Below are 113,055 nucleotides of genomic sequence, written 5' to 3' on the forward strand. Positions count from 1 at the left end.
GTCGTGATCGCAGCGAGTGGGCACCGCTTCGGTGCCCACTCGCTGCGGTTGACGTGGGCACGACCCGCTCACCGATCCCGCTGTTTCTCATGATGAAGGAATCCCATGGGTAGAGACATCGACATCCCGATGAGCGACCTCGAGTCGCTCGACAAGGCGTTGCGCAACATCGCGGACGAGTTCGAGCACGCCGGTCGCAACGCCAACCAGCTCGAAGGCTGGATCGGCGCCCCGCATGGTGAGAGCGGTCTCCGTGACGAGATCGATCGGTTCGAGAGCGCGTGGAACGACAAGCGCGACACGCTCCGGGAGAGCGTCATCTCCGTGCAGGAGCAGGTTGCCACGGTCGGCAAGTCCTGGGCGGACTTCGATTCCGAGGCAGCTGCGAGCCTCGACAACACCACTCGGACCCCCCAGGTCGAGGAGTGACCATGGACCGCACACCGTCGAAGAACTACGAGATCCTCGAGATCACCGGGGATGCATACGAGATCGAGCGTCGGGGGATCGACATCGAGACCCTCGGCGACGAGATGATCGCGGCAGCGAATCTGCTCGACACGATCAACCTGGGCGCGACGTGCCGCGGTAAGAGCCTCGACGCCATCAAAGACAAGGTCGGTGACATGACCGGCGACCTCCGGACCGCCGGCGAACGATACCGTCCCAGCGGTACCGCCATCCTGCGGTACGGGCGCGCCCTCGACGGTGTGCAGACCGACCTGCGGCGGCTCATGCCGGACCTCGAGCAGAAGTGGCAGGAGTACGAGAGTGCTCGCGGCCAGTTCTCCGAGGACTCGCAACTGCCCGAGCCGGAGGAGGGGCAGACCGACGACCGTACGACTCAAGGCGACGTCGACGGCGCCCGCGGCGAATGGGAGACTCTCGCGCGTCAGTACGAAGGCGTCTACGACACGTGGTGGGGTGCGTACGAGGACGCCCGCAACGGTGTGAAGGATGCCAACGACGACGGCGTCGAGGACAGCTGGCTCGACAACGCTCTTCCCGCCCTCGAGGTTCTCGGCGACATCCTGTCGTACGCCGGCATCGTGCTGGCGATCGCCGCCTGCATCATCGGCGGACCCTTCATCCTCGCCGCGGCCCTCGTTGGCCTCGCGGCGCTCGCGGTGACCTGCCTCAAGGTCGCCGGCGGTCGCGGAACCTGGGTCGACATCGCCGTCGCCGCGATCGGCGTCTTCCCGTTCGGCAAAGCCTTCTCCGCCTTCGGCGCCGTCCGGGCGGCCAGCGGCATGGGTCGTTTGGGTGCGCTCGGCCGCGGACTCGTCGACATGGGCGGCGACATGGTCGGGGCGGGCTGGCGGAACGGGTCGCGCCTCACGACGCTCCTCTCCAGCGGCCGTACCGGCCAGGTGTTCCACGACGCGGCCGGCACCCTCGTCAACACGAACGGGACCCGCGTCATGCGAAACTTCTTCCGCGGCCTCGACGGCCCGTCCATCGGTCAGCGGTTGCTCTTCGGCGGGGAGGGGGCGATGCAGCGGACCGTCTCGGAGGCGGCATCCGGTCTCTCGAACAAGGCGAGCTCGAACCTCAACCAGTTCCTCAGCAATGCGACGAACGGCAACATCATGCAAGACATGCTCGCGGGGGGCAATGGCGTCCTCGACGTCGTCGACAACCTGGGCAAGGCCGGTTTCGGCTTCGCCTACGACCGCGCGACCGGCGGCTGGTGATGCCCACCGCGGTCGAGGTGACCCTCGACGACCGCTGGTTCCTGGCCATCCCGGCCGCGAGCGAGATCGAGCGGTGGGCGGCGCACTCGACGTCCGAACTGCTGATCGACCCGGAACGTCAGGACGATCCGCAGGCGGTCGCCGCAGACCTGCGGGGCTTCGCCGAGCTGGCGGACGAGGATGCCGTCGCGAACCTCCTCTTCTGCCCCGACGGCCTTCCCGGCCGCGCGATCGTGTCGGTCTACGCGGCCCCGACGGATCTCGCGTCGCTCGACGACCTCTTCGATGAGGCGCCCGCGTCGATACCCCGCCAGGTTCTGCCCTTCGGGGAGATGGATGCCTCACAGGCGCGCATCATCAGCACGATCCAGCAGCTTCCGGAGGGCGGTGTGCTCGGCATCCTCCAGCTGCAGCGGCTGGTCGACGGTCATCTGGTCGAGGCGATCGTCGCCAGCCCGAGCCTGAACCATCTCGGCGCCGGACTCCCGCTGTTCACGGAACTCACCGCGCGGGTCGTGCTCGTCGACACCGCCTCCACGGAAGGATCGCCTCTTGGTCAGTCTGCGTGAGGAGATCCTCGGAGCGCCGAGCGTCGAACCCGCCTTCCGCCTGCTGCTGCCGGAGGGGTGGACGTCGCACCCGATCTCGGAGGACACGGCGGCGTCCTTCGAACAACGAGCCAGCGACGTCTTCCGGCGAGCCGGCCGACCGGACCTCGACGGCGCGTTCGCCAGCATCCTGCGGCGCAGCATGCGCGATCTCGCTCGGGCCGGAGCGGACTACGTCATCCTGCCTCCGGCATCCGAGGAGCGGGGGAGTGCGCCCGTCTCGCTCATCGTCTCGGTCATCACGGGCCAGAACGGGCAGCCGCTCGACGCCTGGGTCGCGCAGCGCTTCCGGGAGGGTGCGCAGATGCTGGATGACAGCGGCCGGATCGTCACCTGGCGCTCACGCAAACCGGGTAGCGAAGCGGGAGTGGAGCAGTTCCAGTCGAACTTCCTGCTTCCGGTCCCTGAGACGGATCGCAAGAAGGGCCTCCTGCTGACGGGGACCGTGCTCATCGAGGAGGGAGCGTCCGAGGATTCGGATGCCGTCGTCGCGAGCAGTGCCGCTTTCGCCGCGATCGCCTCGACCGTCAGCTGGGTGACTCCGGCGGACATCGCATCGTGATCGTCCGCGAGGTCGTTCTGGTGGGGGAGGCCGACGACATCAGGTCGATCCTCTCTCTGGCCGTCAGGCGCGTGCCGGAGGCGGACCGCGCGGCCTGGTCGAGTCAGGTCGCCGGGGTGGCGAACAAGCGGGCCAAAGCGCAGGCCGCGTCGCCGGGTCCGCGCGCGGATCAGGCGGCTCCCCGGCCCCGCGGCTGGTGGATCGCGCTCATCGCGGGTGTCGCGGCGGCGTTCGCCGGTGCCACGGTGCTCCTGCCGCCCCGCAACGAGGGCAACCAGGATCCGGTCCTCGCCATGGCCGTCGCGGTCCCCGCGATGGTGGCCGGCGCCGCGGTTCTCCTCGCGCTGGCCTTCAGGAGCGTTCCGGCTGCGGTGCGTCGGAATGCGACAGCGCTCGCGTGCGCCGTCATCGCTGCTGTCGCGGTGATCGCCGGTGCGGTGTTCGCCCTGCTCCGGCGAGAGATTCTCGTGGAAGCGGCAGGCGGTCCCGCCTATGTGCTGTGGTGGGTGGCCGCAGCCGCTGTCCTGGTGGCGTCGGGGGTGCTGGCCGTGCGTGTCGCCGTGACGCCCGCCGTTCCGACCGCCTCTCGCGCGAACGGTCCCGATGACGCTGCGCGCGACGTCGCCGTGTCCGCAGATCGCGCCGCGAGCCGCCTGGCTTACGGGACGGACGAGCGCCGTGCATGGGGTGCGGTGATCGCGCGCGACGCGCCGTCCGTCGACGTCGCCGTCCGGACGCAGGCCGAACGGCTCGGTCCCTTCGCTTACGTGGCGTGGGCTGCGTACGGAGGCCACGTCGACGCGCGCACCGTCGACGAGTCGATCCGGCGCGGATGACCCTTCCCATCCCTGCGCCACGTGCGGCGCCGCGAACTCCACACTCCGTGAGCCGGACCTTCTATGTCGTGATCACCGTCATCCCCGCAATCGCATTGGTCGCGTACCTCATCGGGTCGCTCCTGCTGTCGGGCGGCCAGGTGAGCGCGTCGATGGACGCCAAGTGGGACCCCGTCATCCCCTACCCGCTCTTCCCCGCGCCGACAGCGGTCCTGGTGAGCCTCGCTGCCATCTCCGCAGCGCTCGCGATGTTTGTCGCACTCACTGCACGCGCCGGTGACGAGTTGGGACAGCGGGGCGTGCTCGGGCCCACGGCGGCCGCCATGGTCAGTGCCTTCGGCTTCTCCCTCCTCGTCCCCGATGGCGGAACCCGGTCGGGCGATACCGTCTTCGGTGGGCAGTGGGTCGCAGCAGTCGTCTACGCCGTTGCGCTCGTCGTGCTCTTCATCGGTGCGGGTGTCTCGACCGTACGGACTCGCCGTCGCGCACGTGCGGACGCGTGAGCCAGGTTTCGGGATTTCACATCATGCTTCCGCTCGTGAAGTCAAGAGGGGAGTACTCTCCATCGACTGATGCACGAGCCGTCGGTAGCGTTTCCTCTGAATCGAGGGGATACGTCCCACGGGAGCAAGGGGGGCACTATGACGGATGCAGTCTGGATCAACTTCTCGACGCTGGAGCGTACGAGCACGCAGCTGAGGAATATCATCGGTGAGCTCGAGGATGCCGGCGGGCTAGCGGATGAGCTGGCGGGCGCCATCGGTCGGCCTTATGGCAAGGGAGCGCTCGCCGACAAGGTGGGTGACTTCGAGTCCCGATGGGACGACCGACGCAAAGACCTCGTGCGCGACGTCACCAAGATTCAGGAGCACGTCCAGGGTGTGCTCGACGGCTTCTCGGATTGGGACTCCGAAACGGCATCTCAGATGGACATCGACGCGTCGGGAAACACTGACGCAACTCGACCCACCGCGGTCTGAGGGGGAGAAAGAGCATGGAGACTTCACCGGCTGGCCGGTCGATCGAGAATCTCGAGGGCGACGCCGACACGATAAAGCAGCGCGGTCAGCGGATCGGCACGATCGGCAGGCAGATGATCGCGAGCGCAGACGTGCTCGAGGAGCTGGCGAGCGACGGTGACGACCAGCGGGGCAAAGCGATCGAGAAGATCCGCGAAATCGTCGGCGACACCTACGAGGAACTTCGCCGGGCGGGACGGATGTACGAGCCGACCGGTCCCGTTCTCGTCCGTTACGGGACGGCCGTCGAGGACGCGAAGCCGCGCATCCGATCAGCCGTCGACGCCTGCGAAGACGCCTGGACCCGCTATCAGGCCGCGCCGGGGCAGCGGTTCGAGCGGCTCTTGCCGACGCTCAATGAGGATCTCGCCGAGGAGCAGGCCGAGAATGATGAGGAGAAGCGTCGCCTGTATGACGAGTTCCTCTCGCACGCCGAGACCTTCGACGCCGAGGTCGACACCTGGGAGGACGCATTCGACACCGCCGTCGACGGCATCGGCGATGTGCTCGAGGTGTCGATCGAAGACGGGTTCTGGGACAACGTCGACGGGGTCGTCGCCGTCGTCCTCGAGGTCCTCAGCGTGGTCGCCATCATCGTGGCGATCGCCGGCATCATCATCGGCGGACCGCTGTTCGCGCTCATCGGAGCAATCATCGGTGTGGCGACGCTGCTTCTCACCGCGTATCAGGTGCTGCGCGACGACGCGGGCATGGACAAGCTCCTCGTCGCGATCGTCGGTGTCATCCCGTTCGGCAAGGTCGGTCTTCTCTTCCGGGGCAAGCCCGGGCTGCTGTCGTTCGGTGCCGAGATGGTCACGGCCTTCCGGCCGTCGGCGTGGTCGGCGGCTGCCGGACAACTCGGCAGCGTGTCCACCGTCTTCCGGCTCGCCGGAGGCGGTTGGCTCGGAATCCGCTCGGGCTTGACGGGCGCCTGGCGCCTCCAGAACCCGACGGGCGTCGGTGACATCATGACCCGCTTCATGTTCGGCAAGAACACGACGCAGCTGACCGATCTCGCTCAGGCCGCCGCGGGCGGCGCGAACGGGTGGTGCAACTCGACGGTGCTGGCCGGCGGGTGGGATCTGGCGTATACGACGGTGTCGGGAGGGTGGAAGGCGCTCGACAACATCGCGACCTGGACGGGTAATCCGGATCGCAAACCGAGCAAGCTCTTCCCCTGGGTCGGGGCGATCCTGTGACCGACACGATGGCAGGGGTGATCGACGACACCGATCGGATGCCGGAGGGCTGGGCCGACGGATCGTGGCGCATCACCGGTCACAGCGAGGTTCCCGGGTGGTTGATCATCCCGGGACAGGTCGACGATCCCGATGAGTGGGTCGTGGGCCGCACCGATGAGATCCGCGATGCTTGGGCGCAGGAGTGGAACGAGCAGTGGCGCGAGGTGGTCCCCGCGCTCCTGCGAGCCGGTCTCGATGCGCGACCCGATGGTGCCGCGCTCGCCTTTCAGATCTGGCCCGTGCCCGCTCCGCTCCTCGCCCAGGTGAGCGTGTTCTTCGGCGAGCGGCCGGGCGATCTGCCCGCCGAGCTCGCGGATGGCGACCGTTACGTGACCGATGGCCTCGGAGACGGAGTCGCCCTCGTCCGGACGCTGGAGGATGCGGTCTCGGGGTCGACCCTCGTGGGGCTCGATCTGACCTTCATCAGCGACCGTACGATGGTCGTGGTCCGCTTCGAACCGACCGTCGTCGAACTCTTCGGGATGCTGGTGGGCCAATTCCACGCCTTCGTCCATACGCTCGAGTTCCTCGACCCCGAAGGTCGACCGGTCCGAGGCATCGTGCCCGACGAGCTGCCCACCGCGCAGGCCGACGACGACTGGACCGAGAGTGTGATCGTCTCATGACGTTCTTCCACGAGAGCGCCACCGAATGGGCCGAGGACCACTCCCTCGCCGCCGACGTCCGTTTCGGCCGTCTCGAGACGGTCGCTTTCCAGCGGCATCCGGAGATCTTCCGGGCTTTCGGCGAGGACGGCGCGGCGGCGGCCAAGCGCGCGTCGAAGCCGGCGCCCACGGCCGCCCGACGTGTCGGGTGGTGGGTCGTCGGCGTGCTCGCCGTCGTCGGCGCCCTCGCCCCGATCGCCGCCATCGCGATCCTCGGCGGCGACCGGTTCGATTTCTTCCGCATCGATGCGCAGCGCTCCGTCCCCTTGGCGTCGGTGTTCTACGGCATCACGGCGATCACGCAGGTCGCCGCGGTCGCCTTCTGGGTCTCGCAACGCGCGCGCTGGGAACCCGTCATCGCCGGCGTGTTCATCGTCGCCCTCGTCTTCTCGGGCTTCGGTCTCGTCTCCGTTCCCAACACGGCAGAAGTCGACGGGTTCTCGTCGTGGCAGGCGTGGTACCCCCCGGTGGTGGCGGCTTTCGTGCTGTCGCTGCTCGCGACGATCGCGATGTTCGTCCGATTCCGCGTTCGCTACGAGCCCCCCGCCGAGACCACCGAGGCGGCAGGGCAAGCGTCCGAGGCGCGTGACGCGATCGGGGCGCTCCCGCCCGCGGAGCGGCAGGCGATCCGTGCCGACCGAGACAGTGCGCTCGAGCGGCTGCATTCACGAGGGTTGATCGACGACGCGACGTTCCAGGACGCCGTCGCCCGCGACCTGGGAACCCTGTACGCGTTGGATAACAGAGCCGGAGAAGCCCGATGACCGATCCTCAGAGTTCTGACGACCAAGCGCGACGCGTCAGTGTGCGGGCGCAGCTCGGTCTGGCGCCGGACCCGGAGTTCACGCTCGCCCTTCCCACCGGCTGGGTTCGCCGGAACGTGAACGACGCCGAGCGTGATTCGCTCGATGCGCAGGTGCGCACGAGGCTCCGCGACGCGCACCGCCCGGATCTCTATGCGCAGATCCGCCCGCTCCTGACCGATGCCTTCTCGCGAATGGCGGATGCCTCGGTGCTCGCCTTCTTCGCGCCGGAGGCGGGGAACGACGACGCGCTCGCGCTGCCGGCGTCGCTCGTCGCATCGGTGCGTACGCCGACGACTCCGGGGGACACCCTCGATCCGCTCGTGCAGGCCCTCATCCGGCAGGAGGGTGCGACCCCGCTCCTCGAGGACAAACGTTTCCTCCGTCTGGAACGGGAGACGCGACAGGAGTTCGAGGACGCGACGGTCCGGGTCACACAGGTGGTCTACCTGACGCCGATCCCGGGCACCGGCCGTCGCCGGGGCCTCCAGCTGACCGCGGCGGTGATCCGACCCGACGATGCTCCGGCCGACGATCGCCCCAACGTCATGATGAAGGCGCTCCTCGACCTGTGCGTGTCCTCCCTCGAGTGGCAGCGGGTGCCGGCTCGGGTCTGACGCCCCTGCTGTGGTGTCCGATTCCCGCGAGTCGATGTCGGACGGACGTGTCAGGCTGAGGTCATGACGATCGCGGCGATGACCTTCGACGAGCGATATCGCGCGATCGACGCGCGTGATGCCCGCTTCGACGGACAGTTCGTCACCGCCGTCCACTCGACTGGGATCTACTGCCGTCCCAGCTGCCCCGCCCGGACCCCGAAAGCGGCCAACGTCACCTTCTTCCCCACGAGCGCCGCGGCGCACGAAGCGGGGTTCCGGGCGTGCAAGCGGTGTCTGCCCGAGGCGACCCCCGGCTCTCCGCAGTGGAACCTGCGGGGCGACGTCGCCGGGCGGGCGATGCGCCTCATCGCGGACGGCGTGGTCGACCGCGACGGAGTCCCCGGGCTGGCCGAGCGGCTCGGGTACTCGGACCGTCACCTCACCCGTCTGCTGACCGCCGAGTTGGGCGCGGGCCCTCTCGCCCTCGCGCGGGCGCACCGCGCGCACACGGCGCGCACCCTCCTCGTGGACACCGACTTGTCGATGCCCGATGTCGCCTTCGCCGCGGGGTTCGGCAGCATCCGTCAGTTCAACGACACGATGACCGAGGTCTTCGCCCTGTCGCCGACGGAGTTGCGTGCCCGTCGCCGCCGCACGTCGGCGACGCCGGGGCGCATCGACCTCGTCCTCCCGGTCCGAGAGCCGTTCGATGCGGTAGGGCTGTTCGGGTGGATGCGGGCGCACGCGATCCCGGGCGTCGAGACCGGCGAGATGACATCGTTCGCGCGCACGATCCGTCTGGACGGTGGTCCCGCCTGGTTCGAGGTGAGGCAGGATTCCGCGGGCCGGTTGCGCCTCCGTGCCGAGCTCGCCTCGCTCCGAGACCTGGCCCCGCTCATCGCGAGGGTCCGTCGCCTGTTCGATCTCGACGCCGACCCGACCGCGATCGACGCCGCCCTGTCGGGGCATCCCGAACTGCGTTCGCTGGTCCAGCGCATCCCCGGCGTGCGGTTGCCCGCGGCGATGGATGCCGATGAGATGCTCATCCGGGCGATGATCGGGCAGCAGATCAGCGTCGCATCCGCCCGGACCGTCACGGGACGCCTCGCGGCCGCCCTCGGCGAGCCGGTGGAGTCGCCGAGCGGACCCGCGGTCCTGTTCCCGACCGCCGCCGCGATCGCCGAACGCGGCGGAGACGTGCTCCGCGGTCCGGGCGCCCGGATCCGCGCCATCGTCGGGGCCGCAGCCGCGCTCGCCGACGGGTCGCTCCGCCTGAGCCCCGGCGACGACACCCTCGAGCAGCGTGAGCGGCTGCTGGCACTCCCGGGGATCGGTCCCTGGACCGCGGACTACGTGCGCATGCGGGTGCTCGGCGACCCCGACGTCCTGCTCCCGGGCGACGTGGCCGCCCGGGCGGGAGCCGCGGCGGCCGGCATCCCGTCCGACGCCACCGGGCTCACCGCGTGGTCGACCCGGGTCGCACCCTGGCGCAGCTACCTGATGGCGCACCTCTGGTACGCCGCACCCGTCACGCAGGCGTGGCGCGCGGCCACCCCCGAACCCTCACCTCGGAAGGACGACCGATGAGCGCGGTCCTGCAGACCCTCGACACGCCTGACGGCCCCTTCACGATCCTCGAGGAGGACGATCGCGTCCTCGCCTCGGGGTGGACCGCGGATGCCGACGCGATCCTGGGTCGGTTGCGGCCCGACCGCATGCCCACCGACCTGGTGACGGGGCGAGCCCGCTCCGCGGACGCCGTCGCCGCCTACTACGACGGCGACCTCGCCGCGGTCGACGACGTGCCCGTCAGCCAATACGGCACGGCGATGCAACTCGCGGGATGGAGCGCGCTGCGGGGGATCCCGGCGGGTCGTCCCCTCACGTACGCAGAGTTCGCGGCCCATCTCGGATCGCCGAGCGCGGTGCGAGCCGTGGCATCCATCTGCGCGCGCAACGCCCCGGCCCTGTTCGTGCCCTGCCATCGTGTGCTGCGCACCGGGGGAGCGCTCGGCGGGTTCGCGTGGGGCCTCGACGTCAAGATGCGGCTGCTGGAGCGCGAAGCGGCGATCTGACACGGATCTCCGGTAAACGCTTGCTTGCAGCGAATCCACAGGGATATCCTGGAGGGCTCCCGCACGATGCGGGCGCCACGTCCGGCCCCATCAAGGAGGAAGCCATGTCCCCGGAGATCGTCTACACGAAGTCCGCCGCCTTCCTCGTCGCCGGACACCCCGTCCGTCACGGATGACACCGAAGGTCTGACCCGCGCGGAAGCTTCCCGCGCCCCTTTTCGTTCTCCCTCGACGGGTCCCCGCGACCCTGATCGTCCGCGCCACGCTGCGCTCCTCGCCGCCCGGCATCCGCTCCACACCTGTGCAGGATCATGACCTCCTCGACGCATCCTCGTCTGTCCACCGCCCGCTCACTCGCCCGCCTGATCCCGTTCGCGAAGCCCGTGCTCCCGCGCCTGGGACTCGGCGCCCTCAGTGCGCTCATCGCGAGCCTGCTGGGATTGTCCATCCCGCTCGTCCTCGAGCAGATCGTCGGCGCGAACGGCCCCATCGCCTCGGGTGACCCGTGGCTGATCGCCCTCGGCGGCGGCGCCGTGCTGCTCCTCGGTCTGCTCGAAGCGCTCATGGTGTGGGCGCGTCGCTGGTTCGTCCTGGCACCCGCCACGGCGGTCGAGTACGAGCTCCGCACCGACTTCTACGGCCGCCTCCAGCGCCTGCCGGTCGCTTTCCACGACCGCTGGCAGTCGGGGCAGCTGCTCAGCCGCATGATGCAGGACATCGGCCTGATCCGCCGGTGGATGGCCTTCGGCGTCGTCCTGCTCGTCGTGAACATGATCACGATCGTCGTCGGTTCGGCGATCCTCTTCAGCTGGCACTGGCTGCTCGGCACGATCTTCGTCGTCGTCTCCGCGCCCCTGTGGATCGCGGGGTTCGTGTTCGAGAACCGCTACGGCATGCTGTCGCGGCAGAGCCAGGACCAGGCGGGCGACCTCGCGACCGCGGTCGAGGAATCGGTCCACGGCATCCGCGTCCTGAAAGCCTTCGGCCGCGGGAGCCATGCGCTCCGCAAGTTCACCCGTCAGGCCGAGACGCTGCGCCAGACCGAGATCAGCAAGGCCAAGGCCGTCGGCTGGATCTGGTTCTGGCTCGTGCTGCTGCCCGACATCGCGTTCGCGCTGTGCCTGGGCGCGGGCATCTACCTCGTCTCGGTCGATGAGATCGATACGGCCGCCCTCATCGCGTTCTTCGCGATGGCGACGATCCTCCGCTGGCCGGTCGAGTCGATCGGGTTCCTGTTCTCGTTCCTCGTCGACGCGCGCACCGCGACGGACCGCATCTTCGAGGTGTTCGACGAGCAGAACACGATCGTCGACCCCGAGAACCCGGTCTCGATCGCGGAGCCTCGCGGCGAGCTCGTCTTCGAGGGGGCGCGGTTCCGGTATCAGGATGCCGCGGCGACAGAGCGCGACCTGCTCGACGGCATCGACCTGGCCCTGCGGCCCGGCGAGACCATGGCTCTCGTGGGGCTCACCGGTTCGGGCAAGACGACGCTCACGACCCTTCCCGGGCGCCTCTACGACGTCACCGGCGGCCGTGTGCTGCTCGACGGCGTCGACGTCCGCGACCTGCCGTTGACCGAGCTGCGCCGTCACGTCGGCATGGCCTTCGAGGACGCGACACTGTTCTCGCAGACCGTCCGGGAGAACGTTCTGCTCGGGCGTGAGGACCTCGACCCGCAGAGCGCCGAGGGGGAGCGCGTGATGCGCGAGGCCCTTCAGGTCGCGCAGGCCGCGTTCGTCGATGACCTGCCGAACGGCGTCGACACCGTGATCGGCGAAGAGGGCCTCAGCCTCTCGGGCGGTCAGCGTCAGCGTCTCGCGCTCGCGCGCGCCGTCGCCGCGCGTCCCGCCGTCCTCGTCCTCGACGACCCCCTGTCGGCGCTCGACGTCGACACCGAGGCGCTCGTCGAAGACGCCCTCCGGGTGGTCCTGGCCGAGACGACGGCGCTCGTCGTCGCCCACCGGCCGTCCACCGTCACGCTCGCCGACCGCGTCGCGCTCCTCGAAGAGGGCCGCGTCACCGCCGTCGGTACGCACTCCGAGCTCCTGCGCACCAGCGAGCACTACCGGCACGTCATCTCGAGCCTCGAGGACGAGCAGGAACGTCAGCACGAGAGGGAGGTGTCCCTGTGAGCACCGTCACGGGCACCAGCGGCGAAGACCGCTCCGATTACACCCGCGAAGAGAGCCGGCAGATCCGGCGCCGCTCGCTGCGACTGCTGGGGTCGCTCGTCACGCCGCTGAAGATGCAGCTCGTCCTCGCGGGGATCGTGCTGGTCATCTCGACCGTCCTCCGCGTCGCCGGTCCCGCCCTCGTCGGGTGGGGCATCGCGAACGCGCTCCCGGCGGTCCAGAAGGAAGCCGACTGGATGCCGACAATCGTCGTCGTCATCGTCTTCCTGATCTCCGCGATCGGCGGCGCCGCCCTCATCGGCTGGTACGCCGTCGTCGTGGCACGCCTGACCCAGGCGGTCATGCTCGACCTTCGCAAGCGGATCTTCCTGCACACGCAGAAGCTCAGCCTCGAGTTCCACGAGTCGTACACGTCGGGCCGCATCATCTCGCGTCAGACGAGCGACCTCGACACGATCCGCGAGCTGCTGGACGGCGGTCTGAACGAGCTCGTCTCGGGCCTGTTGTACGGCGGGTTCACTCTTGTCGCGCTGATCCTGCTCGACTGGCAGTCCGGTCTCGTCCTCGCAGCCATGGGCGTCCCGCTGTTCTTCCTCATGCGCTGGTTCTACCTGCGCTCGCAGGTCGTCTACCGCGAGTCCCGCGTCGTGAGCGCCAAGGTGATCGTCAAGTTCGTCGAGACGATGACCGGTGTCCGCGCCGTCAAGGCGTTCCGCAAGGAGCCGGCGAACGACCGCGAGTTCGGCGGTCTGGCGAGCGACTACCGCGACATCAACATGCGCTCGATCCGCCTGTTCGGCACGTTCGAGCCCGCGATGATGGCCCTGGCATCCTTCGCCCTCGCGGCGGTCCTCCTCTGGGGCGGGCTGCGCGTGGTGAGCGGGGCGCTCGAGCTCGGCTTCCTGCTGTCGGCGGTCCTGTACGTGCGGAACTTCTTCGCTCCCATGCAGGAGGTGGCGTTCTTCCTGAACTCCTACCAGTCGGCCACGGCTGCCCTCGAGAAGGTGTCGGGTGTGCTCGAGGAGTCGCCGACCGTCCCCGATCCGGCGAAGCCCGTCGACCTGCGCGAGGCCAGCGGCCACCTGCGCTTCGACGACGTGACCTTCGGGTACTCCGAGACGAAGACGATCCTGCCCGACTTCCGGCTCGACATCCCCGCCGGGCAGACGATCGCCCTCGTCGGGACCACGGGTGCCGGCAAGTCGACGCTCGCCAAGCTGGTCGCGCGCTTCTACGACCCCACGAAGGGCGCGGTGACGCTCGACGGCGTCGACCTGCGGGAGCTGCACCCGAAGGACCTGCGCCGCGCGATCGTCATGGTCACGCAGGAGGCGTACCTGTTCAGCGGAACCGTCGCCGACAACATCGCGCTCGGCAAGCCCGATGCGACGATGGACGAGATCCGAGCGGCCGCGCGGGCCGTGGGGGCGGACGACTTCATCCAGAAGCTGCCCGACGGGTACGACACCGACGTGAACAAGCGCGGCGGCCGCGTGTCGGCGGGACAGCGTCAGCTGATCTCGTTCGCACGAGCCTTCCTCGCCGACCCGGCTGTCCTGATCCTCGACGAGGCCACGGCGTCGCTCGACATCCCGAGCGAACGGCAGATCCAGGAGGCGCTCGGCACGCTGCTCGCCGACCGCACCGCGATCATCATCGCCCACCGCCTCTCGACGGTCGCGATCGCCGACCGCGTGCTCGTCATGGAGCACGGCCGCATCATCGAGGACGACACCCCCGACACGCTCATCGCGGGGACGGGCAAGTTCGCCCAGCTGCACCGCGCCTGGCGCGAGTCGCTCGTTTGAGCCGGCGCTGATCCGCGGACGGATGCCGGGGCCCGATGTCGGGGCCCCGGCATCCGTCGTTCGTGGGTGACCGCCTGCGCCCCGGATTCGGATCGCCGCCTCGGATTCGGATCAGTTCGTGAGCTCAGATCCGAATCCGAAGCGGATCTCCGAATCCGAGGTGCGCGCCCTGCGCGATCGCGCGAGCGATGGAGCGCTCCACGACGTCCCAGCGGTGCAGCACCTCCGCATAGGTGAAGCGCAGCACGGTGTACCCGCGCGCAACGAGTTCGCGGTCGTGCGCGACATCGCGCGTCCGATCGGCCGAGGTCGAGTGGAAAGCGAAGCCGTCGAGCTGCACCACCAGGCGCTCTCCGATCAGCGCGTCGACCGGGTGTCCGGCGACGACCTGCTGGAACCGAACCGCGACGCCCGCACTCCGCATCCTCACCGCGAAGATCGTCTCCAACCCGGAGTCGTGCAGCCCCGTCATCTGTTCGCAGAGTTCCCGAGCGGATGCGGACCGCCACCGCACGCGTCTCAGGTCAGCCGGTGTGAAGCGCTCGGTGCGACAGGCCGATTCCCAGAGAACGGCAGCGGTCTCGGCGTCGGCGCACACCGAGATGTGATCGAGCGAGTCGTGCACGGACTCGATCAGAGAGTATCGGCCTGTAGGCGCGATGGGCTGAGTCCAATGAATCACGTCATCCGTGCGGGGCCGTTCGGCGTGGGGAAGCACGTGCAGGTGGAGCCGATGGTCGGTGGAGGGAGGCATCCACCATCCGCGTCGGCGCGCCGCCGAGGCACATGCGACCTTGGCCGTCGCGGCGGCTGCGGCGCGGAGATCGCTCGGGGCTGACGCTGTCGCGACCCAGTAGCGGCGGAGACGTTGGAGCTCGCCGGTGGCGCAGGCGCGCTGCAGTCCGCGCGGCGTCCCGCCCGCGGCCAGGATCGCCGTCCGATGCGCGATCCCTCCGCGCTGCTCCACCCAGGCGCCGTAGTCCATGAGACGAGCGTGGCGCCCGGCCACGAATGTCCGTGCCCGATGCTGCAGACAGGGGTCGGCTCGCGTGCCGAGTCACCTGTGCAGAAGGTGCGGCGCGGCCGGCGGCCCCGGGGCCGGATTCGGACCGTGCGCTCGGATTCGGGCGTGCGCGCGGGTCGCGGTCCGAATCCGAGGCGGATCTCCGAATCCGGCGCACCGGCTCGGCCCGAAACCGGCGCGGCCCGAATCAGGCGGCGCCGGCGCGGTGGACGACGGCGCCGAGCGGATGCCGCGGGTCGAGACTCGCGAGCGCGAGGGCGCCGTCGATGCCGACGCCGCCGGGATCCACCAGCCTGAGGTGTGCGTCCGCGTCGACCTCCCGTGCGAACGCGGTCCGGAGCGGGGCCGAGGAGAAGACGCCGCCGATCGCGCAGACGGGGAGCTCCGTCTCGTTGCTGCGCACCGTCGATGCCGCCGTCCGCACGCTGTGCGCCAGTTCCGCGGCCGCGCGTGCGGAGATGTCGAGCGCGACTGCGTCTTCCGCGCCTGCCGCGGCGGCGACATCGCGCGCCAGCGACGCCACGACCCGGACGCGATCATGGTTCGCCTGCAGCTCGATGTACGCCTGGGTGAGGTCGGGCCAGAGTCCGCGGGCGACCTCCGTCAGCGTCGTCGCCGGCCCGCGTCCGTCGAACGCGCGCATGACGGCGTCGAGGGCCTCGCGGCCGATCCAGTACCCGCTTCCGGCGTCTCCCATGATCCACCCCCACCCGTCGACCCGGGCGGTGGTTGTGGCGCCGACGCCGAGCGTGACGACGCCGGTCCCCGAGGCGACCACGACACCGGGGCGATCGCCGAGGGCGCCCAGGAACGACGTCGTGGAGTCGTGGGCGAGAACCACGCCCTGCGCACCGTGGGCCTCGACGAGGCCCAGGAGGGCACCGGCATCGGCCTCCCGGTCGGTGAGCCCTGAGACGCCCGCCGTGACGAGGTCGGGCGCGACCCCGGAACGGGCGACCGTGTCGCGGACGACCTGCGCGAGCTGCGGCAGCAGATCGGTGCCGGTGTGGATGCCGCCGAACTCGAACTCCTCGCGACGCTCACCCGCCTCGATCCGCACCTTCATGCCGCTCTGACCGGCGTCGACAGCCAGGACCGTGCGCCCGGTCATCGGACGCCTCCCGCGCCGGCGCCGACCACCAGTTGGTTCGCCGACCGGAGTACGCGCGGGTCGGCCAGGGCATCAGCCTCGAGCCGGACGTCGTCGCGGTGGCGAACGACGATCCGTCCGGTCTCGCCCGGGAGGAGCGTCAGCAGCCCGTCCTCGGGCTGAGCAGAGGGGTGCGCTTTGTCGGCGAGCAGGGTCACGTCGCGGGCGAACCCGGCCGCCGTGATGCTGACCTCGGTCCCGCCGGCGACGGCCCGCGTCGAGACGGACAGACCGGGGTCCCCGAGCGTCGAGTCACGCGGCTCGGCGAAGTACCAGACACCGCGCTCGTCTCCGGCTTCGACGACGAGGACCTCGTCCGCAGCATCGGTCGCGGTCCCGACAACGGCCTCGATCGGAACGGCGAGCGTGCCGCGGGGATCGACCGTCACGTCGGCGGTGGTCTCGGCGAGCACGTCGCCGCGGAACGTCATCCGCCGCAGCCGCACCGCGGCGCGCCAGGTCTCGTCGGTGTCGTTCCCGAGAACTGCGGCGAGGTCCGTGCCGCGCGGCTGGACGGTCAGAACGCGTGGCGCGAAGGCCCTCTTCAGTGCGTGATAGAGCGGCTTCACCCGCTCGGCCCCGTCGATCGCCGCCCACGACGTCACGGGCCAGCAGTCGTTGAGCTGCCACACGATCGCGCCCATCGTGTGCGGCGCCCACGACCGGAAATGGTCGAGCGCGGCTCCGACGGCGAGGGCCTGGTTGAGCTGCATCGCCCAGTGCCAGGTCTCCATGTCCGCCGGGACGCGGAAGTGGGGGAGCAACCCGCTCGTCAGCTTCTTGTTCCCGTCGGTCGCCTTCTGGTGGACGATCATGCCCGGTGACTCCGGCGTCAGCGGGTCGTCGTCGACGGCGCTCGTCAGCGTCGTCCAGGCCGGCGGCGCCTGCCATCCGAACTCGGCCACGAAACGCGGCGTGTGCTCGCGATAGGTCGCCCAGTCGCGGAAGTTCCACTGCGCCCACAGGTGGACGCTGCCGCGCGTCTCGTCGTTCGGGTGCGGACCGGTCTGCCGACCGGATGCGGCATCCCATTCCGTCTCCGGGCTGAAGGGACTGCCGGGCGCATACGGCACGTGAGGAGCGAGCTCCGCGACGAGAGCCGGGAAGAGCTCGTAGTAGTACGTCGCCCCCCAGCTCTTCCCGTCGAGGCTCAGCTTCCAGCCCCATTCCTCGAAGCCCCACAGGTTCTCGTTGTTGCCGACGAGCTGGACGAGCGAGGCGTGCGGGGCGAGCCGCAGGATGTTCTCGCGTGCTTCGGCCTCGATCTCGGAGCGCAGCGGCTCCTCCTCGGGATACGCCGCGCAGGCGAACAGGAAGTCCTGCCAGACGAGCAGACCCATCTCGTCGGCGAGCTCGTAGAAGTCGTCGGACTCATACAGCCCACCGCCCCAGACGCGGACCAGGTTGATGTTCGCCTCGACGGCCTGTCGCAGGCGGCGCGCGTAGCGATCGCGGTCGACGCGGACAGGTAGCGCGTCGTCGGGGATCCAGTTGACGCCCTTCACCAGGACGGGGCGCTCGTTCACGTGGAGCTCGTACGGAGTGCCGTCGGCATCCGGTTCGGTGTTCCATCTCACCGTCCGGAACCCGACGCGACGCGCGGCCCCGTCGATGACGACGCCTTCGCGTTCCAGGATGACCTCGACCGTGTAGAGCGGCTGATCCCCGTGACCGACCGGCCACCAGCGCTCGACGTCGCCCAAATAGACCTCGACGCGACCCTCGGCGCCCTCGAGTGTCGCCTCCGCAGTGACCTCCGCACTGCCCTCCGCGCCCGGCCCCCGCACGGTCACGCGGACGGCGGCCGGATGTCCACCGGCATCCGTTCGATCCAGGACGACGTCGACGCAGACCCGCCCGCCGTCGCCCTCCGGCGTCGCCACGACGCGAGCCTCGGCGAGGCGCGCCGTCGACCAGGACTCGAGGTGGACGGCTTTCCAGATTCCGCTCGTGTACGTCGCGATGCCCCAGTCCCAGCCGAAGCTGCAGGCGGACTTGCGGATCGCCTCGTACGGCAGCGGGTAGGGGCGCGGTCGCGCTCCGAGGTCGAGGCTCGCCTGATTCGCGTAGGGGACGGGCGCTCGGAAGGCCACCTCCAGCTCGTTCGCGCCCTCCCGCAGGAGAGCCGCGACGTCGTACCGGTAGGAGCGGTGCTGGTTCGCGACCTCGCCGATCGCCTCGCCGTTGAGACGGATCGTCGCCACCGTGTCGAGCCCGTCGAAGACGAGGTCGTGCCGATCGTCGCCGTCGGGCGTCCACGCGAAGGTGGTCCGGTAGGTCCAGTCCACGAGACCGATCCATGCCAGCAGCGACTCGTTGTCGCCGTGGAATGGGTCGGGGATCAGGCCTTCCGCGAGGAGGTCGACATGGATGCCGCCGGGAACGGCGGCGGGGATCGTGAGACCCGCGAGGGGCTCGGGGACCGGTCCGGCAGCGGCGTGGACGGTCCAGTCGGCGTGAAGGGCACGGCGCGTGAGACTCATGGCGTTCAGACCCGCGCCGCCAGGAACTGGGCCTGACGCTGCCACTGGTGGGCTTGACCCCCCTCGTGCTCGTTGAACGGGAAGACCTCGATCTCCTTGTCCGCTCCCGCCCACGCGTTGAACGCCGCGAAGACGGTCGACGGCGGGCAGATGGGATCGAGCAGAGCGACGGAGAACAGGGATGCCGCCTGTGCCCGCGCCGCGAAGGTCACCCCGTCGAAATACGACAGGGTCTCGAAGACGCGCTCCTCGGCGCCGCGGTGGACCGAGAGGTAGCGGGCGATCTCCTCGTACGGGTCGCGCCCTGTCATGCCGACGGCGCGCTCGAAGTGACACAGGAACGGCACGTCGGGCATCGACGCGACCAGGTCGTCGCTGAGGGCGGCCGCGGCGATCGCGATGCCGCCGCCCTGACTGCCGCCGCAGACGGCGACGCGGGCGGCATCCACCTCGGGGAGGGAGCGCACCGCGTCGATCGCGCGCACCGCGTCGGTGAAGACGCGACGGTAGTAATACGTCTCGGGGTCGTCGATGCCCCGGGTCATGAACCCGGGGAAGGCGGGACCGGCGCCGTGCGGATCGGGGGTCGCGCCTCCCGAGCCCCAGGCGCTTCCCTGACCGCGGGTGTCCATGAAGAAGTGCGCGTACCCGGATGCCGCCCACCCCAGACGCTCGAAGGGGAGGCCGCGGCCGCCGCCGTACCCGTTGAACTCCACGACGGCCGGCAGCGCGCCGTTCCGCTGAGCCGGGAGGAGCAGCCATCCCTTGACGGGATCGCCCGCGAAGCCGGGGAAGGTCACGTCGAACGCGTCGATGCCGCGGAGAGGTGTCTCGACGGGGCTGACGACGGGGGCACCGCCCGCCTCTCGCGCACCGGTGACGGTGCTGGTCCAGAAGTCGTCGAAGTCTGCGGGGACGCGGATCTCGGGACGGTAGTCGCGGAGGTCGGACAGAGGCAGATCGAAGCGCGGCATTGGCTCACACTAGCGGTCGAGGGTCACCGCCGGAGATATCTCGATATCGAGAGAAACCGGGGTGGTGCGATACGCTGAGGGGCATCCGCGACGCCCTTTTCCTGGAGACGACACGTGCCTGATTCCACCATCATCTACACCTACACCGACGAGGCCCCTGCGCTGGCGACGGCGTCCTTCCTGCCGATCGTCGAGGCCTTCGCAGGCAAGGCGGGCGTCCGCATCGACACGCGCGACATCTCGCTCGCCGGCCGCATCCTCGCCCTCTTCCCCGAGAAGCTCACCGCGGAGCAGAAGGTCGGCGACGCGCTCGCCGAGCTCGGCGCTCTCGCGACCCAGCCCGAGGCGAACATCATCAAGCTGCCGAACATCTCGGCATCCATCCCGCAGCTCAAGGCCGCGATCGCCGAGCTGCAGGCCGCGGGCTACGACGTCCCGAACTACCCGGACGAGCCGAAGGATGCCGGCGAGAAGGACGTCCGCGCCCGCTACGACCGCGTCAAGGGATCGGCGGTCAACCCCGTCCTGCGCGAGGGCAACAGCGACCGTCGCGCCCCCCTGTCGGTGAAGAACTACGCCCGCAAGCACCCGCACCGCAACAAGGCCTTCGCGGAGGGCAGCAAGACGCGCGTCGCCACGCTCGGCCACGACGACTTCAAGTCCAACGAGACCTCCACGGTGCTCGAGGGCGACGACGTCCTGTCGATCCGTTTCACGGGCGAGGACGGCGCCGTCACCGAGCTGAAGTCCGGCCTGAAGGTCCTCGCCGGCGAGGTCGTCGACGCGACGTTCCTCTCGGCGAAGGCGCTCGACGCGTTCCTCGCCGACACCGTGGCGCAGGCGCAGGCCGAGGACGTGCTCTACTCCGTGCACCTCAAGGCCACCATGATGAAGGTCAGCGACCCGATCATCTTCGGACACGTCGTCCGCGCTTTCTTCGCCGACGTGTTCTCGCGTTTCGGCGACACGCTCGCGGCGGCGGGGCTCACCCCCAACGACGGACTCGGCGCGATCCTCGCCGGTCTCGGCCACGTCGAGGGCGGCGACGAGATCCGTGCAGCGTTCGACGCGGCGATCGCGGCCGGCCCGGGGCTGTCGTACGTCAACTCCGACAAGGGCATCACGAACCTCCACGTCCCCTCCGACGTGATCGTGGACGCGTCGATGCCGGCGCTCATCCGCAACGGCGGCAAGTTGTGGGGCGCCGACGGCGGCGAGGCCGACACGATCGCCGTGATCCCCGATTCGTCCTACGCCGGCGTCTACCAGGCGACCATCGACGACGTGATCGCGAACGGCCCGCTCGACCCGGCCACGATCGGCTCCGTGCCCAACGTCGGCCTCATGGCGCAGGCGGCCGAGGAGTACGGCTCGCACGACAAGACCTTCGAGATGACCACCGCCGGCACCGTCGAGGTCGTCACGGCGGCAGGCGAGGTCCTCCTCTCGCACGCCGTCCAGCCCGGCGACATCTGGCGCGCGACCCAGACGAAGGACGTCGCGATCCGGGACTGGGTGAAGCTCGCGGTCACCCGCGCCCGCGCGACCGGCGACCCGGCCGTGTTCTGGCTCGACGAGAACCGTGCCCACGACGCGAACCTCATCGCGAAGGTGAAGACCTACCTCGCCGATCACGACACCGAGGGGCTCACGATCGAGATCCTCGCCCCCGCCGAGGCGACCCGGTACTCGCTCGAGCGCATCCGCCGGGGCGAGGACACCATCTCGGTCACCGGCAACGTGCTCCGCGACTACCTGACCGACCTGTTCCCGATCCTGGAGGTCGGTACGAGCGCCAAGATGCTCTCGATCGTCCCGCTGCTCGCCGGCGGCGGACTGTTCGAGACCGGTGCGGGCGGCTCCGCTCCGAAGCACGTGCAGCAGCTGGTCGAGGAGAACTACCTCCGGTGGGATTCCCTGGGTGAGTTCTTCGCGCTGGCGGCATCCTTCGAGCACCTCGCCGACTACACGGGCAACGCGCACGCCAAGGTGCTCGCTGACACGCTCGACGCGGCCACCGGCACCTTCCTCGAGGAGAACAAGTCCCCCGGCCGTGCCCTCGGCACGATCGACAACCGCGGCAGCCACTACTACCTGGCGACGTACTGGGCTCAGGAGCTGGCCCGCCAGAGCGCCGACGCCGAGCTGGCGGCGGCGTTCGCCCCCGTCGCCGAGGCGCTCACCTCCCACGAGGAGACGATCGTGGCCGAACTGATCGCCGTGCAGGGTTCGCCCGCCGAGATCGGCGGCTACTACCGTCCCGACACCGCGCTGGTCGAGAAGGTCATGCGCCCGTCGGCCACGCTGAACGGCATCATCGACGGACTCTGATCCGACAGACGGATGCCCCGGCCGCGAGAGCGGGCCGGGGCATCCGTGCGTTCGGGGTCGGTCAGAGACGGATCTGCGCGACGACCTCGCCGTACTCGGTCTCGTCGACGGGAGTGAAGCCGACGCGGCGGAAGAACGCGTCCGGGCCGCCCTCGCCGGCTTCGTAGATCACGTTGACGTGATCGAAGCCGCGGGCGCGCGCCTCGTCGACGAGCTGGTCGACGGCGTAGCGGCCGATGCCGCGGCCCTGGTCGTCGGCATCCACATTGATCCGCCACAGCACCGAGCGGAAGTGCTCGTGCGGGGCGTCGTCGTCGAAGCCGGCGCTCACGAAGCCGACGACCTCGTCGCCGTCGAGGATGACCCGCTGCCACGACGTGGCAGGGTCGACGACGGTCGCTGCAATCGCGTAACTCTCCGGTGCGATGAAGCGTTCCTGGCCCGGCTTGAGCGAGAGGGTGTTCACGGCGACGATCGTCGACGCCGACAGTTCTTCCACGCGGAGGTCAGCCATGAGCACAGGCTAACCGTGATCGGTGTCCCGCGCACAGGACGGATTCCGAGGAGCCGGAATGTGTCAGGCGTGGATCCAGACGTCGCCGCCGTCGGGCATCCAGTCGTACAGCTTCTTCGCGAGAGCGGGCGGCATGTTCACGCAGCCGGCGCTCATCTGCTGTCCGAAGTTGTTGTGCCAGTAGGCGCCGTGGAAGGCCTGGTTGCCGTTGAAATACATGACCCAGGGAACGTCGGGCTGCGTGTACTTCGATCCGGTGTCGCGCGAGGTGCCCTTCATGTCCTGCAGGGGAGTGCGCCAGCCGATGGAGTAGTGGCCCTGATAGGTGATCGCGCCGTCCCGACCGCTCGAGATGAGCCACGTGTCGACGACCTTGCCGTTCTCCTTCAGGTAGAGGCGCTGTGCTCCCAGATCGACCTCTGCGAGCCGGACCGTGCTGACGGTGCCTCGAGGAGTGACGTCGGCTGCCAGGTCGTACGAGGCGTCACCGCCGGCGAGCTGCTCGGCGAACTCGCGAGCCACACCGGACGTGTCACCCAGCACGCGGCCGTCCTGCCCCTCGACCAGAGTGGTAAGCACCGTCCCCGCTTCGTTCACGAGGACGGATGCGTCGACGGGGTCCTGATCGACCTGGTCGGGGAGCCCGTCGACAGCGGTCTGGATCGCGGCGGCATCCACCGTGAAGGAGAACGTGCCGGACTCGTCCGCTGCCACAGTCAGCCACGATGCGAGCGTGTCGGCCGACACCGGGACGGCCCGATCGTCGCCCACATAGAAGCCCGCGTCGGCGATCATGTCGTTGAGGCTCGCCGCCGTCGCCTCGGCCGCGACCGTCGTGACGACGGAGGCCACGGGTTCGGGCGTCGGATCCACGGTCGCTGTCGCAGCTCCGGAGCTGAGCGCGGACTCGAGGGCGCGGCGCACCGCGTCGAGCGAGACGCCGGTCCCATCGACAGCGGGAGTGACCGTGTAGGCGCCGTTCTGGAATGCCACGGCCGCGGGTGTCGGATCGGCGTAGGCGTCGGGCAGCGCGGCGCGCAACGCGTTCGTCGCGCGTTCGGGGTCGAGGCTCACCTCGGGGGCGCCGTACTCGGCGAACCAGGCGCCGACGTTCCACATCGGGCTGCCGGCGAACGCGGCGTCCGCCAGAGCCGACGCGTTCACGGACGCACCGAGGTCGGCGGCCGAGACGGTGGGACCGCCGTCGCCGAGGGAGACCTCGATGGCGGAGAGGCGGGATGAGATCGAGTCGGCTGCCGAACCGGAGGTCTGGCCACCCACCGGCACGCCGGCAGCGGTCGTGCCGGGTGCGATCAAGACGAGCGAGCAGACGGTCGTCGCAGCCACGACGGCGGCGACGGGGACGCCGATCTTCAGCCAGAGACGTCGAGGTTTCGGAGCGGGAGCGGCGGGCGCCCAGCGCACGTCGACGGACGCGTCGGAAGCGACGGTGTCGCCCGCGTCCTGGCGTGTGATGATCTCGGACATCGATCTCCCCCGAGCTGCTGCCCGGCGTTCCGGTCGCCGCGGGGATCCGCGGTCCGTCGCCAGGGCGAATGTCGCTTCACGAAAGGGTACGCGACCAGGGTTGTGCGCGGCTCATCCCGCGCACAGATCGTGATATTCCGAGACTCCCGAGCGGATGCGGTCGGTCGCCTCGCTGAGGCCGGTGACGCCGTCCACGTCTCCGTCGGCGGCGGCCGAGGTCGCGTCGGCGAGGACGTCGAATCCTGCCGCCAGGTCGGCGACGACCGCACCGACCCTGTCGTTGTCGATCGAGCGAGTCAGCTTCTCCAACTGGTCGCGCGCGCCGGCGGTGGCCGTCGCGGCGGCAGTCGGATCGGCGGCATCCGCTTCGGTGAAAACCGCCATCGCGTTCCCCACGGTGTCTGCGACTGCCGTGCACGCGGAGGCGACGGTCTGCTTCTCGCGGTGAGGGGATTCGGGGGCGCACGCCGCGCCGAACGCGACGACGGAACCGGCGGCGAGCAGCGCGCCGATGATGCGGGCGAAGCGGGATGCGGGCACGTCAGGTCCTCCTCGGGTCGGGGCCGTTCGAGCCTGCCACGGCTTCGCTGGAGGAACAGTGCACCCGCGCGCCCGGCACGGCGGATGACAGCGCCGGACCCCCGGGCATATCGTGTGCCCATGCAACGCACAACGGTGTGGTCGTGGCTGCTGGGTGGGTTCCTGCTTCTCGGGCAGGGCGTCCTCGGGGTGCTCGCCGCGCTCGCGGCGGGTTCGGGGAACGCGGCGGCCGTGCCCTATGAGCTGGGCGCCGGCGTGCTCACCGCCGCCGCCTGCATCGTCTATGCGTTCGGGCTGCGACCGTCGGAGAGCGTCGTCGCGCGCCGACCAGCCGGGATGATCGTGCTGCTCGCTCTGGGGGCGTTCGTCCTCGTGCGTGCGGTCTGGTGGGCGGGGCCGACGGGGTACGCCGCCGGCGCCGAGTCGACGGCCGCGCTGGGAGCGATCGTCTCCTACGTCCTCGCGATCGGCGGCGCGATCGCGATCCTGCGCATCGGCGTCATCCCTCGCCCGTGGAGCTGGATCCCGCTCGCAGCGATCACCCTCGGGCTCGGGCTCGCCGTCGTGTTCGCGGCCGTCACCGTCGTGGCGCCCGGAATCGGCGGCCCGGTCGGCGTCCTCCCGGCGACGATCCCCGCCGTCGTCGGCATCGTGTCGATGGTGCTCGCGGTCACGACGCGACCGTCTGCGGACCGCTCATCGCGGACGCCCTCGCGCGCGGCCGTGCGTCACGGCTGACCCGCGAACACCTTGCCCGGGTTGAGGATGCCGGCCGGATCGAAGACCGACTTGATCCCGCGCTGCAGCGACCACTGATCCTCACCCAGCTCGTCGGCGAGCCAGCGGCTCTTGAGGACGCCGATGCCATGCTCTCCCGTGAGAGTGCCGCCGAGGGCGATGGCGGCGCGGAACAGCGCATCCGCCGCCTGCCACACGCGTTCCGGGACCTCGTCCCCGTCGAAGATGAAGTTGGGATGGAGGTTGCCGTCGCCCGCGTGGCAGACGGTCGGGATCGTCAGGTCGAACTCCGTCTCGATGCGGGCGATCTCGTCGAACATCGCGGGGAGGGCGCTGCGCGGGACCGAGACGTCCTCTATGAGAGCCGTGCCGAGGCTCTCCATCGCCGGATGCATCGCGCGCCGGACGGCCCAGAGCTGCGCGGCCTCGTCGTCGTCGGCGGCGAGGCGGACCGCGCCGCCGACCGCTGACAGGACGTCGGCGATCGCGGCCTGCTCCGCGGCGGCGGCCACGCCGTCGGTCTGCACCGTCAGCTGGGTCGCGCCGGGCGTGGGGGAGGGGAGGCCCAGCAGTGCGTGCGCAGCAGCCAGACTCACGGCATCCATCAGCTCCATGATCGCGGGCTGCGCACCGGAAGCGGTCACGGCCGCAGCCCCCGCGGCGGCCGTGCGCACGTCGGGGAACTGCGCCGTCAGTGTGCGGGTCTCGCCGGGGACGAGTCTGCGGAGCTTGAGGGTCGCCCCGACGACGACGCCGAGTGTTCCTTCCGACCCGATCATGAGTGCCGTGAGGTCGTACCCCGTCACGCCCTTCACGCTGCGGTGGCCGGTGGAGATGAGGCGGCCGTCGGCGAGGACGACATCGAGGGCGAGGACCGCGTCGCGGACGACCCCGTACTTCGCGCACAGCAGCCCGCCCGCACCGGTCGCGATGTTGCCCCCGACGGTCGATATCTCGCGGCTCGCGGGGTCGGGTGCCCACCACAGGCCGTACGGGGCGAGAGCGCGCCCCAGATCCGCGTTGAGGATGCCGGGTTCCACCACCGCCAGCAGGTCATCGGGCCGAACCTCCAGGACTCGGCCCATGTCGCGCACCGACAGGGCGATCTCCCCGGCGCCGGTGTTCGCGCCGCCGGCGAGGCCGGTGCCCGCGCCGCGGGTCACGACCGGCGTGCCGGTCGCGGTGGCGATCCGCATCGTCGCCTGGACGTCCGATACGGATGCCGCGCGCACGACCGCGAGCGGCCGCCCCGCCGCGCGGTGGCCGGACTTGTCCGCCCGGGCCGCCTCGAGGGCCGGTTCCGAGGTGTCGACGCGCGCGCCGAGCGCGTCGCGAAGGAGGGCGGCGACGTCGGTCACGACAGGCGGCGGCGCCCCGCGAGAACCCCGACCGTGACGGCGACCACGGCGAAGCCGAGGCCGATCCACGCCTGACCCGCGCTCCACCAGGCGATCGTCGCCGACAGGTAGATGAGCAGTTCGACGAGGCCGCGCACGAACGGGTGCACGCGGACGACGGCCCGCGGCGAGGCGAACAGCCCCCAGACGATCAGCGTCGCCAGCGGTGCGGCGATGCCGAAGACGATGTTCCAGGGGAACTCCCACGCCGTGAAGCCCCAGATCGCGAGCGACGCGACCGCGAACAGAGTGCACAGGAAGCTGAGGAGGTCGAGGGCCGACAGTCGCTCGGGCGCAGACGCCTGGGGCGCGGAGGCTCCGGGTGCGGAGGCGACGGATGCGGCGGCAGCGGGTGCGGGCTCCGCGGGTCGCTCGGGCCGGACGTGGGGGAGCTCGGACATACCTGGATTCTACGGCGGGCGCGGCGACGCCCGGAGTGTAACGAGTTTGTTAAGACTGCTTGCAAAATGGTCGGACCCCTTGCAATGAGGCTATTCGTAAGGCTTACTAACAAACATGTCGACGCCGACCCGATCCACCGCCGTGACCCGTTCCCGACGCGCGGCGGGCAAGATCCTCCCGGAGCACGCCCGCGCGCACAACCGTGCGCTCGTGCTCCAGTCGCTCTTCTCCGAGGGGGCCATGAGCCGCGCCGATCTCGCACGCGAGACCGGGCTCACCCGGGTCACCATCTCCGATCTCGTGGGCTCGCTGATGGAGGACGGGTACGTCGTCGAGCAGGGTGTGCGCGAGGCATCCGGTCCCGGCAAGCCAGCGATCCTCGTGGACATCGCCCGAGACGGCCACCGCATCGCCGGGCTGGACCTGTCCGGCAGCGAGAGCTTCCTCGGAGCGGTTCTGACCCTCGACGGCGAGATCGTCGCCCGGCACAGCGTCCCGGTCCCCGCCGGCCAGTCCGACGTCCTCGGTGCGATCCTCGCCCTCGCGCGCACCGTCGTCGCCGACGCACACGCCCCGGTCCTGGGTCTCGGCGTCGGAACGCCCGGTGTCGTCGACGATCGGGGCGTCGTCGTCGCCGCACCCGGGTTCGGCTGGGAGGATCTCGACCTCGCCGGTGCGCTCGAAGCAGAGGTCGGGCTCCCCGTGCTCGTCGCCAACGACGCCAACGCCGCCGTCCTCGCCGAGCACACGTTCGGAGGTGCCGGCGACGACGTCATCCTCGTGCGCGTCGGTCGCGGTGTCGGTGCGGGCCTCCTGACCGGGGGAGAGCCCCTCGCCGGCGCCCGGTTCGCCGCCGGCGAGATCGGCCACGTCACCGTCGGCACCGACGGCGGACCTGCCTGCGCCTGCGGCAAGATCGGATGCCTCGAAGCGTGGCTCGCGGTTCCCGCCCTGAGCGAGCGACTCGCCGCGACCGACGACCCCGACAGCGTCCTCCGCGATGCCGGCGAGCGGCTCGGCATCGCCCTCGCCCCGATCGTCGGAGCGCTCGACCTGTCGGAGATCGCCCTCTCCGGACCCGCCGACCTCCTCGGCGGAGCGCTCGCCGAGGCCGCAGCGGACACCGTCCGCACCCGCACCCTCGCCACCTTCCACGACGGGCTCCAGGTGCGCATGTCGACCCACAGCGAGGACATCGTCCTGCGCGGTGCGGCCGTCATGGTCCTGTCCGGCCGTCTCGGAGTCTCCTGACCCGCACCACCCGCGTCACCACGCACCACCCCGTATCCGCGACGGCTCGACCGAGCCGCCGCATCCCACACAGTGAAGGAATCGCTATGAAGAAGACCCTCGGAGCACTGTCGCTCCTCGGCGCGTCAGCCCTCGTCCTGTCCAGCTGTGCCGGCGGCGGCACCCCCACCGGCGGGAGCGCCGCGACCGGCGACCTGACCGTGTGGCTGGTCGGCACGGACACCCCGCAGGATGCGCGCGACTATTTGAAGAAGACGTTCGAGGACCAGAACGACGGCTGGACGCTGACGGTCGAGGAGAAAACCTGGGCCGACACGACGGAAGGGTACGTGGCCGCGCTCTCGTCGAACGACGCCCCGGATCTGGTCGAGGTCGGCAACACCCAGGCGCCGGGGTTCATCGACCAGGGGCTGTTCGCCGACATCACCGACATCCGCGAGGATCTCGGCGGCGACGACATGCTGCCGGCTTTCATCGACAGCGCGACCCTCGACGGTGCGCTCTACGCCGCGCCGTATTACGCCGGATCGCGCGTCGTCTTCTACTCGCCCGCCACCTACTCGGGCGAGGTCCCGGCGACGCTGAGCGAGTACGTCCAGGCCGGCATCGACAACACGAGCTCCGGCAAGTCCGGCATCTACGCGCCCGGCAAGGACTGGTACAACGCCCTGCCCTACGTGTGGGCCAACGGCGGCGAGATCGCGACGCTCGAGGGTGACCAATGGGTCGGCGGGTTCTCGAGCGAGGGCGGCATCAAGGGACTCGAGATGCTGCAGGACGTCTATCAGAACGCGACGATCGCGCCCGCCGACGCGGACGAGACCGACCCCCAGGTGCCGTTCTGCGCGGGCGAGGTCGGCTTCCTCTCGGCGCCGAGCTGGGTGCAGTGGTCGATCCTCGCGCCCGCCGACGCCGAGGCGCCCGGATGCCCCGACGATGCGGGCAAGGACCTGGCGGCCTACGCGCTTCCCGGCATGACCGAGGGCGAGGTCGCGCCCGTCTTCGCGGGTGGATCCAGCATCGCGATCGCGGCGAAGACCGACGCATCGGAGATGTCCCAGGCCGCGCTCGAGATCATCCTGTCGGAGGGGTACCAGAAGATCCTCGCCGAGAACGGGCTGATCCCGGCCCGCACCTCCTTCGCGCAGTACCTGCCCGAGGGGCAGATCACCGCCGAGGCGGCGAAGGCCGCGGCATCCTCCAAGGCGGTCCCCGCCAGCCCTCAGTGGGTCGAAGTCGAATCGGCGGGCATCATCAAGGACGCTCTCGTCAAGATCGCGCAGGGAGGCGACGTCACCGAGATCGCGACCGCCCTCGACGCTCAGATCGAAGCGATCCTCAACTCCTGACCCGAGCGGTGCAGGGGGCGACGCGTCCCCTGCACCGCTCCCATCCCGCGGAGACGACGATGTCCGGAACCCTCACGCGCCCCGCCCCGACGAGGGTGCCGCGCGATCCCCTCGCCACGGCCACTCGCGATCGCGCGCGACGACGCAAGGACGGCGCCGCGGCGCTGACGCTGCTCGGGCCCTCCCTCGTGATCCTCGCGGTCATGGTCGGCTATCCCGCCGTCCTCATGATCGTGCAGTCGTTCACCGACTACTCGATCCGCAACAAGGTGCAGGGAACCCTCCCGGACGTCGTCGGCTTCGAGAACTACGTCGAGGTGTTCACCGCGTCGGACTTCCCGGCAGTGCTGGTCCGCAGTCTCGGCCTCATGCTCGTCATGACGGTGCTCATCGTCGGGCTCGGGGCGCTGGTCGCGGTGCTGATGACACGGCTCACCCGGGGGTGGCGGATCCTCGTGTCCATCGGTCTGCTCCTCGCGTGGGCGATGCCGCCGCTGGCTGCGACGACCGTGTGGGGGTGGATCTTCGACGCGCAGTACGGTCTGGTGAACTGGGCGCTGAACACCGTGACCGGTACGCAGGACTTCACGAACCACTCCTGGCTGCTCGACCCTTGGTCGTTCTTCGTCGTCCTCACGATCATCGTGGTGTGGCAGGGCGTCCCCTTCGCGGCCTTCACTCTCTACGCCGCCCTCGGGCAGGTGCCCGGCGAGGTGCTCGAGGCCGCATCCCTCGACGGCGCAACCGGCCTCCAGCGCTTCCGGCTGGTCGTGTACCCGTATCTGCGCAACGTCGTCACCGTCGTCGTCGTGCTGCAGGTCATCTGGAACCTGCGCATCTTCACCCAGGTGTACGCGCTGCAGCAGCGCGGGGGGCTCGCGTCGGAGACGAACGTCCTCGGCACCTACATCTTCCGGCAGGGGGTGGGGGAGTTCGGTGTCACGAGCGCGATCGGCGTGCTGACGGTCATCCTGCTCCTCGCTCTGTCGTGGGGCTACGTTCGCACCACCCTCAAGGAGGAGGAGCTGTGAGCACGCAGATCACCCCGGCCGCGCAGTTGTCGACCGTCGGCGTCGAGGAGGTCGCCGGTCCGGTCGGCGACGCCCGGACGCCCCTGCCGGGCTCGCTCGCCGCGCGGCGGCGACGCCGATCGCCGGCGGGACGGGTCCTGCGGAACATCGCCGCCCTGATCGTCTTCGCATTCTCGGTGTTCCCCGTCTACTGGATGCTGAACATGTCGTTCACGAGCGGTCAGTCGATCATCAGCCGCACGCCGAGCTTCCTGCCCCTGGACTTCACCCTCCGCAACTACGAGACCGCGTGGACCCGCCCCGCGGCGCCGGGGCAGACCGACTTCGTGCACGGCCTGATCAGCTCGGGGCTGGTCACCGTGAGCGTGCTGGTCATCACCCTGCTCGTCGCGTTCCTCGCCTCGATCGCGGTCGCCCGCATCCGCTTCCGCGGGCGCCGTTCCTTCATCGTCTCGGTGCTCATCGTGCAGATGATCCCGGGCGAGGCGATGATGTTCACGATCTACGGGATGATCGACGACTGGCGCCTCATGAACACGCTCGTCGGTCTCGGGGTCGTTTACGTCGCAGCCGTCGTCCCGTTCACGATCTGGACCCTGCGCGGCTTCGTCGCAGGAGTCCCGGTCGACCTCGAGGAGGCGGCGATGATCGACGGCTGCACGCGCTCGCAGGCGTTCTGGAAGGTCACCTTCCCCCTTCTCGCCCCCGGCCTCGTCGCGACGGGTGTCTTCGCCTTCATCCAATCGTGGAACGAGTTCACGATGGCGCTGCTCCTCCTCCGCGGCCAGAATCTGACGCTGCCGCCGTGGCTGCTGTCGTTCCAGTCCGCGACCGAAGCGACCAACTGGGGTGCGGTGATGGCGGCATCCACCCTCATCTCGGTCCCCGTCGTCGTCTTCTTCCTCATCGTGCAGGGGCGGATGTCGGGCGGGCTCGTCTCGGGCGCCGTGAAGGGCTGACATGCGCGTCGGAATCGACGTCGGCGGCACGAAAACGCTCGCCGTCGCGGTGGATGACGGCGGTCGCGTCGTCGCGACCGACCGCCGCGCGACCGGGCGCGGAGCCGATGCCGTCGTCGACGGGATCGTGGCGGTCGTCGACGCGCTCGCGCGGGGTCGACGGGTCGATGACCTCGGTGTCGGCGTGCCCGGCCAGATCGGGCGGGACGGCGTGGTCCGCCACGCCCTCAATCTCGGGATCGACAACCTCGACCTGGCGGCCGCCCTCGCCGCGCGCCTCGGGGTGAGGCCCACCGTGGACAACGACGTACGCGCCGCCGCCGTCGGAGCCGCCGCGGTGCTGCCCGACATCGACTCGCTCGCTTACCTGAATCTCGGGACGGGCGTCGCCGCAGGGATCGTCCGAGACGGGATGCCGTGGCGCGGCGCGCGCGGCGCCGCCGGCGAGATCGGGCATCTCAGCGTCGACCCCGCCGGGCCGGCCTGCCCCTGTGGGCAGCGGGGCTGCATCGAGGCGCTCGCCGGAGGCGCTGCCGTCGCCGCGCGGTGGGGGAAGCCGTCTCCGCTCCCCGTCGCCGAGGTGTTCGACTGCGCGGATGCGGGTGATCCGTTCGCGGGATCGTTGCGCGCGGATCTCGTCCGCGGCGTGGCCGGGGCGGTGCAGGTGCTCGTCCTCACTGCCGACGTCGATCTCGTCGTGCTCGGCGGCGGGGTGTCGCACCTGGGGGAGCGGATGCTCGTGCCGGTGCGGACGGCCCTGCGGGCCGCGGCATCCGGGTCGGCCTTTCTCGCCTCGCTGGATCTGGCGGACCGGATCGTCGCGGTGCCTGCGGGCGAACCCGTCGGCGCGGTCGGTGCCGCGCTGCTGGCGGGCTCGCCCGTCGGTGTCGTGCCGGGACTCTGATCGATGCGCTGGTCGGTATTCAGTCTGGACGCGAGTCCGCTGGGCGTGCGGGGGCGGATCCCCGGGCATCAGCTCAGCAGCCGCACTGATCGGGACTGAATACCGAACGCGGCGTCTGACCGGCGGTCGGAGGGAGCCGCGGCTCAGACCGTGCCGGTGAAGACCCGCCGCACGTGCAGGTCGGCGCTCAGCAGCACCGCGTCGGCGACGGCGCCGACGGCGAGCGAGCCGAGGTCGCGCCGGCCGATCGCTCGAGCCGGGGTGCGGGTGAGTGCCGTGACGGCGTCGGGCAGCGTGACGCCCGCGGCGACGGCGGTGCGAAGCGCGGCATCCTGCGTCAGGGTGGACCCGGCGATCGTGCCGTCGGGCAGGCGAGCGACGCCGGCCTCGACCGTCACCTCGAGCGACCCGAGCAGGTAGGTCCCGTCCGCGGCGCCGGCGGCGGCCATCGCATCGGTCACGAGCGCGACGCGGCCGGGGGCGGCGGCGAACAGCATCCGGATGACATCGGGGTGCAGGTGCACGCCGTCGGCGATGACCTCCAGGGTCGCCCGCGGGTCGCCGGTCGCGGCGCCGACCGGTCCCGGGGCGCGGTGGTGGAGTCCCGGCATCGCGTTGAAGGCGTGCGTGAGCAGGGTGGCTCCCGCGTCGAATGCACGGCGCGTGGCCTCGGCATCGGCATCGGTGTGGCCGACCGCGACGACGACGCCGGCCGCCGTGAACTGCGCGATAGCCGCTTGCCCGCCGGGCAGTTCGGGCGCGAGTGTCACCTGCACGAGCGATCCGCGCGCCGCCTCGATGAGCGCGGCGACGGCCTCGGGCGTGGGCGCGATGAGCAGGGCGGGATCGTGGGCGCCGTGGTGCCCCGGATCGAGGAAGGGACCCTCCAGGTGCGCGCCGAGGACCGAGGCATCCGTCTCGGCGAGGTCGGCGATCGCACCCAGGCGCGCCGCGAGGTCGTCGGGCGAGCCCGCGACGAGCGAGATGACGGCCCGCGTCGTCCCGTGCGCGAGGTGCATCGCGCGAGCCACCTGGATCGCCTCTGCACCCTCCTCGTGCGCCCGTCCACCGCCGCCGTGCCCGTGCAGGTCGACGAAGCCTGGGGTGAGGAGCGCCCCCTCCCCGGCGACGTCGCGGGCATCGACGGCCTCATCCGCGCCGAGCGCGCGCCACGCGTCGCCGGTGCCCGATGCCGCGACCCGACCGGCTTCGACGCGGATCCAGGCGTCGGGGGTCTCTGCGCCGGCGTCGATCAACCGGGCGGAGTGGATGATGCGGGTCACGTCGTCCACGGGACCTCCGCGAGCGCGGGGAAGCGGATCCCGAGCGAGGTCCAGAGCGGCCCGAGCCCGCCGACCCGCGCGCGGAACGAGTCCCACGTCCGTTCGGGACCGGTGGCCGAAGACCAGGCGATCTCGGACGCGGCGGCGATGCGGGGGAAGGCGAGCGCGTCGATGTCGGCCAGGCTCGCGACGGTCTCCGTCCACAGGGGCGCCTCGACGCCGAGGATCGCGTCCTCGGGGAGACCGTCGACGACGGCGGTCGGCTCCCACGAGTACGCGCGCTCGAGGCTCGTCGCACCGTTCGCCCAGGTGAGTCCGAGCGGTGCGTCCTCGGTCGGCTTCATGTCCAGGTAGATCGCGTCGGCGGGCGAGAGGATGACCCGACCGCCGCGCTCGGCGAAGGCGCGGGCGTGCCGGGGCGCGGCATCCGTCGGCGCCGCGAAGCCCCAGTACTGGCCGATCGTGCCGGGAGCGAGGCCCACGACGGCGCCGGCCTCGTGCCAGGCGATCGGCGTTTTTCCGAGCTCGGCGATGACGGCGCTCGCGCGCCTGACGAAGTGCGCGAAGTCCTCGGGCGTCGTCCCGTGGGACTCGTCTCCGCCGAAGTGCAGCCAGGGGCCCGGGGTGAGCTCGGCGAGTTCCCCGAAGACGTCGCGCACGAAGGCGTACGTCGCCTCGTCGTGCACACGGAGCGACGAGAAGCCGACCGCGGTGCCGGTGTACGGCTCGCCCTCGATCGGGATCGCGCCCTCGGTGATCACGTCCGTCACCGGAGTCTCGGCGATCTCGGGGTAGGCGAGCGACACGGCGTGCGTGTGGCCCGGCATGTCGAACTCCGGCACGACGGTCATGTGACGGGATGCCGCGTACTCCGCGACCGCGCGGTAGTCGTCCTGCGTGTAGAAGCCGCCCGCAGCCCCGTCGACGGCGGTCGCCGACGCCCTCTCGGTGAGCTCGGGACGCGACCGCAGCTCGAGTCGCCAGCCCTGGTCGTCCGAGAGGTGCAGGTGCAGGACGTTGAACTTCAGCGATGCCGCCCGGTCGATGTACTCCCGCACCGTGTCGACTCCGTGGAAGTGGCGCGCGACGTCGAGCATGACACCGCGATAGGCGAACCGCGGGGCGTCCGCGATGCGGACGGCCGGCACCACCCAGCGCTCGCCGTCACGACGGACGAGCTGCCCGAGCGTCTGCACGCCGTAGTGCAGGCCCGCGGCATCCGCTCCCGTGAGCCGGATGCCGGTGGCCGCCGCTTCGAGGACGTACGACTCCGCGGGGCCGCCGTCCTGCACGGCGAGCACGATGCCGTCGCCGTCCGGCAGGTCGAGACCCGTGCGCGCGGTGATGAGCGAGCGGAGGGCGGTCGCGGCATCCGCTTCACCCGTCAGGCCGGCCCCGGACAGATCGAACGCGGGCCCGTTCCGGACGTCGACGTCCGCGGGGAAGGGCACGAGGGGGAGGGGCACCGGAGCCACCGCCGTTCTGTAAGGTGTCCTAACAAAACCGATCGGGCCAGCCTATCAGCGGCCCCATCCGTTATGCTCGCAGTGTCGCGACTGGCGTTGAGGTGGGCTACCACCGGGGAGCGATTGACACGGCATTCGACCGCGCGCCTGGGCCGATGCGAGATTCCTCATCCCGAAAGCCGTCGTCAGGAGATCGTCATGACCGATTCGCTGTTCAACGCCCCCCTCTCCGAGGTCGATCCCGAGATCGCCGATGTGCTCGAGCGGGAGCTCGACCGTCAGCGCGGGTTCCTCGAGATGATCGCCTCTGAGAACTTCGTTCCCGTGTCGGTGCTGCAGTCGCAGGGCTCCGTCCTCACCAACAAGTACGCCGAGGGCTACCCCGGCCGCCGCTACTACGGCGGCTGCGAGGTCGTCGACGTCGCCGAGGAGCTCGCGATCGAGCGCGCGAAGGCGCTGTTCGGCGCCGGGTTCGCCAACGTCCAGCCCCACTCGGGTGCGTCGGCCAACGCCGCGGTCCTGCACGCGATCGCCCGTCCCGGCGACACGCTGCTCGGCCTCTCGCTCGATCACGGCGGTCACCTCACGCACGGCATGAAGATCAACTTCTCGGGCCGTCTGTACGACATCGTCGCGTACGGCGTCGACGCCGAGACCTCGCTCGTCGACATGGACGAGGTCCGCCGTCTCGCGATCGAGCACAAGCCGAAGGTCATCATCGCCGGCTGGTCCGCCTATCCCCGACAGCTCGACTTCGCCGCCTTCCGCGCCATCGCCGACGAGGTCGGCGCGCTCCTCTGGGTCGACATGGCGCACTTCGCCGGTCTCGTCGCCGCGGGGCTGCACCCCTCTCCCATCCCGCACGCGCACGTCGTCTCGACCACCGTGCACAAGACGATCGGCGGCCCCCGCTCGGGCCTCATCCTCACCAACGACGCCGACATCGCCAAGAAGATCAACACCGCGGTCTTCCCGGGCCAGCAGGGCGGCCCGCTCATGCACGTGATCGCGGCGAAGGCGACCGCGTTCAAGCTCGCGATGACTCCGGAGTTCAAGGAACGCCAGGAGCGCACGGTCCGCGGAGCGGCGATCCTCGCCGACCGCCTCACCCAGGACGACGTCAAGGCAGCCGGCGTCGCGGTCCGCTCGGGCGGCACCGACGTGCACCTCGTGCTCGTGGACCTCCGCGATGCGGCGATCGACGGCAAGCAGGCCGAAGACCTGCTGCACGACATCCGGATCACGGTCAACCGCAACGCCGTCCCGAACGACCCGCGCCCGCCGATGGTCACCTCGGGCCTGCGCATCGGCACCCCGGCGCTCGCGACCCGCGGTTTCGGCGACGCCGAGTTCACCGAGGTCGCCGACGTCATCGCGCTCGCGCTGCTGCCGGGCGCCGACCACGAGGCGCTCCGCGCGCGCGTCGCGAAGCTCGCCGACGCGTTCCCGCTCTACCCCGGCCTGCACCAGTGACCGCCGGCATCCGGCCCCTCCTCCGACCGCGAGACTGCACGCACGCCTCGAGACAGCGGTTCTTGACCGCAGTCTCGAGCTCCCCGCGCAGTCTCGCGGGCGAGGGGCGACGACAGGAGGCATCATGACCGCGGCGGTCCTCGACGGCAAGGCGGCCTCGGCCGCGATCAAGACCGAGCTCGCCGAGCGCGTCGCCGTGCTGAAGGAGCACGGCGTGACGCCCGGGATCGCCACCGTCCTCGTGGGGGCAGACCCGGCATCCCAGCTCTACGTCGGCATGAAGCACCGGCAGTCCGAGGCCATCGGGATGAACTCGATCCAGCGCGAGCTCCCGGCCGACGCGACGCAGGAGCAGGTCGAAGCGCTGATCGACGAGCTCAACGCCGACCCGACGTGCCACGGGTACATCGTGCAGCTGCCGCTGCCGAAGCACCTCGACACCGACCGCATCCTCGAACGGATCGATCCCGAGAAGGATGCCGACGGCCTCCACCCGACGAACCTCGGTCGCCTGGTGCTGAACGTCAACACCCCGATCACCTCGCCGCTGCCCTGCACGCCGCGCGGGGTCATCGAGCTGCTGGTGCGCAACGGCTACGACCTGGCGGGCAAGCACGTCGTCGTCGTCGGCCGCGGCGTCACCATCGGCCGCTCGATCGGCCTGCTGCTCACTCGCCGCGAGTACAACGCGACCGTCACGCTCACCCACACCGGCACGACCGACCTCGGCGCGCACCTGCGCGAGGCCGACGTCATCGTCGCCGCGGCGGGTGTCAAGCACATCGTGACCGCCGAGCACGTGAAGCCGGGCGCTGCGGTGCTCGACGTCGGCGTGACCCGGGAGGACGACCCCGAGACCGGCAAGAGCCGCGTCTACGGCGACGTGCACCCGGACGTCTCAGGCGTCGCCGGTTGGGTGTCGCCCAACCCCGGCGGCGTCGGACCGATGACCGTCGCCCTGCTCATGACCAACGTGGTCGAGGTCGCCGAGCGCGCTGCGGGCCTGCGGGTCTGAGGCCTACAGCGACCGCGACCGTTCGCGGATGCAACAGATCGGTCGTGACACGCCGGTGAGATGCCGAGGGATGCCGGGTGTCGCCCGGCATCCCTTGCATCCGTCGACGCCCCGGGCGCCGCGCGCGTCAGGCGGTGACGCGCGCGAGGAACGCCCGGGTCCGGGGCTCCTGCGGATGACGAAGCACCGACGCGGACGGACCCTGCTCGACGATGGTGCCGGCGTCGAGGAACACGACGCGGTCGGCGACGTCGCGCGCGAAGGCCATCTCGTGCGTCGCCATGAGGATCGTCGCGCCCTCCGATGCCAGGTCGCGGACGAGCTCGAGGACCTCGCCGACGAGCTCCGGGTCGAGCGCCGAAGTGATCTCGTCGAGCAGCAGGACCTCGGGGTCGGTCGCGATCGCGCGGGCGATCGCGACGCGCTGCTGCTGACCGCCCGACAACCGGTCGGGGTGATCCTTCGCCTTGTCGGCGAGTCCTACTCGGGCCAGCAAATCGATCGCGCGTGCTTCGGCGTCGCGGCGCGGCATCCGGTGCACCACGCGAGAGGCGAGCGTGACGTTGTCGATGACCGAGAGGTGGGGGAACAGGTTGAAGCTCTGGAACACCGCACCCAGGCGTGCTCGCACGCGGTTGCCGTCGACGCGCGGGTCGGAGATGTCCTCGTCCCCGAGGAAGATCTGCCCGTCGTCGATGGGTTCGAGAAGCCCGAGGCACCGCAGCAGCGTCGACTTGCCAGACCCGCTCGCACCGATGAGCGCGACGACCTCGTGCGCGCCGAGCGCCACGTCGACGCCCTTCAGGACCTCGCGGTCTCCGAATGACTTGTGGATGCCGGTGGCCCGCAAGATGTCGCTCACAGCACCGATCCTGACTGCTCGCGCTCGCGAAGCCGCGCCGTGTACCAGTCCGTCAGACGGATGGTGGGGATCGCGAGCAGGATGAAGAGGATGCCGGCCACGACGTACGGCGTGAAGTTGTACGTCGTCGCCACGACGCCCTTCGCTCGCGCGAGCGCGTCGAGGCTCGCGATGATCGAGATGAGCCCGACATCCTTCTGCATCGAGACGACGTCGTTCATGAGCGCCGGCGTCATCTTGCGGAGGGCTTGCGGCAGGACGACGCGGCGGAGCGTCTGCACGTGGTTCAGGCCGAGCGCGCGGGCGGCGAGGCGCTGGGACGGGTGCACCGAGTCGATGCCGGCGCGGATCACCTCGGCGACATAGGCCGAGTAGGTGAGGGTCACGGCCAGGACGCCGAGGAAAAGCTCGTCGATCCGCTCGCCGACGATCGTCGGCAGTCCGAACCCGACGAGATACAAGACGATGATGAACGGCAGCCCGCGGAAGAGGTCGGTGTACCCGGCCACCAGCATCCGGACCGGGAAGAAGACCGGGCCGCGGAGGGTGCGCAGCAGGGCGAGGACCAGGGCGACGCCGCCGACCGTGAAGATCGAGATGCCGAGCACCGTCAGGTTGAGGAGGAAGCCCTCCCACACCTTCGGCAGCGCCTCCACGGCGACGCCGGGGTCGAAGAACGCCTGCTGGACCTTCGCCCAGCCCTCCGTGTTGATGACGGTCGCCCAGACGATCACCGCGAAGGCGGCCGTCGAGAGGATCGCGATCAGCGCGGACCGTCGCTCGCGCCCACGCCGATAGGCGCGACGGTCGAGCTCGAGCGCGCTCGGGATGCGGGTACTCACGGATCGACGCTAGCGCGTCCTCACGGGCGCTTCGTCACTGGTGCTTCGTCACTGGAGCTTCGTCACGCCCTCGGTGAGTCCCGAGAGCCATTCCTTCTCGAGTTTCGCGAGAGTGCCGTCCTTGCGGAGGGCGTCGACGGCGGCGCTGACCGCGGGGGTCAACCGCGAGTCCTTGGCGAGGAGCAGGCCCCACTGGTCCTCGACGCCCACCTTCGGGAGTTCGCCGACGATGAAGGAGTCGGTGATGTAATCGGTGACCGCGACGTAGGCGGTCGGGGTGTCGAGGACGACGGCATCCACCTGTCCGGCGCTGAGGGCCGCGGTGGCGTCCTCGTTCGAGTTGTAGAGCTTCGGGGTGAGGTCGAGGTCGAGAGCGTCGAGCGTGAGGGCGCTCGTGGAGTTCGCCATGGCGCCGATGGTGATGTCCTGGAGACCGGCGAGATCCTTCACGCCTTCGGCCTTGCCGCCCTTGAGAGCGATGATCGACTGGCTCGCGGAATAGTAGGGCGACGAGAAGTCGACGCCCTTCTTGCGGTCGTCGGTGATCGTGTACTGCTGGATGTTGACGTCGAAGCTCTTCGGGCCGGGTGCGATCGCGGCCTCGAAGCTCGTGCGGACCCATTCGACGTCGTCTTTCGCGAAGCCGAGCTCCTCGGCGACGGCGTAGGCGACGGCGGACTCGAAGCCCTTGCCCGACTCCGGCTCGTCGTCGTACACGTAGGGCTCGTAGGCGGTCTCGCCGGTGGCGATCGTGAACTTCCCGGGGGTGACGTAGTCGTCGGCCGACGGCGTCGCGCCCGCAGACGAGTCGGAGCCCGGTGCCGCGTTCGAGGCGCAGCCGCCGAGGAGGAGCGCGAGAGTTGCGGCGGAGGCGACGAGCGCGGTGCGCAGGGCGGGACGACGGGACATGAGGGCCTCCGGGGTGCCGAGGGTGCTCGGATGAGGGGGTCGGGTGGGCACCGCGCGTTTCGCGGAGAGCCGGAGATCATTCTCGCGCGCAGACGGATGCCGCGGGTCCCGCCGGGTCGCTTTGTTACACGCCCGTCATCCCGAGCGGTTGAGAGGATGGGGGCATGATCCCCGCGCGCACGCTCCTGGTCGGTTCCGGACGCATCGGATCGCGCGTGGCGGACGAGCTGCACCGCGCGGGCGGCGAGGTCGTGACGCTCCGGCGCTCGGCGGCAACCGAGTCGGAGGGCTGGCGGCACATCGCCGCGGATCTGTCTCGGCCGCTCGAGGATGCGCTACCCGCGGTCGACGCGGTGGTCGTGACGCTGCCGCCGGGGGAGGAGCAGGACTTCCTCGCCTCTGCGGTGGGTCGCATCGCCGAGGCGCTGCCGGCGACGCCGAGTCGGACGGTGTGGGTGTCGTCGACGCGGGTGTTCGAGGGGTACGGCGACGAGCGTCCGCTCGACGAGGACGATGAGCCGCGGCCCCGCAGCGCGCGCGCGCAGCAGCTCGTCGACGGGGAGGAGCGCGCCGCCGAACTGCTGGGGGCGACCATCCTGCGGCCGGCGGGGATCTACGGCCCGGGCCGCGACCGGCTCATCCGGCAGGTGCTGGCGGGGGCGCCCGTCGACCACGATCGCCGGACCAATCGCATCCACGAGACGGACGTCGTCCGCACGATCCTGACCATGCTGCGCGCGGAGGAGGTGCCCGCCGTGCTGCACGCCGTCGACCGGCGTCCCGCGACGCTCGGGGAGGTGGTCACATTCCTCGCCGACCGCCTCGGCGTCCCGGTGCCGCCGCGCGGCGAGCCCGCCGAGCGACGCGGGACCGTCCTCGACGGAACGCGCCTCGGCGAGGTGCTCGAAGACCTCGCGTACCCGACCTTCGAGGACGGCTACGGCGAGATGCTCGCGCAGCGCACCTGAGCTCTGCGTCACCGCCCTGGCGCATGTCGGCGGCCGGCGGGAGGATGCGGACATGACGCGCACGCAGGAGATCCTCGACTGGCTGCTGGACTCGGACCCGTCGCTTCGGTGGCAGGTGGAGCGAGATCTGCTCGGAGTGCCGCCCTCCCGGTGGGAAGCCACCCGAGCACGTGTGGCCACCGAGGGGAACGGGGCGGCGCTCCTCGCGCAACAGGGGGAGGACGGGCAGTGGGAGGGCGGGGCGTACTTCCCCGCGGGGTTCTTCGGCAGTCCGGAGTCCGAGATGCCCGGGCAGCCGTGGACGGCCACCACCTGGACGCTCAAGGATCTGCGCGAGTGGGGAGTCCCGGCATCCGTCCTCGGGGACACCGCGGCGAAGCTCGACCGCAACAGTCGGTGGGAATACGACGACCTGCCGTACTGGGGTGGGGAGGTCGACGTCTGCATCAACGCGTTCACGCTCGGGACGGGTGCCTGGCTCGGGGCGGACGTCTCCGCGCTCGCCGCATGGTTCCCCGAGCACCAGCTCGCCGACGGCGGGTGGAACTGCGAGGCGGAGGAGGGCGACTCTGTGCGCGGCTCGTTCCACTCGACACTGAATGCCGTCCGAGGAATGCTCGCCCACGAGCAGTTCACCGGCGACACGTCGCTGCGGGCCAGCAGGAACCGCGGCGAGGAGTACCTCCTCGAGCGGCGACTGGCGTTCCGGTTATCGACGGGCGAGCTCGTCGGCGCCTTCGTCACGGATTTCGTGTATCCCAACCGGCACCGCTACAGCGCGCTCGCGGCGCTCGACCACTTCCGCGAGGCGTCGCTGCACGAGGGTTCCGCTCCCGACCCGCGATTGGCGGATGCCATCGAGATGGTGCTCGCGGCGCGGCATCCCGACGGCACCTGGCACCTGGGCCGGACGCTCGAAGGGCGACGCTGGTTCGACATCGATGCTCCCGAGGGTCAACCGTCGCGGTGGCTCACGTTCCTCGCGCTGCGCGTCCTGCAGTGGTGGGATGCCGCCCGCTGACGAACGCGCGGACGTTCAGCCGCCGGCGCGACCCCACCGGGTCGCGAGCGCCTCGGACCCCCGCGCGAGCAGGGTGACGTCGGCGCCGACCAGAACGAACGACGCGCCCTCGTCGAGGTAGCGCTGCGCGGCATCCGGGTCGAATGCGTTGACGCCTACGGGCTTTCCCGCTGCACAAACGGCGCTGAACGCATCGAGGACGGCGGCGACGACGTCCGGATGCGTCTGAGCGCCGAGTAGCCCCATCGATGCCGCCAGGTCGCTCGGCCCGACGAAGACCCCGTCCACGCCGTCGACCGCGGCGATCTCGGCGGCGTTCCGGACGCCCTCGGCCGTCTCGACCTGGACGAACAGCGACACGTGCCGGTCGGCGTCGGCGAGGTAGTCCTCGACGCGGTTCCAGCGGGCGGAGCGCGCGAGCGCGGACCCTACGCCGCGCCGGCCGTGCGGGGGATACCGCACCGCGGCGACGAGCTCCGCCGCCTGCTCGGCCGTGTCGACCATCGGGACGAGGATGTTCTGCGCGCCGAGGTCGAGCACCTGCTTGATGGCCACGACGTCGCCGATCGGCACGCGCACCACCGCCGTCACGGGGGCGGCCGCGACCGCCTGCAGCTGCGCGAGCACCGACTCGAGTCCGTTCGGGGAGTGCTCCATGTCGATGAGCAGCCAGTCGAGCCCCGAGCCCGCGCAGATCTCGGCGACGAGCGGCGACCCGGAGCACACCCACATGCCCGTGAGGGGACGGTCGGCATCCGTCAGCGCCTCGCGGAACGTCGGGTTCAGATGAAACGGCATTCGATGACTCCCATCGGCCCATAGTCGCAGCGCACCTCGTCGCCCCGCGACACCCACATCGGGCGCGTGAACGAGCCCGCGAGGATGATCTCGCCCGCCTCGAGTCGCGCACCGTGCTGGTGGATCTTGTTCGCGAGCCAGGCGACGCCCGTCGCAGGGTGTCCGAGGACGCCCTGAGCGACGCCGGTCTCCTCGATCTCGCCGTTCCGCGACAGCACGCCCGGCACCCAGCGCAGGTCGATCTCATCGGGGCGGCGGTGCTCGGTGCCGAGGACCATCGCCCCGTACGCGGCGTTGTCGCTGATCGTGTCGACGATCGTTCGCCCCTCGAGTTCTATGTGCGAGTTCAGCACCTCGAGCGCGGGCACGGCGTAGTCGATCGCGGCGAGGGCGTCGTCGAGCGTGCAGTCGGGGCCTTCGAGGGGTCGCGCGAGGACGAACGCGAGCTCGACCTCGATCCGGACGTTCGAGAAGTGATCGACGGGGATGCCGTCGCCCGAACGGTAGACGGTGTCGTCGAACATGACGCCGTAGTCGGGCTCCGTGATCCCGGTCGCCTGCTGCATCGCCTTCGACGTGAGGCCGATCTTCCGGCCGACCAGGCATCGTCCCGAGGCAATCATGCGATCGCGCCATACGCCCTGGATCGCGTACGAGTCCTCGACTGTCGCCTGCGGGTAGCGCGCCGTGATCCTCGGGATGACGCCGTGCGTGCGGTCGGCCTCGGCGAGCTCGTCCGCGATGCGCGAGACGTCCTCGGCGGAGAGCATCAGAGCTGGTTCCCCAGCTTGTACTCGCCCTGCTTCCACGACGGCATCGCCTCGTCGTCACCCTCGCGCGTGTACGAGAAGCCGTCGGCGCCGATCGTCACGGCCATCTCGCTCCGGTGCTCACGGGTGCGGACCGGCTGCGGGTTGCCGTCGAGGTCGAGCACGAGCGAGGCCTCGGTGTACCAGGACGGCACGACCGGGTTGCCCCAGAAGTCCCGGCGCTGGTTGTCGTGCACGTCCCACGTGATGACCGGGTTGTCGGGGTCACCGGTGTAGTAGTCCTGCGTGTAGATCTCCACCCGGTGGCCGTCGGGGTCGCGCAGGTACAGGTAGAAGGCGTTCGAGACGCCGTGCCGGCCCGGTCCCCGCTCGATCGCGTCGGAGCGTCGCAGCGCGCCGAGCTTGTCGCAGATCGCGAGGATGTTGTGCTTCTCGTGCGTGGCGAAGGCGACGTGGTGCATGCGAGGCCCGTCGCCGCCCGTCGCGGCGGTGTCGTGCACGGTGGGCTTCCGCCGCATCCACGCCGCGTACACCGTGCCGTCCTCGTCCTGGATGTCCTCGGTCACCCGGAACCCCAGGTCCTGGTAGTGACGGACGGCGCGCGGCACGTCGGGCGTCACCTGGTTGAAGTGGTCGAGGCGGACGAGCTCGCCCGGGATCTGCAGGTCGTAGCGCCACGACAGCCGCTCGACGTGCTCGCTCTGGTGGAAGAACTCGTACGGGAACCCGAGGGGGTCCTCGACGCGCACCGAGTCGCCGATGCCCTTCGTGAACCCCTCGGGGCGGCGCTCGACGCGGCATCCGATCTCGCTGTAGAAGGCGACCGCCCGGTCGAGGTCCTCGGGCGTGCGGACGCGGTACGAGAACGCGGCGACGGCGGCGACGGGCCCAGTCCGCAGCACGAGGTTGTGGTGGATGAACTCCTCCGTCGAACGGAGGTAGATCACGTCGTCGTCCTCCTCGGTGACGTGGAGCCCCAGGATGTCGACGTAGAACTGGCGGGATGCCGCGAGGTCGGTGACCACGAGGTCCATGTACGCGCAGCGCAGGATGTCGGGGGCGGGGGAGGTCGGCGTCCGCACCGGGTCGTCGGTGCGGATGGGGGCTTCTTGCGAGACGAAGAACCCGGAGGAGGTCTTGGTCATGCCGTCGCGGTGGCTCATGTCAGCGTCCTTGCTGGTCGTGGGCGGAGTCAGTTCTTGCCGAAGGTGGGGTTGTGGACCGCGCCGAGGGTGATGTGCACGGCCTGCTGGTCGGTGTAGAAGTCAATCGAGCGGTAACCGCCCTCGTGGCCGAGTCCGGAGGCTTTCACGCCGCCGAAGGGCGTACGCAGGTCGCGGACGTTGTTCGAGTTCAGCCACACCATGCCGGCCTCGACGGCCTGCGAGAAGGTGTGGGCGCGCTTGAGATCATTCGTCCACACGTAGGCGGCGAGACCGTATCTGGTGTCGTTGGCGAGAGCGAGTGCCTCGTCGTCGCTGTCGAACGGGGTGATCGCGACGACGGGGCCGAAGATCTCCTCCTGGAAGATCCGCGCCGTCGGGGGCACATCGGCGAACACCGTCGGGGCGACGAAGTTGCCCTCGGCGAAGCCGTCGGGGCGACCGCCGCCGGCGACGAGTCGGCCCTCGGTCTTGCCGAGCTCGACGTAGGACATCACCTTGTCGTAGTGCTCCGGGTGCACGAGGGCGCCGACCTCGGTCGCGGGGTCGTGCGGGAAGCCGACCTTCACGCGCTGCGCCTGCGCCGCGTAGCGCTCGACGAACTCGTCGTAGACCTCGCGCTGCACGAGGATGCGGCTGCCCGCCGTGCAGCGCTCGCCGTTGAGGGAGAACACGCCGAAGATCGTTGCGTCGATCGCGGCGTCGAGGTCGGCATCGGCGAAGACGACGGCGGGGCTCTTGCCGCCGAGCTCCATCGACAGGCCCTTCAGCCAGGGAGCTGCGTTGGCGAAGATCAGCTGGCCCGTCGAGCTCTCGCCGGTGAAGGAGATGAGCGGCACGTCGGGGTGCTTCACCAGCGCGTCGCCGGCGTCCTCACCGAGGCCGTTGACGAGGTTGAAGACGCCCTGCGGCAGTCCCGCCTCTTCGAAGATGCCGGCCCAGAGGGATGCCGACAGAGGAGTGAACTCGGCGGGCTTCAGGACGACCGTGTTGCCCGTCGCGAGCGCGGGGCCGAGCTTCCAGGACTCGAGCATGAACGGCGTGTTCCACGGCGTGATGAGCCCCGCGACGCCGATCGGCTTGCGGTTGACGTAGTTGATCTGACGTCCCGGAACCTTGAACGTGTCGTCGGACTGGGCGACGATCAGGTCGGCGAAGAAGCGGAAGTTCTCGGCGGCGCGACGTGCCTGCCCGAGCGCCTGCGTGATCGGCAGACCGGAGTCGAAGGACTCGAGCTCGGCGAGACGGGCATCGCGGGACTCGACGATGTCGGCGATGCGGTGCAGCACGCGCGAGCGCTCCCGCGGCAGCATCCGCGGCCACGGGCCGTCGGTGAACGCGCGACGCGCGGCGGCGACGGCGGCATCCACATCGGCCTTCTTGCCGGCCGTGGCCTGCAGGTAAACCCGGTTCGTCACGGGGTCGAGGACGTCGAAGGTGTCGCCGTCCACGGAGTCGACGAAGGCGCCGTCGATGTAGTGCTGGATGCGGGTGGGCAGGTCGGCGGGCGTGTGCGGCGCCGCCAGCGTGGGATCCGTCATGTCGTGCGTCCTTGCTCGAGGGGTCAGAAGTTCGGCAGGCCGAGGGCCTGGTCGGGGTGTTCGTGGGTCATGTAGGCGTCGAGGGTGGCAGAGCGGTGCCGCCGTGCGGCGTGCTCGATCTCACTGAGCGGTGCGCTGCGTTCGATGAGCACGAGGATCTGCTCGTGCTCACGGACCGATTCCTGCGCGCGCCCGGGCACGAAGCTGAACGTGGAGTCGCGGAGGTGCCCGAGTCTCGCCCACTCGGTCTGGACGAGCTCCAGCATCCGAGGGTTCGCGCAGCGCTCGAACAGGGTCGCGTGGAACTCCTGATTGAGCCGGGTGAACGCGCGCGGGTCGAAGTGGTCGAGCGTCTCGATCATGAGTTCGTTGATCTCGCGGGCTCGTCGGATCTCGGACTCGGTCAGCGCCCTGGCAGACAGCGCGGTGGCGGTGCCTTCCAGGATCGAGAGCGCCTGCATGCTGTAGCGGTATTGCGAATCGTCGACCATCGCGACACGCGCTCCGACGTTCCGCTCGAAGGTGACGAGCCCCTCGGCCTCGAGCTGCCGGATCGCCTCGCGCACCGGCACGACGCTCATGTCGAGCTCGCCCGCGATGCCGCCGAGCACCAGGCGGTAGCCGGGAGTGAACGCCTCGCTGACGATGCGCTCCTTGATCCACGCGTACGCCTGCTGCGATTTGCTGGGGGCGGCCACCTCGCTCATCGGGACCCTCGCTCGGCCTCGTAGCGCGCCCGCCACGCGGCGTTCATCGGGAAGAGCCCGTCGACCGGCTCGCCCTCCGCGACGCGCGCGGCGATCCAGGCGTCCTCGTCCTCCTGCGCGAGGGCCGCGTCGGCGACCTCCTCGGCCAGGGCAGGCGGCAGCACGATGACGCCGTCGCGGTCGCCCACGATGATGTCGCCCGGCTGCACGGTCGTTCCGCCGCAGGCGATCGTGCCCCCGGCATCCCACGGCACATGCTTGCGACCGAGGACCGCCGGGTGCGCGCCTGCCGTGTAGACCGGGATGCCGACCGCGGCGACCGCGGACGCGTCGCGCACGCCGCCGTCGGTCACGATGCCGGCCGCGCCCTTCGCATGGGCGCGGATCGCGAGGATGTCGCCGAGTGTGCCGGAACCGGCTTCGCCGCGCGCCTCGATCACGATGACCTCGCCCTCGCGGACCGCGTCGAAGGCGCGCTTCTGTGCGTTGTAGCCGCCGCCGTGGCTCTGAAAGAGGTCTTCACGGTTCGGGACGAAGCGGAGCGTCGCGGCGACACCGACGAGCTTCGCGTCGGGGCGGAGCGGGGCGACGCCGTCGATCGTGACGTTGTCGAGTCCGCGCCGGCGCAGCTGCTGCGACAGCCCCGCGACCGGGACGCGCTCGAGCTTCTCCCGCAGATCGTCCGACAGGGCGGATGCCGCGGCGAGCCCGGCAGCCTCACGGGAGCCCCATGCCTCCTCGCGCTGCGTGTCGTCGACCTGGGGGAGCGAGCCGAGCGCCGGGTCGAAGGGGATGTCGGGGCCGTCGACGACCGTCGTCACGAGGCGGCCGGTGCTCTCGCCGCTGTCGAGGGAGTCGACCTCGACCTCGACGACGTCGCCGGGGACGATGACCGACGAGCCCGCCGGCGTCCCGGTGAGGATCACGTCGCCGGGTTCGAGCGTGAGGTGCTGCGACAGGTCGGCGACGATCTGCGGAAGCGGGAAGAGGAGGTCGTCGGTGGAACCCTCCTGGGCGAGCTCGCCGTTCACCCAGGTGCGCACGCGCAACCGGGCGGGGTCGAGCAGGCTCGCGTCGAGGACGACGGGGCCGAGCGGGGTGAAGCCGTCGCCGCTCTTGGAGCGGACGTTCGAGCCCTTGTCGTTCGCGCGCAGGTCGTAGAGGCCGAGGTCGTTGGATGCCGTCACTCCCGCGACGTGCTCCCATGCCCGGTCGGCGCTCACCCGTCGGGCAGCCGTGCCGATGACGAGCGCGATCTCACCCTCGAAGGCGAGCAGTTCGGTTCCGACGGGGCGCTCGACGGTGCCGCCCGAGGCGGCGACGGAGCTCGATGCCTTGAGGAAGTAGGAGGGGGCGGCGGGCGTGCGTCCCCGCTGCGCGGCGCGTGAACGGTAGTTCAGGTGGACGGCGATGATGGTGCCCGGCCGGCCGGGGAGGTCGGCGTAGCGCGGGTCGGCGGTCGCGGCATCCGTGTGCGCCTCGGCGTCGTTCTGCATGTCGTGAGCTCCCTCGCTCTTGCGTCGTATCTCAAATCGTATATGATCGGGCTGCACCGGACAACCGGAAATCGACGAAGACGTCGGATGACACAGGAGTCAGCATGAGCACTTCCCCCGCCCACGGGTTCACGCCCACCGGGACCATCGCCACCGCGGCGGACCGCCGCCGCGTCGTGTTCGCCACCGTCGTCGGCACCACCGTGGAGTGGTACGACTTCTTCATCTACGCGACCGCCGTCGGTCTCGTGTTCGGGCAGCTCTTCTTCGCCCCGCTGGGCAAGGACAGCGTCCTGATCGGCTTCGCCACCGTCGGCGTGAGCTTCCTCTTCCGCCCGCTCGGAGCGTTCCTCGCCGGCCATCTCGGCGACAAGTACGGTCGCAAGGTCGTGCTCATGTGGACGCTCATCCTCATGGGTGTCGCGACGGCGCTCATCGGCGTCCTGCCGAGTGCCGAATCGATCGGCCTGGCGGCGCCCGTCATCCTGGTGCTGCTCCGCATCCTGCAGGGCATCTCCGCCGGTGGCGAGTGGGGAGGTGCGGTGCTGATGGCGGTCGAGCACGCCCCCAAGACCCGGCGCGGTGCGTTCGGAGCCTCACCGCAGATCGGCGTGCCGCTGGGTCTCCTGCTCGCGTCGGGCGTCATGGCGCTCATGTCGGCGATCGCGCCGGGGGAGCAGTTCCTGCAGTGGGGCTGGCGGGTGCCGTTCCTGCTCAGCGTCGTCCTCATCCTGGTCGGCTGGTACGTCCGCCGCCGCGTCGAGGAGAGCCCCGTGTTCCTCGAGCTCGCCGAGCGCAAGGAGCACAGCCGGATGCCGATCGTCGAGCTCTTCCGCAAGCACGCGGTGCTCGTGATCATCGCCGCCGTCGTCTTCGCCGGGAACAACGCCGTCGGATACATGACCACCGGCGGGTACATCCAGGGCTACGCGACCAACCCCGACGGCCCCCTCGGCCTCGAGCGCGGCCCGGTGCTCTGGGCGGTGACCGGGTCGGCGGTCACGTGGCTGCTCTCGACCCTCGCGGCCGGGTTCGCTTCGGACCGGTTCGGGCGTCGCACGACGTACGTCGCGGGCTGGATCATGCAGCTCGTGGGCGTGTTCACCCTCTTCCCCCTCGTCAACACCGGGAACGTGTTCGTCCTCTTCCTGGGGCTCGCGATCCTGACGATCGGCCTCGGCTTCACGTACGGTCCCCAAGCGGCGCTCTACGCCGAGCTGTTCCCCGCGTCGATCCGGTTCTCGGGCGTCTCGATCTCGTACGCCATCGGCGCGATCCTCGGCGGCGCGTTCGCCCCGACGATCGCGACCGCCCTGGTCACCGCGTTCGGGTCGACGACACCGGTTACGTGGTACCTCGCAGGGATGACGGTCCTGGGCCTGGTGGCCACGCTCATGCTGCGCGACCGCAGCGGCATCCCGCTCGACCCCGATCACGAGGCGGAGCAGGCGGTCAGCCCGGTCCGCGGCCTCACCCGCGCCTGACCGATCGAGGAGAACCATGCAGTTCCACCACCACGGCTACGTCTCCGGTGACCCGCGGATCGCGCCCGCCGCGGGCACCGGGATCGACCGGCCCGAAGACCTCCCCGACGAGACCGACGTGCTCATCGTCGGCTCGGGGCCGGCCGGGATGCTGCTGGCCGCCCAGATGTCGCAGTTCCCGCAGGTCTCGACCAGGCTCATCGAGCGGCGCACCGGGCGACTCGAACTGGGGCAGGCGGACGGCATCCAGCCGCGGTCGGTGGAGACGTTCCAGGCGTTCGGGTTCGCGGAGCGGATCATCGCCGAGGCGTACAACATCGGCTACATGAACTTCTGGGGCCCCGACCTCGCCGACCCGAGCCGCATCCGCCGCACGTCGCGGACGGACGACTACGGCCTGAAGATCAGCGAGTTCCCGCACCTCATCGTCAACCAGGCGCGCGTGCTCGACTACTTCGCCGAGGCCGCCGCGCACGGACCGGGAAGGATCGTGCCCGACTACGGCGTCGAGTTCGTCGGCCTCGAGGTGCCCGAGGATGCCGCGGCCCCCGTCGCCGTCACGGTCCGCCACGTGGGCGGCTCCCGGGCGGGGGAGGAACGCGTCATCCGGGCGCGGTACGTGGTCGGCTGCGACGGTGCTCGCAGCGGCGTCCGTCAGGCGATCGGGCGCGTGCACGTCGGAGACGCGTCAAAGCACGCCTGGGGCGTCATGGACGTGCTCGTCGACACCGACTTCCCGGACTGGCGCATCAAGTGCGCCATCAACAGCTCGGCGGGGAACATCCTCCACATCCCGCGTGAGGGCGGGTACCTCAGCCGCATGTACATCGACCTCGGCGCGGTCGCCGCCGACGACAACCACCGCGTCCGCGAGACCCCGATCGAGGAGGTCATCCGGCGGGCGAACGAGATCCTGCACCCTTACTCGATCGACGTGAAGCAGGTCGCCTGGCACAGCGTCTACGAGGTGGGCCACCGGGTGACGGACGGATTCGACGACGTCCCCGAGGGCGTCGACCGCGACCCGCGGGTCTTCCTCACCGGCGACGCCTGCCACACCCACAGCGCCAAGGCAGGCCAGGGCATGAACGTCTCGATGCAGGACGGGTTCAACCTCGGCTGGAAGCTCGGACACGTGCTGACGGGGCTGGCACCGGCATCCCTCCTAGCCACCTACGAAACGGAACGGCGACCGGTCGCGCAGCAGCTGATCGACTTCGACAAGGAGTGGTCGTCGCTGATGGCGCGCAAGCCCGAGGAGATCACCGACCCCGAGGACCTCGCGACCTACTACCTGGCGACCGCCGAGTTCCCGTCGGGGTTCATGACGCAGTACGGTCCGTCGGCGATCGTCGCGGAAGCCGAGGACCAGGACCTCGCGACCGGGTTCCCCGTCGGCAAGCGGCTGACATCCGCCGAGGTCGTCCGGGTCGCGGACGGGAACGTCGTACACCTCGGCCACCATGCCAAGGCCGACGGGCGGTGGCGCGTGTACGCCTTCGCCGACGCCTCGGGCGAGGACCTCTCGGCGTGGGCCGAGTGGTTCGCCTCGGCATCCGGTCCGATCGCCCGGCACACGCCGGCAGGGGCCGATCCCGACGCCGTCTTCGACGCGAAGGCGATCTACCCGCGGCGGTACGAAGACGTCGAGATGGCGGAAGTGCCCGCCGTGTTCCGCCCTCACTCCGGGCCGCTCGGGCTCATGGACTGGGAGAAGGTCTACGCGACCGGACCCTCGACCTGGACGGACGTCGACATCTTCGCCGAGCGGGGCATCTCGCCGCGCGGCGCGGTCGTCGTCGTCCGCCCCGACCAATACGTCGCCGCCGTCCTGCCGCTGACCGCGACCGCCGAGCTCGGCGAGTTCCTGGCCGGCGCCTTTCGCCCCGCAGGCTGACGCGCGGCGCGCGAAGGGTCGAAGACGGTCGCCCCACCGGCATCCCGCCGACCATCTGCGACGGCTCGATCTGATAGAAACGCGGCATGCGCCTTCCTGACCTGCCCTTCGAGCTCCACGCCTCCGACGAGTCCGGGTGGACGCTGAGGGGGACGGTCCTCGAGGGGGTCGCCCCTGCCGGTACGGATCTGTTCGTCGATCCCAGCGGGACGACCGGGGTCGCCGCGGAGACACTGCTCAACGCGAACACGCTCCTCGGCGCGCCCCCGGAGGGCGACTTCACCCTCGTCGCTCGGGTGCGTCCCGAGCATCACGCGACGTTCGACGCCGGGGTGCTCCTCGCGTGGGTCGACGACACGAACTGGGCCAAGCTCTGCGTCGAGCGGTCCCCGGCGGGCGAGTCGATGGTCGTCTCGGTCGTGACCAAGGGGACCTCCGACGATGCCAACGCGTTCCTCCTCGACTCGTCCGAGGCTCGGCTGCGGATCGCGCGGGTGGGGAACGTCCTGGCGTTCCACGCCCACGACAGGGGCGTCTGGACCTTCGTGCGCGCGTTCACGCTGCCGGGTGTCTCGGACCGACTGAGAGTGGGTTTCGAAGTGCAGAGCCCGACCGGCGAGGGATGCCGCGCCGCGTTCGACGAGGTCGGCTTCGAGCGCCGCACCGTCGCGGACCTGCGCAGCGGCGACTGAGCACCGCCCCGACGTTTCGGCGCGCCGAGCCGACGCGAACTGCACCCACCCGGCGGGAATGAGCGCCGTTCGTGTCGGGTCGAGCGCCGCTAGGGTTGGGGTGTGGACACCGTGAACCCCCTGCTCCCGGCCGGATACGACATCGTCTGGTCGGTCGTCGCTCTGGTGGCGGCCGTGCTGGCGATCGTCGCCCTGGTCTCGCTCATGCGGTCGGCACGTCGGTTGACGGCGACGCAGGCGCTGGTGTGGGTGCTCGTGGTGCTCCTGGTGCCGGTCGTGGGACCCGCCGCGTGGCTCGCGGCCGGTCGACGGGCACGGATGCCGCGCCGCGAGGCGTGAGCCGGGCCGCTCGCCGTCGACCCGACGCGAAGTCCGGCTGAACCGGCGACGTAGCGTCGGCTCGGGCCCGGCACGCTCAGCGCCGCAGGTTCACCTGCAGGATCTCCTCCTGGTAGGGGGCGCGGACGGTGCCCGAGATCCGCAGGTCGAGCAGCAGGAACGGACGCTCATCCGCGGGGAGATCGCGCCAGCGCGCGAGAGCCTGAAGATCGTCGAGGGTCCGCACGATGACGCCCTCGGCCCCGACGGCGCGAGCGAGGCCGGCGAAGTCGACCTCGGGGATCTCCATCGGTCCGCGGGCGAGACCCATGACGCCGTAGAGGTGCACCTCCGCACCGTACGCGCCGTCGTTCCACACCACGGCGAGGCCGTGTCCGCGCGCCACCCGCACGGCGGACTCGAGGTCGGCGATCGCCATCAGGCCGCCGCCGTCGCCGGTGGTGAGCACGATCGTCGACTCGGGCCGTGCCCGCGCCGCACCCGGTACGGACGGGAACCCGAGGCCGATCGACTGATACGCCGTGCCGATCATCATCATCCGGTCGGGTGAGGCGACGGGCCAGAACATGTTCGCCCAGCCGATGAAGTGCCCGCCGTCCGACACCACCACGCGATCGTCGGGCAACAGGTCGGCGATCGCGGCGGCCGCGCTCCGCGGGTCGAGGCGACCGTCCGGCGCGCGCCCGTCGCCGGCGTCGTATGCCCGGAGCCCGGCGACATCCACGGCCTCCCGCCAGCCCGACGGCGCCCCGCCGAGCCGCTCGACCTCGTCCGCGAGCGCGCGCGCCGCGAGGGCGGCATCCGCCCGCAGGTACCGGCCGACCTGCGGATGCGTCGCCGCGGCCGCCACGTCGATCTGGGCGATCGCGGCGCCCGGCGAGAAGAGCTCGCCGAAACGCATCGTGAACTGGTTGAGCGACGCTCCGAACACCACGACGACATCGGCCTCGCGGATCGTCGCCATCGCGCCCTCCGCCCCGAATCCGCCCGTGACCCCCAGGTCGTACTCGCCGCGCGGGAAGAGACCGCGACCGAGGGCGGTGGATGCCGTCAGTGCGCCGACGGCATCGGCGAGGCGCCCGAGCTCCGCACCGGCGCCCGCCGTCCACGCGCCGCGGCCGGCGAGCAGGAGGGGGCGTTCGGCCGACGCCAGCGCGCGGGCGATCGCGGTCACGGTCGCGGAGGCGTGGGAACCGGTCGGTGCGAGCGGAGCGGGCAGCACCGGCTCGGGCGTCGGCGGGATCTCGCCCGCGTCGCGGCCGCCCACGTCGTATGGGATCGCGAGGACGACGGGGACCCGGAACGAGAGCGCGTGCTCGATGGCGATGACCGTCGTGGCCGCGGCATCCGTTCGTCCCACCGTGTAGGTGCGCACCCCGACAGCCGAGGCGAGTGAGAGCTGGTCGACGTCCCACGGGCGGGGGCCCGACGTGGGTTCGTCGCCGACGACGAGCACCAGCGGTACGCGCGCCTGCGCGGCCTCGGCGAGCGCGGTCAGCGTGTTCGTGAAGCCCGCCCCGTATGTGGAGGTGGCTGCGGCGAGACCGCCGCCGGCGCGGAAGTGCGCGTCCGCGGCGACGACGCCGCCCGCTTCGTGCCGGACGGCGGTGAAGGTCACGTCGCCCCGGCGTTCGAGCGCGTCGAGGACGAGCGCATTGCCGTTGCCCATCACGCCGAAGACGTGATCGACGTGAGCGGCGAGGGCGGAGGCGACGTGGGCGGCGACGGTGGGCATGGGTGCTCCTGGAGACGATGACGACGGATGCCGTATATGTCTCGCGCGCCGCGACGATGCGGGTGGCTGCGTGCCCCTTTTCCGAGCACCAGGACCTGCGCGGTCCCGGACGGCACAAGTATAGGCACGCGGGCAGGGCCGCCCGTGGCACACTGCGATCATGCTGCAGACGATGGAGATCAGCCTCACGCCGTTCGACGCCGCCCGGCCGTACGCGACCGACTGACGTACCGATGGATGCCGCAGACATCCGGCGCCGGCGCCTTCAGTCGCACCTGCTCGCCGAGCCGGTCGCGACCGTTCCCGACGTCGCCCGGCGCCTGCTCGCCGTGCAGGCCCAGGATTTCGCGGCCGGCCGCTGGGCCATCGGCATCCGTACCTCCGGCGACCCGACCGTCGCCGACGTCGACCGAGCCTTCGACGACGGGCATCTCGTGCGCGCGTGGACGCAGCGCGGAACCCTCCACATCGTCGAACCGAGCGCCGTGAACCTCATCCTCGCGGTGACGGGCGACCGGCAGACGCGGGCGTACGGCATCGCCCCGGAGGCGCTCGATCGCGGCGAGCGCGTCTTCCGATCGATGCTCGAGACGGACGGGCGCCTGACGCGATCCGCGTTCGTCGAGGCGCTCCAGCGCGACGGCGTCGCGGCGTCGATGGCTGGGGGCAGCCGCATCCTCACCGCCCTGTCGATGCGGGGTGTCCTCGCCCTCGGTCCCGTCGTGCCGCGCGACGAGGGGGTCGCGCGCGAGCAGTACCTCATCGCACTCCCGCCCCGCAGCGACGACGCGGACGACCCGGCCGTCGACCTTCTCGTCGCGTACCTGCGCGGACACGCACCGGCGACGAGCGCCGACTTCGCCTGGTGGGCGGGTCTGCCCGCGGGGGCGGCCCGCGCGGCGTCCGCGCGGGCGGGGGATCGGGTCGTCGGTCTCGGCGACGCTCTTCGCGGCGGACACGGACGACGGAATCCACGAGGCTCTCAACCGGGTGCGCAGGTTCTTCGGATTCACTTAGCGATCCTCGCGCCGTTGCGCAAGAAGTTCCTGCTCTTTTCCGGTCGGATTAGCGTCCTCTCATGCGCCCCGATCCCGGCGGGCGCGGCGAAGGGAGAGCATCATGTCGTCCCTCCCGCGCGATGTTCCCGACCGGATCCTCGTGGAGCGGGCCATCGAAGGCGATGCGGTCGCCTTCGGCGAACTGCTCCGTCGTCACTCCTCTCTGGTGCGCGCATACGTCTACCGCATCGTCGGTTCGATGGCCGACACGGACGACGTCGTCCAGGACGCGTTCGTCACGGCCTGGAAGCAGCTGCCGAGCCTCCGCGACCCGGCGGCCTTCAAGTCGTGGCTCATGCGCATCGCCGGCCGCGAGGCGCTCGCCGTGGTCACTCGCAGATCGAAGGAGGACGCCCTCGACGAGGCGGTCCTGCCCCCATCCTCGGCGGTGCAGCCCGAGCGGGCGGCCATACATAACGACCGCTTGGCAGCTCTGTCGCGAGCGCTCGATCGACTGAAAGAGGATCAACGCCGATGCTGGTTGCTGCGGGAAGTCGCAGAACTGAGCTACGCCGAGATCGCAGAAGAGATGACCATGACCGAGAGCACCGTCCGAGGACTGCTCGCCCGCGCCCGGGCGAGCATCGCGATCGAGATGGAGGGATGGCGATGACCGACGACGACTCCCCGCTCGACTGCGGCCGCACCATCGAGCAGCTCAGCAGCTACGTCGAGGCCGGCCGCTCGCCGCGCGACCCGCACATCGAGTCGTGCCCCGACTGTCTGAATGCGATCGAGGCGCTGGAGCGAGTCGGCCAGCTGTCCCGCGACCTGCTGGCAGACGACGCCGAGCGGATGCCGAGACCCCCCGAGAGCTGGTTCGAAGGGATCCTCTCGGTCATCCACTCCGAGCTCCGCGCCGGTCGCAGCTTCCCGATCCATCACCCCGACCCCCGCGTCACGATCACGGTGACCGAGGGGGCCGTCCGCTCACTCGTGCGCTCGAGCGCCGATGAACTCGACGGCATCTATCTGGGTCGCACCGAGATCGTCGGCGATGCCGAGACCCCGGGCGCGCCGGTGCGCATCGAGCTGACGGCATCCGTCGCCTGGGGCAAGTCCATCCCGGAACTCACGGGGTCCCTGCGCGAGCTCGTCTACCGCGTCCTCGCCGAGCACACCGAGCTGAACGTCACCGCCGTCAACGTCGCCGTCGACGAACTGCACGGCACGGACATCCACGGCACCGAAGGGAAGGGATGAGCTCATGACCCGACCGCTCTCCGCCGACCACCCGACCGAGCACCCCGAGGAGCCGGGCGACGAGCTCGATCTCGTCGCACGCATCCGTGCGGTCGACGGCGTCACCGACGTCTACTCGCCGCGCTCCGCGATCAGCCGCGTCCCCGGGCTGATCGCTGCGGCCGCCGGAGCCGCCGACGACCGCATGGCCGAGGTCGCCGTGACCGTCCGGGACGGGATGCCGATGGTCGCCGCGCGGATCGCGACCGCGTCGCACGACAACACGCCCGATGCCGCCCGACGCGTCGCCGACGCCCTGCTGGCCAACACTCCGGACGGCGCTCAGGTGAGCATCCAGATCGCCCGGATCCACTGACGGCGGAGCCGGCCGAAAACTCTCCGAACTTTTTTGTGACGGATCGGGACGCCGAACCCTCTTATGTACGAGGCCGACGACAGCGGCCCGCGACGCGACATCGCGTCGACAGATCGTTCCAGAAAGAGGAGACATCATGGCCACCGAGACCCCGAAGACCACCACTCCCGCCGTGGCGGCGACGGGCCGTGTCGACCGCACCTTCCCCACCGCCGACGAGACCTCGTCGGCGACGGGCGGCACCACCGTCATCGCAGATGGCGTGGTCGCGAAGGTCGCTGGTATCGCCGCTCGTGAGATCCCCGGCGTGCACGCGCTGGGCGGCGGCGGAGCCCGTGCCCTCGGTGCCCTCCGCAATGCGATCAACGCAGCGGATCTGGGCCAGGGCGTGAAGGTCGAGGTCGGCGAGACGCAGGCCGCGGTCGACTTGACGATCGTCGTCGAGTACCCGACGCCCGTCCACCAGGTCGCGTCGCAGGTCCGTGACGCCGTCGCCGGCGCCATCACGCGCCTCGTCGGGCTCGAGGTCGTCGAGGTCAACGTGACCGTGGACGACGTCCACATCCCGGGTGACGAGGACGAGGAGCACGAGGAGTCGCGCGTCTCATGAGCAGCACAGTCATCGGCGCACTGACGGGCGCCATCCTGGCCGTCGTCGGCCTCGTGTTCGGGTTCTGGGGATTCCTTCTCACCGCCCTGTTCATGGCCATCGGCGCCGTCATCGGCCGCATCGCGTCGGGCAAGCTCGACGTTCGGGCCGTGACCGACGCCTTCACGGGACGGCGCACCTCCTGATGCGTACCGACACCGACGGAACGGCGGGCGGCGAGTCCCCGCGACTCGCCGCCGCGGCCCCCGGCGTCGCCGGCCGCACCGAGGTCGCCGAGCGCGTGCTCGTCGGCGTTGCGCGGGCGGTGTCCGCCGATGTCATCGGCGTTCCCCGGGGTGAGGTCTCCGTGGGTGTCGCCGATCGACGGGACGGCATGGCTCTGAAGGTCTCGAGTCCCTTGCCCGTCCCCGACCTCGATGATGCGGACGCGGTGCGCAGCACCACCCCCGTCCTCGAGCGCGCCGCGCAGATGCAGGAGCAGCTGCGCGAGCGATTGACCCATCTCCTCGGGCGAGACATCGCCCGAATCGACGTCACCGTGACCGGTGCCCGGATCCCGGAAAGGAAGCGTGTGCGATGACCACTCCCGTGTTGCGTCGCGTCGTGCGCCGCGAGACCCACTCGCCGCGCAGCGTCGCCTTCGCCGTCGTCGTCCTCATCGGGATCGCGCTGGCGCTCTACGTCGCAGTCGAACTGATCCTCGCCCTCGCCGCACAGCCGGCACTGCTCGTGCGGCCGATGGCTGCTCTCGAGTCGCTGGCAGGTCTCCCCTCGAATGCCCCCGTGGCAGCGGGGGTCGCCGGCGGGCTCGTCGCCGCCGCACTCGGCCTCTGGCTCGTGATTCTGGCGCTCGCGCCCGGACGCCTGTCCAAGCACGAGGTGGATGCCGGCGGCCGCGTCGCCGTCGTCGACAACGGCGTCCTCGCCTCGTCGCTGGCTCAGCGGGTGAGCGACGAGATCGGCATCGCCCGCGACCGTGTGACAGTGGGGGTCGCCCACCGGAGCGTCGACGTGACGGTCCGGCCGGGCGCCGGCATCCCTGTCGACAAGGCCCAGGTGACGTCGCTCGCCGACGCGGAGATCGCGTCGCTGAAACTGGCCCGACCCGTTCGCACCCGCGTGCGGATCGCGCGCCCCGACGATGAGGAGAAGGCGGCATGAACGACACCAACCGTGCCCTGAACCGCACCGTTCTGATGATCGTCGGCGTGATCCTGCTGCTCGGCGGGGGAGCGGCGGCCACGGCTGCAGCTCTTCCGGCTGTCGGCGAGGTCTGGACCTCGTCCGGCAAGGCCGTCCTCGACGGGCTCCGGTCGGCCGCTGATGCCACCAAGATCGGCGACACCGACCTCAGCTGGGCCGTCATCGGTGCGGCAGCCGTCGCCATCGTGATCGCAGTCGTGCTGTTCGTCGGCCTCACGACGCTCGTGAGCCGGCGGTCCCGGACCGTGCTCCGCTCGAGCGGATCGCAGACGCCGCTCGGCCGGGTCACGATCACCGAAGGCTTCGCGGCCGACGCCGTGAAGAACTCCCTCGCCCGAGAGGACGATGTGGTCGCGGCATCCGTCACGGCGCACACGGTCCGCGACGAGCCCGTGCTCCACGTGAGCGTCACCGCCCGTCGGGGAGCCGACCCTCGCAGCGTCGTCGATCACGTCGATCGGCTGATGGACGGTCTGGCAGCGGTGACCGGCACCGACACGGCCGCCTACATCTCGGTCCACGGGGGCCTGCGCAGCAGGTTCGCCTCGGACGCCCCGCGGGTCGGCTGACCCGCCCCTGATCCCCGGTCCAGGCACCGGTTCCACCACCCGCACCACACGGAAAGGAGACCCTCATGGGACTCGACGACAAGATCAAGAACGCCGCTCAGGACATCGCCGGTAAGGCGAAGGAAGCGATCGGCAAGGCCACCGACAACGACAAGCTCGTTGCCGAGGGCAAGGCCGACCAGACCAAGGCCGACGCCAAGAAGGCCGGCGAGAACGTGAAGGACGCCTTCAAGAAGGACTGACCTTCACCGCTCGCGCCATCGGGCATGGGGGGCGGCGCGAGCAGAAGCGGGGAGCACGAGGGGGACCGTGCTCCCCGCTTCTTCATGTCCGCGGGTCAGGTGAACAGCTCCGCTCCGACGTACGACCCCGCCTTCGCTCCGCGGGGGATCGCCCAGATCCCCGACGCGATGTGCCGGACGTATTCGCTCATCAGGTCGGTCGAGAGGGCGCGCTGGAGCGTGACGAACTGGTCGGGGCTCCGCTGATAGGAGAGGAAGAACAGCCCGGCATCGAGGCGCCCGAGACCGGTGTTCCCGTCGACGTAGTTGTACCCCCGCCGGAGGATGCGGACGCCGCCGTTGAGATCGGGGTGGGCGAGACGCACGTGCGAGGCTCGGTCGATGGTGGGGGCTCCGGCGGCATCCTCCTTGCGGAAATCCGGCGCCGTCGTCTCCTGCCCGCCCGACAGCGGAGCGCCTTCGGACTTGTCGCGGCCGATGATGCGCTGCTGCTCCGACAGGCGCACGCGATCCCAGGTCTCGATGAGCATCGCGACCTTGCGGGCGACGAGATACGACCCGCCCGCGAGCCAGGCGGGTTCGTCCCCGGCGCCGACCCACACGTGATCGTCGAGGGCGGCGGTGTCGTCGGAGAGGATGTTGGCGGTACCGTCCTTGAACCCGAACAGGTTTCGTGGTGTCGTCTGCGCAGCCGACGTCTTCGAGGTCTGGCCGAAACCCAGCTGCGACCAGCGCAGGCGCGCGCGGCCGAACGCGATGCGGCTGAGGTTGCGGATCGCGTGGATCGCGACCTGCGGGTCGTCCGCGCACGCCTGGATGCAGAGGTCGCCGTTCGACGCCTCCGGTACCAGGTCGTCGCCGAGGAAGGCGGGGAGCTTCGCGAGCCCCGAGGGGAGCAGCGATGCCAGACCGTACCGGTCGGCGCCGTCCTCGGACGTGAAGAGGGTGGGGCCGAACCCGAAGGTGACGGTGAGGCCGGATGCCGGGAGCCCCAGCGCTTCGCCGGTGTCATCCGGAGGCGCCTCGGGTGATCCTCCGACTGCCCCCGTGACGCTGACGTCGAGCCCCTGCGTCATCCGCGCCGCGGCGTAGCTCCAGTCCTGGAGAAGCGACTGCAGATCGTCGCGGGTGGTACCGGCCATCATGTCGAACGCCGCGAAGTGCAGGTGGTCCTGCATAGGGGTGGTGATGCCCGCCTGGTGTTCTCCGGCGAACGGATAGACGGGGGAGGCCGCCTCAGCGGCTCGGGCGCGAGCGACCGCCACTCCCGCGGCCGAGCCTGCTCCTGCGCCGAGGGCGAGGCCCGCCGCGCCCACGCCGGCGGCCAGACCGAACAGACTTCGACGGCTGAGCGAGGGCGAGGCGGCCGCCTCGGTCGACTCTTCAGTGCTCATTGCAGCACGGTCGAGGTGAGACGGGACAGCGGCTCGGCGAGCGCGTTGATCAGGTCGGTCAGGTCCCGCTTGTCGTCCTGGGTCAGAGTCTTGTACGCGACGAAGCCCTTCTGCAGTGAGCCGTGTGCTGCGAGGGCTGCGTCGAGATCGTCATAGCGGCGCGAGATGTCTTTCGCGAGCGTGGCACCGTCCGACCCGGTCGCGGCGGCGAAGTCCTTCACGAGCGAGAACGCCATCTTCGAGCCCTCGACGTTCGCGGCGAAGTCCGACAGGTCGGTGCCCGACCACCAGTCCTCCTCGCCGCTGATCTTGCCGGTCGCCACTTCGTCGAGCAGCGCGATCGCGCCGTTGGAGATCCCGGCAACGCCCTGCGCATCCAGCGCCTGCTGGAACTTCTCGGAGTGGACGTAGTCGTTGAGTTCGCCGACGTCGGCGACGAGCTTGTCGCCGTAGGTGGCGCGCTCGGCGGTCGTCGACGGCGCCCAGTCCTGCCACGCGGGCGTCTCGCCGTCGGCGTTCAGAGCGTCTTTCCTCGGAACCCAGAGGTCCTTCTCGATGCGGTGGAAGCCCGTCCAGTCGAGGTCTTCCGCCACGGCATCCACCTCGCGGTAGTCGATGCGCGGGTCGAGATCCCCGAGGGATTCGGCGACCGGCTCGATGCGCTCGTAGAACGCGCGGACCGTCGGGAACCGCGCGCGAGCGTCATCGTCCCTCCCCGACTCGTAGGCCGTCGTGAACGCATCGACGGCGGGAACGAGCTGCTCGACCTGGTCTTTGACGAACGCGGCGTACAGGTCGACGGCCTTCTGCTTCTGCTCGGCGTCGTCGCCGGTGGCGGTGACCGCGCCGCCCGTGACGCTGAAGTCGGCGCGCCCGACGCCCTCGCCGACCATGCCCGGCTTGCAGAGGGTCTTGTACCGGCCCGGCTGCGCGACGACCGTGAGGGTGCGCTCGGCGCCGGGGGCGATGTTCTCGACCTCGCCGATGATGCGCAGTCCATCCTCGGCGAGCAGGTAGAACTCGCTTACCTGGGAGCTCTCGTTCGACACCGCGAAGGTCAGCGTTCCGCTCTTCGCCGTCGCCGTCGAGACGTCGCACGAGGTGTCGGTCGAGGTCACGGTGAGGGCGTCCGCGCTCGTCACGTCGGATTTCGCGACGCATCCCGAGAGGGCGACGGCGCCGACGGCGGCGAGGGCGAGGGCGGCATGCGCCTTCGTGAGACGGGGGCGGGTCATGATGCTCCTAGGGATGCGTGACGGGATGCGGAGGTGTCGGTGGATGCCGCGGGCACACGGCGCCGGCGCGGGAACAGGCCGCGGACGAAGAACGTGCCGACGACGGCGAGGTAGCAGGCCCAGGCGATCACCTGCAGCCAGGTCATCTCGGGCATGAAGCCGACGGTGGCTTGCAGGAGCGCAGCGAACGCGCTGCCGGGTGGGAGCTGCCCGCTGAGGTCGAAGGCCCACCCGAACGGGAACCCGGCGATGCCAACGCCGACGCCCCCTGTCGCGGGGTCGATCGTCGCGGCATCCGAGAACGGCCCGGGGAGGACGCCCGCCTCCTGTAGATCGTGGAACGCGTAAGCGAGCACGCCCGCCGCGACGATGACGAGGAACCCGCCGGTACAGGCGAAGAACCGTCGGAGATCGAGACGCACGGCGCCGCGGGCGAGCAGCCAGCCGAGGAGGACGGCGACGGCGAGACCGAGCACGGCGCCGAGCCAGCCCGGGCCCTCCTGGCCTGCGGTCTGCACCATGGACCAGAGGAAGAGCGTCGTCTCGATGCCCTCGCGCGCCACCGAGACGAAGCCGATCAGGACGATCCCCCAGAAGCCGCCCATCGCGAGGGCGCGATCGATGCCGCCCTCGAGGTGCGAGCGCATGGTGCGGGCGGTCCGCTGCATCCAGAAGATCATCCAGGTCACCACGCCCACCGCCAGCAGGGAGAGGAGGCCCCCGAGCAGCTCTTGGGCCTGGAAGGTGAGCGCGTAGGCGCCGAAGGTGAGGACGGCGCCGATGACGAGGACGAGCACGGCCGCGAGTCCGACTCCGGCCCAGAGCTTCGGGAGCACGTCGCGGCGGCCGATCCGGACGAGGTAGGCGACCAGGATGCCGACGACGAGGGCGGCCTCCAGGCCTTCGCGGAGGCCGATGAGGAAGGGAGGGAGGAGCGAGGCGAGCACGGGGATCTCTTCGGGTGTTCGGGAGTGAGGCCGGTGCCTGCTGCCCCGTCGCAGCCCGTCCGCGGGACCCGCTGCGCGACGAGGAGACGCGGCAGCTTAGGTTAGGCGAACCTCACTCGCGTGAGCGTACACCCGGGCCCGGCGGTGCTCAACACGACGGTCAGGCGTGTCGATCGAGGAACGCGTAGACCTCGCCGTCGTCGACGCCGGGGAACATCCCGCGCGGCAGCGGCGAGAACATCTGCATGTGCACGCGGGCGCTCGGCCACGCCTTCCCCTGCCAGCGTTCGGTGAGATCGGCGTCGGGGCGGCGGCAGCAGGACTCGTCCGGGCAGGTGGAGGTCGCGCGCTTCTGCGTCTCGCGCCCGCGGAACCAGCGCGCATCGTCGAAGGGCACGCCCACCGTGATCGAGAACTCGCCGTCGGCGGTGGTGCCGGTCTGACTCGAGCACCAGAACGTCCCGCCGGGGGTATCCGTGTACTGGTAGTGCTCCGTCGTCCGGTTCTGCTCCGCGAAGGCGGACCGAGCGGCGAACTTCCGGCACACGACCTGGCCTTCGACGGATCCCGTGACATCCATCGGCAGGGGGAGGCCGTCGTTCTCGTAGACGCGGTTGATCGCCCCCGCCCCGTCGACGCGCAGGAAGTGCAGCGGGATGTCGAGGTGCTGGGTGAGGAGGTTCGTCAGCCGCATCCCGGCAGCCTCGTGGGTGACGCCGAACGCGTCGCGGAAGTCCTCGACGGCCAGATTCCTGTCCTTCTTCGCCTGCGCGAGGAAGGCGACGGATGCCGTTTCGGGCATGAGGCAGCACGCCGCGTAGTAGTTGATCTCGAGCCGTTGCTGCAGGAAGTCCGCGTAGTCGGTGGGCGGAGTGTGGCCGAGGAGGCGGTGGGCCATCGCCTGCAGTGCCATCGAACGCAGGCCGTGGCCGCCGGGGATGGATGCTGGTGGCAAGTAGATCCGCCCGTTCTCGAGGTCGGTGACCGAGCGCGCGGAGTGCGGGAGGTCGCTCGCGTAGATGAGCTCGAATCCGAGTTGCTCCGCCATGATGCTCACGGTGCGATGCGTCAGGGCGCCGATGGAGTGCCCCGCTGCTTTGAGCTTTTTCTCGGCGAGCTTCTCGATCTCGGGGAGGTAGTTGTTCTGCTCGCGCATGCGCAGGCGCAACTCGGTGTTGGCGCGGCGGGCCTCCTCGGGTGTCGCGATGGACTCCCGCTCGCGGCGCTCGAGCTCGCGGTGGAGGGCGAGGATGCCTTCGATCGTCTCGTCCGACATCGTCTTGGTCACCTTGACGGGGGCGACGCCGAGGCGCCGGAACACGGGGCTCCGCTGCGCGCGCTCCAGGTCGAGCTCGAGTGCGGCGCGCCGGTTCGGCGGTTCGTTGGAGAGCAGGTCGGTGACGTCGGTGCCCGTCGCGGATGCGATGGCCTGCAGCACGGAGAGCTTGGGCTCGCGCTTTCCGTTCTCGATGAGGCTGAGCTGGCTCCCCGCGATGCCCACGATCGCGCCCAGTTCATCGAGCGTGTACCCGTGGGCGACGCGCTGGTGTCTGATGCGGTGGCCGAGTGTCGAGAGCTGGAGGGGGGTCGCCATGATCTTGATGTTACCGAAAGAATCAGGTTTCTTGACACGTAGCTCGGTGGAAAGACTTGACGCTCCGAGGGCACAGTGGAGATACGCCCACCCCGACCGAGGAGCGCCGAATGGCCATCGCAGACCTGTTCACCCGCCCCACCCGCACCGGTTCGACGCCGATCGTCGCCCACGCGACGCCGGCGCCCACCGGCATCCGTCCCGCTGTCACAGGCGAGGGCATGGCGGCCCTTCACGCCTGGATCGACGAGATCGCGGAGCTCACGCAACCCGCCCGCATCCACTGGGTCGACGGCTCCGCGGCCGAGAACGACGCCCTGCTGCGCCAGCAGGTCGACGAAGGCAAGCTCATCAAGCTGAACCCCGAGTGGCGTCCGGGGTCCTACCTCGCCCGCTCGCACCCGAGCGACGTCGCCCGCACCGAGGCGCGCACCTTCATCGCCTCGGAGCGGGAGGAGGATGCCGGGCCGACGAACAACTGGATCGCGCCCGACGAGATCCGCGCCACCATCACGCCGCTGTTCGAGGGCAGCATGCGCGGTCGCACGATGTACGTCGTGCCGTTCTCGATGGGCGCCGTGGGCGGCCCTCTTTCGCACATCGGCGTCCAGGTCACCGACAGCGCCTACGCGGTCACCTCCATCGGCATCATGACCCGTGTCGGTGCCGAGGTCCTGCAGCAGATCGCCGACGGCAAGCCCTGGGTGAAGACGGTCCATTCGGTGGGCGCGCCGCTGGATCCCGGGCAGCAGGACGAGGCGTGGCCCTGCAACGACGAGAAGTACATCGTCCACTTCCCCGAGACGCTGGAGGTGTGGTCCTTCGGGTCCGGCTACGGCGGCAACGCGATCCTCGCCAAGAAGTGCTTCGCGCTGCGCATCGCGTCGGTCATCGGCCGCGATGAGGGCTGGCTCGCCGAGCACATGCTGCTCATCCGCGTCATCGACCCTGCGGGCACGGCGTACCACGTCGCCGCGGCATTCCCCTCGGCGTGCGGCAAGACGAACCTCGCCATGCTCCGCCCGACGATCCCCGGCTGGCGCGTCGAGACCCTCGGTGACGACATCGCCTGGCTGCGCCCCGGCGAGGACGGTCGCCTGTGGGCCATCAACCCCGAAGCGGGCTTCTTCGGCGTCGCGCCCGGCACGGGCGAGTCGACGAACGTGACCGCGGTCGACACCCTGTGGGGCAACACGATCTTCACGAACGTGGCGCTCCGCCCCGACGGCGACGTCTGGTGGGAGGGTCTCACCGACGAGGCACCCGCAGAGCTCACCGACTGGGAGGGGAAGCCCTGGACCCCGGCATCCGGTCGTCCCGCCGCCCACCCCAACTCGCGCTTCACCGTGAGCGCCGGACAGTGCCCGCAGATCGCCGACGACTGGGACGCACCTGAGGGCGTGCCGCTCGACGCGATCCTCTTCGGCGGTCGTCGCGCGACCAACGTGCCGCTCGTCGTCGAGGCCACCGACTGGACCCACGGCGTCTTCATGGGGTCGAACATCTCCTCGGAGCGCACCGCCGCCGCCGAGGGTCTCGTGGGTGAACTGCGGCGCGACCCGTTCGCGATGCTGCCGTTCTGCGGCTACAACATGGCCGACTACTTCGCCCACTGGCTGAAGGTCGGGCAGAGGCTCCGCTTCGACCGCGCTCCGCGCATCTTCCAGGTCAACTGGTTCCGCAAGGGGTCGGACGGCCGATTCCTGTGGCCCGGCTTCGGTGACAACGCCCGCGTCATCGATTGGATCATCCGCCGCATCGACGGGTCCGTCGGCGCCGTGGACAGCCCCGTCGGGCGTCTGCCGAAGACCGACGACCTCAACCTCGCGGGGATCGACGTGCCGCAGGCGGATCTCGACGAGCTGTTCGCGGTGGACCCGGCATCCTGGCTTGCCGAGGCCGATCTCACCGAGGAGTTCTACCGGACGTTCGGTGGCAGGGTCCCGCCGGCCCTGTACGCCGAGCTCGCCGCCCTCCGCTACCGCCTGCAGCGCGCGCAGCAGGACGCCTGATCCCCGACCGCGCCGTCGACCCGACGCGAACTGCTGCCACCGGATGCCGGGAGTCGCAGTTCGCGTCGGGTCGCGGTGCTTTCGAGGTCGCGTCAGACGAGCAGCTGGCGGGCGGCGAGGTCGCGGTAGAGCGGAACCTCGCGGACGAGCTCCTCGTGCGTCCCCTGACCGACGACGCGGCCGTGGTCGAGGACGACGATGAGGTCGCTGTCGACGACGGTCGACAGGCGGTGCGCGATGACGACGAGGGTGCGACCCGCGGCGACCGCGTCGATCGCCTCGCGCATGCGCTGCTCGTTGAGTCCGTCGAGCGACGACGTCGACTCGTCGAGCAGCAGGATCGGGGGAGCGGCCAGCAGGGCGCGGGCGATCGCGAGGCGCTGACGCTCACCGCCCGACAGCATGACACCGGCTTCTCCGACGGGAGCCTGCAGACGCAGCGGCGACCGCTCGAGCACCTCGGTCAGATTGACGGCGTCGAGCACGCGCTCGCAGTCCGCGTCGGACGCGTCCGGGGAGGCGAGGCGCAGGTTATCGGCGATGGTGCCGGCCAGGGTCGGGGCATCCTGCTCCACGTAACCCAGGCGGGCGCGGAGCGAGAGCCGGTCGAGGGCGCGCGCATCGACACCGTCGACGAGGACGGCGCCCGAGGTCGGGTCGTAGAACCGCTCGATGAGCGCCAGGGTCGTGGACTTACCCGCCCCCGACGGGCCGACGAGCGCGACGCGCGAACCGCGCGGCACACGGAATGAGACGCCGCGCAGCACGGTCGCCTCGGGTTCCGGCTCCGCATCCTCGGGGAGCGGTGCCCGAGCGTCGGCGAGCGTCTTGAGCGCCTCGTCCTGCGCATTCCGGCGGGCGCGGACGACCGCGTCGGGGTACGAGAAGTGCACCTCGCGGAACTCGATCGCGGCCGGGGAGCCGGCCTCGGGCGCCGCCGCGGACGCGGCGATCGCGGCATCCTCGGCCGTCTCGTCGGGCAGGTCGAGGACTTCCTGGATGCGGCCCAGCGCGCCGAGTGCTTGGTTCACCGACGTGATGGCGCCGAAGAACGATGCGAGCGGCTGGACGAGGAAGAACAGGAACATCACGAAGACCACGAGCTGCGCGATCTCGATCGCTCCCGACGCCACGCGGAAACCGCCGACGCCCAGCACGACGAGGAGCGACACCTGGAGAGCGATGCCGGCCACGGGCACCACGATCGCCGAGGCCTTCGCCACCTTCACACCGGCGTCGTACGCCTCGCTCGCCGTCGCCGAGATGGCGTCCTGCTCGCGGGCCCCCGCACCGGACGCGCGGATGGTGCGGATCGAGCCGATCGCCCGTTCGACGCCCGAGGCGAGTGCACCGACCTTCTCCTGCTGGACGGACGTGGCTGCGCGGATGCGACCGCTCAGCACGCCGACGACCGCCGCGGACGCCCCGATCACGATGACGATCAGCAGGAGCAGGACCGGGTCGATCACGAGCATCGCGATGATCGCCCCGACGAAGATCAGGGCGTTGCCGATCGAATCGGCGAAGCCCTGGGTGAGGACGGCGTAGAGGAGTGTCGTGTCGGTGCCGACGCGTGACACCAGGTCGCCGGTGCGGCGCGCGTCGTACTCCTGCACCGGCAGGCGCAGGAGCTTCGCGATGAGACGGCGACGGCTCGAAAAGACGACTGCGGTGCCGGTGCGCTGCAGCAGATAGTGCTGGAACCCGCCGACCAGGGACGACACGACGACGAGCCCGACGAGGATCCAGACGAGGATGCCGAGGGCCTGGCCAGTCTGCACACGGCCGATGACGTCCCCGACCAGCAGTGGCTGCACGAGGGTGGCGGCGGCTTCGAGAACGCTGAGGACACCGACCGCGACGAGAACGCGCTTGTGCTCGAGGAGGAAGGGCAGGAGCTGGCGGAGGCTGGCGCGGGGACCGTCGTCCTTCGAGGGGCGGCGCAGACCGCGGCGAGGCGTGGACATCCCTCTATCTTCCTCCGTACTTCTTATGAGCAGCTTGCTTGCTGACGCCCAGCGCGCTGGCGACCGCCTGCCAGGAGTAGCCCTGGACGCGTGCGCGTCGCACCTGCGCCTCCTCCGCACGCGCGAGTTCGCGCCTGATCTCGGCGAGACGATGCAGCTCGGCGATCGGTTCGCCGTCGGGCGACGAACCGATCAGGGTCCGGATGTCGGTGGTCATGTCATCGCCTTCCTTTCGCGTCAACGTTAATTGACGCATGCGCGGGTGTCAATATCGGTTGACGGTCACCCTGTCGTGTCCCAGCCCGTCGATAGTGTGGTCCGGTGCCAGAACCCGTGATCCGCGCCGAAAGCCTCGTCAAGGCCTACAAGAGCAAGGGCAAGCCCGACTTCGTCGCCGTCGACCGACTGTCGTTCGAGGTCGCCCCGGGGGAGTCCTTCGGCCTCCTCGGTCCCAACGGCGCCGGCAAATCGACGACCATGAAGATGATCGGCGCCGTCTCGACGCGCACAAGCGGCGACCTCTCGATCCTGGGGCTCGACCCGGACCGGTACGGCCCGGAGATCCGTTCGCGCCTGGGCGTCGTCCCGCAACAGGACAACCTCGACGGTGAGCTCAACGCCCGCGAGAACCTGTACATCTACGGCCGGTACTTCGGCCTCCCGGGCAGGGTCTGCGCCGAGAAGGCCGACGAACTGCTGGCGTTCGCCCAGCTCGAGGATAAGGCGAAGAACAAGGTCGACCAGCTTTCCGGCGGCATGAAGCGCCGGCTCACGATCGCGCGCGGGCTCATCAACGATCCGCGCATCCTGCTCCTCGACGAGCCCACGACGGGCCTCGACCCGCAGGCGCGTCACGTGCTGTGGGACCGGCTGTTCCGCCTGAAGGAGCGGGGCACGACGCTGGTCCTCACGACCCACTACATGGATGAGGCGGAGCAGCTCTGCGACCGGCTCATCGTCGTCGACAAGGGCCGCATCATGGCCGAGGGGAGCCCGTCGACCCTCATCCGCGCGCACTCCAGTCGCGAGGTGCTCGAGGTGCGCTTCGGCTCGGATCGCAACGAGCAGGTCGCCGCTCAGCTGCAAAGGATCGGCGACCGTGTCGAGGTGCTGCCCGACCGCATCCTCGTCTACGCGCACGACGGCGAGGCCGCTCTCGAACGGGTCACGGCGTCGGGACTGCAGCCGATGACGAGCCTCGTCCGGCGCTCGAGTCTCGAGGACGTCTTCCTCCGCCTCACCGGACGGTCGCTGATCGAATGAGCGACACGACGCGCGTGGCGCAGCCGACTCTCGACGAGCTGCGCGCCGAGGCGATGCAGTGGGGTCGCAAGCCCCGGCGTCGCGGCAGCTGGTACGTCACCGAGCACATGGTCCGTGCGATGCGCGCGTACGGATGGACGATCGTGGTCGGCGCGCTGGGCCAGCCCGTGCTGTACCTGCTCGGTCTGGCGGCCGGCCTCGCCGCCCTCATCCAGGCTCCGATCGACGACCGCGGCGTGCAGGTGGACTACCTCGTCTTCGTCGCGCCCGCCCTCCTCGTGACGGCGGCGATCTCGGTCGCCTCCGAGGAGATGACGTACCCCGTCATGGCCGGTTTCAAGTGGCGGCGCTACTTCTTCGGGTTCAACGCGTCCGCCCTGTCGAGTCCGCAGATCGCGAACGGTGTCATCATCGGCGCGGCGGCGCGGATGGCGTTCGCGGTCGCGGCGTACTACCTGTTCATCTGGCTGCTCGGCGCCCTCGGCATCGGCTGGACCACCGTGCCGAACCCGGAGACCGGCTGGCTCGCGATCCCGGCGGGTCTGCTCGCGGGTCTCGCCTTCGGCATCCCGCTCATGGCATATGCCGGCTCGATCGAGGACGACAAGGGGCAGTTCGCCCTCGTCCAGCGCTTCATCTTCATGCCGATGTTCCTGTTCTCGGGCACCTTCTACCCGCTCGAGACCCTGCCCGTCTGGCTCCAGTGGATCGGGTGGGTCTCGCCCCTGTGGCACGGTGCCGAGTTGGGGCGCCTCGCCACCTACGGGGCCGCGGTGCCGCCGGTGATGGTCGTCGTCCATCTCTCCTACCTGCTCGTCCTGTCGGGGGTCGGCTACCTCTGGGCGCGGAAGGTCTTCATCGAGAGGCTCGCGAAGTGAGTGCCGCAACAATCGACACCGTCACGCGTCGCGGCGGCGTGCGTGCGCTCTGGGCGGGCAACCCCGGCGCCGTCGTGCAGCGCGGATTCCTGGCCGCCCGCTCGTCGAGCTGGGCCGTCGTCCTGTCGGGCTTCTTCGAGCCGGTCTTCTACCTCGCCTCCATGGGGCTCGGACTCGGATCGCTCATCGGTGATGTCCAGACCTCGCAGGGAGTCGATGTCAGCTATGCCGCGTTCATCGCGCCGGCTCTCCTCGCCGTGTCGGCGATGAACGGAGCGATCTACGACTCCACCTGGAACGTCTTCTTCAAGCTGAACTACGGCAAGCTCTACGAGGGGATGCTGGCGACGTCCCTCGGTCCGCTCGACGTGGCCCTCGGAGAGATCCTCTACGCGTTGCTGCGCGGTCTGCTGTACGCGACCGGCTTCATGATCGTCATGCAGATCCTGGGGTTGAACCTCGCCTGGACGGCGATCCTCGCAATCCCCGCGGTTCTGCTGATCGCTTTCGGCTTCGCGAGCCTCGGCATGGCCATCACGAGTTACATGAAGACGTTCCAGCACATGGACTGGATCAACTTCGTCCTGCTTCCGATGTTCCTGTTCTCCGCCACGTTCTACCCGATCACCGTCTACCCGGAGTGGGTGCAGTCGATCGTCATGGCGCTCCCGCTCTGGCACGGCGTGGAGCTCATTCGCGGATTGACGACCGGCATCCTGTCGGTGGGGATGCTGTGGCACGTCCTGTACTACGTCGTGATGATCGCGATCGGTCTCGTCTTCACGACCAAGCGCCTGCGCGCCCTGTTCCTCGACTGAGGGTGCCTCAGCGGCCGGACTCCATGACGTCGCGCGCCTTGCGGATGCGACGGGGATTCACGGGGTGGGTCGCGAGCACGACTTTGCCCCGGGAGTGCAGCTTCAGCAGGTCGTCGTACGCCTCGGCGACATCGGCGAGCGGGTAGAAGCCCGACACGAGGACGTTCACGGCTCGCTTCCCGGCGAGATCGACGATCTTGCGGAGCTGTTCGGTTCCGTGCGCGACGGCCTCGGGGTCGTCCGACAGCAGGGCGACCTCGCGATCGCGCCGGTCGACGCTCGAGCGGAACTTGCCCGCGGGCACGCCCAGCGCTTCGGCGATGTCCTGGCCGTCCTGCCCGAAGTTGTCGATGTACGCGCTCACACCGTCCGGCGCGAGCGCGCGGATGCGGTCCACGATGCCCTCGCCGTAGCGCACCGGCTTCACGCCGAGCTGGCGCAGGTAGTCGAAGTTGCGGTCGCCGCACGTCCCGATGAGCCGGGCGCCCCGGTGCATCGCGATCTGCGCCTCGATGCTCCCGACTCCGCCGGCGGCGGCGGAGATGACGACGGTGTCGCCCGCGCCGACCTTGAGCTCGTCCAGGATGTCCAGGGCCGTGGTGCCGGCCAGGTAGAGGCCGCCCGCCGTCTCGAAGGTCAGGTTCCTGGGCTTGCGGACCAGGCGGTCGACCGACACGGTGAGGTGACTCGCCTGTGCGCCGGAGCGGACGTGGCCGACGACGTCACTGCCCACGGGGAAGCCGGACGTCTCGGGCCCGACCGCGATGACGGTGCCTGCGAAGCAGCTGCCCGAACGGCGCGGGAACTCGTCGTCCCATTCCTTCTCGGCACCCGAGCGGACGAAACCGTCGATGTGATTGAGGCCCATCGTCATGACCTCGACGGTCACCTCGCCCTGGCGGGGCTCGGCGAGGGGGCGGTCGACGAGATGCAGCACCTCCGGCCCGCCGGTCTGGTCGTACTCGACGACCGATGCCTGGGTGACCTTCTTGATCGCCATCGTCCACTCCCTCGTGTGCCTGTGAGGCCGACGATAAACCCGTCGGGAGCGGCAGGGGAGCTCTTGACAGGACGGATGCCGCGGCCCTCCCGATGGGGTGGGCCGCGGCATCCGTCGGTTCAGCGTGAGGTCAGCGGGTGACGGCCTCGACGTGGCCGATGTTGGTCTCGTACTCGACGTCCTTGGTCTCCTTCGACAGCCACAGGGCGATGAAGGTGAGGACCGCGGAGCCCGACAGGTAGATGCCGACGAGCCAGGGCGAACCGCCCGCGGCCGCCCAGAGCGCGGTGGCGACGATCGGCGCGAGCGCGGCGCCGAGGATCGACGACACGTTGTACGAGATCGCCGACCCCGTGTAGCGGACGTTCGTCGGGAAGAGCTCGGGCAGCAGAGCGCCCATCGGACCGAAGGTCGCGCCCATGAGCATGAACCCGAGGATGAGGAACGCCTGCACGAGTGCACCGCTGAACTTCGGGTCGAGCTGGGGCAGCAGGAACACGTTGAACAGCAGGCCGAACACGCCGATGAGTCCCGTGATCCACAGCAGCAGGCGACGACGTCCGATCGAGTCGGCGACGGGGCCGGACAGCAGCGTGAAGACGCCGAAGAAGATGACGCCGACGATCTGCATGATGACGAAGTCCGTGTACCCGAACCCGAGGCCAGGCACATAGGTGGCCGCGTCGAAGGGCGTCCCGGCGGCCTGGGCGGCCGCGGCGGCACCGTCGGTGGTGGCCTTGGTGCCGTACGCCAGGGTGAAGCTCGTCATCAGGTAGAAGAGCACGTAGGTCGCCAGCATGATGAACGTGCCGAGGATGAGCTGCTTCCAGTGGCGTCGGACGACCTCACCCAGCGGGAACTTGCGGATCGCGCCGGTCTTCTCGGCCTTCGCGAAGGTCGACGACTCGACGAGTTTGAGGCGCACGTAGAGGCCGACGACGACCATGACCGCGGAGAACAGGAACGGCACGCGCCAGCCCCAGGCGAGGAACTCCTCGCTGCGCTGCGCGGGCCCGTCCGGATGGGGGAGGAGGAAGTAGATCACCAGGAAGACGGTGTTGGCGATGATGAAGCCGATCGGCGCACCGAGCTGCGGGAACGTGCCGTACCACGCGCGCTTGCCCTTCGGAGCGTTCTCCGTCGCGACCAGCGCTGCGCCCGACCATTCGCCGCCGAGGGCGAATCCCTGGGCGAGGCGGAGGATCAGGAGCAGGATCGGGGCCATGACGCCGATCTGACCGTAGGTCGGCAGGAAGCCGATGAGGAACGTCGCGACCCCCATCGTCAGGAGCGACCCGACGAGGGTGGCCTTGCGGCCGAACTTGTCGCCGAAGTGGCCGAAGATCACCGCTCCGACGGGGCGCGCGACCATGGCCGCGCCGAAGATGCTGAACGACAGCAGCAGGTTCGTCGTGTCGTTGCCGGCGGGGAAGAAGAGGATGGGGAAGACGAGGACGGCGGCGGTCGCGTAGACGTAGAAGTCGTAGAACTCGATCGTGGTGCCGATGAGGCTCGCTGTGATGACGCGGGAGCGCGGATTGGCGGGTGCGGCGGATGCCGCGGGTGCTGCGGATGACATGCGGGGGACCTTCGGAACGAAGCGGTGGGTCCTCATGGGACGCGTCGGCGGCGGATGCGCTCGCAGGGGTGACGCGAGGGCATCACAGCACTGGGATCACCGAGGCGCCGACGGAGTGGTCGACGCGCAACAGTCCACCCTACTCCCGCGGGGAACCGCGGGAAGCCCCGGTCAGCGCCAGATGACGGCGAGGCCTGCGTTGAGGAGGGTCAGGATGCCGATCGGCCAGAAGATCCCCGCGGGGACCGAGCCCGACTTCCGAAGTCGCGCGGCGCCCGCGCCGAGGAGGCCGCCGATGAGGACGAGCACGACGAGCTTGATGCCGATCTTGGCGTAGTTGAGGTCGTGGTCCAGGCCCCACGGCGCCGACAGTGCGAGGCCGGCCACGAGGGCGATGCCGAGTCCCCAGTGCATGATGCGGGTCACGCGGCGCTGACCGACGAGTTCGACCACCCACGCACCGAAGAGCGTCGCGAATCCGACGAGGTGGACGAGAACGACGATGCTGCGCAGGGTCTCCATTCCCTCAGGCTACCTGAAGGTGGAGATCCCGCGCAGCATCGGCTCGAGCTCTCAGACGCGGAGGTCGCGGAGGACGAGCGCGGTGCGGATCGCGGCATCCGCTGCTTCCGCACCCTTGTCCTCCTTTGAGCCCTCCAGGCCCGCCCGGTCGAGTCCCTGCTGCTCGTCGTCCAGCGTCAGGACGCCGAAGCCGACGGGCTTGCCGGTGTCGAGCGCCACGCGGGTGAGGCCGTCGGTCGCGGCGGAGGACACGAAGTCGAAGTGGGGAGTGCCGCCCCGGATGATGACACCGAGGGCGACGGCCGCGTCGGCGCCCGCGTCGAGCGCCGCCTTGGCGGCGACCGGCAGCTCGAACGATCCCGGCACGCGGACGAGTCGCCACGAGGCCCCCGACGCGTCGAGGATGCGCTTCGCGCCCGCGATCAACCCGTCGGTGATCACGTCGTGCCACTGGCCGGCGACGACGACGACGGACAGGTCGCTCGCGTCGACGATCTCGGTCTGGGGTGCTCCGTGGCCGCTCATGCGGTGTGCTCCTCACTGTGCGCGAGTGCTTCGCGCAGTTCGTCGGCGTCGATGATGTGACCCATGCGGTCGGCCTTCGTCGCCAGGTACTGGTGATTGTTCGCGCCGACCCCGACGAGCAGGGGCACCTGATCGACGATCGTCAGGCCGAGTGCGCGCAGTTGCGCGACCTTGTCGGTGTTGTTGGTCAGCAGACGGATCTGCTTCACGCCGAGGTCGGTCAGGATGCCGGCAGCCGCCGCGTAGTCGCGGGCATCGGCCGGCAGGCCGAGTGCGAGGTTCGCGTCGACCGTGTCAAGGCCGCGCTCCTGCAGGCTGTAGGCCCGCAGCTTGTTGATGAGTCCGATGCCGCGACCCTCGTGGCCGCGCATGTAGATGACGACGCCGCCGTCCTGCTCGATGGCGTCGAGTGCCGCCTCGAGCTGCGGGCCGCACTCGCACTTCAGCGACCCGAACGCCTCGCCCGTCAGGCACTCCGAGTGCACGCGCACGAGCGGTGCGTCTTCGGTGAGATCGCCCGAGACGACCGCGATGTGGTCGGTGCCGGTCACCCGGTCCTTGTACGCGAGGAAGCGGAACTCGCCGTGCGAGGTCGGCACCTTCGCCTCGGCGCGCAGGCTCACCCGGCGCTTGGCCGGGTGGTCCGTGTGGGCGGAGGTGCTGTCGCCGTCGGCCGCGTTGAGGTGCGCGATGAGCTGTTCGATCGTGATGACGGGGATGCCTTCGCGCTCGCCCATCTCCATGAGCCCCGGCATCCGCATCATGCTCCCGTCATCGGCGACGACCTCGCCGATGACGCCGACCGGCTGCAGGCCCGCGAGCTGCATGAGCTCGACCGCTGCCTCGGTGTGTCCGGCCCGCTCTCGGACGCCGCCGTCTACGGCGCGCAGCGGCAGCACGTGACCGGGGCGGATGAGGGAGGAGGGGACGGAACCCGGGTCGGCCAGGACGTTGACGGTCCGGGCACGGTCCGAGGCGCTGATGCCGGTCGTGACGCCCTCGGCGGCGTCGACGCTCACGGTGTACGCGGTGCTCCGCGCATCCTGATTCACCTCGACCATCGGCGGCAGGTCGAGGCGGTCGGCCCAGTCGGCGGGCATCGGGGCGCACAGGAAGCCGCTGGACCAGCGGATGGTCCAGGCGAGCCACTCCGGCGAGGCGAGCTCGGCGGACAGGATGATGTCGCCCTCGTTCTCGCGGCTCTCATCGTCGGCGACCAGGATCGGCCGACCTTCCTTGAGGGCTGCCAGGGCGTCGGGGATGGTGGAAAGGCTCATCGGGAGCCTCCTTCTTCTGCGGACGGGATGCCGTCGGGTGAGGCGAATCGGAGCAGACGCTGCACGTGCCGCGCCAGGATGTCGGTTTCGAGGTTGACGCGGTCTGCGGGCGTCAGTGCGCCGAGGGTGGTCACCTCGAGGGTCTCGGGGATGAGGGAGATCTCGAACCAGTGCGAGGGAGCCTCGGGCTCGGAGACGGCCGAGACGGTGAGGGAGACCCCCTGGACGGTGATCGATCCCTTGTCGACGACGAGAGGCGCGAGGTCCGCAGGAAGAGAGACGCGGAGCACGCGCCACTGCTCGCCGGGGCGCACCTCGAGAACCTCGCCGGTGCCGTCGACGTGCCCCTGCACGATGTGACCGCCCAGGCGGGTGTGCGCCGCGACGGCGCGCTCGACGTTGACGGGCGAGCCGACGGCGAGCGCGCCGAGCGTCGACATGTCGAGCGTCTGCTTCATGACGTCGGCGGTGAAGCCCTCCGGCGTCTGGTCGGTGACCGTGAGGCAGACGCCGCTGATGGAGATCGAGTCGCCGCGCTGCGCGTCCGAGACTGCGAGCGGTGCGCGGACCGCGAGGCGCACGCCGTCGCCGGACGGCTCGATGGCGGTGATGACGCCCTGTTCTTCGATGATGCCCGTGAACATCAGCCCTCCTTGGGAATCACGGTGACGAGGATGTCGTCACCGAGTCTGTCGATGCCGGTGATGTCGAGTCGGCGCTGCTCCGCGATCGTCGTCACCCCGATGTTGCCGACCGCGACGCGGTCGCCGCCGATGAGGGTCGGCGCCACGTAGACGAGGAGCTCGTCGACGAGTCCCTGGCGCAGGAACGACGCCGCAAGCGTCGGGCCGCCCTCGAGGAACACGCGGTGCGCGCCGAGTTCGCGGAGCCGGTCGAGCAGATCGCGGAGGTCCTCGCCCTCGTCCTGCATGAACGGGCGGGGGTGACGGCGGAGGGCCGCCTCCTGGGGCACCGCGCGGGTTCCGACGACGACCGGCCGCGGCTGGTCCTCGTAGAGCGACCCGTCGGCGGTGCGGGCCGTGAGTGCGGGATCGTCGGCGAGGACGGTGCCGGTGCCGACGACGATCGCGTCCGCCAGCGAGCGGCGGCGGTGCACGTCCGCGCGAGCGTCCGGTCCCGTGATCCACTGACTGGTTCCGTCGGATGCCGCGGCCCGCCCGTCGAGCGATTGGGCCCACTTGAGCGTCACGTGCGGGCGTCCGAGCCGCTGCACCGTCAGCCATGAGGAGATCAGTTCCCCGCCCTCCTCGAGGAGGACGCCGCCGTCGACGTCGACACCGGCGGCGCGGAGCCGTTCGGCGCCTCCCGACGAGACCGCGCCGGGGTCCTCGGCGGAGTAGACCACGCGGGCGATGCCGGCCTCGATGAGGGCGACGGCGCAGGGCCCCGTGCGGCCGGTGTGGTTGCACGGCTCGAGCGTCACGACGGCGGTCGCGCCGCGCGCGGCATCCGGCTGCAGCTTCGACAGCGCGTCGATCTCCGCATGGGGTGTGCCCGCACCGCGGTGCCAACCCTCGGCGAGCACGGTGCCGTCGGGCGAGAGGATGACAGCGCCGACCTGCGGGTTGAGTCCGCGCGGCCCGTTCGTCGCGAGCGCGAACGCGTGACGGAGCGCGCTGCACTCCGCGTCGGTGACACTCATCCGGATCCTCACGATGGGGTTCTCCGGGGCGCGGGCGCGACAGGCGGATACGGCGTCGCCGCATCCACCGTGCTGCCTCCCATCCGGACTAGCGACTCTCGTCGCATCACCGTCGGTTCCGGATTTCCACCGGATCAGCAGGACCTGGGTCCCGCTCGCGGACTGTCACCGCCGGTTCGGATTCCCACCGACCCCGGAGCACGTTTCTTGCTCTTGCAGTGTAATCAACCGCTCTTCGCGCGATTCATTCCCGTGTCATCTCTTGACTTCCGGGGTCATTCGGTCAGGGCGCGCGCGGTCGCCTCGTCGACGACCAGCTCGGTGACGAGGCGGGCTGCGAGAGCGCCGCGCAGGCTGTCACGCTTGTCGACACCCGAGACGACGCACACTCGGCTCGGCACGCGACGGAGCACGTCGAACCGGGGACCCGTCGCGCGATCGTTGAGCTCGATGCCGCGGGTGGACCCGTCGAGCCGGTAGAACACCGTCGCGACGTCGCCGACCACGCCTTCGCCGTCGAGGGCGGCGAGCTCATCGGGCTCGAGGTAGCCGCCGGAGTAGACGTGGCTGGGGACGCGCGAGTCGGCGGCGCCGACGCTGAAGACGACGAGGTCCATCGCCGCCTGGATGGCGAGGATGCGGGCGGTGCTCCGCTCGCGCCACATCGCGTGCTTCGTGCGCGGGTCGTCGAAGAACGCGGGCACGGGGAACTGCTGCGCGCTCCCGCCGTAGGCCTCGGCGAAGCGGCTGAGGATGTCGCTGGCGTACAGCAGGCCCGTCGTTCGCGTGTTCCCCGAGCCGTTCAGCTGCACGAACGTGGTGCCGTGCACGGATTTCGGGACGAGGCGGCGGCTGACCGCCGCCGTCGTCGACCCCCAGGCGATACCCACCGTGGTGTCCGCGACGATGAGGTCGCCGAGGAGGTGAGCGGCTGCCGTGGCGACGCGCTCGAGTCGCTCCACGTCGCTGGCGTCGTCGGGCACGGGCACCACGTGAGCCGTGATGCCGTATCTGTCCGCGAGGTTCTGCTCCAGCAGCTGCGGAGCGGCGAAGGGGGAGCGGATCCGGATGTCGACGATCCCGGTCGCGCGGGCACGCGACAGCAGGCGGGACACCGTCGAGCGGGACGTCCCGAGCTCGCGCGCGATGGCTTCCATCGTGCGGTCCTGGACGTAGTACAGATGCGCGGCCGTGAGGGCGCGACGGATGTCGTCGGGATCGAGCGTCTCTTCCACGGAGGACAGTGTGCACGTATGTGCATGGCGACTGCAATCCCGTCCACGAATGTCATCATTGGTCCCATCGGCCACTGCGGTGGCGGTCTGAGGCGACCGGGTCGACACCCGGCAGAAGTGGGAGTGTGTGACGTGGACACCGAGATCCGATCGACGACGGCGGCGCTGCGGGAGCGGCCCCAGGCGGACGTGCTCATCATCGGCGGCGGAATCAACGGCGTCGCGACCTTCCGCGACCTGGCCCTGCAGGGCGTCGACGTCGCCCTGGTCGAGAAGAGCGACTTCCTCTCCGGCGCCTCTGCTGCGTCGAGCCACATGATCCACGGCGGCATCCGCTACCTCGAGAACGGCGAACTTCGGCTCGTCCACGAGGCCGTCACCGAGCGCAACGACCTGCTGACCACGGCGGCCCACTACGTCCGCCCGCTCCGCACCACGGTGCCGATCTTCTCGACCTTCTCGGGCCTCCTCTCGGCGCCCCTGCGGATGGTCCTCCACCGCAAGACGGCCTCGACCGAGCGCGGCGCCCTCCTCATCAAGGTCGGCCTCATCATCTACGACTCGTTCTCGCGCGGCGGCGGCAAGGTGCCCCGCCACACGTTCCACGGTCGCCGTCGGTCGCTCCGCGCCCTGCCCGATCTGAACCCCGACGTGAAGTACACCGCGACGTACTGGGACGCATCGCTCCGCGACCCCGAGCGCCTCGGTCTCGACCTCGTCCGCGACGGCATAGCCGTGGGCGGGAGTCGTGCCCGCGCGGCGAACTACGTCTCGGCTGCCGGAGTCCAGGACGGCAAGGTCGTCCTTCGCGACGAAGAGACCGGCGAGGAGTTCCCGTTCGCGGCATCCGTCGTCCTCAACGCGGCGGGGCCGTGGACCGACCTCGCCAACCGGGCGCTCGGCGACGCCACCCGCTACATGGGCGGCACGAAGGGCTCGCACATCGTCCTCGACCACCCCGAGCTCATGCAGGCCACCGGCGGCCGCGAGCTGTTCTTCGAGCACTCCGACGGACGCATCGTCCTCATCTACCCGCTCAACGGTCGCGTCCTCGTCGGCACGAGCGACCTCGAGCACGACATGTCCGAGCCGGCCGTCTGCACCGAGGAGGAGGTCGACTACTTCCTCGACCTCATCGGTCACGTCTTCCCGACGATCCCGGTCGACCGGAGCCAGATCGTGCACCGCTACTCGGGCGTGCGTCCGCTGCCCGGACACGGCGACATGGCGGCGGGCTTCGTCTCGCGCGACTACCGCATCGAGGAGGCGATCCTCCCGGGATCGGACCGCGTGCCGGTGCTCAGCCTGGTGGGCGGAAAGTGGACGACGTTCCGCGCCGTCGCCGCACGCCTGACCGACGAGCTGATGAGCCGGATCGGCCGCGAGCGGGTCCGCTCCACCAAGGGGCTGCCGATCGGCGGCGCCGTCGGATTCCCCCGCACCGGCGCGGACCGCGACGAGTGGGTGCACCAGCACCTCTCGGACTTCGGACTCGAGCGCGGCACCCGTCTGCTGCACCGCTACGGCACGCACGCGCTCGCCGTGGCCGCCTCCATCCGCCAGGACGATGAGGACGCCCCCCTCGCCTCGCTGCCGAGGTTCTCGTCGGGCGAGTTCCGCTACATCGCGCGCGCCGAGTCGATCGTCCACCTCGACGACATCCTGCTCCGCCGCACCAACATCGGATTCCGCGGCGAAGCGACGCACGAGGTCGTCGAAGAAGTGGCCGACGCGATCGCGGATGTGATGGGCTGGGATGCCGCAGCACGGCGCTCCGAGATCGACCGGGCGCTCGCCGCGGTGCACTCCGCCGATCCCGTCGCTGCCTGACGCCCGGCATCCGTCACCATCGGTGACGAGTACTCGAAGAGGAGACGAGACGTGGCCGAACACGTGATCGCCATCGACCAGGGAACCACCTCGACACGAGCGATCGTGTTCGACGGCGAGGGGGCGCTCGTCGCCACCGCCCAGCGGGAGCACGAGCAGATCTTTCCGCGGGCCGGGCGGGTCGAGCACGACCCCGTGGAGATCTGGACGAACACCGAGTGGGTGCTCGCCCGTGTGCTCAACCAGGTCGGCCTGGCACCCTCCGACGTCGCAGCCATCGGGGTCACCAACCAGCGGGAGACCGCGATCGTCTGGGACCGCCGCACCGGCAGGCCCATCCACAACGCGCTCGTCTGGCAGGACACCCGTACGCAGCCGGCGATCGACCGGCTGATCGACGCCCACGGTGTGGATGCCTTCGCCGACGTCACGGGCCTGCCGCTCGCGTCCTACTTCTCGGCCTCGAAGATCGCGTGGATCCTCGACCACGTCGACGGCGCCCGCGACGCGGCCCGGAACGGCGACCTCATGTTCGGCACCCCCGACACGTGGATTGTCTGGAACCTCACGGGCGGCAGCGACGGCGGCATCCACATCACGGACGTCACCAACGCGAGCCGCACGCTGCTGATGGATCTGAAGACCCTCGACTGGTCCGAGGAGATGCTGCAGGCCTGGGACATCCCGCGCGAGATGCTGCCCGAGATCCGCTCCTCCTCCGAGGTGTACGGCGAGGTCGTGCAGCCGCGCGTCGCCCGCGGTATCCGGATCGCGGGCATCCTCGGCGATCAGCAGGCGGCGACCTTCGGGCAGGCCGCCTTCGATGCGGGTCAGTCCAAGAACACGTACGGCACGGGCAACTTCCTGCTCGTCGGCACCGGCACCGATCTCGTCCGCTCCGACGCCGGGCTCATCACGACGGTCGCCTACCGTCTCGGCGACGAGCCGGCGCACTACGCACTCGAAGGGTCGATCGCGGTCACCGGATCGCTCGTGCAGTGGCTGCGCGACAACCTCGGGATCATCTCCGATTCGGGAGAGGTCGAGCGGCTCGCCCGCAGCGTCGAGGACAACGGCGGCGCCTACTTCGTGCCCGCCTTCTCGGGGCTGTTCGCGCCCTACTGGCGCCCCGACGCGCGCGGCGCGCTCGTCGGTCTCACCCGCTACGTCACCAAGGCGCACATCGCGCGCGCCGCCCTCGAGGCGACCGCGTTCCAGACGCGGGACGTCATCACCGCCGTCATCTCCGACACCGGGCGCGACCTCGAAGAGCTCCGCGTCGACGGCGGCATGACCCGCAACGACACGCTCATGCAGTTCCAAGCCGACATCCTCGGCATTCCCGTGATCCGCCCGAAGGTCGTCGAGACGACGGCCCTGGGCGCGGCCTATGCGGCCGGTCTCGCCGTCGGTGTGTGGTCGGACAAGGACGCGCTCCGGGGGTACTGGCAGGAGGATCGCCGCTTCGAGCCGCAGATGGACCCCGAGGAGCGCGACCGCCGGTGCCGTCTGTGGGAGAAGGCCGTTTCGAAGTCGATGGACTGGGTCGACGACGACGCGCGCGTCCTCGCCGGAACCGTCTGACCTACTTCAAGAGCCTCGACAGGCGGCGGTCCGCGAGGATCTTGCCGCCCGTCTGACACGTCGGGCAGTACTCCAGGCTGTTGTCGGCGAAGAACACCGATCGCACCTCGTCGCCGCACACCGGACACGTCTCGCCCCGTCTCCCGTGCACAGCCATCCCTCGGCGTTTGGCGTCCTTGAGGTCGGCGGGAGGTTTGCCGGATGCCGCGGCCACCGCTTCGGCGAGGGTCTGCCGCAACGCCGCGTAGAGCCGGTCGATCTCGGCATCCGTCAGCCCGGCCGCCAGCGCATAGGGCGACATCTTCGCGGCGTGGAGGATCTCGTCGGAGTACGCGTTGCCGATCCCCGCGACGATCGACTGGTCCCGGAGGACACCCTTGATCTGGGTGCGGCGCCCCTCGAGAAGACCCGCGAGCGTGTCCCGGGTGAAGGACTCGTCCAGCGGGTCCGGGCCGAGGCGTGCGATCCCGGGGACGTCGGCGGGAGAGCGGGCGGCGTAGTAGGCGAGGGACTTCTTCGTCCCGGCCTCCGTCAGGTCGAACCCGGAGCCGTCGTCGAAGCCGACTCGCAGGGCGATCGGGGTCTTCCCCGGCCGGATGACCGTGGCGGGCAGCTGGTCGTACCAGCGCAGCCAGCCCGCCTTAGCGAGGTGGAAGATGAGGTGGGCACCGGCATCCGTCTGCAGGTCGACGAACTTGCCGTGCCGGTCCGCACCGATCACCGTCGCGCCGGTGATGGCGTCGATCGGGGGGTCGTACGTCTTCAGGGCGGCGATGTTCGCCACCGACACCTTCGTAACGGTCAGTCCCGTCGCGCGCTCGCGGAGGAAGTCGACCAGTCCCTGCACCTCGGGCATCTCAGGCATGGGGTCATCCTGCCATCCGCCGGGGACGGCGGTCAGGGGGTTGTCACGGCACCGGCTGCGGGAGCACCGGCCACGACTGCGGCGAGCGGTCGTCCGTGCGGAGGAGGGCCGCGATCCAGCCGTCGTGGCGACCGCGCGGATCGCTGAGGCCCTGACGGAGAAGCCCCTCGTACCGGAACCCGAGTTTCTGCGCGACCCGTGCCGACGCGTGATTCCCGACGACGGCGCGCCATTGGAGCCGGGCGAGCGAGAGGGGCTCCGCGAACCCGAACTCCACGACGGCGGTCGCCGCTTCGGTGAGGTAACCGTGGCCGCGGGCCGCGGCATCCATCCAGAACCCGATCTCGGCAGCGCTCTGCTTCTCGACGCGGTGCAGGCCGACCATGCCGATCCAGCGGCCGTCGAGACGGACGGCCCAGGTGAGCTCGCTCTCGTCGTCCCACCACCCGGTCGCCTTGGCGACGAACTCCTCCGCGTGCCGCCGCTCGTAGGGCGAGGGGAGCGTCGTCCACCGCGGCACCTCAGGATCCTGCGCCGCCGCCGTGATCGCATCGATGTCGTCCGCCGTCGGCACGGACAGTCCGAGCCGCTCGGTCCGCAGAGTCACCGGTTCCATGCCCTCACGCTACCGGCGGTCGTGTGCCGTTCTCCGGACATCCCGGGTGACGGAGCGTCAATGCCACCTCCGTGGCTCGGTCTTCCGGAGAACGGGACGCGGGTGGGCGACCTGCCCGCCCGGTGGCCCTCGGCGCAACACGCCAAGCCGGATGGTCCGGCATGTGCCGTTCTCCGGAGGGAACGCACCTCGCAGCCGGAGGTGTCGCTTCCCGCAGCGCTGCTCCGGAGAACGGTCCGCGTTTTCTGCACCTCGCCGATTGCCACTTCGGGATTGGCGTCACCTGTGGAGAGGGCCTGAGGTCGATTGCGCACCGGCCAGGGTGGGCGGCATGTGGGAGAGCGAACGTCGGGCGTTCCGGCAGCGGGCCGCGGATGTCCTTGCAACCCCGGTAGTGAGCACTGCGCAGCTCCGGGCAGAAGGGGTGAGCAAGCGCGCGATCGCTGCGGCGATCCGGGAGGGGCGGCTGATTCGTGCGCGCCGGGACAACTACCTTGCCGCCGGCACCGACCCGGCGCTGGTCGCCGCCGTCGAGGCAGGAGGAGTGCTGAGTTGCGTGAGCGCGTTGCGGCTCTTGGGAGTCTTCGTGCTCGACGGCGGGGGTCTCCACGTCCTCGTGCCGCCCCACTCGACTCGGCTGAAGCCCTCCGCCGACAAGCGGATCGTGCGTCACTGGCTCCCGTCGTCGGACGGCCCTTTCCCTCGCCGAGCGTGCGCTCACCCCATCGACACGCTCGCGCACGCGGTGCGCTGCCAGCCTCCGCGGGCCGCTGTGGCCTCGCTGGACAGTTCGCTGCACACAGGGCTGATCCGACCGAGCGACGTGACGGAGGTGTTCGCTCTCCTCCCGAAGCGGTTCGCGACGCTGGTGCCGCTACTTGATGGCCGGGCGGAGTCCGGGCCGGAAACGCTCGCTCGACTTCTCATACGCGGCATCACCAGGGATGTCGACCTGCAGGTGCGCATCGATGGGGTGGGCAGGGTCGACCTCCTGGTGAACGGGTGGCTGGTGATCGAATGCGACAGCGAGGCTCATCACCTCGGGTCGGAGGCATACCGTTTCGATCGCACCCGAGACCTCGCGTTGGCCGAGCGCGGATACACCGTCCTGCGGCTGACAGCCGCCGACATCATGTGGCGACCCGAGCGGGTGGCCTCGGCGGTTCGCGGCCTGCTCCGCTCCCGGCGTCGGGTGTGAGTCCGTCAGCGTGCCGTTCTCCGGATGGATCCCACCACCCCGGCACCTCGGCTCTGTCACCGACCGTTCATCCGGAGAACGGCACGCAACCGGCCCCGTCGCCCCGAACGCTCAGCCCTCGGGGCTGAACCCCGAACGCTCAGCCCTCGGGGTGCTGCTGGATCCAGACGGCCATCGCGGCCAGATTGGCCAGCGGAGCCATCGCACCGATGACCGGCACGTCGAACACCATCGACTCGACGCCCGCCTCCGCGTAGGACGCGACCCAGCCGGCGGCATCCGGCAGGGGAACGGCCAGCAGGCGGTCGACCTCTTCCTTCGGGATGCCGAAGCCCGCCGCCGCGTCCTGCGCACGCTGCGGCGTCGAGAACGCGAAGATCGCCGGGCCCTGCTCGGTCGTCGCAGCGAAGGGCGTGGGCTGCTCCTCGGTTCCCCGCGCGATGAAGATCCAGCGCTCGAGGGCGAAGACGGCCCGCCACAGGCCCTCCTGCGCGGCGCGGTCGTCCGGAGCCGCCATGGATGCCGCGGCCGCCGCATCGATCGCTGCGACCGCCTCGGCGGCGGGCTGGAGTCCGGGCTGGTCAGGCACGACGCAGCAGCCCCAGCTTGTCGTACACGTCGCCCAGGGTGCGGTCGGCGACCTCGTCCGCGCGAGCGGCGTTCGCCGACAGGACCCGGTCGAGCTCGGCGGGATCGTCGAGCAACTCGAGAGCCCGCTCGCGCACCGGACCGAACTCCGACACCACGACCTCGGCGAGCCCCTTCTTGAAGTCGCCGTAGCCGCGACCCGCGTACTCGTCCTCGATCGAGGGGATCTCGCGGCCCGTGAGGGCCGCGTAGATCACGAGCAGGTTCGAGACGCCGGGCTTGTTCTCCCGGTCGTACCGGACGACGCCCTCCGAATCGGTGACCGCGCGCATGACCTTCTTCGCCGATGCCGCCGGGTCGTCGAGGAGCCAGAGGACACCGGCATCCGATTCAGCGGACTTCGACATCTTCGACGTCGGGTTCTGCAGGTCGTAGATACGAGCCGTCTCCTTCTGGATGACGGGCTTCGGCACACGGAACGCCTCGCCGAAACGCCCGTTGAAGCGCTCCGCGAGGTCACGCGTCAGCTCGATGTGCTGCTTCTGGTCGTCGCCGACGGGGACGATGTCGGTCTGATACAGCAGGATGTCGGCGGCCATCAGGACCGGGTAGGTGAACAGGCCGACATTGGTGGCGTCGGTGCCGTAGCGCGCGGACTTGTCCTTGAACTGGGTCATGCGTCCCGCCTCACCGAACCCGGTGATCGTGGACAGCACCCAGGCGAGTTCGGCATGCGCCCGGACGTGGGACTGCACGTACAGGGTCGACTTGGCCGGCTCGATGCCGGCGGCGATGTACTGCGCGGCCGTACGGCGGGTCTTCTCGCGAAGCTCCGACGGGTCGTTCGGCTGGGTCAGGGCGTGCAGGTCGACGACGGAGAAGAACGCGTCGTAGGACTCCTGCAGGTCTCGCCACTGCATGAGCGCGCCGATGTAGTTGCCGATCTGAAGGGAGTCGGCGGAGGGCTGCATTCCGGAGTACAGGCGGGGTTTGCTCACCCTACGATCCTAGGCGCGAACGGATGCCGCGCCCCCGCGCCCCTGCGTCAGCTGCCGAGCGTGTAGTCGGCGACGACGGGCGCGTGGTCGCTCCACCGCGTGTCCCACGAGGGCGCCCGGACGACCCGGTAATCGGTCGCGCGCGTCGCGAGTTCGGGCGTCGCGAGGTGATAATCGATCCGCCAGCCGGTGTCGTTGTCGAACGCCTTGCCGCGGTTCGACCACCACGTGTACGGCCCGTCGACCTCGCCGGCGAAGCTGCGACCGACGTCGACCCAGCCGAGGCCGGTGCCGCTCTCCCCGTCGACCGTCGCGACGGTCTCGCCCGCGGCGCCGGTGAAGCGGTCGAAGTAGGCGCGCTCGCGCGGCAGGAAGCCCGCCTTCTTGACGTTGCCCTTCCAGTTGCGGATGTCGAACTCGCGGTGCCCGACGTTCAGGTCGCCGGTGATGAGGGCGAGGTCACCGAGGTGCGGCATCCGCTCTTCCATCGCGTCGAGGAACGCGTACTTCGCGACCTGCTTCTCGGTGCCCGCCTCGCCGGTGAAGACGTAGGCGCTGACCACGGTGAGCAGCTCGCCGTCGACCTCGATGTCGGCTTCGACCCATCGGCCCTTCGAGTCGAGCGTGTCGTCGCCGAGGTCGACGCGCCAGACGTCGAACGGTGCGCGCGCGGCGATCGCGACGCCGGCGCGGCCCTTCGCGAGTGCTTCGTCGTTGACGAGGTGCCAGCCGGGCAGGGCAGCGGCGAGATCGGACGCCTCGGCCCGCACCTCCTGCAGGGTCAGGACGTCGACACCCGCGGTCTCGAGCCAGTCGTGCATCCCTTTCCGGGCGGCGGCGCGGATGCCGTTGACGTTGACGGAGGCGATGCGGAGTGTTCGTGGCACGCCTTCCAGCGTATCCAGGGCCGCGGACACCGCCTCACCGCTGGGTGCGATCCCGGAGTTCCTCAGCCCGCCGCAGGTCGCGCCGGGCGCCCGGCTTCTGCCACCATGACGCGTTCACAACCGCCTGCCGCGCCTCGCGGACGCCGGCCTCCGCCACGACCTGGAGCGCACGTCGTTCCTGCTCGCGACGCTCCTGCGCCGTCACCTCGACCAGCGGGATGTCCGCGTCGTCCGCGGCGACGGCGATCCACGACGCGGCGACGAGGATCACGATCCCCGCCAGACGCAGCCAGAGCAGGAGTCCCACGACGGTGAAGGTCGCGAGCAGCGGGTTGGTGGGGGAGTAGACCGCGAGGAATCCGGCGCCGAGCTGCAGGAGCGCGAGGGCGCTCCCGCCGGCGGCCGCTCCCGGGATGATCGACCTCACCGGCAGCGAGGTACCCGTGAGGAACCGGATGAGTCCGGTGAGCGCGGTGGTGTTCAGAAGGATGCTGACGGCGACCGACGCGATGCGGCTCGACACGTCCACGGCGGTGGATTCGTACGGCACCTGAGCCCAGTCGAGGACGATCGCGACGACACCGCCGGCGACGAGTCCGAACACCGCACCGAGGACGAGGGCGAGTCCGAAGAGCAGCGCGGCGAGGAGGTCGCCGAGCTTCAGGAGCACGAAGCTGCGAGTGTCGAACGGCAGGCCGAAGATGTCGCGGACGGCGCGCCGGGTGAACGTGACGAACCCGATCGCCGTCCAGATCGCGACGGCGACGGCGATCGCACCCGTGACCGCGAGGAGGCTGCCGCTGTCACGCGCGATACCCGCCACGTCGGCGGGGTCGAGCGTTCCCCCGACCGCGATGAACCCGGGCAGGTAGGAGTTCACGACGGCGATGAGCCCGTCGATGGCGGCCTGCGAACCGCCGAGCCAGAGGCCGACGCCGGCGAACGCGGTGTAGAGCGTTGCGAAGATGGCGAAGAGGGACTGGTAGCTGATGGATGCCGCGAGCAGGAACCCGTTCCGGCGCAGGAAACGGCGCCACACCCGGACCGGGAACGCGCCGATCGTCCGCTGCGTCAGCTCGGTGGCCCGCTCGATCGGCTGATCGAGTCGTTCACGCAGACGAGACGCCTCCCACCGCTCGCGCAGGGGAGGCGTCGTGTCGTCCGAGGTCACGCCTCGAGGCTATCCGGATGGGTCAGCCGCGGAGAACCGCCTGCTTGACCTCGGCGATCGCCTTCGTGATCTCGATGCCGCGGGGGCACGCCTCGGTGCAGTTGAAGGTCGTGCGGCAGCGCCACACGCCCTCCTTGTCGTTGAGGATGTCGAGGCGCACGTCGCCCGCGTCGTCGCGCGAGTCGAAGATGAAGCGGTGCGCGTTGACGATCGCGGCGGGGCCGAAGTACTGTCCGTCGGTCCAGAACACCGGGCAGGACGAGGTGCACGCAGCGCAGAGGATGCACTTGGTGGTGTCGTCGTAGACGGCGCGGTCCTTGATGGACTGAATGCGCTCCTTGCCGGGCTCCGGTGCGGTGTTCGCCTGGAGGAAGGGCTGCACGTCGCGGAAGGACTCGAAGAACGGGTCCATGTCGACGATGAGGTCCTTCTCCAGCGGCAGACCCTTGATCGCCTCGACGTAGATCGGCTTCGAGATGTCGAGGTCCTTGATCAGCGTCTTGCAGGCGAGGCGGTTGCGGCCGTTGATGCGCATGGCGTCGGAGCCGCAGATGCCGTGGGCGCACGAGCGACGGAAGCTCAGCGTGCCGTCGACGTCCCACTTGATGCGGTGGAGCGCGTCCAGCACGCGGTCCGTCGGGTACATCTCCACGTCGTAGTCGACCCAGCGCGGCTCCGCGTCCACCTCGGGGTCGAAGCGCCGGATGATGAAGGTGACCAGATACGACTGGATGCCGGAGTCGGTGGACTCCTGCGTGCCGGCCGGAGCGTCGGAATCGACGATGGTCATCAGTACTTCCTCTCCATCGGCGGGTAGTTGTACTCGCCCTGCTCGTTCTTGGTGAACACGACCGGCTTCCAATCCAGGCGGATGTGGTCCTCGGGGTTCGCGGAGTGCGGGTCGCCCGTGAGGTAGGCCATCGTGTGCTGCATGTACTTGTCGTCGTTGCGGTCGGGGTAGTCCTCGCGCATGTGGCCGCCGCGGCTCTCCTTACGGTTGCGCGCGGCGTAGGCGACGATCTCGGCGATGTCGAGCAGGAAGCCCAGCTCGACGGCCTCGAGGAGATCCGTGTTGTAGCGCTTGCCCTTGTCGTCGACGTGGACGTTCTTGTAGCGCTCGCGCAGGTCGTTGATCGTGCCCATGACGTTCGTGAGCGTCTCTTCGGTGCGGAAGACCTGGGCGTTCGCGTCCATCTCCTCCTGCAGCTTCTTACGAAGAGTGGAGATGCGCTCGGTGCCCGTGTTGCTGCGCAGGCCCTCGATCATCTCGCGAACCTCCTTGGCGGGGTCCTCGGGGAGCGGCATGAACTCGGCCGTCTGCACGTACTCGACGGCGTTCTGGCCCGACCGCTTGCCGAACACGTTGATGTCGAGCAGCGAGTTCGTTCCCAGACGGTTGGCGCCGTGCACCGAGACGCACGCGCATTCGCCGGCGGCGTAGAGGCCGGGGACGATGGTGTCGTTGTCGGCGAGCACCTCACCCTTGACGTTGGTCGGGATGCCGCCCATCGCGTAGTGGGCGGTCGGCATGACCGGCACCGGCTCGACGACGGGGTCGACGCCCAGGTAGGTGCGAGCGAACTCGGTGATGTCCGGGAGTTTGGTCTCGAGGACCTCGGCGCCCAGGTGCGTGCAGTCGAGGTAGACGTAGTCCTTATTGGGACCGGCGCCGCGACCTTCGAGGACCTCCTTGACCATGCATCGCGCGACGATGTCGCGGGGCGCGAGGTCCTTGATGGTGGGGGCGTAGCGCTCCATGAATCGCTCACCCGAGGCGTTGCGGAGGATCGCGCCCTCACCGCGCGCACCTTCGGTGAGGAGGATGCCGAGGCCCGCCAGGCCTGTCGGGTGGAACTGGAAGAACTCGATGTCCTCCAGCGGGAGGCCCTTGCGCCACACGATCCCGACGCCGTCACCGGTGAGGGTGTGCGCGTTCGAGGTCGTCTTGAAGATCTTGCCGAAGCCGCCGGTCGCGAAGATGACGGCCTTGGCGTGGAAGACGTGGAGGTCGCCGGTGGCGAGCTCGTAGGCGACCACACCGGCGATGCCGGTGCGACCCAGGGCATCCTTCACCGTGATGAGGTCGAGCGCGTAGAACTCGTTGAAGAAGTTGATGCCGAGCTTGACGCAGTTCTGGAACAGCGTCTGGAGGATCATGTGACCCGTCCGGTCGGCGGCGTAGCAGGCCCGGCGGACGGGGTTCTTGCCGTGCTCGGCCGTGTGCCCGCCGAAGCGGCGCTGGTCGATCTTGCCGTCGGGCGTGCGGTTGAAGGGCAGGCCCATGTTCTCGAGGTCGATGACCGCGTCGATGGCTTCCTTCGCGAGGATCTCGGCCGCGTCCTGGTCGACGAGGTAGTCGCCGCCCTTCACGGTGTCGAAGGTGTGCCACTCCCAGGAGTCCTCTTCGACGTTCGCGAGCGCTGCCGCCATGCCGCCCTGCGCGGCACCGGTGTGGCTGCGGGTCGGGTAGAGCTTGGTGATGACGGCGGTCTTCGCGCCGGGGCCGGCCTCGATCGCCGCGCGCATCCCGGCGCCGCCGGCGCCCACGATGACGACATCGAACTGGTGGTAGTGGACGCCGTCCTTGACGACGGAGTCCGCGGTCTGAGTGCTCACGTGACGATTGCCTCTGTTCTCTGCTTTGCGTGCCGGCGCGGCCGGCTCAGCCCTGTGCCTTGCAGACCTCGGCGAGAACGCTGCCGTCGAGGTTGGGGATGCAGGGATCGAAGGTGAAGACGACGAGGGTGCCGAGGAGGATCATGAAGCCGGCCACCACCCAGAGGCTGGTGACGAGGACCCGGCGGACCTTCGCGTTGGTGACGTAGTCGTTGACGATCGTGCGCATGCCGTTCGTGCCGTGGATGAACGCCAGCCACAGCATGAGGACGTCCCACCACTGCCAGAACGGGTTCGCGAACTTGCCGGCGACGAACCCGAAGTCGAGGGCGGAGATGCCCTTGCCGACCATGAGGTTGACGAAGAGGTGCCCGAAGATGAGGACGAGCAGGAGCACGCCGGAGACGCGCATGAAGACCCAGCCCCACTTCTCGAGGTTGGGACCCTTCTTGCGGACGGCGGCCTTGCCCTGCGGGGTGCGGGGTGCGGCGAGGGTGTCGGCGGTCATCAGTGCTCGCCTCCCATGTGCGAGAAGACGTTCGGCAGGTGGCGCGCGGCGAAGCCGACGAGGGTGACGGCCCAGACGGCCAGCACGCCCCACCACAGCTGCCGCTGGTGACGCGTGGCCCACGGCCACAGGTCCACCGCGATGATGCGGAGGCCGTTGAAGGCGTGGTAGACGATCGCGCCGACCAGGGCGACTTCGCCGAGGCCCATGATCGGGTTCTTGTACGTGCCGATGACCGCGTTGTACGCATCGGGGGAGACCCGGATGAGTGCGGTGTCGAGGACGTGCACGAGCAGGAAGAAGAAGATGGCGATGCCGGTGATGCGGTGAAGGACCCACGACCACATGCCCTCGTTACCGCGGTACAGCGTGCCGCGCGGGGTCTTGGACGTGGTCTCAGCGATCGACGGCGTGACGCGTGCTGGTGCAGACACGGTCGTCCTCCCTTGAGTGAGATGGATCGCGCCCATGCGGCGAGATCGCGGCATCCCGGGGAATGTCGCCCATCGTCGCAAGCGGGCGCACGGACCATCCTAAGCGGCCTCGAGAGGGGCGGGCGAGGAAGGCGAGCCTTAATCGGCCGGTAGGGTTCGGGGCATGGTCGAACACATCGAGGATTTCTATGCGGTCATCCCCGCCGGTGGCGTCGGATCGCGCCTCTGGCCGCTGTCCCGCGCCGATGCGCCGAAGTTCCTCCACGATCTGACGGGGTCCGGGCATTCGCTGCTGCGCGACACCTGGAACAGGCTCGAGCCGCTGACGGGTCCGGATCGGATCGCCGTCGTCACGGGCCGCGCGCACCGCGCCGCCGTCGAAGGCCAGCTCCCCGGCATCCCCGACAAGAACGTCATCCTCGAATCCGAGCCGCGGGATTCGGCCGCCGCGATCGGTCTCGCTGCGGCGATCCTGCACCGACGGCATCCCGATGTCGTCATCGGTTCCTTCGCTGCGGACCATGTGATCCGCGGCTCGCGTGTGTTCGAATTCGCCGTGCGCGACGCGGTCGCGGTGGCCCGCGAGGGGTACATCTGCACGATCGGCATCGCGCCGTCGGAGCCCGCGATCGGCTTCGGCTACATCAAGCGGGGCGGTGAGCTGATCGTCGAGGGCGCACGGGATGCCTCCCTGGTGGAGCGTTTCGTCGAGAAGCCCGACCTCGAGACCGCCAAGTCCTATGTCGCGGACCGCTCCTACCTCTGGAACGCGGGCATGTTCATCTCGCGGGCGGACGTCCTGCTCGCCGAGATAGAGGCCAACAATCCGACCCTGCACGCGGGTCTCATGGAGCTCGCCGAAGCGTGGGACGACCGCGATCGCCGAGGTCCGGCCGTCGACCGCATCTGGCCGACCCTCGAGAAGATCGCCATCGACTACGTCGTCGCCGAGCCCGCGGCGGAGAAGGGCAGGCTCGCCGTCGTGCCCGGGCACTTCGACTGGGACGACGTGGGGGACTTCGCGAGCCTCGCGAAGCTCAACTCGGCGGGTCGCAGCGACCTCGCGATCCTCGGTCAGAACGCCCGCGTGCTCTCGGACGCGGCGAGCGGCATCGTGGTCTCGCAGACCAGCCGGGTCATCAGCATCATCGGCGTGAAGGACATCGTCGTCGTCGACACCGACGACGCGCTGCTGGTCACCACCGCCGAGCACGCGCAGCGGGTGAAGCGGGTCGTCGACGCGCTGAAGGTGACGGGGCGCGGCGACGTCCTCTGAGCCGCCGTCCATTGGGCAGGATGCCGCTCCTGTGACGGGTTCATTGCGGCTTTGTAACCATTCGGAGGAACGGGCTCATCAGGGTGCCCGGTCGTCGTCACAGTAGGTAACTTCGGTTGCGCACACCCGCGAAGTCCGCGGGTTCTCTTCCGTGGAGGCACTCTTGACCATCTCGAACCCGAAGAAGCTCGCCGGCATCGCCGGCGCCGCGCTTCTCATCGCCGCCCTGGCCGGCTGCGGTACCGCCCCCGAGGCCAACCCGTCCTCGTCCGCCGGCGCTGGTGCCGGCGACGTCGTCGACGGCTTCAAGCCCTGCCTCATCTCCGACGCCGGTGGCTGGAACGACAAGTCGTTCAACGAATCGGCCAAGAACGGCATGGACAAGGCCGCCGCTGAGCTCAATGTGAAGCCCATCGAGTTCGAGTCGACCAACGACAACGACTACGAGCCCAACATGACGACGGCGATCTCCGAGGGCTGCACGCTCATCGTCTCCGTCGGCTTCAAGCTCGCCGCGGCGACCGTCGAGGCGGCCAAGGCCAACCCGAACCTGCAGTTCGCGATCATCGACGACTACGCGGACACCGACGGCGACCAGAAGACCGACGCTCCGAACATCAAGCCCCTCGTCTTCAACACGGCAGAGGCCGCCTACCTCGGTGGCTACGCCGCCGCGGCATGGTCGGCTGAGGCCGGCGTGAACAAGGTCGGCACCTTCGGCGGCATGCAGATCCCGTCCGTCGCGGTCTTCATGGACGGATACGCGCTCGGCGTCGAGAAGTACAACGAGGACAAGGGCGCCGACGTCAAGCTCTTCGGCTGGGATGTCGCGGGCCAGAAGGGCGCCTTCACGGGCGGCTTCGACGCCAATGACACCGCCAAGCAGACGGCGCAGTCGGTCCTCGACCAGGGCGTCGACGTGATCCTCCCCGTCGGTGGCCCCATCTACAAGAGCGCCGCAGCCGCCATCAAGGACAGCGGCGACGACACCCTCATGCTCGGCGTCGACAGCGACCTCGCCGTCGCCGACACGAGCGTGACCGACGTCACGCTGGTCTCGATCATGAAGGCCATCGACGTGGCCGTCTACGACACCACGGTCGCCGCCTCCACCGGCGAGTTCGACGCCGCGCCGTACGTCGGCACGCTGGAGAACGAGGGCGTCAAGCTCTCGAGCTTCCACGACTTCGAGTCGAAGCTGCCCGCAGGCCTTCCCGACGAGCTCACTGCACTGCAGAAGGCCATCGTCTCGGGCGACATCACGGTGGAGTCGAAGAACTCGCCGTGATCTGAACGACACCCACTCGGGGCGGGCAGCGCAACGCTGCCCGCCCCGAGTGCCGTTCGCTCCACATTCGTTGGCGGGTGCTTCCAGACACCCGCCGGATAGGGTTCTCGTATGAAGCTCGAGCTCCGCGGAATCACCAAGAGATTCGGCAGCCTCGTCGCCAACGATCACATCGACCTCGTGGTCGAGCCGGGGGAGATCCACGCTCTCCTCGGTGAGAACGGCGCCGGCAAATCCACACTCATGAACGTCCTGTACGGCCTGTACCGCGCCGATGAAGGTCAGATCCTCCTGGACGACGCCGTCCAGAATTTCCGGGGTCCCGGCGACGCGATGACGGCCGGCATCGGCATGGTGCATCAGCACTTCATGCTCATCCCCGTCTTCACCGTCGCCGAGAACGTGATGCTCGGTCACGAGAAGACGAAGGGGCTCGGACGCCTCGATCTGGCTCAGGCCCGCGATCACGTCCGCGCCGTCGCGGACCGGTTCGGATTCCAGATCGACCCGGACGCGCTCGTCGGCGACCTTCCCGTCGGCGTCCAGCAGCGGGTCGAGATCATCAAGGCGCTCTCGCGCGACGCGAAGGTCCTCGTCTTCGACGAGCCGACCGCGGTGCTCACTCCGCAGGAGACCGATGAGCTCATGGGGATCATGCGCCAGCTGCGCGACGAGGGGACGTCCATCGTCTTCATCACCCACAAGCTCCGCGAGGTCCGCGAAGTGGCGGACCGGATCACGGTCGTCCGGCTCGGCAAGATCGTCGGCACAGCCTCGCCCACGGCGACGAACGCCGAGCTGGCGTCGTTGATGGTGGGTCGCGCCGTCGAGCTCACGGTGCAGAAGGAGCCGGCCACCGTACGAGAGGGCGGGCTCGAAGTCCGCGATCTCCGCGTGCTCACTCCGAGCGGAGCGATCGTCGTCGACGATGTGTCGTTCGATGTCCGGCCGGGGGAGATCCTCGCCGTCGCAGGCGTGCAAGGGAACGGCCAGACCGAGTTGGTCGAGGCGATCGTCGGCCTCGCCGCCCGCACCGAGGGGTCGATCCGCCTCGACGGTACCGAGCTGGTGGGAAAGACCGTCCGCAGCATCCTCGACGCCGGCGTCGGCTTCGTTCCCGAAGACCGGAAGGAAGACGGGCTGGTGGGCGGCTTCTCCGTCGCGGAGAACCTCATCCTCGACCGGTCGACCGACCCGGCATTCTCTCGCGCAGGCACCATCCGGCGCGCTGAGCTCGATGCGTTCGCTCGCGCCCGCATCGAGGAGTACGACATCCGCACGCGCGGCCCGGAGACTCCCGCAGGCACGCTGTCGGGCGGAAACCAGCAGAAGGTCGTCATCGCTCGCGAGATGAGCCGCGACCTCAAGCTCTTCGTCGCCGCGCAGCCCACGCGCGGCGTGGACGTCGGCTCCATCGAGTTCATCCACAAGCGCATCGTGGAGACCCGGGATGCCGGCATCCCGGTGATCGTCGTCTCGACCGAACTCGACGAGGTCACGGCCCTCGCAGACCGCATCGCTGTCATGTACCGAGGCCGCGTCGTCGGCATCGTTCCCGGTGACACCCCCCGCGACACCCTCGGCCTCATGATGGCCGGCGCAACCGACCCGGAGGTGGCTGCATGAGCGGCACCACGCCCGGCGCCGCCGACGCGGCGCACCCCGCCGAACAACTCCCGACGGCGAGCGGACCGCTGACAGGGGAGAAGGAGCCGAAGGAGCCCTCGCGGACCGACGTCTTCTTCCGTGAACTCATGCGCGGCAGCGCCGTGACCACGCTCCTCGCCGTCGTCCTCGCGCTGATCGTCGGCGGCATCCTCATCGCCGTGACCAACGAAGACGTCGAGCGGACCAGTGGATACTTCTTCGCGCGCCCCACGGACACGCTCGTCGCCGCGTGGAACGCGGTCTACAACGGGTACGAAGCGCTGTTCCGCGGCGCGATCTTCAACCCTCGCGTGACGGACTTCGCCGCGCAGATCCGGCCGCTGACGAACTCGCTCGGATTCGCCGCTCCTCTCATCGCCGCGGGCCTCGGTGTCGCGCTCGCGTTCCGCGTGGGCCTGTTCAACATCGGTGCGCGCGGTCAGATGCTCGTCGGCGCCCTCTTCGCCGGGTTCTTCGCCTTCAACCTCGATCTGCCGCTGCTGATCCATCTGCCGATCACGCTGCTCGCAGGCATCCTCGGCGGAGCGATCTGGGGCGGTCTCGTCGGCCTTCTGAAGGCACGCACCGGCGCGCACGAGGTGATCCTCACGATCATGCTCAACTACGTCGCCTACTACCTGCTCCTGTGGATGCTGCGCACCCCCGGACTCCTGCAGGCCGAGGGGACCAATCAGCCGCAGTCGCAGCCGACGCCCGCGACCGCGCAGTTCCCGGATCTGCTCGGTCCGATGTTCCCGCAGCTCGACTGGGGCTTCGTCATCGTCGTCATCGCGACGGTGTTCGTCTGGTGGCTCATCGAGCGCTCCAGCCTGGGCCTGCGCATGCGCGCGGTGGGTGAGAACCCCCATGCCGCACGCGCGGGCGGCATCAACGTCGAGCGCATCTACGTCTACGCCATGGTCTTCGCCGGCGGCCTCGCCGGTCTCGCGGCCATGAACCAGATCCAGGGCAACGTCACGACCGGCTTCGCCGCGACCATCGACGCCGGCATCGGCTTCGACGCGATCACCGTGGCCCTGCTCGGACGCAGCCGCGCGTGGGGGACCTTCGCCGCCGGCATCCTGTTCGGCGCACTCAAGGCGGGGTCGTTCTCGATGCAGGCGCAGGGCATCCCGGTCGACATCGTGCTCGTCGTCCAGTCGCTCGTCGTGCTCTTCATCGCCGCGCCGCCCCTGCTGCGCGCCGTGTTCTTCCTGCCCAAGACCGAGATCGAGAAGGCGGACAAGGCGCGAGCCAAGGCCGCGAAGAAGGCGGTGTCGGCATGAGCGCTCCTGCTCCCGCACTCGAGTCCGACGGCACCATCCAGCTGGCCGTCGTCAAGGAACGGCACATCAAGGTGCCCCTCGTGTTCGGCGTCGTCGTCGTCCTCATGGCGCTGCTGTTCCTGCTGGTGCCTCGCGGCGTCACCACGACGTTCCGACTCGGTGACGCGACGTCGTCCATCGCCGTGCCCGACCTCGCCGTCCCCACGGGGGCGACGAGTTGGGTGATGGTCGTCCTCCTGGTGGTGCTCGCGGCCCTCGCCGGCTGGAACGCGTGGAACTACCGCCGGACGCCGCTCTGGCTGACCACCGCCTTCTCGGTGATCGCCGTCGTGGCGTTCATCGTGTGGGCCGCGGCCGGCGGGATCTTCCCCGTCACGAGCCTCCTGTTCGGTGCCGTCTCGCTGTCGGTCCCGCTCGTGTTCGGCGCCCTGGGCGGCGTCATCGGCGAACGCGTCGGTGTCGTCAACGTCGCCATCGAGGGGCAGCTGCTCCTCGGCGCCTTCTCGGCGGCCCTCCTGTCGAGCATCACCGGCAACCCCTTCGTCGGTCTGTTCGGGGCGATGATCGGTGGCGTCCTGGTGTCGTTCGTCCTCGCGGCGTTCGCCATCAAGTACCTCGTCGATCAGGTGATCGTCGGCGTCGTCCTCAATGTCCTCGTCACCGGACTCACCGGATTCCTGTACGGGGCGCTGCTCGTTCCCAACGAGGACACCCTGAACCAGCCCGAGCGGTTCGGCCGCATCGAGATCCCGCTCCTGAGCGAGATCCCGATCATCGGCCCGGTCCTGTTCAACCAGACCTTCATCGTGTACCTCATGTACATCACGGTCGCCGTGGTCTCGTGGGGCCTGTACCGCACGCGCTGGGGCCTCCGCCTCCGCGCCGTGGGGGAGCACCCGCAGGCGGCCGACACGGTGGGCATCAAGGTCAACATGACGCGGTTCTGGAACGTCTCGCTCGCGGGCGCGATCGCCGGAATCGGCGGTGCGTACTTCACGCTCGTCTCCGTGCCCCAGTTCGGCAAGGAGATGACCGCCGGCCTCGGCTTCATCGCCCTCGCCGCCGTCATCTTCGGGCGGTGGGATCCGATCCGCGCGACGCTCGCCGCGCTCTTGTTCGGGTTCGCGACGAACCTGCAGAATCAGCTCACCGTGCTGGACACCCCCATCCCCAGCGAATTCATGCTGATGCTGCCGTACGTCGTGACGATCCTCGCGGTCGCCGGGTTCGCCGGCCAGATCCGCGGACCCGCGGCAGCGGGCAAGCCCTACATCAAGGGCTGACACGGGATGCCGCGACCCGCGGCATCCGCTCATCTACAGAGGAAGAAGTCGTGACCGACATCGATTGGGACGAGCTGCGTTCGGCAGCCGTCGAGGCCATGGAGAAGGCGTACGCGCCGTACTCCCGTTACCGAGTGGGCGCCGCGGCGCTCGTGAGCGACGGGCGGATCGTGACCGGCTGCAACGTCGAGAACGCGTCCTACGGCGTCGGCCTGTGCGCCGAGTGCGGCCTGGTCGGGAACCTCCACATGACCGGCGGCGGCGAGCTCGTCGCGTTCGTGTGCGTCAACAACGACGGCGAGACGATCATGCCGTGCGGGCGCTGCCGGCAGCTGCTCAACGAGTTCGCGATCCCCGGGATGCTGCTCGAGACGGTCTCGGGTATCCGCACGATCGACGAGGTCCTGCCCGACGCCTTCGGTCCCCGCGACCTGGAGGCCGCCCGATGAGCGCGGTCGAGGCGTTCGACGCCGTCGACGTCATCCGCACCAAGCGCGACGGCGGAGCGGTCCCCGAGGAGGCCTTGCGCTGGATGATCGACGCGTACACGCGGGAGTACGTCGCCGACTCGCAGATGGCCGCGTTCGCGATGGCGGTCCTGCTCAACGGCATGAGCCGCGACGAGATCCGCGTCATGACCGACGCGATGATCGCGTCGGGGGAGCGGATGAGCTTCGCAGGCCTCGGCAAGCCGACCGTCGACAAGCACTCCACCGGCGGTGTGGGCGACAAGATCACCCTCCCGCTCGCCCCGCTCGTCGCGGCGTTCGGCGTCGCCGTGCCCCAGCTGTCGGGCCGCGGCCTCGGCCACACCGGCGGGACGCTCGACAAGCTCGAGGCCATCCCCGGCTGGCGCGCAGCCCTCAGCAACGACGAGATGATCGCGCAGATGCGCGACGTCGGCGCCGTCATCTGCGCGGCCGGCTCGGGTCTCGCGCCGGCGGACAAGCGCCTCTACGCGCTCCGCGACGTCACCGGCACGGTCGAGGCGATCCCGCTCATCGCCTCGAGCATCATGTCGAAGAAGATCGCCGAGGGCACCGACTCGCTCGTCCTCGACGTGAAGTTCGGCTCCGGCGCGTTCATGCAGGACGTCGACAAGGCACGCGAGCTCGCGCGCACGATGGTCGCGCTCGGCACCGACTCGGGCGTCGCCACGACCGCACTGCTCACCGACATGAACACGCCCCTCGGCCTCGCCATCGGCAACGCCAACGAGGTCCGCGAGTCCGTCGAGGTGCTCGCCGGCGGCGGCCCCGCCGACGTCGTCGAGCTGACGGTCGCGCTCGCGCGCGAGATGCTCGCCCTCGCAGGTCAGCCCGACGCCGACGTGGAGGCCGCGCTGAAGGACGGCCGCGCCATGGACTCGTGGCGACGGATGATCCGGGCGCAGGACGGCGATCCGGATGCCGCACTCCCGACCGCCCGTGAGACTCACACCGTCACCGCGACCGAGTCCGGCGTGGTCACGCGGCTCGAAGCCCTCCCGTTCGGGATCGCCGCCTGGCGTCTCGGCGCCGGACGCGCCCGCGCACAGGACCCCGTCATCCACGCCGCCGGCATCGACCTGCACGTGAAGCCGGGCGACACCGTGACCGCCGGACAACCGCTGTTCACCCTCCTCGCCGAGGATGACAAGAGGTTCGCGCGTGCCGCCGAGGCGCTCGACGGTGCCTGGGAGATCGGTGCGGAAGCCCCGGCATCCACCCCGCTCGTCCTCGAGCGCATCACCGCCTGAACCCCTCACGACAGGACTGCACAATGGCCATCGATCAGCACGGTGACGCGAAGCTCGAGGGCGTCTCTATCCGCTCGCTCCCCAAGGTGTCGCTGCACGACCACCTCGATGGTGCGCTGCGCCCGCAGACGATCATCGAGCTCGCCGAGGAGGCGGGCGTCGAGGTCCCCGAGGCTGCGGCCGACGACCTCGCCGACTGGTTCGAGGACCAGTCGGACTCCGGCTCGCTCGTCGAATACCTGAAGACGTTCGACCTGACCGTCGCGGTCATGCAGACCCGGGACGGACTGCGTCGGGTCGCGAAGGAGTTCGTCGAGGATCTCGCCGCCGACGGCGTGATCTACGGCGAGGTGCGGTGGGCCCCCGAGCAGCACCTGCAGGGCGGCCTGAGCCTCGATGAGGTCGTGGAAGCCGTGCAGGAGGGCATCGAGGAGGGCGAGGACTCGATCGAGGGATCGGGCCGCGACATCCGCGTCGGTCAGCTCATCACTGCGATGCGACACACCGACCGGTCTCTCGAGATCGCCGAGCTCGCCGTCCGCCACCGCGGACGGGGGGCTGTCGGGTTCGACATCGCCGGCCCCGAGGCGGGGTTCCCGCCGTCGAACCTGCGCCCCGCGTTCGACTACCTGGCATCCGTCTTCTTCCCCGCCACGGTCCACGCCGGTGAGGCGGCCGGTCTCGATTCCATCCGCTCCGCGCTGATCGATGGGCGCGCGCTGCGCCTCGGGCACGGTGTCCGCATCGCCGAGGACCTCGACGTCGTCGAGCAGAAGGGCGAGGAGGTGCAGGTCCGCTTCGGCGACCTGGCCCGCTGGGTGCGCGACCGGGAGATCCCGCTGGAGCTCTCGCCGTCGTCGAACCTGCAGACCGGCGCGATCGCCGCGTGGGGCACGCAGCTCGAGGACCACCCCTTCGACCTGCTGTACCAGCTCGGCTTCGCCGTCACCGTGAACGTCGACAACCGCACCATGAGCCGCACCTCGCTGACCCGCGAGCTGAAGCTCCTCGCCGACGCATTCGAGTACACGCTCGACGACCTCGAGGCGTTCCAGCTGAACGCTGCGGCGGCCGCCTTCCTGACGATCGAGGAGCGCGAGGAGCTCATCGAGCTGATCGGCGAGGGCTTCTCGGCCTGACGGGGGTTTCGAGGTCCCGATCGGGCCGGGTATGGCGCTCTCATACCCAGCCCGATCGGGACCTCGCCCTTTCTCCCCAGCCCCAGCGTCGCGAGGGCTGTCCCCGAGGGGTGGGGAGGCGTGACTCCGAGCGGATGCCGTCGGTCACGCTTCCCGGATGCGGCCGTGGCAGTTCTTCAGCCACAGCACGGCCCTCGCCCTCTACGGGGTCCCCATGCCATCCGATCGCCGGTCGCGTCTGCTCCACGTCGCCGCGCGTCGGCCTGATCGTGAGCCGCGCGTCGCGGGCGTCGTCGGTCATCGCCTCGGTCAGCGCACACCGGACATCCGCGTCGTCGACGGGCTGCGCGTCGAGCATTCGGTGAAGGCGTGGCGTCATGTCGCATCGTGGTGGGGTCGTACCGAGCTCGTCGTCGCCGGGGACTTCCTCGTCGGACGACAGGGGGTGGTCACCCTCGACGAGCTGACACGCGAGGTGGTGACGGGATCAGGGCGCGGACAAGCAGCGCTCGAGTCGGCGTTGGCTGATGTCCGTGTCGGAGCCGAGTCACCGACCGAGACCCGGCTGCGGCTCGTCCTGTGTGCCGCAGGGCTGCCTGAGCCGCTCCTGAACCCCGTCATCACGGCGCCGGACGGGCGGTTCGTCGCCCGCCTCGACCTCGCCTACGCACCCTGGCGGGTCGCAGTGGAGTACGACGGGCGGCAGCATGCGGAGGATCGTGCGCAGTTCGAGCGCGATGCCGACCGGTGGGACGACATCCGCCAACAGGGGTGGGTGCTCGTTCGCATCCTGCGCCACCATCTGCACGGCGACGGGCGGATCGCGGTGCGCATGGTCGCGGGAGCGCTCCGGGCGGCGGGATGGACGCCGTAACCCGCCGAGGTCCCACTCTGGCCGGATAACGCGGGTGCGTACCCGGCCGGAGTGGGACTTCGACCGCGAGTCAGAGACGGGCGAGCAATTCCGCGACGGATGCCGTGATCTCCGCCGTCATGGCGGGGTCGTCGATCGTGGGGGTGCCGTCGCCGGCCTGCGGGCCGTAGTCGCCGAAGGAGGCGTGCGAAGCGCCGGGGATCTCGACGAATTCCGCGTCGGCGGGCAGCATGCCGCGGGCATCCTGGATCTTCTCCGGCGTTGAGAGGCCGTCCTCGGAGCCCGAGATACTGAGCGTCGGCAGGCCGGAATCCGACAGATCGTTCGCGCAGTACGAGGCGAACAGCACCAGGCCGTCGGCATCCGGTGCGAGCTGGCACGCGCGCACCCCGCCGAGGGAGTGTCCGCCGACGAGCCAGGTGTCGACGCGGGGCGCGGCATCGGTGAACGTCGACAACGGCCGGGGGTCGAAGAAGGCGAGGTTCAGCCAGGGGCGGGTGATGACGACCGTCATCCCGTCCTCGGCGACGAGTCCCGACAGCTTCGCCTCGTACGCCTCGGCGTCGACCTTTGCGCCGGGGATGAAGACCAGCCCGACGGTGCTCTCCCCGGAGGCCGGCGACATCACCACGTTGCCGCCGGTGTCGGACACGGCGACCCGGTCGTCCTCGCGCACCGAGGCGAGCGGTCCGGCCTCGGCGCCCATGACGCCGACCTGGCTCCAGATCACGATGCCGAGGACGCCGGCGACGAGCAGCCCCGCTACGGACAGCAGCACGATCGAGACGATGCGCCGTGCCCGCGAGCGGGGCCGCTTCGAGGCGCTCACGCGCTGTAGACGCCGAGTTCGGTCTGCCGCTGGGCGACTTCCTCCTGTACGCGAGCGAACAGGGGGTGGCTCGGCTCGAGACCGGTGACGGATGCCGTGAAGGCCGCGGCATCCTCGGTCCGGATGCGCTCCTGCAACTCGACGGCCTGCGGGTCGGCGGCGTCCTCGAAGCGCAGTGCGGCCGCGATCGCGGCGATGAGTCCGTCGACGCCGAGACCGCGCTCGGCGGCAGCAGAGGCGGGGCCGACGAAGCGCTCGTGGCGCGACAGCTTGCGCAGCGGCTGGCGGCCGACGCGCTGCACGGTGTCGGGCAGGGCTTCGTTCGAGAACCGCTCGAGGATCGTCGCTCGGTACTCGGCGAGCTCGGCCGGGTCGAGCCCGTGCGCGGCCGCGAGGAAGGCGGAGGTCTCCTCCAGCGCCTGCTCGACCTTGCTCCGGATGCCGGGGTCCGTCAGAGCATCGGAGATCCGAGTGATCCCCGCGGCAGCGCCGAAGTAGGCGGTGGCGGCGTGGCCGGTGTTGACCGTGAAGAGCTTCCGCTCGATGTAGGGAGCGAGGTCGTCGACGAAGTGAGCGCCGGGGATGTTCGGCAGGTCGTCGCCGAACGGTCCGCGCTCGATGGCCCACTCGAAGAACGGCTCGACCGTCACGTCGACGCCGGCGCCCTCGGGCTGGCCGGGGACGATGCGGTCGACGGCGGTGTTGGCGAACACGGCGCGCGTGGAGAGGTCGCCCCAGGCATCACCGGCGAGCTTCTCGATCTCGCCGCGCAGGGTGTCGGTGGCGCCGATCGCGTTCTCGCACGCCATGACCTGCAGCGGCTTCGCGTCGGCGGCGCGCCGGGCGAGGCCCTCGAGGATGTGCGGTGCGACGAACGGCAGGATGTTGGGCCCGACGGCGGTCGTCACGACGTCGGCCGAAGCGACCTCGTCGGCGACCGCATCCGGATCGGCCTGGCTGTTCAGCGCGCGGAAACCGGTGACGGTCTTGTCTCCTCCGCCCGGTCCGACCTCGTGGACGGTGTATTCGGATGCCGCGTTGATGGTCTCGACGAGGGTCGGGGCGACGTCGGAGAAGACGAGGTCGTACCCGCCTTCGTGCAGGAGCAGGCCGACGAAGCCGCGCCCGATGTTGCCGGCGCCGAAGTGGACGGCTTTCATGCGTTGTTCACCGTCGCGAGCAGCTCGTAGAGCTCCTCGGGCGTCTGCGCGGCCTTGAGCTTCGCGACCTCGTCGTCCTCGGAGAACAGGAGCGCGATCTGCGAGAGGATCTCGAGGTGCTCGTCGCCCTTGCCGGCGATGCCGACGACGAACGAGACGTGCTCGCCGCCCCAGTCCACTCCGCCGTCGTAGCGGACGAAGGAGAGTGCGGAGTCGAGGATGGCCTCTTTCGTCTCGTTGGTTCCGTGGGGGATCGCGAGCTCGTTGCCCATATAGGTCGAGACGGCGACCTCGCGCTGCTGCATCGCATCGAAGTAGGCGCTCGTCACGGCGCCGGCGGCCTCGAGGATGTCGGCGGCCTCCTTCATGGCCTGTTCCTGGCTGACGGAGCCGGAGTGGATGCGGATCTGGCCGAGGGTGAGGACTTCGCGAGCCATGACGTTCTCCTTCTGAGGGGGTGGAAAAAAGGATGCTGCGGGGTCGGGACCATTGTTCCCGACCCCGCAGCGGTGTGCATCAGGCGTCGCCGCGCTGGCGACGCACCATCTCGACGACCTCGTCGTACTTCGGCGAGTTCATGAAGTTGTCGACCGAGACGTGCAGGGAGTCGGGGGTGACCCCGCGCGCACGGTCGGTCAGCTGCTGCTGCGTGATGACCAGGTCGGCCGACGGGTCGAGGTTCGCGATCGCCTTGTTGGTGACCGTGACGCCCTCGACGCCCGCCTTCTTGAACTTGTTGCGGAGCACGCTCGCGCCCATCGCGGACGATCCCATGCCGGCGTCGCACGCGAACACGACGTTCGTGATCTCGCGCTCGGCGACGGCGGTGCCGGCAGGGGCGGATGCGGCGGCTGTCGCCGTACCCGAGCCGCGGAGGGCGTCCATCGCGGACGAGGACTTGCCCTTGTTGGCCTCGGTCTGAGCGATCGCGGCGTCGAAGGTGTCACCCTCGGCGGCGAGGTCGCGCTTGCGGGACGCCCGCAGGATGACAGCGGTGATGAGGAACGTGACGACAGCTGCGACGACGACGGATGCGTAGACGACGAGCAGGTTCGGCACGCCGGCGCCGATCGCCGCCGCCGTGACCGCGATGATGCTGCCGGGAGCGGCGGGGAACTGGAGTCCGCCGTTGAACAGCATGTTGACGGTCACACCGCTTGCGCCACCGGCGATCAGCGCGAGGATCGTGGCGGGCTTGCTCAGTGCGTACGGGAAGTAGATCTCGTGGATGCCGCCGACGAACTGGATGATGGCGGCGCCCGGTGCGGATGCCTTCGCCTGTCCGACGCCGAAGAACGTGAACGCGAGCAGCAGGCCGAGGCCCGGGCCGGGGTTCGCCTCGATGAGGAACAGGATCGACTTGCCGGCATCCTCGACCTGCTGGAGGGCCAGCGGCGTGAACACACCGTGGTTGATGGCGTTGTTGAGGAAGAGCACCTTCGCCGGCTCGACGAAGATCGACAGCAGCGGCAGCAGGCTGAGCGACACGAGCCAGTCGACGATCCCGCCGAGCAGTCGGCCGATTCCGAGCATGAGCGGACCGAATGCGAAGAAGCCGAAGATCGCGAGGAGCATGCCGAGGATGCCCGCGGAGAAGTTGTTGACGAGCATCTCGAAGCCGGGCTTGATCTTGCCGTCCCACAGCTTGTCCATCTGCTTGGTGACCCACGCGGCGAGCGGGCCCATGATCATCGCGCCGAGGAACATCGGCTGGTCGGTGCCGACGATGACACCCATGACGGCGATCGTCGCCACGACACCACCGCGGGCGTCGTAGACCATCCGGCCGGCGGTGTTCGCGATCAGAAGGGGCAGAAGGTAGGTCACCATCGCCCCGACGATGCCGACGTAGCCCGTATAGGTGCCGTTGTCGCCTTCCGTCAGGGTGGTGCGTGCACCCTCCCAACCGATGGCGGCGACGTCGCCACCGCCGCCGAGGATCTCCGCGACCGGGAACCAGTGCCAGCCGAAGGGACTGTTGGCACCGAAGAACCCATCGGGGATGAAGAGCATGGTGATGAAGCCCCATGCGATGAACGCCGCGATGTTGGGCATGATCATGCCCGACAGGAAGGTTCCGAATCGCTGCACGCCGACGCGTGCGCGGCTCGGACCGCGTGTGGCTGTAGTCGCCGTTGACATGTGCTGTGTCTCCTTTGGTGTGCCGCGGTTCATGCGGCGGTGTGCTGTGCTGCGGCGTCCTGGGCCGCGGCTCGGGCGGATGCCGCATCGGATGCGGCGAGGGCTGCTTCGGCGATGCGCTCGGCGTCGTCGAGGCTGTGGTGCAAGAGGGTGGCGCGTACGTCTGCGAGCGCCGTCGGTGCCATAGAGAGCGTCGTCGCGCCGAGGCCGACGAGGACGACGGCGAGCAGCGGGTCGGCCGCGGCCTCACCGCAGATGCCGATCGGCTTGCCGGTGGCGCGTCCGCCGTCGCCCGTCGCCTTGACGAGGTGCAGGACGGCGGGATGCCACGGGTCCTGGAACGAGGAGACCGAACCCAGCAGGCGGTCGGCCGCCAGCGTGTACTGGGTCAGGTCGTTCGTCCCGATCGAGGCGAAGTCGGCGTGGGCGAGGACCTTGTCGGCGAGCAGCGCGGACGAGGGGACCTCGACCATGACGCCTGCCGTCTTGATGCCGTACTCCTTCGCGAGGGTGACGAAGTACTCGGTCTCCTCGACGGTCGACACCATCGGAGCCATGACCCAGAGGTCGGCCTCGGTGGCGGCATCCGCGTTCGCGAGGGCGGTGAGCTGCTCGCGCAGGATGTCCTCGCTGGCGCGCAGTGCGCGGAGACCGCGGAGGCCGAGCGCCGGGTTCTCCTCGTGCGCGTCGTTGAGGAAGGCGAGCGGCTTGTCGGCACCGGCATCCAGTGCGCGGACGACGACCTTCTTGCCGGGGAACGCCTGCAGCAGCTCGGTGTACGCCTTCGTCTGCTCCTCGACGGTCGGCGCCTGTGACGAGCTCAGGAAGAGGAACTCGGTGCGGAACAGGCCCACGCCCTCGGCGCCGAGCTCGACGGCCTTCGCGGCGTCCTGCGGCTTGCCGAGGTTCGCGAGCAGCGGCACGGCGGTCCCGTCCGCGAGCGCACCCGGCGTGATGGGCGCGTCCGCCGCGGCGGCGCGGTCCGCCTCACGACGTTCGGCCTGGGCGATGTCGTCATCGGTCGGCTGGGTGGTGACGACGCCGGCTGCGGCGTCGACGACGACCGTCTCGCCTTCGGCGAGGTCAGCCGCACCGCGGACGCCGACGACCGCGACGATGGACTTCTCACGGGCGAGGATCGCGGTGTGCGAGGTCGGCCCGCCCTCGGTCGTCACGAGCGCGAGGACCTTGTCGAGGTCGAGGAGCGCGGTGTCGGCGGGAGCGAGGTCCTTGGCCACCAGGACGAACGGATGCCCCGGGTCGGGGACTCCGGGAGCGGCGACGCCCCGGAGGTGCGCGATGACGCGCTGGGCGACGTCGTCGAGGTCGGCGGCGCGCTCGCCGAGGTAGCCGCCCATCGCGGAGAGCGTGTCGCGGAACGACGCGAAGGCGTCGAAGACGGCGAACTCGGCGGTCTTGCCGGCGCCGATGCGGTTCGTGACCTCTTCTTCGAGCGCCGGGTCCTCGGCCATCATGGCCTGCGCCTCGAGCACCTCCTGCGCTGCGCCGCCTGCGGTCTCGCCGCGCTGCTCCAGTTCGCGGGCGACCGCCTCGATCGCGGCGCGGACGCGCGCGGTCTCCTCGTCGGCGCTCCGTGCGCTCTTCTCGTCCTTCGGCGCCGGCAGCGGCTCCGCCATCCGTGCGATGGGGCCGTGGCTCACGCCCAGGCCGATTCCTACTCCTCGAAGCTCAGTCATGTGTCCCTCAGGCGTCGTGGTCGGTGGTCAGAAGTTCGGTGAGGGCGTCGAGTACCTCTTCGGCGTTCGTGCCGTCTGCGGTGAGCGTCACGTAGTCGCCGTTCTCGGCGCCGAGCGAGATCACGCTGAGGATGCTGGCCGCGTTGACCGCTCCGCCGGATCCTTTCGAGATCGTGACGGGGATGCCGGCATCCTTCGCGGCCTGCGCGAACATCTTCGCGGGGCGGGCGTGCAGACCGTTGGAGGAGCCGATCCTCACGGTCCGGCTGGCCGGTGCGCTCATCGCGGGGTCCTTTCACTGCGGTCGGCGTCCATCGCCGCCGTCACGAGGGCGAGCGTGCGGGTTCCGTCACGATCGCCGAAGACGTCCTCCGGCAGCAGAACAGCACGCGCCTGTCGGGTGGCGGCATCCCGTTCGATGTCGGAGAGGGCGGAGGCGAGGTGCGGACCCACGAGCACCACGTCGCCGGCGTCGGCCTCCGTGGCGACCATGCCGGGCACTCCCGCGCGGACGAACAGGTCCCTGCCTTCGCGCTGTGCGGCGTGCCGCAGACGCTGGGCGACGAACGTGCTCGACGCACCGGCGCCGCAGACGACGAGGATCTTCATCGATCCGCCTCCTTGTCTCCTTGTCATTCTCATCCGACTCCCAGGAAGGGACAACCAGCCGTTCTTCCGCGGGGGAGGAAACCCCCTGGTCGCGCAGATGGTTGACTGGACGGGTGAGCCGGGCGAGACAGGACCAGGTCATGGCGCTCCTGATCCGGGATGCCGCGTGGCGAACGGCCGGCGAGCTCGCCGACGTCGTGGGAGTCACGCCCCGCAGCATCCGCTCCTACGTCGCCGCTCTCAACGCCCGCGTGCCGGGTGGGGATGCGGTCGAGTCCGGAGCCTCCGGCTATCGCGCCGGCGCAGGCGCTGCGGGCGCACTGCGGAAGGTCACCGAGGAGACGCCGCGCGACCGACTGCACCGCCTCGTGCGAGACCTGCTCGACGCCCCCGCCGGGGTCGACGTGTACGCCGCGGCGCAGCACTTCCATGTCAGCGAAGCGACGCTCGAGTCCGACCTCGGGCGGGTGCGCGCCCTGCTGAGCGGCACGCAGCTCACCCTGGAACGCTCCGCGGAACGGGTGCGACTCTCGGGCACCGAGATGGCCCAACGCCGTCTGCTCAGCCGTCTCGTCCACGACGAGATGGAGCAGGGCGCCTTCGACCTCCGGGCGCTCCGACGTGCACTGGGGGAGAACACCGCCGAGACCTCGGCCCTGGGCGCATTCAAATCCGAGCTGGTCGAGGGCCTCGGGGAGCTCGGCTACCTCGTCAACGAATTCGGGATCGGCGACGTCATGATGCACATCGCGATCGCCGCCGACCGGGTCGGACGGGGCCGCGGACTCGACGGTGCACCGGTCGGCGACTCCGCCGCCCGCAGCCGGATCGCCGACCTGCTCGACCGCCTCGCCGTGACGCACTTGGGCGTCCACCTCGGCGACGGTGACCGGGACCACCTGGCCGCGCTCGTCCAGACGCGCGTCGTCGCACCGGGCGCCGCGGAGCCCGACGCCGTCATCCGCGATCGACTGGATGCCGACGTCGAAGCGGCCGTGCGCGCGGTCGTCGCGCGTGCGGCATCCGAGTTCCTCGTCGACATCGACCACGACGACTTCATCCTGCGGCTGTCCCTGCACGTCCAGAACCTGCGCCAGCGCGCCCAGGACCGAGCGTGGTCGCGGAACGCGCTCACCCGGTCGCTGAAGTCGAGCTACCCGATGATCTTCGACGTCGCCGTCTTCATCGCCGAGCAGCTCCGCGTCGTCGTCGGTGCGCCGCTCCACGAGGACGAGATCGCTTACATCGCGATGCACGTCGGCGGCCGTCTGGAGCGCTCGCGCCAGTCGGCGCGTCTGCTGACGGCGACGCTCGTCTGCCCCGGCTACTACGAGATGCACGAGCTGCTGCGCGCGAGCATCGATCGTGCCCTCGGCCGCGAGATCGAGGTCGTCGCGGTCGAGACGCGCGTCGACCCCGATTGGGCAGGGGTCGACACCGACCTCGTGCTCACGACGATCGATCCTCCCGAGCCCTCCGAGCGGGTCGTGCGGATCCAGCCCTTCCTCACCGAGCCCGACGTGGAACGCGTGCAGGTGGCCGCCGCTCGCGCGCGCCGAGCGCGGCGCCTCGCGGGGCTGCGCGCAGAGCTCGAGCGCTACTTCTCGCCCGATGCGTTCGTGTCGCGGCTGCCCGCCGACGCCGACGAGGAGACCGTCATCCGCGGTCTCGGCGGGCTGCTGGCCGCGCAGGGCGTCATCACCGAGGACTACGTGGACCGCACGCTGGAGCGGGAGCGGATCTCGTCGACGGCGTTCACCGACGCGCTCGCCGTCCCGCACGCCATCGGCATGACCGCCACGCGCACGGCGATCGCGGTCGGTCTCGCGGACCCGTCGATCCGATGGGGCGACGGGCGCGTGCAGGTCGTTGCGATGGTGGCGTTCTCCGAGTCGGATCGCGAGGCGTTCCAGACCGTCTTCGAGCAGTTCGTCGAGGTGTTCAGCGAGCGCGACAGCGTGCAGCGGATCCTCCGCCGCGGCACGAGCTTCGCCGGCTTCCTCGACGAGCTCGTCGCGGTTATCGACGGCTGATCAGTCCGCGAGGCGCGCGTCGAGCCCCACGCGGCTTAGCGCCGGACCTTGACGGTTTTGTAGCAGTACGAGTACCAGGCAAGAAGGCCCCCCGTGAGGTTGCCTGCCGGCTTTGCGCAGAAGCCAGACGTTCTGCGGTAGGTCGTTTCTGTGTAGCAGTCAGACCATCCGCTGACGGTGTAACAGTAAGACCTTGAGCTTTCCTTAACCCAGGTCTGCCCGGTCGGGTTGTACGGCACGGCTTGCGCGGGAGCTGCGCCGGTTATCCCGGCGAGGAGTAGACCGATTGTCACCATCGCAGTTGTCACAGTCCGAGGAAGACCTCGCCGCGACGCGCTTGACTGATTTGCACTATCCATCGGTGTTCCCCCTTGGGCATGATGAACCTTCATCCCGAAGCTAGCGTGAGCCAGGAGATGCAACAAGAGACCGGCTGATCAGCCCGCGAGGCGCGCGTCGAGTCCCATCCGGACGCCCGGCCACTCGTGCGGGAGGATCGAGAACACGACGGTGTCGCGGATCGTCCCGCCCGGTCCGATCCGGTGGTTGCGCAGCACGCCGTCCTGACGGGC

Annotated in this window: 109 protein-coding genes, 1 pseudogene and 2 riboswitches (1 of these 112 cut by a window edge); of the genes and pseudogenes, 57 read left to right on the top strand and 53 right to left on the bottom strand. The window is 69.9% G+C overall.

All coding sequences use genetic code 11. The features are described 5' to 3' along the window. The first annotated feature begins 105 nt into the window (after positions 1–105). The 15 genes from BBA86_RS00580 (at position 106) to BBA86_RS00650 (ending at position 14,042) form a co-directional block, all read left to right on the top strand. Entirely contained in the window at positions 106–429 is a 324-nt protein-coding gene (locus tag BBA86_RS00580; RefSeq protein WP_065569764.1) for a hypothetical protein, read from the top strand. 2 nt (positions 430–431) lie between these two features. Continuing rightward, entirely contained in the window at positions 432–1,694 is a 1,263-nt protein-coding gene (locus tag BBA86_RS00585) for a hypothetical protein (protein ID WP_065569765.1), read from the top strand. Next, on the top strand, positions 1,694–2,263 hold the full coding sequence (locus BBA86_RS00590) for a hypothetical protein (protein WP_065569766.1): 570 nt from the start codon (positions 1,694–1,696) through the stop codon (positions 2,261–2,263). Before BBA86_RS00585 ends, BBA86_RS00590 begins: the two co-directional genes overlap by 1 nt. Beyond that, entirely contained in the window at positions 2,247–2,864 is a 618-nt protein-coding gene (locus BBA86_RS00595; protein ID WP_065569767.1) for a hypothetical protein, read from the top strand. Before BBA86_RS00590 ends, BBA86_RS00595 begins: the two co-directional genes overlap by 17 nt. Continuing rightward, positions 2,861–3,700, top strand: a complete 840-nt coding sequence (locus BBA86_RS00600) for a hypothetical protein (RefSeq protein ID WP_065569768.1) — start codon at positions 2,861–2,863, stop codon at positions 3,698–3,700. Before BBA86_RS00595 ends, BBA86_RS00600 begins: the two co-directional genes overlap by 4 nt. A gap of 68 nt (positions 3,701–3,768) precedes the next feature. Further along, positions 3,769–4,203 (top strand): hypothetical protein, encoded by a 435-nt coding sequence (locus BBA86_RS00605; protein WP_141677818.1) that lies wholly within the window; start codon positions 3,769–3,771, stop codon positions 4,201–4,203. Between the two features lie 138 nt (positions 4,204–4,341). Further along, positions 4,342–4,680, top strand: a complete 339-nt coding sequence (locus tag BBA86_RS00610) for a hypothetical protein (RefSeq protein ID WP_065569770.1) — start codon at positions 4,342–4,344, stop codon at positions 4,678–4,680. Positions 4,681–4,694: 14 nt separating this feature from the next. Further along, complete coding sequence (locus BBA86_RS00615; protein WP_065569771.1) at positions 4,695–5,918, top strand: hypothetical protein; 1,224 nt, start codon at positions 4,695–4,697, stop codon at positions 5,916–5,918. Then, on the top strand, positions 5,915–6,586 hold the full coding sequence (locus BBA86_RS00620; RefSeq protein ID WP_065569772.1) for a hypothetical protein: 672 nt from the start codon (positions 5,915–5,917) through the stop codon (positions 6,584–6,586). Before BBA86_RS00615 ends, BBA86_RS00620 begins: the two co-directional genes overlap by 4 nt. After that, complete coding sequence (locus tag BBA86_RS00625) at positions 6,583–7,389, top strand: hypothetical protein (RefSeq protein WP_065569773.1); 807 nt, start codon at positions 6,583–6,585, stop codon at positions 7,387–7,389. Before BBA86_RS00620 ends, BBA86_RS00625 begins: the two co-directional genes overlap by 4 nt. After that, positions 7,386–8,045, top strand: coding sequence for a hypothetical protein (locus BBA86_RS00630; protein ID WP_065569774.1), 660 nt, complete (start codon positions 7,386–7,388; stop codon positions 8,043–8,045). Before BBA86_RS00625 ends, BBA86_RS00630 begins: the two co-directional genes overlap by 4 nt. A 63-nt stretch (positions 8,046–8,108) precedes the next feature. Next, a complete protein-coding gene (locus tag BBA86_RS00635) occupies positions 8,109–9,614 on the top strand; it encodes an AlkA N-terminal domain-containing protein (protein WP_065569775.1) in 1,506 nt (501 codons plus the stop codon). Beyond that, complete coding sequence (locus BBA86_RS00640; protein WP_065569776.1) at positions 9,611–10,102, top strand: methylated-DNA--[protein]-cysteine S-methyltransferase; 492 nt, start codon at positions 9,611–9,613, stop codon at positions 10,100–10,102. Before BBA86_RS00635 ends, BBA86_RS00640 begins: the two co-directional genes overlap by 4 nt. 311 nt (positions 10,103–10,413) lie before the next feature. Beyond that, the gene (locus tag BBA86_RS00645) at positions 10,414–12,234 is read left to right on the top strand and encodes an ABC transporter ATP-binding protein (RefSeq protein WP_065569777.1); all 1,821 of its coding nucleotides are present in this window, start codon (positions 10,414–10,416) and stop codon (positions 12,232–12,234) included. After that, complete coding sequence (locus BBA86_RS00650) at positions 12,231–14,042, top strand: ABC transporter ATP-binding protein (RefSeq protein WP_065569778.1); 1,812 nt, start codon at positions 12,231–12,233, stop codon at positions 14,040–14,042. Before BBA86_RS00645 ends, BBA86_RS00650 begins: the two co-directional genes overlap by 4 nt. Before the next feature lie 124 nt (positions 14,043–14,166). Here the strand turns inward: BBA86_RS00650 and BBA86_RS00655 are convergent, their stop codons facing one another. The 4 genes from BBA86_RS00655 to BBA86_RS00670 all read right to left on the bottom strand — a co-directional run bounded on the left by BBA86_RS00655 (position 14,167) and on the right by BBA86_RS00670 (position 19,673). After that, a complete protein-coding gene (locus tag BBA86_RS00655) occupies positions 14,167–15,027 on the bottom strand; it encodes an endonuclease domain-containing protein (RefSeq protein WP_065569779.1) in 861 nt (286 codons plus the stop codon). 226 nt (positions 15,028–15,253) lie between these two features. Continuing rightward, positions 15,254–16,177 carry an N-acetylglucosamine kinase gene (locus BBA86_RS00660; RefSeq protein WP_065569780.1) on the bottom strand — a complete coding sequence of 308 codons (924 nt, stop codon included), beginning with the start codon at positions 16,175–16,177 and terminating at the stop codon, positions 15,254–15,256. Beyond that, entirely contained in the window at positions 16,174–18,699 is a 2,526-nt protein-coding gene (locus BBA86_RS00665) for a glycoside hydrolase family 2 protein (RefSeq protein ID WP_065569781.1), read from the bottom strand. The genes BBA86_RS00660 and BBA86_RS00665 overlap by 4 nt, the downstream gene beginning before the upstream one ends. A 5-nt stretch (positions 18,700–18,704) precedes the next feature. Beyond that, positions 18,705–19,673 carry an acetylxylan esterase gene (locus BBA86_RS00670; RefSeq protein WP_065569782.1) on the bottom strand — a complete coding sequence of 323 codons (969 nt, stop codon included), beginning with the start codon at positions 19,671–19,673 and terminating at the stop codon, positions 18,705–18,707. A gap of 114 nt (positions 19,674–19,787) precedes the next feature. Here BBA86_RS00670 and BBA86_RS00675 point away from each other — a divergent pair, with 114 nt between their 5' ends. Then, positions 19,788–22,004, top strand: coding sequence for an NADP-dependent isocitrate dehydrogenase (locus BBA86_RS00675; RefSeq protein ID WP_065569783.1), 2,217 nt, complete (start codon positions 19,788–19,790; stop codon positions 22,002–22,004). Positions 22,005–22,065: 61 nt separating this feature from the next. Here BBA86_RS00675 and BBA86_RS00680 read toward each other — a convergent pair whose 3' ends face one another. The 3 genes from BBA86_RS00680 to BBA86_RS00690 all read right to left on the bottom strand — a co-directional run bounded on the left by BBA86_RS00680 (position 22,066) and on the right by BBA86_RS00690 (position 24,546). Then, entirely contained in the window at positions 22,066–22,518 is a 453-nt protein-coding gene (locus BBA86_RS00680; protein ID WP_065570145.1) for a GNAT family N-acetyltransferase, read from the bottom strand. Between the two features lie 63 nt (positions 22,519–22,581). Continuing rightward, positions 22,582–24,006: a L,D-transpeptidase family protein gene (locus tag BBA86_RS00685; RefSeq protein ID WP_065569784.1), complete on the bottom strand. Its 1,425-nt coding sequence runs from the start codon at positions 24,004–24,006 to the stop codon at positions 22,582–22,584. Positions 24,007–24,117: 111 nt separating this feature from the next. After that, positions 24,118–24,546, bottom strand: coding sequence for a hypothetical protein (locus BBA86_RS00690; RefSeq protein WP_065569785.1), 429 nt, complete (start codon positions 24,544–24,546; stop codon positions 24,118–24,120). A 120-nt stretch (positions 24,547–24,666) separates the two neighbouring features. Between BBA86_RS00690 and BBA86_RS00695 the strand changes: the two genes are divergently transcribed. After that, a complete protein-coding gene (locus tag BBA86_RS00695) occupies positions 24,667–25,284 on the top strand; it encodes a hypothetical protein (RefSeq protein WP_065569786.1) in 618 nt (205 codons plus the stop codon). Here BBA86_RS00695 and BBA86_RS00700 read toward each other — a convergent pair. Continuing rightward, positions 25,275–26,642: an FAD-binding oxidoreductase gene (locus tag BBA86_RS00700; RefSeq protein ID WP_065569787.1), complete on the bottom strand. Its 1,368-nt coding sequence runs from the start codon at positions 26,640–26,642 to the stop codon at positions 25,275–25,277. The genes BBA86_RS00695 and BBA86_RS00700 overlap by 10 nt on opposite strands. Continuing rightward, a complete protein-coding gene (locus BBA86_RS00705) occupies positions 26,639–27,082 on the bottom strand; it encodes a YrdB family protein (protein ID WP_065569788.1) in 444 nt (147 codons plus the stop codon). Before BBA86_RS00705 ends, BBA86_RS00700 begins: the two co-directional genes overlap by 4 nt. A gap of 115 nt (positions 27,083–27,197) precedes the next feature. Between BBA86_RS00705 and BBA86_RS00710 the strand changes: the two genes are divergently transcribed. The 5 genes from BBA86_RS00710 (at position 27,198) to BBA86_RS00730 (ending at position 32,577) form a co-directional block, all read left to right on the top strand. Continuing rightward, entirely contained in the window at positions 27,198–28,334 is a 1,137-nt protein-coding gene (locus BBA86_RS00710; protein ID WP_065569789.1) for an ROK family transcriptional regulator, read from the top strand. A gap of 86 nt (positions 28,335–28,420) precedes the next feature. Then, positions 28,421–29,683 carry an extracellular solute-binding protein gene (locus tag BBA86_RS00715; RefSeq protein ID WP_065569790.1) on the top strand — a complete coding sequence of 421 codons (1,263 nt, stop codon included), beginning with the start codon at positions 28,421–28,423 and terminating at the stop codon, positions 29,681–29,683. Positions 29,684–29,742: 59 nt separating this feature from the next. Further along, on the top strand, positions 29,743–30,714 hold the full coding sequence (locus BBA86_RS00720) for a carbohydrate ABC transporter permease (RefSeq protein WP_083199428.1): 972 nt from the start codon (positions 29,743–29,745) through the stop codon (positions 30,712–30,714). After that, entirely contained in the window at positions 30,711–31,673 is a 963-nt protein-coding gene (locus BBA86_RS00725; RefSeq protein WP_065569791.1) for a carbohydrate ABC transporter permease, read from the top strand. Before BBA86_RS00720 ends, BBA86_RS00725 begins: the two co-directional genes overlap by 4 nt. A gap of 1 nt (position 31,674) precedes the next feature. Beyond that, entirely contained in the window at positions 31,675–32,577 is a 903-nt protein-coding gene (locus BBA86_RS00730; RefSeq protein ID WP_065569792.1) for an ROK family protein, read from the top strand. Positions 32,578–32,720: 143 nt separating this feature from the next. On the opposite strand, the gene nagA is transcribed toward BBA86_RS00730, so the two are convergent. Further along, on the bottom strand, positions 32,721–33,869 hold the full coding sequence (gene nagA, locus BBA86_RS00735) for an N-acetylglucosamine-6-phosphate deacetylase (protein ID WP_065569793.1): 1,149 nt from the start codon (positions 33,867–33,869) through the stop codon (positions 32,721–32,723). Continuing rightward, positions 33,857–35,335 (bottom strand): family 20 glycosylhydrolase, encoded by a 1,479-nt coding sequence (locus BBA86_RS00740; RefSeq protein ID WP_065569794.1) that lies wholly within the window; start codon positions 35,333–35,335, stop codon positions 33,857–33,859. Before BBA86_RS00740 ends, nagA begins: the two co-directional genes overlap by 13 nt. Before the next feature lie 67 nt (positions 35,336–35,402). Further along, a riboswitch (ZMP/ZTP riboswitch) is annotated at positions 35,403–35,486 on the top strand. Between the two features lie 38 nt (positions 35,487–35,524). On the opposite strand from BBA86_RS00740, the gene glyA reads away from it, so the two are divergent. Together glyA and BBA86_RS00750 are read left to right on the top strand one after the other, a co-directional pair. Then, positions 35,525–36,799: a serine hydroxymethyltransferase gene (gene glyA / locus BBA86_RS00745; RefSeq protein ID WP_065569795.1), complete on the top strand. Its 1,275-nt coding sequence runs from the start codon at positions 35,525–35,527 to the stop codon at positions 36,797–36,799. A gap of 124 nt (positions 36,800–36,923) precedes the next feature. After that, positions 36,924–37,814, top strand: a complete 891-nt coding sequence (locus BBA86_RS00750; RefSeq protein ID WP_065569796.1) for a bifunctional methylenetetrahydrofolate dehydrogenase/methenyltetrahydrofolate cyclohydrolase — start codon at positions 36,924–36,926, stop codon at positions 37,812–37,814. A 127-nt stretch (positions 37,815–37,941) separates the two neighbouring features. Here BBA86_RS00750 and BBA86_RS00755 read toward each other — a convergent pair whose 3' ends face one another. From BBA86_RS00755 to BBA86_RS00765, 3 genes are read right to left on the bottom strand one after another with little or no spacing between them, the layout of a single operon-like run. Then, complete coding sequence (locus tag BBA86_RS00755) at positions 37,942–38,676, bottom strand: amino acid ABC transporter ATP-binding protein (RefSeq protein WP_065569797.1); 735 nt, start codon at positions 38,674–38,676, stop codon at positions 37,942–37,944. Continuing rightward, positions 38,673–39,518: an amino acid ABC transporter permease gene (locus tag BBA86_RS00760; protein ID WP_065569798.1), complete on the bottom strand. Its 846-nt coding sequence runs from the start codon at positions 39,516–39,518 to the stop codon at positions 38,673–38,675. The genes BBA86_RS00755 and BBA86_RS00760 overlap by 4 nt, the downstream gene beginning before the upstream one ends. 48 nt (positions 39,519–39,566) lie before the next feature. Beyond that, positions 39,567–40,427 (bottom strand): ABC transporter substrate-binding protein, encoded by an 861-nt coding sequence (locus BBA86_RS00765; protein ID WP_065569799.1) that lies wholly within the window; start codon positions 40,425–40,427, stop codon positions 39,567–39,569. Between the two features lie 164 nt (positions 40,428–40,591). On the opposite strand from BBA86_RS00765, the gene BBA86_RS00770 reads away from it, so the two are divergent. Further along, positions 40,592–41,395 carry an NAD(P)H-binding protein gene (locus BBA86_RS00770; protein ID WP_065569800.1) on the top strand — a complete coding sequence of 268 codons (804 nt, stop codon included), beginning with the start codon at positions 40,592–40,594 and terminating at the stop codon, positions 41,393–41,395. 52 nt (positions 41,396–41,447) lie between these two features. Beyond that, complete coding sequence (locus BBA86_RS00775) at positions 41,448–42,416, top strand: squalene cyclase (RefSeq protein ID WP_065569801.1); 969 nt, start codon at positions 41,448–41,450, stop codon at positions 42,414–42,416. A gap of 15 nt (positions 42,417–42,431) precedes the next feature. On the opposite strand, the gene BBA86_RS00780 is transcribed toward BBA86_RS00775, so the two are convergent. The 6 genes from BBA86_RS00780 to BBA86_RS00805 are packed head-to-tail and all read right to left on the bottom strand — an operon-like array spanning position 42,432 to position 48,891. Further along, complete coding sequence (locus BBA86_RS00780) at positions 42,432–43,214, bottom strand: HpcH/HpaI aldolase family protein (protein ID WP_065569802.1); 783 nt, start codon at positions 43,212–43,214, stop codon at positions 42,432–42,434. Further along, positions 43,199–43,984 carry a 2-keto-4-pentenoate hydratase gene (locus BBA86_RS00785; protein WP_065569803.1) on the bottom strand — a complete coding sequence of 262 codons (786 nt, stop codon included), beginning with the start codon at positions 43,982–43,984 and terminating at the stop codon, positions 43,199–43,201. Before BBA86_RS00785 ends, BBA86_RS00780 begins: the two co-directional genes overlap by 16 nt. Beyond that, positions 43,984–45,147, bottom strand: coding sequence for a 3,4-dihydroxyphenylacetate 2,3-dioxygenase (gene hpaD, locus BBA86_RS00790; RefSeq protein ID WP_065569804.1), 1,164 nt, complete (start codon positions 45,145–45,147; stop codon positions 43,984–43,986). Before hpaD ends, BBA86_RS00785 begins: the two co-directional genes overlap by 1 nt. 29 nt (positions 45,148–45,176) lie before the next feature. Beyond that, positions 45,177–46,688: a 5-carboxymethyl-2-hydroxymuconate semialdehyde dehydrogenase gene (gene hpaE / locus BBA86_RS00795; RefSeq protein WP_065569805.1), complete on the bottom strand. Its 1,512-nt coding sequence runs from the start codon at positions 46,686–46,688 to the stop codon at positions 45,177–45,179. 23 nt (positions 46,689–46,711) lie between these two features. After that, entirely contained in the window at positions 46,712–47,395 is a 684-nt protein-coding gene (locus BBA86_RS00800; RefSeq protein ID WP_065569806.1) for a GntR family transcriptional regulator, read from the bottom strand. Then, positions 47,392–48,891, bottom strand: a complete 1,500-nt coding sequence (locus BBA86_RS00805) for a fumarylacetoacetate hydrolase family protein (RefSeq protein ID WP_065569807.1) — start codon at positions 48,889–48,891, stop codon at positions 47,392–47,394. The genes BBA86_RS00800 and BBA86_RS00805 overlap by 4 nt, the downstream gene beginning before the upstream one ends. Positions 48,892–48,995: 104 nt before the next feature. On the opposite strand from BBA86_RS00805, the gene BBA86_RS00810 reads away from it, so the two are divergent. From BBA86_RS00810 to BBA86_RS00825, 4 genes are all read left to right on the top strand, one after another. Further along, positions 48,996–50,375, top strand: coding sequence for an MFS transporter (locus tag BBA86_RS00810; RefSeq protein ID WP_065569808.1), 1,380 nt, complete (start codon positions 48,996–48,998; stop codon positions 50,373–50,375). A gap of 16 nt (positions 50,376–50,391) precedes the next feature. Further along, the gene (locus BBA86_RS00815) at positions 50,392–52,272 is read left to right on the top strand and encodes an FAD-dependent monooxygenase (RefSeq protein ID WP_065569809.1); all 1,881 of its coding nucleotides are present in this window, start codon (positions 50,392–50,394) and stop codon (positions 52,270–52,272) included. Between the two features lie 86 nt (positions 52,273–52,358). Continuing rightward, complete coding sequence (locus BBA86_RS00820; RefSeq protein ID WP_065569810.1) at positions 52,359–52,964, top strand: DUF1349 domain-containing protein; 606 nt, start codon at positions 52,359–52,361, stop codon at positions 52,962–52,964. Positions 52,965–53,066: 102 nt separating this feature from the next. Then, positions 53,067–53,303, top strand: coding sequence for a PLDc N-terminal domain-containing protein (locus BBA86_RS00825; RefSeq protein ID WP_083199386.1), 237 nt, complete (start codon positions 53,067–53,069; stop codon positions 53,301–53,303). Positions 53,304–53,379: 76 nt separating this feature from the next. Here BBA86_RS00825 and BBA86_RS00830 read toward each other — a convergent pair whose 3' ends face one another. Next, complete coding sequence (locus BBA86_RS00830) at positions 53,380–55,038, bottom strand: thiamine pyrophosphate-binding protein (RefSeq protein ID WP_065569811.1); 1,659 nt, start codon at positions 55,036–55,038, stop codon at positions 53,380–53,382. A 233-nt stretch (positions 55,039–55,271) separates the two neighbouring features. Between BBA86_RS00830 and BBA86_RS14770 the strand changes: the two are divergent. The 10 genes and pseudogenes from BBA86_RS14770 to BBA86_RS00880 form a co-directional block, all read left to right on the top strand. Then, positions 55,272–56,006 (top strand): annotated as a pseudogene (locus tag BBA86_RS14770) (DNA glycosylase AlkZ-like family protein); the annotation flags it as partial. Positions 56,007–56,157: 151 nt separating this feature from the next. Then, positions 56,158–56,709 (top strand): RNA polymerase sigma factor, encoded by a 552-nt coding sequence (locus BBA86_RS00840; protein WP_223246986.1) that lies wholly within the window; start codon positions 56,158–56,160, stop codon positions 56,707–56,709. After that, positions 56,706–57,299, top strand: coding sequence for an Asp23/Gls24 family envelope stress response protein (locus BBA86_RS00845; RefSeq protein WP_223246987.1), 594 nt, complete (start codon positions 56,706–56,708; stop codon positions 57,297–57,299). Before BBA86_RS00840 ends, BBA86_RS00845 begins: the two co-directional genes overlap by 4 nt. Before the next feature lie 4 nt (positions 57,300–57,303). Further along, positions 57,304–57,654 (top strand): hypothetical protein, encoded by a 351-nt coding sequence (locus tag BBA86_RS00850; RefSeq protein WP_065569814.1) that lies wholly within the window; start codon positions 57,304–57,306, stop codon positions 57,652–57,654. A gap of 136 nt (positions 57,655–57,790) precedes the next feature. Beyond that, positions 57,791–58,264: an Asp23/Gls24 family envelope stress response protein gene (locus BBA86_RS00855; protein ID WP_065569815.1), complete on the top strand. Its 474-nt coding sequence runs from the start codon at positions 57,791–57,793 to the stop codon at positions 58,262–58,264. Then, the gene (locus tag BBA86_RS00860; RefSeq protein WP_065569816.1) at positions 58,261–58,449 is read left to right on the top strand and encodes a DUF2273 domain-containing protein; all 189 of its coding nucleotides are present in this window, start codon (positions 58,261–58,263) and stop codon (positions 58,447–58,449) included. The genes BBA86_RS00855 and BBA86_RS00860 overlap by 4 nt, the downstream gene beginning before the upstream one ends. Beyond that, entirely contained in the window at positions 58,449–58,844 is a 396-nt protein-coding gene (locus BBA86_RS00865; RefSeq protein WP_065569817.1) for a hypothetical protein, read from the top strand. The genes BBA86_RS00860 and BBA86_RS00865 overlap by 1 nt, the downstream gene beginning before the upstream one ends. Further along, positions 58,841–59,425 (top strand): DUF6286 domain-containing protein, encoded by a 585-nt coding sequence (locus tag BBA86_RS00870; protein WP_065569818.1) that lies wholly within the window; start codon positions 58,841–58,843, stop codon positions 59,423–59,425. The genes BBA86_RS00865 and BBA86_RS00870 overlap by 4 nt, the downstream gene beginning before the upstream one ends. Further along, positions 59,422–60,036, top strand: coding sequence for a hypothetical protein (locus BBA86_RS00875; RefSeq protein WP_065569819.1), 615 nt, complete (start codon positions 59,422–59,424; stop codon positions 60,034–60,036). Before BBA86_RS00870 ends, BBA86_RS00875 begins: the two co-directional genes overlap by 4 nt. Before the next feature lie 65 nt (positions 60,037–60,101). Beyond that, positions 60,102–60,278 (top strand): CsbD family protein, encoded by a 177-nt coding sequence (locus BBA86_RS00880; protein WP_018188814.1) that lies wholly within the window; start codon positions 60,102–60,104, stop codon positions 60,276–60,278. A 95-nt stretch (positions 60,279–60,373) separates the two neighbouring features. Here BBA86_RS00880 and efeB read toward each other — a convergent pair whose 3' ends face one another. From efeB to BBA86_RS00900, 4 genes are all read right to left on the bottom strand, one after another. Then, positions 60,374–61,672, bottom strand: a complete 1,299-nt coding sequence (gene efeB / locus BBA86_RS00885) for an iron uptake transporter deferrochelatase/peroxidase subunit (protein WP_065569820.1) — start codon at positions 61,670–61,672, stop codon at positions 60,374–60,376. Then, positions 61,669–62,907: an iron uptake system protein EfeO gene (efeO, locus tag BBA86_RS00890; RefSeq protein ID WP_065569821.1), complete on the bottom strand. Its 1,239-nt coding sequence runs from the start codon at positions 62,905–62,907 to the stop codon at positions 61,669–61,671. The genes efeB and efeO overlap by 4 nt, the downstream gene beginning before the upstream one ends. Then, complete coding sequence (efeU, locus tag BBA86_RS00895; RefSeq protein WP_065569822.1) at positions 62,904–63,854, bottom strand: iron uptake transporter permease EfeU; 951 nt, start codon at positions 63,852–63,854, stop codon at positions 62,904–62,906. Before efeU ends, efeO begins: the two co-directional genes overlap by 4 nt. A gap of 160 nt (positions 63,855–64,014) precedes the next feature. After that, entirely contained in the window at positions 64,015–65,448 is a 1,434-nt protein-coding gene (locus BBA86_RS00900; RefSeq protein WP_065569823.1) for a helix-turn-helix transcriptional regulator, read from the bottom strand. Between the two features lie 110 nt (positions 65,449–65,558). Here BBA86_RS00900 and BBA86_RS00905 point away from each other — a divergent pair, with 110 nt between their 5' ends. Further along, positions 65,559–67,460, top strand: coding sequence for a phosphoenolpyruvate carboxykinase (GTP) (locus BBA86_RS00905; protein WP_065569824.1), 1,902 nt, complete (start codon positions 65,559–65,561; stop codon positions 67,458–67,460). Positions 67,461–67,552: 92 nt separating this feature from the next. Here the strand turns inward: BBA86_RS00905 and BBA86_RS00910 are convergent, their stop codons facing one another. Beyond that, on the bottom strand, positions 67,553–69,427 hold the full coding sequence (locus tag BBA86_RS00910) for an ABC transporter ATP-binding protein (RefSeq protein ID WP_065569825.1): 1,875 nt from the start codon (positions 69,425–69,427) through the stop codon (positions 67,553–67,555). A gap of 4 nt (positions 69,428–69,431) precedes the next feature. Next, complete coding sequence (locus BBA86_RS00915; RefSeq protein WP_065569826.1) at positions 69,432–69,644, bottom strand: transcriptional regulator; 213 nt, start codon at positions 69,642–69,644, stop codon at positions 69,432–69,434. A gap of 104 nt (positions 69,645–69,748) precedes the next feature. Here BBA86_RS00915 and BBA86_RS00920 point away from each other — a divergent pair, with 104 nt between their 5' ends. From BBA86_RS00920 to BBA86_RS00930, 3 genes are read left to right on the top strand one after another with little or no spacing between them, the layout of a single operon-like run. Continuing rightward, the gene (locus BBA86_RS00920; protein WP_065569827.1) at positions 69,749–70,690 is read left to right on the top strand and encodes an ABC transporter ATP-binding protein; all 942 of its coding nucleotides are present in this window, start codon (positions 69,749–69,751) and stop codon (positions 70,688–70,690) included. Beyond that, the gene (locus BBA86_RS00925; protein ID WP_065569828.1) at positions 70,687–71,568 is read left to right on the top strand and encodes an ABC transporter permease; all 882 of its coding nucleotides are present in this window, start codon (positions 70,687–70,689) and stop codon (positions 71,566–71,568) included. Before BBA86_RS00920 ends, BBA86_RS00925 begins: the two co-directional genes overlap by 4 nt. Continuing rightward, a complete protein-coding gene (locus BBA86_RS00930; protein ID WP_065569829.1) occupies positions 71,565–72,386 on the top strand; it encodes an ABC transporter permease in 822 nt (273 codons plus the stop codon). Before BBA86_RS00925 ends, BBA86_RS00930 begins: the two co-directional genes overlap by 4 nt. Positions 72,387–72,393: 7 nt before the next feature. Here BBA86_RS00930 and BBA86_RS00935 read toward each other — a convergent pair whose 3' ends face one another. The 8 genes from BBA86_RS00935 to BBA86_RS00970 all read right to left on the bottom strand — a co-directional run bounded on the left by BBA86_RS00935 (position 72,394) and on the right by BBA86_RS00970 (position 80,187). Beyond that, positions 72,394–73,386, bottom strand: a complete 993-nt coding sequence (locus BBA86_RS00935; RefSeq protein WP_065569830.1) for an NADP-dependent oxidoreductase — start codon at positions 73,384–73,386, stop codon at positions 72,394–72,396. Between the two features lie 130 nt (positions 73,387–73,516). Beyond that, entirely contained in the window at positions 73,517–74,965 is a 1,449-nt protein-coding gene (locus tag BBA86_RS00940) for an MFS transporter (RefSeq protein WP_065569831.1), read from the bottom strand. Positions 74,966–75,136: 171 nt separating this feature from the next. After that, the gene (locus BBA86_RS00945) at positions 75,137–75,487 is read right to left on the bottom strand and encodes a Fe-S protein (protein WP_065569832.1); all 351 of its coding nucleotides are present in this window, start codon (positions 75,485–75,487) and stop codon (positions 75,137–75,139) included. A gap of 51 nt (positions 75,488–75,538) precedes the next feature. Then, on the bottom strand, positions 75,539–76,012 hold the full coding sequence (ribH, locus tag BBA86_RS00950; protein WP_018188801.1) for a 6,7-dimethyl-8-ribityllumazine synthase: 474 nt from the start codon (positions 76,010–76,012) through the stop codon (positions 75,539–75,541). After that, on the bottom strand, positions 76,009–77,289 hold the full coding sequence (ribA, locus tag BBA86_RS00955; RefSeq protein WP_065569833.1) for a GTP cyclohydrolase II: 1,281 nt from the start codon (positions 77,287–77,289) through the stop codon (positions 76,009–76,011). The genes ribH and ribA overlap by 4 nt, the downstream gene beginning before the upstream one ends. Further along, on the bottom strand, positions 77,286–77,933 hold the full coding sequence (locus BBA86_RS00960) for a riboflavin synthase (protein ID WP_065569834.1): 648 nt from the start codon (positions 77,931–77,933) through the stop codon (positions 77,286–77,288). Before BBA86_RS00960 ends, ribA begins: the two co-directional genes overlap by 4 nt. After that, positions 77,933–78,952: a bifunctional diaminohydroxyphosphoribosylaminopyrimidine deaminase/5-amino-6-(5-phosphoribosylamino)uracil reductase RibD gene (ribD, locus tag BBA86_RS00965; protein ID WP_065569835.1), complete on the bottom strand. Its 1,020-nt coding sequence runs from the start codon at positions 78,950–78,952 to the stop codon at positions 77,933–77,935. Before ribD ends, BBA86_RS00960 begins: the two co-directional genes overlap by 1 nt. Before the next feature lie 65 nt (positions 78,953–79,017). Further along, positions 79,018–79,158: riboswitch (FMN riboswitch) on the bottom strand. A gap of 69 nt (positions 79,159–79,227) precedes the next feature. Further along, a complete protein-coding gene (locus tag BBA86_RS00970; RefSeq protein ID WP_065569836.1) occupies positions 79,228–80,187 on the bottom strand; it encodes a sugar-binding transcriptional regulator in 960 nt (319 codons plus the stop codon). Positions 80,188–80,319: 132 nt separating this feature from the next. Between BBA86_RS00970 and BBA86_RS00975 the strand changes: the two genes are divergently transcribed. Both BBA86_RS00975 and glpK read left to right on the top strand, forming a co-directional pair. Beyond that, entirely contained in the window at positions 80,320–82,017 is a 1,698-nt protein-coding gene (locus BBA86_RS00975; protein WP_065569837.1) for a glycerol-3-phosphate dehydrogenase/oxidase, read from the top strand. A gap of 51 nt (positions 82,018–82,068) precedes the next feature. Beyond that, positions 82,069–83,601, top strand: a complete 1,533-nt coding sequence (gene glpK, locus BBA86_RS00980) for a glycerol kinase GlpK (protein WP_065569838.1) — start codon at positions 82,069–82,071, stop codon at positions 83,599–83,601. A gap of 1 nt (position 83,602) precedes the next feature. Here the strand turns inward: glpK and BBA86_RS00985 are convergent, their stop codons facing one another. Next, positions 83,603–84,466 (bottom strand): Fpg/Nei family DNA glycosylase, encoded by an 864-nt coding sequence (locus tag BBA86_RS00985; protein ID WP_065569839.1) that lies wholly within the window; start codon positions 84,464–84,466, stop codon positions 83,603–83,605. 43 nt (positions 84,467–84,509) lie between these two features. Next, positions 84,510–85,082: a GNAT family N-acetyltransferase gene (locus BBA86_RS00990; RefSeq protein ID WP_065569840.1), complete on the bottom strand. Its 573-nt coding sequence runs from the start codon at positions 85,080–85,082 to the stop codon at positions 84,510–84,512. Positions 85,083–85,476: 394 nt separating this feature from the next. On the opposite strand from BBA86_RS00990, the gene BBA86_RS00995 reads away from it, so the two are divergent. Next, positions 85,477–86,280 (top strand): endonuclease domain-containing protein, encoded by an 804-nt coding sequence (locus tag BBA86_RS00995; protein ID WP_083199431.1) that lies wholly within the window; start codon positions 85,477–85,479, stop codon positions 86,278–86,280. 139 nt (positions 86,281–86,419) lie between these two features. Here the strand turns inward: BBA86_RS00995 and BBA86_RS01000 are convergent, their stop codons facing one another. The 8 genes from BBA86_RS01000 to sdhC are packed head-to-tail and all read right to left on the bottom strand — an operon-like array spanning position 86,420 to position 93,482. Continuing rightward, positions 86,420–86,869: a hypothetical protein gene (locus BBA86_RS01000; protein ID WP_065569842.1), complete on the bottom strand. Its 450-nt coding sequence runs from the start codon at positions 86,867–86,869 to the stop codon at positions 86,420–86,422. After that, positions 86,862–87,866: a tryptophan--tRNA ligase gene (gene trpS / locus BBA86_RS01005; RefSeq protein WP_083199388.1), complete on the bottom strand. Its 1,005-nt coding sequence runs from the start codon at positions 87,864–87,866 to the stop codon at positions 86,862–86,864. The genes BBA86_RS01000 and trpS overlap by 8 nt, the downstream gene beginning before the upstream one ends. Before the next feature lie 47 nt (positions 87,867–87,913). After that, positions 87,914–88,753, bottom strand: coding sequence for an exodeoxyribonuclease III (locus tag BBA86_RS01010; RefSeq protein ID WP_189318394.1), 840 nt, complete (start codon positions 88,751–88,753; stop codon positions 87,914–87,916). Positions 88,754–88,787: 34 nt separating this feature from the next. Continuing rightward, the gene (locus tag BBA86_RS01015; RefSeq protein WP_065569845.1) at positions 88,788–89,924 is read right to left on the bottom strand and encodes a YihY/virulence factor BrkB family protein; all 1,137 of its coding nucleotides are present in this window, start codon (positions 89,922–89,924) and stop codon (positions 88,788–88,790) included. Between the two features lie 22 nt (positions 89,925–89,946). Beyond that, positions 89,947–90,714, bottom strand: a complete 768-nt coding sequence (locus BBA86_RS01020) for a succinate dehydrogenase iron-sulfur subunit (RefSeq protein WP_065569846.1) — start codon at positions 90,712–90,714, stop codon at positions 89,947–89,949. Next, positions 90,714–92,540, bottom strand: a complete 1,827-nt coding sequence (gene sdhA, locus BBA86_RS01025) for a succinate dehydrogenase flavoprotein subunit (protein ID WP_065569847.1) — start codon at positions 92,538–92,540, stop codon at positions 90,714–90,716. Before sdhA ends, BBA86_RS01020 begins: the two co-directional genes overlap by 1 nt. Before the next feature lie 46 nt (positions 92,541–92,586). Beyond that, positions 92,587–93,048, bottom strand: a complete 462-nt coding sequence (locus tag BBA86_RS01030; RefSeq protein ID WP_065569848.1) for a succinate dehydrogenase hydrophobic membrane anchor subunit — start codon at positions 93,046–93,048, stop codon at positions 92,587–92,589. After that, the gene (sdhC, locus tag BBA86_RS01035; RefSeq protein ID WP_018188784.1) at positions 93,048–93,482 is read right to left on the bottom strand and encodes a succinate dehydrogenase, cytochrome b556 subunit; all 435 of its coding nucleotides are present in this window, start codon (positions 93,480–93,482) and stop codon (positions 93,048–93,050) included. Before sdhC ends, BBA86_RS01030 begins: the two co-directional genes overlap by 1 nt. 163 nt (positions 93,483–93,645) lie before the next feature. Between sdhC and BBA86_RS01040 the strand changes: the two genes are divergently transcribed. The 9 genes from BBA86_RS01040 (at position 93,646) to BBA86_RS01080 (ending at position 104,013) form a co-directional block, all read left to right on the top strand. Continuing rightward, the gene (locus tag BBA86_RS01040; protein ID WP_065569849.1) at positions 93,646–94,758 is read left to right on the top strand and encodes a mannose-1-phosphate guanylyltransferase; all 1,113 of its coding nucleotides are present in this window, start codon (positions 93,646–93,648) and stop codon (positions 94,756–94,758) included. Between the two features lie 163 nt (positions 94,759–94,921). Continuing rightward, positions 94,922–96,046: a BMP family protein gene (locus tag BBA86_RS01045; RefSeq protein ID WP_065570149.1), complete on the top strand. Its 1,125-nt coding sequence runs from the start codon at positions 94,922–94,924 to the stop codon at positions 96,044–96,046. Between the two features lie 111 nt (positions 96,047–96,157). Further along, positions 96,158–97,672: an ABC transporter ATP-binding protein gene (locus BBA86_RS01050; RefSeq protein WP_065569850.1), complete on the top strand. Its 1,515-nt coding sequence runs from the start codon at positions 96,158–96,160 to the stop codon at positions 97,670–97,672. Next, positions 97,669–98,979, top strand: coding sequence for an ABC transporter permease (locus BBA86_RS01055; protein ID WP_065569851.1), 1,311 nt, complete (start codon positions 97,669–97,671; stop codon positions 98,977–98,979). Before BBA86_RS01050 ends, BBA86_RS01055 begins: the two co-directional genes overlap by 4 nt. Next, positions 98,976–100,262, top strand: a complete 1,287-nt coding sequence (locus BBA86_RS01060; RefSeq protein WP_065569852.1) for an ABC transporter permease — start codon at positions 98,976–98,978, stop codon at positions 100,260–100,262. Before BBA86_RS01055 ends, BBA86_RS01060 begins: the two co-directional genes overlap by 4 nt. Positions 100,263–100,285: 23 nt before the next feature. Further along, positions 100,286–100,711, top strand: coding sequence for a cytidine deaminase (locus tag BBA86_RS01065; protein WP_081626489.1), 426 nt, complete (start codon positions 100,286–100,288; stop codon positions 100,709–100,711). Then, complete coding sequence (locus BBA86_RS01070; protein ID WP_065569853.1) at positions 100,708–102,000, top strand: thymidine phosphorylase; 1,293 nt, start codon at positions 100,708–100,710, stop codon at positions 101,998–102,000. Before BBA86_RS01065 ends, BBA86_RS01070 begins: the two co-directional genes overlap by 4 nt. Before the next feature lie 23 nt (positions 102,001–102,023). Beyond that, the gene (locus BBA86_RS01075) at positions 102,024–103,139 is read left to right on the top strand and encodes an adenosine deaminase (protein ID WP_065569854.1); all 1,116 of its coding nucleotides are present in this window, start codon (positions 102,024–102,026) and stop codon (positions 103,137–103,139) included. 214 nt (positions 103,140–103,353) lie between these two features. Next, the gene (locus BBA86_RS01080; protein ID WP_141677820.1) at positions 103,354–104,013 is read left to right on the top strand and encodes a hypothetical protein; all 660 of its coding nucleotides are present in this window, start codon (positions 103,354–103,356) and stop codon (positions 104,011–104,013) included. Positions 104,014–104,083: 70 nt separating this feature from the next. Here BBA86_RS01080 and BBA86_RS01085 read toward each other — a convergent pair whose 3' ends face one another. The 7 genes from BBA86_RS01085 to BBA86_RS01115 form a co-directional block, all read right to left on the bottom strand. Continuing rightward, the gene (locus BBA86_RS01085) at positions 104,084–104,842 is read right to left on the bottom strand and encodes an alpha/beta hydrolase (RefSeq protein ID WP_065569856.1); all 759 of its coding nucleotides are present in this window, start codon (positions 104,840–104,842) and stop codon (positions 104,084–104,086) included. Next, positions 104,839–106,002: a mannitol-1-phosphate 5-dehydrogenase gene (locus BBA86_RS01090; RefSeq protein ID WP_065569857.1), complete on the bottom strand. Its 1,164-nt coding sequence runs from the start codon at positions 106,000–106,002 to the stop codon at positions 104,839–104,841. The genes BBA86_RS01085 and BBA86_RS01090 overlap by 4 nt, the downstream gene beginning before the upstream one ends. After that, on the bottom strand, positions 105,999–106,439 hold the full coding sequence (locus BBA86_RS01095) for a PTS sugar transporter subunit IIA (RefSeq protein ID WP_065569858.1): 441 nt from the start codon (positions 106,437–106,439) through the stop codon (positions 105,999–106,001). The genes BBA86_RS01090 and BBA86_RS01095 overlap by 4 nt, the downstream gene beginning before the upstream one ends. Before the next feature lie 79 nt (positions 106,440–106,518). Further along, a complete protein-coding gene (locus BBA86_RS01100; protein ID WP_065569859.1) occupies positions 106,519–108,144 on the bottom strand; it encodes a PTS mannitol transporter subunit IICB in 1,626 nt (541 codons plus the stop codon). 29 nt (positions 108,145–108,173) lie between these two features. Then, on the bottom strand, positions 108,174–109,841 hold the full coding sequence (ptsP, locus tag BBA86_RS01105) for a phosphoenolpyruvate--protein phosphotransferase (RefSeq protein ID WP_083199390.1): 1,668 nt from the start codon (positions 109,839–109,841) through the stop codon (positions 108,174–108,176). A 7-nt stretch (positions 109,842–109,848) separates the two neighbouring features. Continuing rightward, the gene (locus tag BBA86_RS01110) at positions 109,849–110,124 is read right to left on the bottom strand and encodes an HPr family phosphocarrier protein (protein ID WP_065569861.1); all 276 of its coding nucleotides are present in this window, start codon (positions 110,122–110,124) and stop codon (positions 109,849–109,851) included. Next, positions 110,121–110,450, bottom strand: coding sequence for a PTS sugar transporter subunit IIB (locus BBA86_RS01115; protein ID WP_065569862.1), 330 nt, complete (start codon positions 110,448–110,450; stop codon positions 110,121–110,123). Before BBA86_RS01115 ends, BBA86_RS01110 begins: the two co-directional genes overlap by 4 nt. Positions 110,451–110,590: 140 nt before the next feature. On the opposite strand from BBA86_RS01115, the gene BBA86_RS01120 reads away from it, so the two are divergent. Further along, complete coding sequence (locus BBA86_RS01120) at positions 110,591–112,483, top strand: BglG family transcription antiterminator (RefSeq protein ID WP_065569863.1); 1,893 nt, start codon at positions 110,591–110,593, stop codon at positions 112,481–112,483. Positions 112,484–112,920: 437 nt separating this feature from the next. Here the strand turns inward: BBA86_RS01120 and BBA86_RS01125 are convergent, their stop codons facing one another. Beyond that, positions 112,921–113,055, bottom strand: the 3' portion of a protein-coding gene (locus BBA86_RS01125) for a GNAT family N-acetyltransferase (protein WP_065569864.1). It continues 441 nt past the right edge of the window; only the last 135 of its 576 coding nucleotides appear in the window; its start codon lies beyond the right edge, outside the window; its stop codon occupies positions 112,921–112,923.

The sequence above is a fragment of the Microbacterium oleivorans genome (genome assembly GCF_001691565.1).
GTDB classification, from domain to species: Bacteria; Actinomycetota; Actinomycetes; order Actinomycetales; family Microbacteriaceae; genus Microbacterium; species Microbacterium oleivorans_B.

Bases quoted from the DNA above. Each gene is read 5' to 3' on its own strand.
- BBA86_RS00580 (WP_065569764.1), top strand. From the start codon at position 106: ATGGGTAGAGACATCGACATCCCGATGAGCGACCTCGAGTCGCTCGAC.
- BBA86_RS00585 (WP_065569765.1), top strand. From the start codon at position 432: ATGGACCGCACACCGTCGAAGAACTACGAGATCCTCGAGATCACCGGG.
- BBA86_RS00590 (WP_065569766.1), top strand. From the start codon at position 1,694: ATGCCCACCGCGGTCGAGGTGACCCTCGACGACCGCTGGTTCCTGGCC.
- BBA86_RS00610 (WP_065569770.1), top strand. From the start codon at position 4,342: ATGACGGATGCAGTCTGGATCAACTTCTCGACGCTGGAGCGTACGAGC.
- BBA86_RS00615 (WP_065569771.1), top strand. From the start codon at position 4,695: ATGGAGACTTCACCGGCTGGCCGGTCGATCGAGAATCTCGAGGGCGAC.
- BBA86_RS00625 (WP_065569773.1), top strand. From the start codon at position 6,583: ATGACGTTCTTCCACGAGAGCGCCACCGAATGGGCCGAGGACCACTCC.
- BBA86_RS00630 (WP_065569774.1), top strand. From the start codon at position 7,386: ATGACCGATCCTCAGAGTTCTGACGACCAAGCGCGACGCGTCAGTGTG.
- BBA86_RS00635 (WP_065569775.1), top strand. From the start codon at position 8,109: ATGACGATCGCGGCGATGACCTTCGACGAGCGATATCGCGCGATCGAC.
- BBA86_RS00640 (WP_065569776.1), top strand. From the start codon at position 9,611: ATGAGCGCGGTCCTGCAGACCCTCGACACGCCTGACGGCCCCTTCACG.
- BBA86_RS00645 (WP_065569777.1), top strand. From the start codon at position 10,414: ATGACCTCCTCGACGCATCCTCGTCTGTCCACCGCCCGCTCACTCGCC.
- BBA86_RS00655 (WP_065569779.1), bottom strand. From the start codon at position 15,027: ATGGACTACGGCGCCTGGGTGGAGCAGCGCGGAGGGATCGCGCATCGG.
- BBA86_RS00660 (WP_065569780.1), bottom strand. From the start codon at position 16,177: ATGACCGGGCGCACGGTCCTGGCTGTCGACGCCGGTCAGAGCGGCATG.
- BBA86_RS00665 (WP_065569781.1), bottom strand. From the start codon at position 18,699: ATGAGTCTCACGCGCCGTGCCCTTCACGCCGACTGGACCGTCCACGCC.
- BBA86_RS00670 (WP_065569782.1), bottom strand. From the start codon at position 19,673: ATGCCGCGCTTCGATCTGCCTCTGTCCGACCTCCGCGACTACCGTCCC.
- BBA86_RS00680 (WP_065570145.1), bottom strand. From the start codon at position 22,518: ATGGCTGACCTCCGCGTGGAAGAACTGTCGGCGTCGACGATCGTCGCC.
- BBA86_RS00685 (WP_065569784.1), bottom strand. From the start codon at position 24,006: ATGTCCGAGATCATCACACGCCAGGACGCGGGCGACACCGTCGCTTCC.
- BBA86_RS00695 (WP_065569786.1), top strand. From the start codon at position 24,667: ATGCAACGCACAACGGTGTGGTCGTGGCTGCTGGGTGGGTTCCTGCTT.
- BBA86_RS00705 (WP_065569788.1), bottom strand. From the start codon at position 27,082: ATGTCCGAGCTCCCCCACGTCCGGCCCGAGCGACCCGCGGAGCCCGCA.
- BBA86_RS00710 (WP_065569789.1), top strand. From the start codon at position 27,198: ATGTCGACGCCGACCCGATCCACCGCCGTGACCCGTTCCCGACGCGCG.
- BBA86_RS00715 (WP_065569790.1), top strand. From the start codon at position 28,421: ATGAAGAAGACCCTCGGAGCACTGTCGCTCCTCGGCGCGTCAGCCCTC.
- BBA86_RS00720 (WP_083199428.1), top strand. From the start codon at position 29,743: ATGTCCGGAACCCTCACGCGCCCCGCCCCGACGAGGGTGCCGCGCGAT.
- BBA86_RS00730 (WP_065569792.1), top strand. From the start codon at position 31,675: ATGCGCGTCGGAATCGACGTCGGCGGCACGAAAACGCTCGCCGTCGCG.
- glyA (WP_065569795.1), top strand. From the start codon at position 35,525: ATGACCGATTCGCTGTTCAACGCCCCCCTCTCCGAGGTCGATCCCGAG.
- BBA86_RS00750 (WP_065569796.1), top strand. From the start codon at position 36,924: ATGACCGCGGCGGTCCTCGACGGCAAGGCGGCCTCGGCCGCGATCAAG.
- BBA86_RS00765 (WP_065569799.1), bottom strand. From the start codon at position 40,427: ATGTCCCGTCGTCCCGCCCTGCGCACCGCGCTCGTCGCCTCCGCCGCA.
- BBA86_RS00770 (WP_065569800.1), top strand. From the start codon at position 40,592: ATGATCCCCGCGCGCACGCTCCTGGTCGGTTCCGGACGCATCGGATCG.
- BBA86_RS00775 (WP_065569801.1), top strand. From the start codon at position 41,448: ATGACGCGCACGCAGGAGATCCTCGACTGGCTGCTGGACTCGGACCCG.
- BBA86_RS00780 (WP_065569802.1), bottom strand. From the start codon at position 43,214: ATGCCGTTTCATCTGAACCCGACGTTCCGCGAGGCGCTGACGGATGCC.
- BBA86_RS00785 (WP_065569803.1), bottom strand. From the start codon at position 43,984: ATGCTCTCCGCCGAGGACGTCTCGCGCATCGCGGACGAGCTCGCCGAG.
- hpaD (WP_065569804.1), bottom strand. From the start codon at position 45,147: ATGAGCCACCGCGACGGCATGACCAAGACCTCCTCCGGGTTCTTCGTC.
- hpaE (WP_065569805.1), bottom strand. From the start codon at position 46,688: ATGACGGATCCCACGCTGGCGGCGCCGCACACGCCCGCCGACCTGCCC.
- BBA86_RS00800 (WP_065569806.1), bottom strand. From the start codon at position 47,395: ATGAGCGAGGTGGCCGCCCCCAGCAAATCGCAGCAGGCGTACGCGTGG.
- BBA86_RS00805 (WP_065569807.1), bottom strand. From the start codon at position 48,891: ATGCAGAACGACGCCGAGGCGCACACGGATGCCGCGACCGCCGACCCG.
- BBA86_RS00810 (WP_065569808.1), top strand. From the start codon at position 48,996: ATGAGCACTTCCCCCGCCCACGGGTTCACGCCCACCGGGACCATCGCC.
- BBA86_RS00815 (WP_065569809.1), top strand. From the start codon at position 50,392: ATGCAGTTCCACCACCACGGCTACGTCTCCGGTGACCCGCGGATCGCG.
- BBA86_RS00820 (WP_065569810.1), top strand. From the start codon at position 52,359: ATGCGCCTTCCTGACCTGCCCTTCGAGCTCCACGCCTCCGACGAGTCC.
- BBA86_RS00830 (WP_065569811.1), bottom strand. From the start codon at position 55,038: ATGCCCACCGTCGCCGCCCACGTCGCCTCCGCCCTCGCCGCTCACGTC.
- BBA86_RS00840 (WP_223246986.1), top strand. From the start codon at position 56,158: ATGTCGTCCCTCCCGCGCGATGTTCCCGACCGGATCCTCGTGGAGCGG.
- BBA86_RS00845 (WP_223246987.1), top strand. From the start codon at position 56,706: ATGACCGACGACGACTCCCCGCTCGACTGCGGCCGCACCATCGAGCAG.
- BBA86_RS00850 (WP_065569814.1), top strand. From the start codon at position 57,304: ATGACCCGACCGCTCTCCGCCGACCACCCGACCGAGCACCCCGAGGAG.
- BBA86_RS00855 (WP_065569815.1), top strand. From the start codon at position 57,791: ATGGCCACCGAGACCCCGAAGACCACCACTCCCGCCGTGGCGGCGACG.
- BBA86_RS00860 (WP_065569816.1), top strand. From the start codon at position 58,261: ATGAGCAGCACAGTCATCGGCGCACTGACGGGCGCCATCCTGGCCGTC.
- BBA86_RS00865 (WP_065569817.1), top strand. From the start codon at position 58,449: ATGCGTACCGACACCGACGGAACGGCGGGCGGCGAGTCCCCGCGACTC.
- BBA86_RS00870 (WP_065569818.1), top strand. From the start codon at position 58,841: ATGACCACTCCCGTGTTGCGTCGCGTCGTGCGCCGCGAGACCCACTCG.
- BBA86_RS00875 (WP_065569819.1), top strand. From the start codon at position 59,422: ATGAACGACACCAACCGTGCCCTGAACCGCACCGTTCTGATGATCGTC.
- BBA86_RS00880 (WP_018188814.1), top strand. From the start codon at position 60,102: ATGGGACTCGACGACAAGATCAAGAACGCCGCTCAGGACATCGCCGGT.
- efeB (WP_065569820.1), bottom strand. From the start codon at position 61,672: ATGAGCACTGAAGAGTCGACCGAGGCGGCCGCCTCGCCCTCGCTCAGC.
- efeO (WP_065569821.1), bottom strand. From the start codon at position 62,907: ATGACCCGCCCCCGTCTCACGAAGGCGCATGCCGCCCTCGCCCTCGCC.
- BBA86_RS00900 (WP_065569823.1), bottom strand. From the start codon at position 65,448: ATGGCGACCCCCCTCCAGCTCTCGACACTCGGCCACCGCATCAGACAC.
- BBA86_RS00905 (WP_065569824.1), top strand. From the start codon at position 65,559: ATGGCCATCGCAGACCTGTTCACCCGCCCCACCCGCACCGGTTCGACG.
- BBA86_RS00910 (WP_065569825.1), bottom strand. From the start codon at position 69,427: ATGTCCACGCCTCGCCGCGGTCTGCGCCGCCCCTCGAAGGACGACGGT.
- BBA86_RS00915 (WP_065569826.1), bottom strand. From the start codon at position 69,644: ATGACCACCGACATCCGGACCCTGATCGGTTCGTCGCCCGACGGCGAA.
- BBA86_RS00925 (WP_065569828.1), top strand. From the start codon at position 70,687: ATGAGCGACACGACGCGCGTGGCGCAGCCGACTCTCGACGAGCTGCGC.
- BBA86_RS00935 (WP_065569830.1), bottom strand. From the start codon at position 73,386: ATGGCGATCAAGAAGGTCACCCAGGCATCGGTCGTCGAGTACGACCAG.
- BBA86_RS00940 (WP_065569831.1), bottom strand. From the start codon at position 74,965: ATGTCATCCGCAGCACCCGCGGCATCCGCCGCACCCGCCAATCCGCGC.
- BBA86_RS00945 (WP_065569832.1), bottom strand. From the start codon at position 75,487: ATGGAGACCCTGCGCAGCATCGTCGTTCTCGTCCACCTCGTCGGATTC.
- ribH (WP_018188801.1), bottom strand. From the start codon at position 76,012: ATGAGCGGCCACGGAGCACCCCAGACCGAGATCGTCGACGCGAGCGAC.
- ribA (WP_065569833.1), bottom strand. From the start codon at position 77,289: ATGAGCCTTTCCACCATCCCCGACGCCCTGGCAGCCCTCAAGGAAGGT.
- BBA86_RS00960 (WP_065569834.1), bottom strand. From the start codon at position 77,933: ATGTTCACGGGCATCATCGAAGAACAGGGCGTCATCACCGCCATCGAG.
- ribD (WP_065569835.1), bottom strand. From the start codon at position 78,952: ATGAGTGTCACCGACGCGGAGTGCAGCGCGCTCCGTCACGCGTTCGCG.
- BBA86_RS00985 (WP_065569839.1), bottom strand. From the start codon at position 84,466: ATGCCTGAGATGCCCGAGGTGCAGGGACTGGTCGACTTCCTCCGCGAG.
- BBA86_RS00990 (WP_065569840.1), bottom strand. From the start codon at position 85,082: ATGGAACCGGTGACTCTGCGGACCGAGCGGCTCGGACTGTCCGTGCCG.
- BBA86_RS01020 (WP_065569846.1), bottom strand. From the start codon at position 90,714: ATGACCATCGTCGATTCCGACGCTCCGGCCGGCACGCAGGAGTCCACC.
- BBA86_RS01030 (WP_065569848.1), bottom strand. From the start codon at position 93,048: ATGACCGCCGACACCCTCGCCGCACCCCGCACCCCGCAGGGCAAGGCC.
- BBA86_RS01040 (WP_065569849.1), top strand. From the start codon at position 93,646: ATGGTCGAACACATCGAGGATTTCTATGCGGTCATCCCCGCCGGTGGC.
- BBA86_RS01050 (WP_065569850.1), top strand. From the start codon at position 96,158: ATGAAGCTCGAGCTCCGCGGAATCACCAAGAGATTCGGCAGCCTCGTC.
- BBA86_RS01055 (WP_065569851.1), top strand. From the start codon at position 97,669: ATGAGCGGCACCACGCCCGGCGCCGCCGACGCGGCGCACCCCGCCGAA.
- BBA86_RS01060 (WP_065569852.1), top strand. From the start codon at position 98,976: ATGAGCGCTCCTGCTCCCGCACTCGAGTCCGACGGCACCATCCAGCTG.
- BBA86_RS01070 (WP_065569853.1), top strand. From the start codon at position 100,708: ATGAGCGCGGTCGAGGCGTTCGACGCCGTCGACGTCATCCGCACCAAG.
- BBA86_RS01075 (WP_065569854.1), top strand. From the start codon at position 102,024: ATGGCCATCGATCAGCACGGTGACGCGAAGCTCGAGGGCGTCTCTATC.
- BBA86_RS01080 (WP_141677820.1), top strand. From the start codon at position 103,354: ATGCCATCCGATCGCCGGTCGCGTCTGCTCCACGTCGCCGCGCGTCGG.
- BBA86_RS01090 (WP_065569857.1), bottom strand. From the start codon at position 106,002: ATGAAAGCCGTCCACTTCGGCGCCGGCAACATCGGGCGCGGCTTCGTC.
- BBA86_RS01095 (WP_065569858.1), bottom strand. From the start codon at position 106,439: ATGGCTCGCGAAGTCCTCACCCTCGGCCAGATCCGCATCCACTCCGGC.
- BBA86_RS01100 (WP_065569859.1), bottom strand. From the start codon at position 108,144: ATGTCAACGGCGACTACAGCCACACGCGGTCCGAGCCGCGCACGCGTC.
- ptsP (WP_083199390.1), bottom strand. From the start codon at position 109,841: ATGACTGAGCTTCGAGGAGTAGGAATCGGCCTGGGCGTGAGCCACGGC.
- BBA86_RS01110 (WP_065569861.1), bottom strand. From the start codon at position 110,124: ATGAGCGCACCGGCCAGCCGGACCGTGAGGATCGGCTCCTCCAACGGT.
- BBA86_RS01115 (WP_065569862.1), bottom strand. From the start codon at position 110,450: ATGAAGATCCTCGTCGTCTGCGGCGCCGGTGCGTCGAGCACGTTCGTC.
- BBA86_RS01120 (WP_065569863.1), top strand. From the start codon at position 110,591: ATGGCGCTCCTGATCCGGGATGCCGCGTGGCGAACGGCCGGCGAGCTC.